Annotated in this window: 121 protein-coding genes and 2 tRNA genes (2 of these 123 cut by a window edge); 59 read left to right on the top strand and 64 right to left on the bottom strand. The window is 64.1% G+C overall.

What is annotated here, in order from left to right:
• From pal to ybgC, 6 genes are all read right to left on the bottom strand, one after another.
• Window positions 1–536 carry the 5' portion of a peptidoglycan-associated lipoprotein Pal gene (gene pal, locus ACLE20_RS08140; RefSeq protein WP_410939762.1) on the bottom strand. It extends 1 nt beyond the left edge of the window, so 536 of the gene's 537 nt are visible here — the first part of the coding sequence; its start codon is at window positions 534–536; the stop codon is cut by the window's left edge — 2 of its three bases fall inside, at window positions 1–2.
• A gap of 267 nt (window positions 537–803) precedes the next feature.
• Window positions 804–2,108, bottom strand: a complete 1,305-nt coding sequence (tolB, locus tag ACLE20_RS08145; RefSeq protein WP_410939763.1) for a Tol-Pal system beta propeller repeat protein TolB — start codon at window positions 2,106–2,108, stop codon at window positions 804–806.
• A 42-nt stretch (window positions 2,109–2,150) separates the two neighbouring features.
• Window positions 2,151–3,257, bottom strand: a complete 1,107-nt coding sequence (locus ACLE20_RS08150; protein ID WP_410939764.1) for a hypothetical protein — start codon at window positions 3,255–3,257, stop codon at window positions 2,151–2,153.
• Window positions 3,258–3,267: 10 nt separating this feature from the next.
• Window positions 3,268–3,723, bottom strand: a complete 456-nt coding sequence (tolR, locus tag ACLE20_RS08155) for a protein TolR (protein ID WP_410939765.1) — start codon at window positions 3,721–3,723, stop codon at window positions 3,268–3,270.
• Window positions 3,724–3,753: 30 nt separating this feature from the next.
• Window positions 3,754–4,473 carry a protein TolQ gene (gene tolQ / locus ACLE20_RS08160; protein ID WP_410939766.1) on the bottom strand — a complete coding sequence of 240 codons (720 nt, stop codon included), beginning with the start codon at window positions 4,471–4,473 and terminating at the stop codon, window positions 3,754–3,756.
• Between the two features lie 280 nt (window positions 4,474–4,753).
• On the bottom strand, window positions 4,754–5,218 hold the full coding sequence (gene ybgC, locus ACLE20_RS08165) for a tol-pal system-associated acyl-CoA thioesterase (protein WP_410939767.1): 465 nt from the start codon (window positions 5,216–5,218) through the stop codon (window positions 4,754–4,756).
• 125 nt (window positions 5,219–5,343) lie between these two features.
• Between ybgC and ACLE20_RS08170 the strand changes: the two genes are divergently transcribed.
• The 3 genes from ACLE20_RS08170 to ACLE20_RS08180 are packed head-to-tail and all read left to right on the top strand — an operon-like array spanning window position 5,344 to window position 8,314.
• Complete coding sequence (locus ACLE20_RS08170) at window positions 5,344–6,564, top strand: NAD-dependent epimerase/dehydratase family protein (protein WP_410939768.1); 1,221 nt, start codon at window positions 5,344–5,346, stop codon at window positions 6,562–6,564.
• A gap of 17 nt (window positions 6,565–6,581) precedes the next feature.
• Complete coding sequence (locus ACLE20_RS08175) at window positions 6,582–7,418, top strand: glycosyltransferase (RefSeq protein ID WP_410939769.1); 837 nt, start codon at window positions 6,582–6,584, stop codon at window positions 7,416–7,418.
• The gene (locus ACLE20_RS08180; protein ID WP_410939770.1) at window positions 7,418–8,314 is read left to right on the top strand and encodes an NAD-dependent epimerase/dehydratase family protein; all 897 of its coding nucleotides are present in this window, start codon (window positions 7,418–7,420) and stop codon (window positions 8,312–8,314) included. Before ACLE20_RS08175 ends, ACLE20_RS08180 begins: the two co-directional genes overlap by 1 nt.
• 9 nt (window positions 8,315–8,323) lie before the next feature.
• Here ACLE20_RS08180 and ACLE20_RS08185 read toward each other — a convergent pair whose 3' ends face one another.
• The 6 genes from ACLE20_RS08185 to ruvA all read right to left on the bottom strand — a co-directional run bounded on the left by ACLE20_RS08185 (window position 8,324) and on the right by ruvA (window position 12,123).
• A complete protein-coding gene (locus ACLE20_RS08185; RefSeq protein ID WP_410939771.1) occupies window positions 8,324–8,695 on the bottom strand; it encodes a hypothetical protein in 372 nt (123 codons plus the stop codon).
• A 1-nt stretch (window position 8,696) separates the two neighbouring features.
• A complete protein-coding gene (locus ACLE20_RS08190; protein WP_410939772.1) occupies window positions 8,697–8,915 on the bottom strand; it encodes a DUF2945 domain-containing protein in 219 nt (72 codons plus the stop codon).
• A 51-nt stretch (window positions 8,916–8,966) separates the two neighbouring features.
• On the bottom strand, window positions 8,967–9,476 hold the full coding sequence (locus ACLE20_RS08195; RefSeq protein WP_410939773.1) for an NUDIX hydrolase: 510 nt from the start codon (window positions 9,474–9,476) through the stop codon (window positions 8,967–8,969).
• Entirely contained in the window at window positions 9,476–10,354 is an 879-nt protein-coding gene (locus ACLE20_RS08200) for a metallophosphoesterase (RefSeq protein WP_410939774.1), read from the bottom strand. The genes ACLE20_RS08195 and ACLE20_RS08200 overlap by 1 nt, the downstream gene beginning before the upstream one ends.
• Entirely contained in the window at window positions 10,351–11,391 is a 1,041-nt protein-coding gene (ruvB, locus tag ACLE20_RS08205; RefSeq protein ID WP_410939775.1) for a Holliday junction branch migration DNA helicase RuvB, read from the bottom strand. Before ruvB ends, ACLE20_RS08200 begins: the two co-directional genes overlap by 4 nt.
• A 117-nt stretch (window positions 11,392–11,508) precedes the next feature.
• Window positions 11,509–12,123 carry a Holliday junction branch migration protein RuvA gene (gene ruvA, locus ACLE20_RS08210; protein ID WP_410939776.1) on the bottom strand — a complete coding sequence of 205 codons (615 nt, stop codon included), beginning with the start codon at window positions 12,121–12,123 and terminating at the stop codon, window positions 11,509–11,511.
• A 274-nt stretch (window positions 12,124–12,397) separates the two neighbouring features.
• Between ruvA and ACLE20_RS08215 the strand changes: the two genes are divergently transcribed.
• Window positions 12,398–12,826: a DUF488 family protein gene (locus ACLE20_RS08215; protein ID WP_410939777.1), complete on the top strand. Its 429-nt coding sequence runs from the start codon at window positions 12,398–12,400 to the stop codon at window positions 12,824–12,826.
• 401 nt (window positions 12,827–13,227) lie between these two features.
• Here the strand turns inward: ACLE20_RS08215 and ACLE20_RS08220 are convergent, their stop codons facing one another.
• Window positions 13,228–14,508, bottom strand: a complete 1,281-nt coding sequence (locus ACLE20_RS08220; protein WP_410939778.1) for a calcium-binding protein — start codon at window positions 14,506–14,508, stop codon at window positions 13,228–13,230.
• Between the two features lie 354 nt (window positions 14,509–14,862).
• Here ACLE20_RS08220 and ACLE20_RS08225 point away from each other — a divergent pair, with 354 nt between their 5' ends.
• Both ACLE20_RS08225 and ACLE20_RS08230 read left to right on the top strand, forming a co-directional pair.
• Window positions 14,863–15,546: a hypothetical protein gene (locus tag ACLE20_RS08225; RefSeq protein ID WP_410939779.1), complete on the top strand. Its 684-nt coding sequence runs from the start codon at window positions 14,863–14,865 to the stop codon at window positions 15,544–15,546.
• A 179-nt stretch (window positions 15,547–15,725) separates the two neighbouring features.
• Window positions 15,726–16,307 (top strand): GNAT family N-acetyltransferase, encoded by a 582-nt coding sequence (locus ACLE20_RS08230; RefSeq protein ID WP_410939780.1) that lies wholly within the window; start codon window positions 15,726–15,728, stop codon window positions 16,305–16,307.
• A gap of 78 nt (window positions 16,308–16,385) precedes the next feature.
• Here ACLE20_RS08230 and ACLE20_RS08235 read toward each other — a convergent pair whose 3' ends face one another.
• On the bottom strand, window positions 16,386–16,742 hold the full coding sequence (locus ACLE20_RS08235; protein ID WP_410939781.1) for an Imm8 family immunity protein: 357 nt from the start codon (window positions 16,740–16,742) through the stop codon (window positions 16,386–16,388).
• Window positions 16,743–16,879: 137 nt separating this feature from the next.
• On the opposite strand from ACLE20_RS08235, the gene ACLE20_RS08240 reads away from it, so the two are divergent.
• Window positions 16,880–17,290, top strand: a complete 411-nt coding sequence (locus tag ACLE20_RS08240) for a hypothetical protein (protein ID WP_410939782.1) — start codon at window positions 16,880–16,882, stop codon at window positions 17,288–17,290.
• Between the two features lie 243 nt (window positions 17,291–17,533).
• Here ACLE20_RS08240 and ACLE20_RS08245 read toward each other — a convergent pair.
• The 3 genes from ACLE20_RS08245 to ACLE20_RS08255 all read right to left on the bottom strand — a co-directional run bounded on the left by ACLE20_RS08245 (window position 17,534) and on the right by ACLE20_RS08255 (window position 19,867).
• Window positions 17,534–17,610, bottom strand: a tRNA-Met gene (locus ACLE20_RS08245).
• Window positions 17,611–17,762: 152 nt separating this feature from the next.
• Window positions 17,763–18,953: a tRNA 2-thiouridine(34) synthase MnmA gene (mnmA, locus tag ACLE20_RS08250; protein WP_410939783.1), complete on the bottom strand. Its 1,191-nt coding sequence runs from the start codon at window positions 18,951–18,953 to the stop codon at window positions 17,763–17,765.
• 155 nt (window positions 18,954–19,108) lie between these two features.
• The gene (locus tag ACLE20_RS08255) at window positions 19,109–19,867 is read right to left on the bottom strand and encodes a LuxR C-terminal-related transcriptional regulator (RefSeq protein WP_410939784.1); all 759 of its coding nucleotides are present in this window, start codon (window positions 19,865–19,867) and stop codon (window positions 19,109–19,111) included.
• A gap of 432 nt (window positions 19,868–20,299) precedes the next feature.
• On the opposite strand from ACLE20_RS08255, the gene ACLE20_RS08260 reads away from it, so the two are divergent.
• The gene (locus tag ACLE20_RS08260; protein WP_062474978.1) at window positions 20,300–20,575 is read left to right on the top strand and encodes a DUF1153 domain-containing protein; all 276 of its coding nucleotides are present in this window, start codon (window positions 20,300–20,302) and stop codon (window positions 20,573–20,575) included.
• Window positions 20,576–20,981: 406 nt separating this feature from the next.
• On the opposite strand, the gene ACLE20_RS08265 is transcribed toward ACLE20_RS08260, so the two are convergent.
• A complete protein-coding gene (locus ACLE20_RS08265; protein ID WP_410939785.1) occupies window positions 20,982–21,332 on the bottom strand; it encodes a flagellar export protein FliJ in 351 nt (116 codons plus the stop codon).
• 442 nt (window positions 21,333–21,774) lie between these two features.
• Here ACLE20_RS08265 and ctrA point away from each other — a divergent pair, with 442 nt between their 5' ends.
• Window positions 21,775–22,473 (top strand): response regulator transcription factor CtrA, encoded by a 699-nt coding sequence (gene ctrA / locus ACLE20_RS08270; RefSeq protein ID WP_323103718.1) that lies wholly within the window; start codon window positions 21,775–21,777, stop codon window positions 22,471–22,473.
• 168 nt (window positions 22,474–22,641) lie between these two features.
• Here the strand turns inward: ctrA and ACLE20_RS08275 are convergent, their stop codons facing one another.
• Entirely contained in the window at window positions 22,642–23,004 is a 363-nt protein-coding gene (locus ACLE20_RS08275) for a response regulator (RefSeq protein WP_410939786.1), read from the bottom strand.
• A gap of 118 nt (window positions 23,005–23,122) precedes the next feature.
• Entirely contained in the window at window positions 23,123–23,770 is a 648-nt protein-coding gene (gene chpT, locus ACLE20_RS08280) for a histidine phosphotransferase ChpT (RefSeq protein ID WP_410939903.1), read from the bottom strand.
• A 299-nt stretch (window positions 23,771–24,069) separates the two neighbouring features.
• Between chpT and ACLE20_RS08285 the strand changes: the two genes are divergently transcribed.
• Window positions 24,070–24,600 carry a DUF1134 domain-containing protein gene (locus ACLE20_RS08285; RefSeq protein WP_410939904.1) on the top strand — a complete coding sequence of 177 codons (531 nt, stop codon included), beginning with the start codon at window positions 24,070–24,072 and terminating at the stop codon, window positions 24,598–24,600.
• 131 nt (window positions 24,601–24,731) lie between these two features.
• A complete protein-coding gene (locus tag ACLE20_RS08290) occupies window positions 24,732–26,078 on the top strand; it encodes a hypothetical protein (protein ID WP_410939787.1) in 1,347 nt (448 codons plus the stop codon).
• Between the two features lie 38 nt (window positions 26,079–26,116).
• Here ACLE20_RS08290 and ACLE20_RS08295 read toward each other — a convergent pair whose 3' ends face one another.
• Window positions 26,117–26,950 (bottom strand): TrmH family RNA methyltransferase, encoded by an 834-nt coding sequence (locus ACLE20_RS08295; RefSeq protein ID WP_410939788.1) that lies wholly within the window; start codon window positions 26,948–26,950, stop codon window positions 26,117–26,119.
• Between the two features lie 7 nt (window positions 26,951–26,957).
• Window positions 26,958–27,344 carry a hypothetical protein gene (locus tag ACLE20_RS08300; RefSeq protein WP_410939789.1) on the bottom strand — a complete coding sequence of 129 codons (387 nt, stop codon included), beginning with the start codon at window positions 27,342–27,344 and terminating at the stop codon, window positions 26,958–26,960.
• A 27-nt stretch (window positions 27,345–27,371) separates the two neighbouring features.
• On the opposite strand from ACLE20_RS08300, the gene ACLE20_RS08305 reads away from it, so the two are divergent.
• The 3 genes from ACLE20_RS08305 to rpoH all read left to right on the top strand — a co-directional run bounded on the left by ACLE20_RS08305 (window position 27,372) and on the right by rpoH (window position 29,890).
• The gene (locus tag ACLE20_RS08305; protein ID WP_410939790.1) at window positions 27,372–28,394 is read left to right on the top strand and encodes an RluA family pseudouridine synthase; all 1,023 of its coding nucleotides are present in this window, start codon (window positions 27,372–27,374) and stop codon (window positions 28,392–28,394) included.
• 88 nt (window positions 28,395–28,482) lie between these two features.
• Window positions 28,483–28,740, top strand: coding sequence for a DUF2171 domain-containing protein (locus ACLE20_RS08310; RefSeq protein WP_410939791.1), 258 nt, complete (start codon window positions 28,483–28,485; stop codon window positions 28,738–28,740).
• A 244-nt stretch (window positions 28,741–28,984) separates the two neighbouring features.
• Window positions 28,985–29,890 carry an RNA polymerase sigma factor RpoH gene (gene rpoH, locus ACLE20_RS08315; protein ID WP_410939792.1) on the top strand — a complete coding sequence of 302 codons (906 nt, stop codon included), beginning with the start codon at window positions 28,985–28,987 and terminating at the stop codon, window positions 29,888–29,890.
• A 491-nt stretch (window positions 29,891–30,381) separates the two neighbouring features.
• On the opposite strand, the gene ACLE20_RS08320 is transcribed toward rpoH, so the two are convergent.
• From ACLE20_RS08320 to ACLE20_RS08330, 3 genes are all read right to left on the bottom strand, one after another.
• Window positions 30,382–30,726 carry a hypothetical protein gene (locus ACLE20_RS08320; RefSeq protein ID WP_410939793.1) on the bottom strand — a complete coding sequence of 115 codons (345 nt, stop codon included), beginning with the start codon at window positions 30,724–30,726 and terminating at the stop codon, window positions 30,382–30,384.
• 86 nt (window positions 30,727–30,812) lie between these two features.
• Window positions 30,813–30,995 carry a hypothetical protein gene (locus ACLE20_RS08325; protein ID WP_410939794.1) on the bottom strand — a complete coding sequence of 61 codons (183 nt, stop codon included), beginning with the start codon at window positions 30,993–30,995 and terminating at the stop codon, window positions 30,813–30,815.
• 209 nt (window positions 30,996–31,204) lie between these two features.
• Window positions 31,205–32,542 carry an MFS transporter gene (locus ACLE20_RS08330; RefSeq protein ID WP_410939795.1) on the bottom strand — a complete coding sequence of 446 codons (1,338 nt, stop codon included), beginning with the start codon at window positions 32,540–32,542 and terminating at the stop codon, window positions 31,205–31,207.
• A 410-nt stretch (window positions 32,543–32,952) separates the two neighbouring features.
• On the opposite strand from ACLE20_RS08330, the gene cyoA reads away from it, so the two are divergent.
• Genes cyoA through ACLE20_RS08355 form a run of 5 tightly spaced genes read left to right on the top strand, consistent with a single transcriptional unit; the run spans window position 32,953 to window position 38,095 of the window.
• On the top strand, window positions 32,953–34,233 hold the full coding sequence (cyoA, locus tag ACLE20_RS08335) for a ubiquinol oxidase subunit II (protein WP_410939796.1): 1,281 nt from the start codon (window positions 32,953–32,955) through the stop codon (window positions 34,231–34,233).
• A 52-nt stretch (window positions 34,234–34,285) separates the two neighbouring features.
• A complete protein-coding gene (gene cyoB / locus ACLE20_RS08340; RefSeq protein ID WP_410939797.1) occupies window positions 34,286–36,289 on the top strand; it encodes a cytochrome o ubiquinol oxidase subunit I in 2,004 nt (667 codons plus the stop codon).
• Between the two features lie 3 nt (window positions 36,290–36,292).
• On the top strand, window positions 36,293–36,928 hold the full coding sequence (gene cyoC / locus ACLE20_RS08345; protein WP_410939798.1) for a cytochrome o ubiquinol oxidase subunit III: 636 nt from the start codon (window positions 36,293–36,295) through the stop codon (window positions 36,926–36,928).
• The gene (gene cyoD / locus ACLE20_RS08350) at window positions 36,925–37,326 is read left to right on the top strand and encodes a cytochrome o ubiquinol oxidase subunit IV (protein ID WP_410939799.1); all 402 of its coding nucleotides are present in this window, start codon (window positions 36,925–36,927) and stop codon (window positions 37,324–37,326) included. The genes cyoC and cyoD overlap by 4 nt, the downstream gene beginning before the upstream one ends.
• Entirely contained in the window at window positions 37,316–38,095 is a 780-nt protein-coding gene (locus tag ACLE20_RS08355; protein WP_410939800.1) for an SURF1 family protein, read from the top strand. The genes cyoD and ACLE20_RS08355 overlap by 11 nt, the downstream gene beginning before the upstream one ends.
• A gap of 27 nt (window positions 38,096–38,122) precedes the next feature.
• Here the strand turns inward: ACLE20_RS08355 and ACLE20_RS08360 are convergent, their stop codons facing one another.
• The 3 genes from ACLE20_RS08360 to ACLE20_RS08370 all read right to left on the bottom strand — a co-directional run bounded on the left by ACLE20_RS08360 (window position 38,123) and on the right by ACLE20_RS08370 (window position 41,428).
• A complete protein-coding gene (locus ACLE20_RS08360) occupies window positions 38,123–39,139 on the bottom strand; it encodes an Ldh family oxidoreductase (RefSeq protein ID WP_410939801.1) in 1,017 nt (338 codons plus the stop codon).
• Window positions 39,140–39,290: 151 nt separating this feature from the next.
• Complete coding sequence (locus tag ACLE20_RS08365) at window positions 39,291–40,220, bottom strand: dihydrodipicolinate synthase family protein (protein WP_410939802.1); 930 nt, start codon at window positions 40,218–40,220, stop codon at window positions 39,291–39,293.
• A 272-nt stretch (window positions 40,221–40,492) separates the two neighbouring features.
• Window positions 40,493–41,428 carry an AraC family transcriptional regulator N-terminal domain-containing protein gene (locus ACLE20_RS08370; protein WP_410939803.1) on the bottom strand — a complete coding sequence of 312 codons (936 nt, stop codon included), beginning with the start codon at window positions 41,426–41,428 and terminating at the stop codon, window positions 40,493–40,495.
• 178 nt (window positions 41,429–41,606) lie between these two features.
• On the opposite strand from ACLE20_RS08370, the gene ACLE20_RS08375 reads away from it, so the two are divergent.
• Window positions 41,607–42,647: an NAD(P)-dependent alcohol dehydrogenase gene (locus tag ACLE20_RS08375; protein ID WP_410939804.1), complete on the top strand. Its 1,041-nt coding sequence runs from the start codon at window positions 41,607–41,609 to the stop codon at window positions 42,645–42,647.
• A gap of 49 nt (window positions 42,648–42,696) precedes the next feature.
• Here the strand turns inward: ACLE20_RS08375 and ACLE20_RS08380 are convergent, their stop codons facing one another.
• From ACLE20_RS08380 to ACLE20_RS08390, 3 genes are all read right to left on the bottom strand, one after another.
• Entirely contained in the window at window positions 42,697–43,809 is a 1,113-nt protein-coding gene (locus tag ACLE20_RS08380) for a methyl-accepting chemotaxis protein (protein WP_410939805.1), read from the bottom strand.
• Between the two features lie 101 nt (window positions 43,810–43,910).
• Window positions 43,911–44,375, bottom strand: coding sequence for an Lrp/AsnC ligand binding domain-containing protein (locus ACLE20_RS08385; protein ID WP_410939806.1), 465 nt, complete (start codon window positions 44,373–44,375; stop codon window positions 43,911–43,913).
• Between the two features lie 7 nt (window positions 44,376–44,382).
• On the bottom strand, window positions 44,383–45,546 hold the full coding sequence (locus ACLE20_RS08390) for a M20 aminoacylase family protein (RefSeq protein ID WP_410939807.1): 1,164 nt from the start codon (window positions 45,544–45,546) through the stop codon (window positions 44,383–44,385).
• A gap of 239 nt (window positions 45,547–45,785) precedes the next feature.
• Between ACLE20_RS08390 and ACLE20_RS08395 the strand changes: the two genes are divergently transcribed.
• From ACLE20_RS08395 to ACLE20_RS08405, 3 genes are all read left to right on the top strand, one after another.
• Window positions 45,786–46,886 (top strand): D-alanyl-D-alanine carboxypeptidase family protein, encoded by a 1,101-nt coding sequence (locus tag ACLE20_RS08395; protein ID WP_410939905.1) that lies wholly within the window; start codon window positions 45,786–45,788, stop codon window positions 46,884–46,886.
• 3 nt (window positions 46,887–46,889) lie between these two features.
• On the top strand, window positions 46,890–48,056 hold the full coding sequence (locus ACLE20_RS08400) for a CobW family GTP-binding protein (RefSeq protein WP_410939808.1): 1,167 nt from the start codon (window positions 46,890–46,892) through the stop codon (window positions 48,054–48,056).
• A gap of 80 nt (window positions 48,057–48,136) precedes the next feature.
• Entirely contained in the window at window positions 48,137–48,325 is a 189-nt protein-coding gene (locus tag ACLE20_RS08405; RefSeq protein WP_410939809.1) for a type II toxin-antitoxin system HicA family toxin, read from the top strand.
• A 34-nt stretch (window positions 48,326–48,359) separates the two neighbouring features.
• Here ACLE20_RS08405 and ACLE20_RS08410 read toward each other — a convergent pair whose 3' ends face one another.
• The 6 genes from ACLE20_RS08410 to ACLE20_RS08435 all read right to left on the bottom strand — a co-directional run bounded on the left by ACLE20_RS08410 (window position 48,360) and on the right by ACLE20_RS08435 (window position 52,958).
• Window positions 48,360–48,785, bottom strand: a complete 426-nt coding sequence (locus tag ACLE20_RS08410) for a hypothetical protein (RefSeq protein ID WP_410939810.1) — start codon at window positions 48,783–48,785, stop codon at window positions 48,360–48,362.
• Window positions 48,786–48,922: 137 nt separating this feature from the next.
• Window positions 48,923–49,183: a sulfurtransferase TusA family protein gene (locus ACLE20_RS08415; protein WP_410939811.1), complete on the bottom strand. Its 261-nt coding sequence runs from the start codon at window positions 49,181–49,183 to the stop codon at window positions 48,923–48,925.
• Window positions 49,184–49,191: 8 nt separating this feature from the next.
• Complete coding sequence (locus ACLE20_RS08420) at window positions 49,192–50,664, bottom strand: L,D-transpeptidase family protein (protein ID WP_410939812.1); 1,473 nt, start codon at window positions 50,662–50,664, stop codon at window positions 49,192–49,194.
• 178 nt (window positions 50,665–50,842) lie between these two features.
• Window positions 50,843–51,796: an acetyl-CoA carboxylase carboxyltransferase subunit alpha gene (locus ACLE20_RS08425; protein ID WP_410939813.1), complete on the bottom strand. Its 954-nt coding sequence runs from the start codon at window positions 51,794–51,796 to the stop codon at window positions 50,843–50,845.
• A gap of 65 nt (window positions 51,797–51,861) precedes the next feature.
• A complete protein-coding gene (xerD, locus tag ACLE20_RS08430) occupies window positions 51,862–52,815 on the bottom strand; it encodes a site-specific tyrosine recombinase XerD (RefSeq protein ID WP_410939814.1) in 954 nt (317 codons plus the stop codon).
• Window positions 52,812–52,958 carry a hypothetical protein gene (locus tag ACLE20_RS08435; protein WP_410939815.1) on the bottom strand — a complete coding sequence of 49 codons (147 nt, stop codon included), beginning with the start codon at window positions 52,956–52,958 and terminating at the stop codon, window positions 52,812–52,814. Before ACLE20_RS08435 ends, xerD begins: the two co-directional genes overlap by 4 nt.
• Window positions 52,959–53,111: 153 nt before the next feature.
• Here ACLE20_RS08435 and ACLE20_RS08440 point away from each other — a divergent pair, with 153 nt between their 5' ends.
• Window positions 53,112–53,690 (top strand): shikimate kinase, encoded by a 579-nt coding sequence (locus ACLE20_RS08440; RefSeq protein WP_410939816.1) that lies wholly within the window; start codon window positions 53,112–53,114, stop codon window positions 53,688–53,690.
• Window positions 53,691–53,692: 2 nt separating this feature from the next.
• Entirely contained in the window at window positions 53,693–54,820 is a 1,128-nt protein-coding gene (gene aroB, locus ACLE20_RS08445) for a 3-dehydroquinate synthase (protein WP_410939817.1), read from the top strand.
• A gap of 15 nt (window positions 54,821–54,835) precedes the next feature.
• On the opposite strand, the gene ACLE20_RS08450 is transcribed toward aroB, so the two are convergent.
• A complete protein-coding gene (locus ACLE20_RS08450; protein ID WP_410939818.1) occupies window positions 54,836–55,117 on the bottom strand; it encodes a BolA family protein in 282 nt (93 codons plus the stop codon).
• Window positions 55,118–55,246: 129 nt separating this feature from the next.
• On the opposite strand from ACLE20_RS08450, the gene ACLE20_RS08455 reads away from it, so the two are divergent.
• The 4 genes from ACLE20_RS08455 (at window position 55,247) to ACLE20_RS08470 (ending at window position 59,849) form a co-directional block, all read left to right on the top strand.
• Window positions 55,247–55,882 (top strand): J domain-containing protein, encoded by a 636-nt coding sequence (locus tag ACLE20_RS08455; protein ID WP_410939819.1) that lies wholly within the window; start codon window positions 55,247–55,249, stop codon window positions 55,880–55,882.
• A gap of 62 nt (window positions 55,883–55,944) precedes the next feature.
• The gene (cobS, locus tag ACLE20_RS08460; protein WP_410939820.1) at window positions 55,945–56,940 is read left to right on the top strand and encodes a cobaltochelatase subunit CobS; all 996 of its coding nucleotides are present in this window, start codon (window positions 55,945–55,947) and stop codon (window positions 56,938–56,940) included.
• Window positions 56,941–56,944: 4 nt separating this feature from the next.
• Window positions 56,945–58,846 carry a cobaltochelatase subunit CobT gene (gene cobT / locus ACLE20_RS08465; protein WP_410939821.1) on the top strand — a complete coding sequence of 634 codons (1,902 nt, stop codon included), beginning with the start codon at window positions 56,945–56,947 and terminating at the stop codon, window positions 58,844–58,846.
• 4 nt (window positions 58,847–58,850) lie between these two features.
• Complete coding sequence (locus ACLE20_RS08470; protein ID WP_410939822.1) at window positions 58,851–59,849, top strand: esterase-like activity of phytase family protein; 999 nt, start codon at window positions 58,851–58,853, stop codon at window positions 59,847–59,849.
• A gap of 59 nt (window positions 59,850–59,908) precedes the next feature.
• On the opposite strand, the gene ACLE20_RS08475 is transcribed toward ACLE20_RS08470, so the two are convergent.
• The 3 genes from ACLE20_RS08475 to rpmB all read right to left on the bottom strand — a co-directional run bounded on the left by ACLE20_RS08475 (window position 59,909) and on the right by rpmB (window position 61,504).
• Window positions 59,909–60,310, bottom strand: coding sequence for a DUF1236 domain-containing protein (locus ACLE20_RS08475; RefSeq protein ID WP_410939823.1), 402 nt, complete (start codon window positions 60,308–60,310; stop codon window positions 59,909–59,911).
• A 120-nt stretch (window positions 60,311–60,430) separates the two neighbouring features.
• On the bottom strand, window positions 60,431–61,075 hold the full coding sequence (locus ACLE20_RS08480) for a VUT family protein (RefSeq protein WP_410939824.1): 645 nt from the start codon (window positions 61,073–61,075) through the stop codon (window positions 60,431–60,433).
• Between the two features lie 129 nt (window positions 61,076–61,204).
• Window positions 61,205–61,504 carry a 50S ribosomal protein L28 gene (gene rpmB / locus ACLE20_RS08485; protein WP_410939825.1) on the bottom strand — a complete coding sequence of 100 codons (300 nt, stop codon included), beginning with the start codon at window positions 61,502–61,504 and terminating at the stop codon, window positions 61,205–61,207.
• Window positions 61,505–61,785: 281 nt separating this feature from the next.
• On the opposite strand from rpmB, the gene ACLE20_RS08490 reads away from it, so the two are divergent.
• Window positions 61,786–62,574 (top strand): DUF3108 domain-containing protein, encoded by a 789-nt coding sequence (locus ACLE20_RS08490; protein ID WP_410939826.1) that lies wholly within the window; start codon window positions 61,786–61,788, stop codon window positions 62,572–62,574.
• Window positions 62,575–62,579: 5 nt separating this feature from the next.
• A complete protein-coding gene (locus ACLE20_RS08495; RefSeq protein ID WP_410939827.1) occupies window positions 62,580–63,467 on the top strand; it encodes a DMT family transporter in 888 nt (295 codons plus the stop codon).
• A gap of 1 nt (window position 63,468) precedes the next feature.
• On the opposite strand, the gene ACLE20_RS08500 is transcribed toward ACLE20_RS08495, so the two are convergent.
• Window positions 63,469–63,885, bottom strand: coding sequence for a cupin domain-containing protein (locus ACLE20_RS08500; RefSeq protein ID WP_410939828.1), 417 nt, complete (start codon window positions 63,883–63,885; stop codon window positions 63,469–63,471).
• Entirely contained in the window at window positions 63,885–64,655 is a 771-nt protein-coding gene (gloB, locus tag ACLE20_RS08505) for a hydroxyacylglutathione hydrolase (RefSeq protein ID WP_410939829.1), read from the bottom strand. Before gloB ends, ACLE20_RS08500 begins: the two co-directional genes overlap by 1 nt.
• A gap of 146 nt (window positions 64,656–64,801) precedes the next feature.
• Here gloB and ACLE20_RS08510 point away from each other — a divergent pair, with 146 nt between their 5' ends.
• The 3 genes from ACLE20_RS08510 (at window position 64,802) to ACLE20_RS08520 (ending at window position 67,723) form a co-directional block, all read left to right on the top strand.
• Complete coding sequence (locus ACLE20_RS08510; RefSeq protein ID WP_410939906.1) at window positions 64,802–65,563, top strand: class I SAM-dependent methyltransferase; 762 nt, start codon at window positions 64,802–64,804, stop codon at window positions 65,561–65,563.
• 115 nt (window positions 65,564–65,678) lie between these two features.
• Entirely contained in the window at window positions 65,679–66,782 is a 1,104-nt protein-coding gene (gene hisC / locus ACLE20_RS08515; protein ID WP_410939830.1) for a histidinol-phosphate transaminase, read from the top strand.
• Between the two features lie 14 nt (window positions 66,783–66,796).
• Window positions 66,797–67,723, top strand: a complete 927-nt coding sequence (locus tag ACLE20_RS08520) for a prephenate/arogenate dehydrogenase family protein (protein WP_410939831.1) — start codon at window positions 66,797–66,799, stop codon at window positions 67,721–67,723.
• Between the two features lie 3 nt (window positions 67,724–67,726).
• On the opposite strand, the gene ACLE20_RS08525 is transcribed toward ACLE20_RS08520, so the two are convergent.
• Window positions 67,727–68,731, bottom strand: coding sequence for a DUF2125 domain-containing protein (locus ACLE20_RS08525; RefSeq protein ID WP_410939832.1), 1,005 nt, complete (start codon window positions 68,729–68,731; stop codon window positions 67,727–67,729).
• Window positions 68,732–69,094: 363 nt separating this feature from the next.
• Here ACLE20_RS08525 and ACLE20_RS08530 point away from each other — a divergent pair, with 363 nt between their 5' ends.
• Complete coding sequence (locus ACLE20_RS08530; protein WP_410939833.1) at window positions 69,095–69,676, top strand: gamma-glutamylcyclotransferase; 582 nt, start codon at window positions 69,095–69,097, stop codon at window positions 69,674–69,676.
• An 8-nt stretch (window positions 69,677–69,684) separates the two neighbouring features.
• On the opposite strand, the gene ACLE20_RS08535 is transcribed toward ACLE20_RS08530, so the two are convergent.
• From ACLE20_RS08535 to ftsE, 4 genes are all read right to left on the bottom strand, one after another.
• A complete protein-coding gene (locus ACLE20_RS08535) occupies window positions 69,685–70,467 on the bottom strand; it encodes a lysophospholipid acyltransferase family protein (RefSeq protein ID WP_410939834.1) in 783 nt (260 codons plus the stop codon).
• Window positions 70,468–70,543: 76 nt separating this feature from the next.
• Window positions 70,544–71,257 carry a YdcF family protein gene (locus tag ACLE20_RS08540; RefSeq protein WP_410939835.1) on the bottom strand — a complete coding sequence of 238 codons (714 nt, stop codon included), beginning with the start codon at window positions 71,255–71,257 and terminating at the stop codon, window positions 70,544–70,546.
• A 132-nt stretch (window positions 71,258–71,389) separates the two neighbouring features.
• Window positions 71,390–72,424: a cell division protein FtsX gene (locus ACLE20_RS08545; protein ID WP_410939836.1), complete on the bottom strand. Its 1,035-nt coding sequence runs from the start codon at window positions 72,422–72,424 to the stop codon at window positions 71,390–71,392.
• Window positions 72,417–73,076, bottom strand: coding sequence for a cell division ATP-binding protein FtsE (gene ftsE / locus ACLE20_RS08550; protein ID WP_410939907.1), 660 nt, complete (start codon window positions 73,074–73,076; stop codon window positions 72,417–72,419). Before ftsE ends, ACLE20_RS08545 begins: the two co-directional genes overlap by 8 nt.
• Before the next feature lie 172 nt (window positions 73,077–73,248).
• Here ftsE and ACLE20_RS08555 point away from each other — a divergent pair, with 172 nt between their 5' ends.
• From ACLE20_RS08555 to ACLE20_RS08570, 4 genes are all read left to right on the top strand, one after another.
• Complete coding sequence (locus tag ACLE20_RS08555) at window positions 73,249–73,701, top strand: GNAT family N-acetyltransferase (protein ID WP_410939837.1); 453 nt, start codon at window positions 73,249–73,251, stop codon at window positions 73,699–73,701.
• 90 nt (window positions 73,702–73,791) lie between these two features.
• Window positions 73,792–74,436, top strand: a complete 645-nt coding sequence (locus ACLE20_RS08560; protein ID WP_410939838.1) for a hypothetical protein — start codon at window positions 73,792–73,794, stop codon at window positions 74,434–74,436.
• A gap of 81 nt (window positions 74,437–74,517) precedes the next feature.
• Window positions 74,518–75,057 (top strand): hypoxanthine phosphoribosyltransferase, encoded by a 540-nt coding sequence (gene hpt / locus ACLE20_RS08565; protein ID WP_410939839.1) that lies wholly within the window; start codon window positions 74,518–74,520, stop codon window positions 75,055–75,057.
• A 224-nt stretch (window positions 75,058–75,281) separates the two neighbouring features.
• Entirely contained in the window at window positions 75,282–75,641 is a 360-nt protein-coding gene (locus ACLE20_RS08570) for a response regulator (protein ID WP_410939908.1), read from the top strand.
• Window positions 75,642–75,944: 303 nt separating this feature from the next.
• On the opposite strand, the gene ACLE20_RS08575 is transcribed toward ACLE20_RS08570, so the two are convergent.
• The 4 genes from ACLE20_RS08575 to argH form a co-directional block, all read right to left on the bottom strand.
• The gene (locus tag ACLE20_RS08575) at window positions 75,945–78,635 is read right to left on the bottom strand and encodes a TIGR02302 family protein (RefSeq protein WP_410939840.1); all 2,691 of its coding nucleotides are present in this window, start codon (window positions 78,633–78,635) and stop codon (window positions 75,945–75,947) included.
• Window positions 78,636–78,737: 102 nt separating this feature from the next.
• The gene (lysA, locus tag ACLE20_RS08580) at window positions 78,738–80,006 is read right to left on the bottom strand and encodes a diaminopimelate decarboxylase (protein ID WP_410939841.1); all 1,269 of its coding nucleotides are present in this window, start codon (window positions 80,004–80,006) and stop codon (window positions 78,738–78,740) included.
• 166 nt (window positions 80,007–80,172) lie between these two features.
• Window positions 80,173–80,379 (bottom strand): LPS translocon maturation chaperone LptM, encoded by a 207-nt coding sequence (gene lptM, locus ACLE20_RS08585; RefSeq protein ID WP_410939842.1) that lies wholly within the window; start codon window positions 80,377–80,379, stop codon window positions 80,173–80,175.
• A 77-nt stretch (window positions 80,380–80,456) separates the two neighbouring features.
• The gene (gene argH, locus ACLE20_RS08590) at window positions 80,457–81,860 is read right to left on the bottom strand and encodes an argininosuccinate lyase (RefSeq protein ID WP_410939843.1); all 1,404 of its coding nucleotides are present in this window, start codon (window positions 81,858–81,860) and stop codon (window positions 80,457–80,459) included.
• An 83-nt stretch (window positions 81,861–81,943) separates the two neighbouring features.
• On the opposite strand from argH, the gene tlpA reads away from it, so the two are divergent.
• On the top strand, window positions 81,944–82,621 hold the full coding sequence (tlpA, locus tag ACLE20_RS08595) for a thiol:disulfide interchange protein TlpA (RefSeq protein ID WP_410939844.1): 678 nt from the start codon (window positions 81,944–81,946) through the stop codon (window positions 82,619–82,621).
• A 121-nt stretch (window positions 82,622–82,742) separates the two neighbouring features.
• Here the strand turns inward: tlpA and ACLE20_RS08600 are convergent, their stop codons facing one another.
• The 5 genes from ACLE20_RS08600 to ACLE20_RS08620 form a co-directional block, all read right to left on the bottom strand.
• The gene (locus ACLE20_RS08600) at window positions 82,743–83,615 is read right to left on the bottom strand and encodes a 3-hydroxybutyryl-CoA dehydrogenase (RefSeq protein ID WP_410939845.1); all 873 of its coding nucleotides are present in this window, start codon (window positions 83,613–83,615) and stop codon (window positions 82,743–82,745) included.
• A gap of 149 nt (window positions 83,616–83,764) precedes the next feature.
• A complete protein-coding gene (locus tag ACLE20_RS08605; RefSeq protein WP_410939846.1) occupies window positions 83,765–83,995 on the bottom strand; it encodes a hypothetical protein in 231 nt (76 codons plus the stop codon).
• 97 nt (window positions 83,996–84,092) lie between these two features.
• On the bottom strand, window positions 84,093–84,275 hold the full coding sequence (locus ACLE20_RS08610; protein ID WP_410939847.1) for a hypothetical protein: 183 nt from the start codon (window positions 84,273–84,275) through the stop codon (window positions 84,093–84,095).
• A gap of 232 nt (window positions 84,276–84,507) precedes the next feature.
• Window positions 84,508–84,771 (bottom strand): hypothetical protein, encoded by a 264-nt coding sequence (locus tag ACLE20_RS08615; RefSeq protein ID WP_410939848.1) that lies wholly within the window; start codon window positions 84,769–84,771, stop codon window positions 84,508–84,510.
• Between the two features lie 87 nt (window positions 84,772–84,858).
• Window positions 84,859–84,943 (bottom strand) — tRNA-Leu (locus ACLE20_RS08620).
• Window positions 84,944–85,145: 202 nt separating this feature from the next.
• Between ACLE20_RS08620 and ACLE20_RS08625 the strand changes: the two genes are divergently transcribed.
• Together ACLE20_RS08625 and ACLE20_RS08630 are read left to right on the top strand one after the other, a co-directional pair.
• On the top strand, window positions 85,146–85,733 hold the full coding sequence (locus tag ACLE20_RS08625) for a YqaA family protein (RefSeq protein WP_410939849.1): 588 nt from the start codon (window positions 85,146–85,148) through the stop codon (window positions 85,731–85,733).
• Window positions 85,734–85,755: 22 nt separating this feature from the next.
• A complete protein-coding gene (locus ACLE20_RS08630) occupies window positions 85,756–86,286 on the top strand; it encodes a disulfide bond formation protein B (protein ID WP_410939850.1) in 531 nt (176 codons plus the stop codon).
• 55 nt (window positions 86,287–86,341) lie between these two features.
• Here the strand turns inward: ACLE20_RS08630 and ACLE20_RS08635 are convergent, their stop codons facing one another.
• Together ACLE20_RS08635 and ACLE20_RS08640 are read right to left on the bottom strand one after the other, a co-directional pair.
• A complete protein-coding gene (locus ACLE20_RS08635; RefSeq protein ID WP_410939851.1) occupies window positions 86,342–86,899 on the bottom strand; it encodes an HNH endonuclease in 558 nt (185 codons plus the stop codon).
• Window positions 86,900–86,993: 94 nt separating this feature from the next.
• Window positions 86,994–87,686, bottom strand: coding sequence for a DNA-3-methyladenine glycosylase family protein (locus tag ACLE20_RS08640; protein ID WP_410939852.1), 693 nt, complete (start codon window positions 87,684–87,686; stop codon window positions 86,994–86,996).
• Window positions 87,687–88,099: 413 nt separating this feature from the next.
• Here ACLE20_RS08640 and gluQRS point away from each other — a divergent pair, with 413 nt between their 5' ends.
• Window positions 88,100–88,987 carry a tRNA glutamyl-Q(34) synthetase GluQRS gene (gene gluQRS, locus ACLE20_RS08645; protein ID WP_410939853.1) on the top strand — a complete coding sequence of 296 codons (888 nt, stop codon included), beginning with the start codon at window positions 88,100–88,102 and terminating at the stop codon, window positions 88,985–88,987.
• Here gluQRS and ACLE20_RS08650 read toward each other — a convergent pair.
• Window positions 88,952–89,935, bottom strand: coding sequence for a YihY/virulence factor BrkB family protein (locus ACLE20_RS08650; RefSeq protein WP_410939854.1), 984 nt, complete (start codon window positions 89,933–89,935; stop codon window positions 88,952–88,954). The genes gluQRS and ACLE20_RS08650 overlap by 36 nt on opposite strands.
• Window positions 89,936–90,083: 148 nt before the next feature.
• Between ACLE20_RS08650 and ACLE20_RS08655 the strand changes: the two genes are divergently transcribed.
• From ACLE20_RS08655 to ACLE20_RS08690, 8 genes are all read left to right on the top strand, one after another.
• Entirely contained in the window at window positions 90,084–90,917 is an 834-nt protein-coding gene (locus tag ACLE20_RS08655; protein ID WP_410939855.1) for an SDR family oxidoreductase, read from the top strand.
• A 24-nt stretch (window positions 90,918–90,941) separates the two neighbouring features.
• Window positions 90,942–91,139: a twin transmembrane helix small protein gene (locus ACLE20_RS08660; protein ID WP_410939856.1), complete on the top strand. Its 198-nt coding sequence runs from the start codon at window positions 90,942–90,944 to the stop codon at window positions 91,137–91,139.
• A gap of 1 nt (window position 91,140) precedes the next feature.
• Window positions 91,141–91,719: a cob(I)yrinic acid a,c-diamide adenosyltransferase gene (locus ACLE20_RS08665; RefSeq protein ID WP_410939857.1), complete on the top strand. Its 579-nt coding sequence runs from the start codon at window positions 91,141–91,143 to the stop codon at window positions 91,717–91,719.
• A 44-nt stretch (window positions 91,720–91,763) separates the two neighbouring features.
• Entirely contained in the window at window positions 91,764–92,558 is a 795-nt protein-coding gene (locus tag ACLE20_RS08670; protein ID WP_410939858.1) for a rhomboid family intramembrane serine protease, read from the top strand.
• 256 nt (window positions 92,559–92,814) lie between these two features.
• Window positions 92,815–93,564: an electron transfer flavoprotein subunit beta/FixA family protein gene (locus tag ACLE20_RS08675; RefSeq protein ID WP_410939859.1), complete on the top strand. Its 750-nt coding sequence runs from the start codon at window positions 92,815–92,817 to the stop codon at window positions 93,562–93,564.
• 101 nt (window positions 93,565–93,665) lie between these two features.
• Window positions 93,666–94,595 carry an electron transfer flavoprotein subunit alpha/FixB family protein gene (locus ACLE20_RS08680; RefSeq protein ID WP_410939860.1) on the top strand — a complete coding sequence of 310 codons (930 nt, stop codon included), beginning with the start codon at window positions 93,666–93,668 and terminating at the stop codon, window positions 94,593–94,595.
• Between the two features lie 358 nt (window positions 94,596–94,953).
• Window positions 94,954–95,169, top strand: a complete 216-nt coding sequence (locus tag ACLE20_RS08685) for a hypothetical protein (RefSeq protein ID WP_410939861.1) — start codon at window positions 94,954–94,956, stop codon at window positions 95,167–95,169.
• 80 nt (window positions 95,170–95,249) lie between these two features.
• The gene (locus ACLE20_RS08690) at window positions 95,250–96,893 is read left to right on the top strand and encodes an AMP-binding protein (protein WP_410939862.1); all 1,644 of its coding nucleotides are present in this window, start codon (window positions 95,250–95,252) and stop codon (window positions 96,891–96,893) included.
• A 22-nt stretch (window positions 96,894–96,915) separates the two neighbouring features.
• Here the strand turns inward: ACLE20_RS08690 and ACLE20_RS08695 are convergent, their stop codons facing one another.
• The 3 genes from ACLE20_RS08695 to secA form a co-directional block, all read right to left on the bottom strand.
• The gene (locus ACLE20_RS08695; protein ID WP_410939909.1) at window positions 96,916–98,133 is read right to left on the bottom strand and encodes a GNAT family N-acetyltransferase; all 1,218 of its coding nucleotides are present in this window, start codon (window positions 98,131–98,133) and stop codon (window positions 96,916–96,918) included.
• 59 nt (window positions 98,134–98,192) lie between these two features.
• Entirely contained in the window at window positions 98,193–99,659 is a 1,467-nt protein-coding gene (locus tag ACLE20_RS08700) for a lipopolysaccharide biosynthesis protein (RefSeq protein WP_410939910.1), read from the bottom strand.
• A gap of 132 nt (window positions 99,660–99,791) precedes the next feature.
• The gene (gene secA / locus ACLE20_RS08705) at window positions 99,792–102,494 is read right to left on the bottom strand and encodes a preprotein translocase subunit SecA (protein ID WP_410939863.1); all 2,703 of its coding nucleotides are present in this window, start codon (window positions 102,492–102,494) and stop codon (window positions 99,792–99,794) included.
• A 272-nt stretch (window positions 102,495–102,766) separates the two neighbouring features.
• On the opposite strand from secA, the gene ACLE20_RS08710 reads away from it, so the two are divergent.
• From ACLE20_RS08710 to ACLE20_RS08735, 6 genes are all read left to right on the top strand, one after another.
• On the top strand, window positions 102,767–103,636 hold the full coding sequence (locus ACLE20_RS08710; protein WP_410939864.1) for a peptidylprolyl isomerase: 870 nt from the start codon (window positions 102,767–102,769) through the stop codon (window positions 103,634–103,636).
• A 110-nt stretch (window positions 103,637–103,746) separates the two neighbouring features.
• Window positions 103,747–104,988 (top strand): bifunctional glutamate N-acetyltransferase/amino-acid acetyltransferase ArgJ, encoded by a 1,242-nt coding sequence (argJ, locus tag ACLE20_RS08715; RefSeq protein ID WP_410939865.1) that lies wholly within the window; start codon window positions 103,747–103,749, stop codon window positions 104,986–104,988.
• Window positions 104,957–105,778, top strand: a complete 822-nt coding sequence (locus ACLE20_RS08720; RefSeq protein WP_410939866.1) for a GNAT family N-acetyltransferase — start codon at window positions 104,957–104,959, stop codon at window positions 105,776–105,778. The genes argJ and ACLE20_RS08720 overlap by 32 nt, the downstream gene beginning before the upstream one ends.
• A complete protein-coding gene (mutT, locus tag ACLE20_RS08725; RefSeq protein WP_410939867.1) occupies window positions 105,775–106,191 on the top strand; it encodes an 8-oxo-dGTP diphosphatase MutT in 417 nt (138 codons plus the stop codon). The genes ACLE20_RS08720 and mutT overlap by 4 nt, the downstream gene beginning before the upstream one ends.
• A 205-nt stretch (window positions 106,192–106,396) precedes the next feature.
• The gene (locus tag ACLE20_RS08730; RefSeq protein WP_410939868.1) at window positions 106,397–106,720 is read left to right on the top strand and encodes a hypothetical protein; all 324 of its coding nucleotides are present in this window, start codon (window positions 106,397–106,399) and stop codon (window positions 106,718–106,720) included.
• 53 nt (window positions 106,721–106,773) lie between these two features.
• Window positions 106,774–106,950, top strand: a complete 177-nt coding sequence (locus tag ACLE20_RS08735) for a Flp family type IVb pilin (RefSeq protein ID WP_410939869.1) — start codon at window positions 106,774–106,776, stop codon at window positions 106,948–106,950.
• 33 nt (window positions 106,951–106,983) lie between these two features.
• Here the strand turns inward: ACLE20_RS08735 and ACLE20_RS08740 are convergent, their stop codons facing one another.
• Window positions 106,984–107,868, bottom strand: a complete 885-nt coding sequence (locus ACLE20_RS08740) for a methyltransferase domain-containing protein (protein ID WP_410939870.1) — start codon at window positions 107,866–107,868, stop codon at window positions 106,984–106,986.
• A gap of 4 nt (window positions 107,869–107,872) precedes the next feature.
• On the opposite strand from ACLE20_RS08740, the gene ACLE20_RS08745 reads away from it, so the two are divergent.
• Both ACLE20_RS08745 and grxC read left to right on the top strand, forming a co-directional pair.
• A complete protein-coding gene (locus ACLE20_RS08745) occupies window positions 107,873–108,748 on the top strand; it encodes a ComF family protein (RefSeq protein WP_410939871.1) in 876 nt (291 codons plus the stop codon).
• Window positions 108,749–108,834: 86 nt separating this feature from the next.
• Window positions 108,835–108,962 carry the beginning of a glutaredoxin 3 gene (gene grxC, locus ACLE20_RS08750; RefSeq protein WP_410939872.1) on the top strand. Its footprint extends 130 nt past the window's final position, so only the first 128 of its 258 coding nucleotides appear in the window; it begins with the start codon at window positions 108,835–108,837; its stop codon lies off the right edge, out of view.

Raw genomic sequence — 108,962 nt, forward strand, 5'->3', positions numbered from 1 at the left:
TACATGTTGCCGCCGCCGAGAACGGTGACTGCGCGGCGGTTCTGCGACCAGCAGGAAATGTCGTCGCAGACGGCGACCGGCTTTTCCTTGCCGTAGGAGATGGTGCGCATGCGGCCGGCCGGAACGCCCTGGGAGGCCAGGAAGTCCTTGGTGGCAGCAGCGCGGCGGGCGCCGAGCGCAAGGTTGTATTCGCGCGTGCCGCGCTCGTCGGCATGGCCTTCGACGGTAATCTGGTAGTTCGGGTAGCGGGCCAGCCACTGGGCCTGGCGGCTCAGCGTCGCCTGGGCATCGGCGCGGATCGAGGACGAGTCGGTGTCGAAGAAGATCCGGTCGCCGACATTGACCGTGAAGTCCTGCTGCGAGCCCGGGGTCGCGGCGCCGCCGGCACCCAGGCCGAGGCCGGCCGCATCGTTCGGCATGCCGTTCTTCTTGTTGGCGCAGCCGGCAATGGCCAGCGTCAGGAACAGCGCAACCATGACCGGGTTGCGTGCGAGGGACTGCATGCGGCCAGCGGCCGGAACGTGAATGCGGCTCATGAGCCGGTCTCCTTGGATCGTCTTGTCACTTCAGGGTTGCCGGACTGTAACCGGGAACGGTTAATCCCTATGCACCAAGTGTGGTTAACAGAGTGTAATACGCCGCACAGATGTGGCGTGGTAATCAGTACTTTACGGCGAGAACGCGGCACGCCGCCTTATTCGCCGCCGCAATCGCCAGACTTCGCCAGGGGCGCTTGGATGCTGGGCGGCAGTCAGTGGGTCGAGAACGACAAAGGGAGGCCGTCTCCGGCCTCCCTTGCCACACTATTCCAGGAGCGGCGACCAGGCCGGGTCGGAGGCGAAGCCCTGGGTGGGCACGCGCTGCTCGTTATAGCCGGTCAGGTCGATCGAATAGAGCTGCGGCCCGCCGGCGCCGGCGTCCTGGCGGAAGAACATCAGCACACGGCCGTTCGGCGCCCAGGTCGGGCCTTCATTGTGGAAGCCCGAGGTCAGGATGCGTTCGCCCGAACCGTCCGGCTTCATCACGCCGATCGAGAACTTGCCGCCCGACTGCTTGGTGAAGGCGATCAGATCGCCGCGCGGCGACCAGACCGGCGTCGAGTAGGAGCCATCGCCAAAGGAGATTCGGTTCTGGCCCGAGCCGTCCGCGCCCATGACATAGAGCTGCTGCTTGCCGCCGCGGTCGCTTTCGAACACAATTCGTGCGCCATCCGGCGAATAGGACGGCGAGGTGTCGATCGCCGAGGTCGAGGTCAGGCGCGTCGTGGTGCGCGAGCGAAGGTCCATCGTGTAGATGTTGGCATTGCCTTCCTGCTGCAGGCTCATGATGACCCGCTGCCCGTCCGGCGAGAAGCGCGGCGCGAAGGTCATGCCGGGGAAATTGCCGACCACCTCGCGTTGCCCGGTCTCGAGCTGCAGCAAATAGACGCGCGGCTGCTGGCCTTCGAAGGACATGTAGGTGATTTCCTGGCGGCTCGGCGAGAAGCGCGGCGTCAGCACGATGTCGTTCGAATTGGTCAGCGCCCGGGCGTTCGCCCCGTCCTGGTCCATGATGGCCAGCTGCCGCTTGCGGGCAGTCTTGGGGCCGCTTTCGGCGACATAGACGACGCGCGTATCGAAATAGCCTTCCTCGCCGGTGATCTCCTTATAGATCGCATCGGCGATGATATGGGCAACCCGCCGCCAGTTTTCAGGCTGGGTGAAGAATTGCTGGCCGGTCATCTGGTTCTGGGCGGTCGCGTCCCACAGGCGGAACTCGGCCTTCAGCCGGCCATCGCCTTCCTGCGTCACGCGTCCGGTCACGAGCGCCTGGACGTTCAAGACCCGCCAGTCCTCGAACCGCGGTGCGGCATCGGGATTGGTGATCTTCTCGATGAAGGCCGTACGGTCGACCGGGGCAAAGAGACCGGAGCGCTTCAGGTCGGCGGCCACCACGTCGGAGATCTTGCGGCCAAGCTCGCCCTGCAGGAAGTCGGTGACGGCGATGGGCAGTGGCTCGACATTGCCGCGGGTGATGTTGAGTTCCACGCGCGCCTGCGCCGGGGAAGCAGCGATCGCCGCCATTCCGGCAAGCGCCGCGGACATCCTGAAAAAGGTGCGTCTATGCATCAGTCTCTAGCCTTTCAGCCATGCTCTTCATGGGGACCGCGATCACATCGCGAATTCTGTCGGATCGAAGTGGAGGACGATCTCCTGCCACGACTCGTATTTTTCCGGCGGCAGGGTGAAGGGAGCGGACTTGCGCACGGCGCGGACGGCGCTGCCCGCCATCACCCGCTGCGCGCTGGCCGACCCGCCGGTCACCTCGACTGCGGGCTGCCCGACGATCTGGCCCGACGGGTCGAGATTGAAGGTGACGGTGATGATCATTCCTTCCAGCCCCGCCGTGCCCGGCACGATGGACCAGTTCTTCTCGACGATGCCTCTCAGTGCGTCGTTCTCGCTCTGGGACAGCGTGTTGCCCGTCGTCGTCTTCTTGCCGCCCAAAGCTGCCGGCTGCTGCGACCGCTTCGCGCCGCCGCCGGAAGACTCCTGCTTGTTGAGGAGGGCGGCGACCTCGTCGGCGTTGAAGTCGCTCTCCTTGGCGGACGTCGTCTTCTTCTGCGGCTTCGGCGCGGCGTCCGCCTTGCGGTCGGGCGTCTTGGCGGTCTGGGCCTCAGCCGTCTGCTCGACCTTGGGCCTGGCGACCGGCGCAGGCACCTTTTCAGGCAGGGCGGCCGCGTCCGGGCTCTCGGTCGGTGTCGGTTCGGCGGGCGTGGGCTCCGGCGTCGGTTCGGCCTTGGCTTCCGGTACCGGCTTCGGATCGGGTTTCGGCTCCGGCTTCACCTCTTCCTTCGGCGCGGGCAGGGCGGCCACCTCGGTCGCGGGCTCGGCCGGCGGCTTCTCGGTCGGCTTCACCTCTTCCTTCACCGGCTCGGGGGAAATCTCGGCGGCATCGGTCTTCGGGGGCGCGGCGGAGGTCTGGTTCTCGACCGGCTTGACGGAGGGCTTCGGCGGCGACTTCAGGTCGATCTCGTTGTCGCCGGCATTCTCTGCCAACGGCTGCGTCTGCGGCTTCTCGGACGGTTTCGGCGCCGCCTTTTCTGCCATCGCGGCCTTTTCGTCGCCCTGCTGGACCTGCGTCACCTCGCTGATGATCTCGACAGGCACCGCCTCGACCGGTGAGACCTCGAGCGGCGCCGGACTGCCGAGCGAGACCAGTGCCCAGGTGAGCACGGCCCCATGAAGCACGGCGGATGTGGCAATGCTGCCCTTCATCGAAAGAGGCTCACTTGTCCGTTTCTTGCAGCGTGACGAGGCCGAGATTCTTGAAACCGGCGGACGAAATGCGCGCCATGACCTTCATGACCGTGCCGTAATCGGCATTGGTGTCGCCGCGCACATAGATGCGTTCTTCATAGCCGGTCTTGGCGATCGCCTCGAGCTTGGGCACCACTTCGTCGATGCCGATTGGGGTTTCCTGCAGGAAGATCTCTCCGGCCGGATTGACCGAGACGGTGATCGGCTGCGTATCGGAATTGAGCGCCTTGGCCTGGGTTTCCGGCAGGTCGATCGGCACGCCGACCGTCATCATTGGCGCTGCGACCATGAAGATGATCAGGAGCACGAGCATGACGTCGACGAAAGGCGTGACGTTGATTTCGCTCATCACAGCCTTGCCGCCGCGGCTGCGTCGTCCGCGTCGCCCACCCGATCCCTTTGATCCGCCTACTGCCATGCCCATCGGGTCTCTCCCTTATCGCCCGCGCGCCGCTTACTGTGCAGCCTGGCGCGGCTGCAGCTTTTCGTCGATCTGGCGCGAGAGAATCGCGGAGAACTCGTCTGCGAAGCCTTCCATGCGCGCATTGATCTTGCCGGCATCGGCGGTGAACTTGTTGTAGGCGATAACGGCGGGAATGGCGGCCAGCAGGCCGATGGCCGTTGCCAGCAGCGCTTCGGCAATACCAGGCGCGACGACGGCGAGGTTGGTCGACTTCGAGCCGGCGATCGCCTGGAACGAGGTCATGATGCCGACGACCGTGCCGAACAGGCCGACGAAGGGGCCGGCCGAGCCGATGGTGGCGAGCGAGCCGAGCCTGGATTCCAGCGCCTCGGATTCACGCGCCAGCGTCACGTCCATGGCGCGGTCGATGCGCATCTGCAGGCCGATCGGCGAGCGGGCGCCCCGTTCGAAGCTTTTCTTCCATTCGCGCATGGCGGCAACGAAGATCGCGCCCATGCCGCTGGTCTGCCGGTCGGAAAGGGTGCGGTAGAGTTCTTCCAGCGACTGGCCGGACCAGAAGACCTGTTCGAAACTGTCGAGCTGGCGGCGGATGCGGGCATAGCGGATGGTCTTGTCGACCACGATCGCCCAGGTCCAGACGGAAGCCGCGAGCAGGCCGAGCATGACCAGCTTGACGACGAAGCCGGCCTCCATGAAAAGCGACCACAACGTCACGTCGGTCGTTGCCGCGGCCAATCCAACCTGTTCCATCGTCTCAAATTCCCCGAAATCGCGAGCCCTGGCCCGAGCCGGTGCGTGCCCAGAGCCAAGTCGCTCAACCACTCATGTCGCAAAATCGCCCCGGCCGCCCGCCGCTGGTCGCGAAGGCGCGACACAAGCTTGAAACAGCCTTCTATAGGGGCAATCTTGGTCAAAGGATGACGTGCGACGCGGAAAATCTCTGCTCGACATCGAAATCCTGAGACCGGCAGTAAGACATCATTATGGTTAAGGGAGTGTTACTTCGAGGGCCGATCTATGGGCTCGCGGATCAGTCGGCCGTGTCAGCCGGCGGCGCCTCTGCGAGGAACTGCCGTGCAAGACCATCCGGCAGGCGCCGCGGGCGGCCATTCGCATTGATGACGGCGATGATGACCTTTGCCTCGATCAACAGCCGCGTGCCGCAGTGGATGGTCTGGCTGAGCACCATCTTGGCCCCACCGGCTTTCTGCGTCGTCGTGTCGATCGACAGGATGTCATCCATCCGGGCCGGCTGGCGAAAGTCGATCTCCATGCGGTGGACGACGAAGACCAGCCCCTCGGCGTCGGCGTGGCGGAGCGCGCTCTGCTCGACGCCCAGGCAGCGCAGATAGTCGGTCCGCCCGCGCTCCAGGAAGTGCAGATAGCGCGCGTGATAGACGAGGCCCGAGAAATCCGTGTCCTCATAATAGACGCGCTGCTCCAGCCTGTGGCCGGCGCCGATCAGGCGTCCCGCAAGGGCAGGGGCCTCGTTCATCCACAGATCTCCCTCATTTCGTCGAAGTGCTGCATGGCGCAAACTGCCTGTCGCCGCAAGCATTGAACAATTGTCACATTTTCTATCTACAGCCAGTAGGCTGGAAAAATCATTCGGAGGTCGCCATGAAGATTGCCGTAATGGGTGGGGACGGTTTCATCGGCTGGCCGACAGCCCTGCATCTCTCCGACGCCGGCCACGAGATCCATATCCTCGACAATCTGTCCCGCCGGTGGATCGACACCGAGCTTGGCGTCCAGTCGCTGACCCCGATGGATTCGATCCAGGAGCGCACGCGCATCTGGCACCAGGAAACCGGGCGGCGCATTCATTTCCATCTCATCGATCTCGCCCGCGACTATGAGCTCTTGAAGAACTGGCTCGCCGAGCATCGCCCGGAGGCCGTCATCCATTTCGCCGAGCAGCGCGCCGCGCCCTATTCGATGAAGAGCGACCGCCACAAGAACTACACGGTCAACAACAATGTTTCGGCCACCCATAATCTGCTGAATGCCATGGTGGAGCTCGGCCTCGACGCCCATCTCGTCCACCTCGGCACCATGGGCGTCTATGGCTATTCGACCGTTGGTGCGGCGATCCCCGAGGGCTATCTGCCGGTCGGCATCGAGACGCAGAGCGGCGAGACCGTGAGCCAGGAGATCCTCTATCCCTCCAATCCCGGCTCGATCTACCATATGACCAAGTGCCTGGATCAGCTGCTCTTCCAGTTCTATGCCAAGAACGACGGCCTGCGCATCACCGACCTGCATCAGGGCATCGTCTGGGGTACCCATACCGAGCAGACGCGGCGCCACGAGCAGCTCGTCAACCGGTTCGACTATGACGGCGATTACGGCACGGTGCTCAACCGCTTCCTGATCCAGGCGGCGATCGGCTATCCCTTGACCGTGCATGGCACCGGTGGCCAGACCCGCGCCTTTATCCATATCCAGGATTCGGTGCGCTGCATCGAGCTTGCGCTCAACAATCCGCCGAAGCGCGGCGCGCGGGTCGAGATCTTCAACCAGATGACCGAGACCCACCGGGTGCGCGACCTCGCCGAAATGATCGCCGGCCTGACCGGGTCGCGCATCGCCTGGCTGCCGAACCCGCGCAAGGAAGCGGCGGAAAACGAGCTGGTGGTCAAGAACGAGAAGTTCCTGGAGCTCGGCCTGGCGCCGACCCGTCTCAAGGACGGCTTGCTGGCCGAGATCGTCGATGTCGCCAAGCGCTATGCCTATCGCGTCGATCGCAGCCGTGTGCCGGCGGTTTCTGCCTGGACCAGGGATCTCGCCGCCAAGGTCGATCATGATCCCGAAGGCCGTCGCCTGAAGTCGGTCTCCTGAGCCGCTCAGTGGGAGAGGTGTCGGAAGCAGACGGACAGGGACGCCGCGCCTTCGTGACGCTGGTGACCAATGCGGATTATGCGATGGGTGCCACCGCGCTCGTCCATTCGATCGAGCGGAGCGGGACGACGGCCGAGATCGTCATCCTTCATACGGGCGGTGTCGCAGGCGAGAGCCTGGCACCTTTGGCGGCCCGCGGCTGCCGGCTCATCCCGGTTCAGCATCTGCCGCTGTCGGAGGGCTTCAACAGCCGCCACTCCCGAGGCGCAATCCATGCCGGCCAGCCGTTCACAAAGGGCCGAAAGCCGCTTTTCCACACGCCGCTCGACAATTTCTGCAAGCTGAGACTGTGGGAACTGACCGAGTATGAGCGTTGCCTGTTCATCGATGCCGATGCGCTGGTGCTCAAGACCATCGATCGCCTGTTCGACTACCCGGAATTCTCTGCCGCGCCGAATGTCTATGAAGGGCTCGTCGATTTCCAGCGGCTGAACTCCGGCGTCTTCGTGGCGCGGCCAAGCCACGCCACCTTTGCCGCCATGCTGGAGCGGCTGGATCAGGCGAATGTCACCTGGCCGCGCACCGACCAGAGCTTTCTCCAGGCCTTCTTTCCGGATTGGCACGGCCTGCCGGTCTATATGAACATGCTGCAATATGTCTGGTTTGCCCTGCCGGATCTCTGGCACTGGCCGTCGATCGGCGTGCTGCATTTCCAATATGAAAAACCTTGGGAGCGGGATCATCCCAAGGTCGAACAGCTGCAGCCGCTGATCGACCTCTGGCATGCCTTCTACCAGAACCGCGACATTCCGGACATTGCCAGCCTGCCGGGTCCTCAAGAGCCACGTCGCTGATGCGCGTGCTGGTCTCGGGCGCAACGGGTTTCGTCGGCCGCTTCATCGTCGAGCATCTGACTGCCGCCGGCGAAACGGTGATCGCCGGATGCCGTCGCGCCCCCGACACCGGGTTCTTCTCCCGTCCGATCGAAAGCCGTTTTCTTGCTCTCGATCCAGCGCTCGATCAATCCTCTGCGTTTGACGGGATCGATGTCTTCGTTCATGCGGCCTTCCAGCATGTGCCGGGGCGCTACCGTGGCGGGGAAGGGGATGATCCCGAAGGGTTCCGACTGGCAAATAGCGCAGGGTCGATCCGCCTGTTCGAGGCGGCACGGGCAGCCGGCGTTTCGCGCTGCCTGTTTCTCTCGAGCCGCGCTGTCTACGGCCGCCAACCGCCCGGCATCTCGATGACGGAGGAGACGCCGGTCGATCCGGTCAGCCTGTATGGTCTCGTGAAGCTGGAGGCCGAGCGGGCGCTGGCGGGGCTCGATCGCGACGGATTCGCCACAGCCAGCCTGCGCGCGACCGGCGTTTATGGCGAAGGTGCGCCCGGCAAAGGCAATAAATGGACGCCGCTGCTCGATGAATATCTCCGTCGAAAGCCGGTCGCCGACCGCGTCGGCACCGAGGTGCATGGCGACGACTTGGCGGCGGCGGTGCTCTGCCTGATCCGGTCGCCGGCGGACATGATGCGCGGCGTGTTCAACGTCTCGGATATTCTTACGGGGTATCGGGATGTCCTGGCCATCGCCGCGCAGACGCTTGGCAGCCAGCACCCGCTGCCGGAGGCCGCGGATGGATCGGACTTCAATGCCATGGACACAGAGCGCCTGCGCGCGCTTGGCTGGCAGCCCGGCGGTCGAGCGAAGCTTGAAGAGACGGTGCGGCGGATGGCCGCCGCCCATCGGGTCTGAGCGATCGGCTTAGTGCGTCGTCTTCTTCTTGGACGATGCCTTGGACTTTGTGCCGGTTTCGGAATCGCCGAGCTTGGCTTTTTCCTTCTCGACCCACGCCTTGCCGGCGTCGCCGCCCCAGAGAAGCCAAGCGACATAGCCGGCCGAGGGGTTTTCGTCGTCGCCGAAGTTCTTGGCGCGCTTGTCGACATTGTGGCGTGCGAAATAGCTCACCATGCGCTTGACGACATCGTCCGAGAGGTGAGACCGGTTCTTCAGATCACGGGCGCGCGACACGCCGATCTGCGTGCCGCCGCGGCCGAACTTCTCACGCAGCTGCAAGCCTTTTTCCGCAGCCTTGGCGACGGCTGCCGGGGGGATATGCTCGGATCCGGCGCTCATCTCAGGCGTGCTCCAGTTCCGAGTGGCTCTTGAGAACCTTGTCGCCATCTTCTTGCTGGATCAGATAGGCGGGCTCGTCCTTGGAGGCCTTGCGCTTGATCTTCGAGCCCTTGATGGTGCGCTCGACGTCCTCGGTGAAGCTCTCCTCCACCTTGCCCGTTGCGGTGCTGCTGCCCCATTTCCACGACACCGTGGAGCCTTTGCGATATTTCGTCATCATCTTCTCCTTCTTCACTGCCAGCAAAATGCGGCAGCCGTGCAAGGAGTTCCCTCACTTGGCGTCGAGATTCCCGTCATGCCAGATGATGTGGCGCGGCACTTGCGGCAGCGTTTCGATCGTCTCGGCGATGAAATAGGGCGGAATATCGAGGGCGCGCAGCGCCGCCGTCGTCGCCTCCACCCATTTGAACTCGAGCTCGGCCTTGCCGTCGCGGTTGGTATGGACGATGGCGGAGGGGTGGAAGGGGAAGGAGAGCGGCACGGTCATCTGATAATAGAAGCCGATCTCGTGATAGTCGCGTCCCTCGTAGCGGAAGAAATTCTCGACCGTCCAGAGCAGCCGGTCGACGGTGACATCGAGGCCCAGCTCCTCGCGCATCTCGCGCTTCAGCGTCTGTTCGGATGTTTCGCCGATCTCGGCGCGCCCGCCGGGGAAGGTCCAGAACAGCTCATGGGTCGCGCGGTGGACGAGCACATGCCCATCCCGAAAGCCAAGGCCGGCGATGCGGAAATTGAAGCGCCGTTCGCCGGAATCGAGCCGCACCATCCTGCGCTTCACCATCAGCCGAGCTCCACGACAGTCAATTCCGGCGGTGAGCCGAGCCGGAAGGGCAGGATCGAGGTGCCAAGCCCGCCCGAGACCACGAGATGCCGCCCCCCTTCGACGATATGCCCATAGGCATAGCGATTGCCGAAACGGGAGGGGACGACCGGCGCATAGCCGAAGAGGCGGATCTGGCCGCCATGGGTATGGCCGGAGAGCGTGATGGCGACGCGGGCGGGCACCTGCGGGAAGATATCCGGCTCATGGGCCATCAGGATCACCGGCGCCGCGTCCGTGATCCTCGCCAGCGTGCCCGGCAGATCGTCCAGGCCCTCGCGCGGGCCCCATTGGTCGGCGAGGCCGGCAAGCCAGAAGGGCTGCCCGTCCTTTTCGAGCCGAATGGTCTGGTTGTCATAGACCGGCACGCCGATCGCGGCGAGTGCACGATGGGAGAGCGTCGGCCCGTTCTCGAGCGCAAGCGGGCCGGGATCATCGAACCAGTCGTGATTGCCCATGATCGCATGCACGCCGAGCGGTGCGGACAGCGTCGAAAGGGCGGCGCCCCAGGCTTCCGCGGCAACGGCGCCGAAGGAGAGGCTCATATTGGAGATGAAATCACCGAGCAGCAGGATCAAGTCGCCCTGAAGCGCATTGGCATGCTGACAGATCGCCGCGATCCGCGCCGCCGGCATATAGGGCTCGCAGGCGTGAATATCGGCGAGCAGCACCAGGCGCAGCTTCAGCCCCTCCGGCCAGCCGGTCGGGCGAAGGCTGTAGCGCGCGATGCGCGGGGTGGCGCGGGCTTCGATGCCTGCGCCATAGGCGCCGGTGGCGATCCCGGCGACGATGAGTCCGCCGGCGCTCTTCAGAAGGCCGCGGCGGGTGAAGAGCCTCATTCGTCCTCCTGGAACAGGCGGAACTGGCTGGCCTCCAGATCCTTGGGGATGGCAAGGCCCAGATGTTTCCAGGCATTGGCCGTCAAGACCCGGCCGCGCGGCGTGCGCTGGATGAAGCCTTGCTGGATCATATAGGGCTCGATGATATCCTCGATCGCATCGCGTGGCTCGGAAAGCCCGGCGGCAATGGTTTCGATCCCGACCGGCCCGCCACCGAAATTGAGCGCGATCATCGTCAGGTAGCGCTTGTCCAGCTGGTCGAGGCCCATATTGTCGACGAGCAGCCGGGTCAGTGCCTGATCGGCGATCTCGCGCGTCACCTGTTCGGCCCGGGCGACTTCGGCAAAATCGCGGACGCGGCGCAGGAGCCGCCCGGCAATGCGCGGCGTGCCACGCGAGCGGCGGGCGATCTCGCGCGCACCCTCATTGCTCATCGCCAGGCCCATCAGCCGCGCGCCGCGGCGCACGATCGATTCGAGTTCCTCCACCGTGTAGAAGCTCAAGCGCACGGGAATGCCGAAGCGGTCGCGCAGCGGCGTCGTCAGCAGGCCGAGCCGTGTCGTGGCGGCCACCAGCGTGAACTTGGCGAGATCGATCTTCACCGAGCGCGCGGCCGGTCCCTCGCCGATGATCAGGTCGAGCTGGTAATCCTCCATGGCCGGATAGAGGATTTCCTCGACCGCCGGGTTCAGCCGGTGGATCTCGTCGATGAACAGCACGTCGCGCTCTTCGAGATTGGTGAGCAAGGCGGCGAGATCGCCGGCCTTGGCGATGACCGGGCCGGAGGTGGAGCGGAAATTGACGCCGAGTTCCTTGGCCATGATCTGCGCCAGCGTCGTCTTGCCGAGGCCGGGTGGGCCGACGAAGAGCACATGATCCAGCGCCTCGCCGCGCATCTTCGCCGCTTCGATGAAGATCTTCAGATTGGCGCGGGCTTCCGCCTGGCCGGTAAATTCGTCGAGCGATTGCGGCCGGAGCGCGGCATCGACATCCTCGCCGCGCTTGTCGGCGGAAACGAGGCGGGGGGGCTCGGTCATTTCACTCTTTCCAATGCGGGATCTTGATCAGGTGGCAAGGCAAACCTGCCCGGGGGCTGCCGACGCAATGCGCCGATCGATGGGGCGGAACTTAAAAGGAATCGTAGTCCGGAGCAATCAGCGGGACAGTTCCTTCAAGCCGAGGCGGATCAGGGTCGCGCTGCTGGCGCCTTCGCCGCCCGTCTTCATCGCCACGGCAACGGCATTGGCCGCCTGATCGCGCGAATAGCCGAGATTGGTCAGCGCCGAGACCGCATCCGCTACCGGGGCGGGCGCGACGCCTTCGCCGAGCTCCTGCTTCAGCCCGATCGCCGGACCCGCCTCGCCGGCAAAGGCCGGCGCCTTGTTCTTAAGCTCCGTCAGGATCCGGATTGCGACCTTGGGCCCGACGCCCGGCGCGCGCGACACGGCGGTCTTGTCCTGCAACGCAATCGCATTGGCAAGTTCGCCAGGCGTGAGCACGGAAAGCACGGCGAGCGCCACCTTGGATCCCACGCCCTGCACGCTCTGCAGAAGCCGGAACCACTCGCGCTCCAGCGCACTCATGAAGCCGAAGAGCCGCAGCTGATCCTCGCGCACATAGGTCTCGATCTGCAGCACCGCCGCCTCGCCGACGGAGAGTTTCGCCAGCGTGCGCGACGAGCAGTAGGCGACATAGCCGACCCCATGCACATCCACCACCACATGATCCTCGCCGATCTCATCGACCGTGCCCTTGAGCTTGCCGATCATGCCCCGCTCCCCTGAAACCACCACGACCAAGCGCCGCTGGTTCTTCGCTAAGCGACTCGCGGGGAAAGCGCTACTGGAGGGGGCGGGTGGGAGGCGAAGCTCTGCAGCCTGGTCTCGTCCTGATCCAAGCGGATTTCGTGCTTGCCGTCCCCAGATCGCCTCCCGCAGACGCAGCTTTGTCCGTTAGCAGGCAGGCCTGACCAATTCAGTCTCAGGTGGTAAATGCACCGTCGCGGAAGAATTGATCCTTAACCCCTGGCGCTGAGTCATCTGGGTGGTCAACGATGGGCTGGCCGACCGCGAGTTCTCAGGTGACTGGAAACGAGAAACTCAGTGGGCAATCCTCAAGCCAATCGGGCGGGTCACATCACCTGCCGTCGAGGCCGGCCTACGGGCGATCCGAAGCCTGGTCGGGAGGCGGCCCGAGCTGGCGACGTTTCGAAGGATTTTCGGCGACCATATTGCGACACCCGCTGCTCAAAAGGCTGTGCAAAGTGTTGCAGCGATCGCGAGCAAGGAGATGACCTGCTTGATGTGTTACGAGCGAGATCGGAGCGTCTGTCATCGAAGGATTGTTGCGACTCTACTGCAGGCTTATGATTTTACTTCTTTCGATTTATTCGTTGATAAGATGGATCGTTATGAGCGGCACCCGGAGAAGCTCCCAAGTCACAATTCTGGTGAAAGCGCTTCCCCGGCCTAGTACGGGACATTCCGAGACCGTGTGCTGCGCAGGGATCACTTCCGATGGAAGATGGCAACGGCTCTATTTAATCCGCTATCGCCATGGCGGGGAGACCTTCAAGCGTTGAAACATCGTCTCTTTTCACTATTTTGGCCAACGCGCAGGATAAGCGGCAAGAAAGCTGCAAGGTGCTGCAGGGAACGTTAAGAAATCTCGGATCGTGCCCTATCAATCAGCGACGCGCTCTGGCTTTTTGCGTTTCAGCATCTAGCGGCCGGCTCGACCGATTTTTGGATTTGCCGACATAGGCACCTAAGAAAGGCAGTTCTGCGCCATCGTCAGCAACATTTACACGGCATGACGGGCCCCCGCGTGCAATCGCGAGAGCCTTGTGTGTGAGGGGACGCGTCGAGGCGAACTCAGAGCATGAAGTAGCTATCGGTCAGCACTGCGTCACCCTTAAGCTGTATGGAGAAATCGGCAGTGCCGTTGCCGTCCACGTCGCCGTAGATGAACGTATCCCCGCCAGTCTTCTCATAGCGCAGTTCCCCCGCCCTATTGGTGAACGCGGCATCGGCGATGAATGTAAAAGCCTGGTCGCCCGCGACCGCGGTATCCGCGTCCATGCCGGACAGGTTGATCTTGTCACCGGCTATGCCGGAGAAGTCGAAGATCGTGTCGCGGCCGGCCGATTCGACGGTCGATTCCCAGACGAAGGAGTAGAGGAAAGTATCGGCACCGTCGCCGCCATAAAGGCTGTCGGCACCTGCGCCGCCGATAAGGAGATCGTTGCCGCCAGCGGCATCGATCAGATCGTTGCCGAGAGAACCGGAGAAGCCGTTGCCGCTGTTGTCGCCATAAAGCTTGTCCGAAAAGGCCGAGCCGGTCAGGCTTTCGATTGACAGATATGTATCGCCCTTAGCGTCGCCGGTGTTGATCGACGGCTTGGCAAGGCTCGCCGTCACGCCCTTCTTAGCATCCTCGTAAGAGGCGAAGTCCGAGCCGTCGCCACCCCGGAACGCGTCAGCACCGGCGCCGCCGATCAGGAGGTCGTTTCCGGCACCGGCATCGAGCAGGTCGTCGCCAGCACCGCCGGTCAGCACGTTGTCGCCGCTATTGCCGTAAAGTTTGTCGGCAAACTTGCTTCCAGTCAGGTTCTCGATCGAGGAGAAGGTGTCGCCCTTCGCTTCGCCTGTGTTCAGAGTTGCCTTCGCGAGATTGGCGGTGACACCCGCCGTAGCGAAGGAGTAGAGGGCCGTATCGGACCCCGCGCCGCCCATGAGCTTGTCAGCGCCAATGCCGCCCGCCAGCATGTCGTTGCCGGCATTACCCTTTAGCGTATCGTTGCCGGCGCGACCTAGAAGGACGTCGGCGAACTGAGTGCCGTTGACGGTGTCATTACCTGCAAGCACCAGCGATAGGAACAGCGAATCTTTGCCGGCGAGGACCGCGTCACCGAGGTCAGATGCGACGATCTTCGCGCCAGTGACCGTAAGAACGGCAGAGCCCTGTTCGAGCACCTTGATACCGGTGACGGTTCCCGCAGTGATGTCGGTGATCTTGCCCGCCTTAGTGACCACCTTCAGGCCGCTACCAGTGAACTGGGCGTAATTGCGTGCGTCGTCCATAAGCTGGATTTTCGTCGCCGAACTGGTCGGCTTGGCATAGTCCAGCAGATCGTCGACGTTTGTCAAAGGCATGTCGACGCCGCTCCTGACGCCTCTATAAGTAAACTGTGCCATATAAAACCCTTTTTTGAACAGAAAGACGTAAAATATCTATATGTTAACCTGATCTTAACGCATTGTAGAGCCGGGTTGACGAATTTCAACGAGATTGGTTAAGGGGAGCGAACATAAAGCAAGGTTCGTCCCGATTGGCGACGTTTGGCGAGTCACGCGCACGGCAATCGCGCTCGGCGACTCGGACCTAGTGTGGTTTCAGCTGGACTGATCTCACCATGAAAGCTTAGGTGGCCGAGGTTGAGAGGTGTTGTGGGGTAAGGCAGTCGACACCTTCTGACGATAGTCACTGTTCTCCGGACGCTGGATCACATGAAAAAGCTCGCCTTAATTATAGGCCTCTCGGTTTCGCTTCTTGTCGCCACCGCGCAACTATGTGTGGCGATTGATATTGGCGACGGGAGGTTCATGAGCAAAACGAACGGCAAGGAGGAACTGTTCACCGACATGCCCGAGAAGCTTGTCATATCATATGCTAGCAGACGGGCGGATGGCGGCGTCGACTTAGAGACAGCCGACCTCACATTCGCACTGGTTAAGACGATGTCTGTTCTTATAGGAGGGACACTGGAATCTGCAGACAAAGTCTCCGGGCAATTCATCCAAGTCATGACCGACGACCGCCCGTTCGTTGACGACATGTTTAATGGTAGCCGCGTGACAGGCTTAAACGACCCACTCGCGCTTCGCTCGCTGGAGCAGGCTTATTCAAAGGGCAGCAGTTGCGTGAGCACTGCCATCTATTCGACGGCGGGGATATTTCAGCGGGCTGTCATGATTGCGAAGAGGGGTGCTCCGTCGGACGAATTGTTCGGATGTGCTCTGGAATTGTCCGCCCACGTCTATGGGGTCACCACTTACTCAAGCTACATGAAGATGACGGCTGATCAGAGGCTTCGATACGTTGCCGCGATGCTCACCGCTAAAAGGAACTGTCTACGAGAGGCCAACCCTGCCGCGCAATGCGGCTACAACAAGATCGAAAGCATGAAGTAGGGGTATTTGTTGAACCCGGTTATGCTGTTGTCCTGCTTGAGATTAGCACCAGAGCCTAACCACCCCATGATCACGTGATGGGGTGCAGAGCCCGTGTGCGTCTCGCACCACGTGTCCATCAACAAAGTACAGTCCAACTGGTACGTTCCTGTCAGAATGACTGACGCTGAGGATTTATCGTGGTTTCTGTGGGCTTCCGAACCGCCTCTGCGACCGACTATCTGTCGATCGCCAACCTTCACGTCCGCATAAGTAGTGAGGCTTATGCAAGCACTCTCCCTTCAGACTACCTTGCCGAAGTTATGCCGAGAGAGAAGATCGAGCTGTGGGAGCGACGCCTTGCTCCTCCCGTGCGCTCCGAGGAACTTTCGATCACCTTAGCAGAGGTGCATACCGATTTAATAGGCTTCGCATGCTTCGTTTTTAGCGAGGAGACGCATTTTGGCAGCTACTTACACAACCTGTATGTCGATCCAGCCTTTCAGGGAAACAGGCTCGGCCCAAGGCTCCTCATCGAAAGCATCGATCGGTTTCCATCAGAACGTAGAGAAACGCCAGTTCATCTCCTCACCATGCGTGAGAACTATCAAGCACGCAGATTTTACGAGCGACTCGGTGGCGCGTTGATAGAGGAGAAACAGAGTGTCATGAGCCGCTATCCGGAAATCATTTTCGTTCGCTACCAATGGCCATCTGCGCTAGTGATGGCTTCAAACGCATTGGCTCTATCTGGCTATTCGCATAGAGCGAGTGGTCGCTGATTGTCCGCTTCCGGCAACAAACTGACACTGCCACCTGTCATCGATCTGTTGGGGTGGTTGAACCAACCCAACAGATGATCAGTCATATTCCCACTTAAAACGCTTGCGCAGAGCTGAAAGACACTCCTCCCAAGTGTCTCGTTCGCATGACTTCACAGTCCGTACCAAGGCAGCTCTGACGGCTGGAGCATCGTATTCCTGAACCAGTAAGAACCGTGCGCTAGGATCGTTTCGAGGTCGGTCAGCAGGCGTGCAGACAAGCACGCTAAAGTGCTCCGTCCAATCTCGGTCGACCTCGCCTATATCCAGGAGCAGCCAAAACTTTCGATCCGGTTGCACGCCAGCGGTAATGACCACGTCGTGGGGACTATTGGAGTCCTCAAGATCCATGAGAAAATCTGCATCATACGCTGCTTTAACGGCAAGCTCTTTCATATCCGATCCTACCTATGCCCCGTCCGCCCTAGCATCATCTGACGGGGTATCCGCCTATCGTTGAGCCCGCTTCAAGCGGGCTCAACCGCTCTTTGACAATAGTGCAAACGAGCTCCAGCTTCTCACAAGGACGGTCGATGTCACAAACTCCCGCTTGGAAAATAATCCTCTTTGCCATTCTTTGCGGCCCCATGTTCGGCGCGATCGGCGCGATGGCGCACGGGCTGCTTGTGGGGGCGATGAACTGGTCACCGTTCGATTTCATCGTCCCTGCCTATCCGGTTGGCCTCATACCAGCAGCCATCGGTGCCTCTGCCTTTGTCTGGATCAGTCGCAAAACTGGCAATTCAGGGTGGCTTCTGGCTGTGGTATGCGGCGCTGTTGTCACGATGCTGTTCTTTTCCCCGCTCTTTTTTTGGCGCACTGCCTCCTTGCCCGTCGGCCTCGTTCAAAGAACGGTGAGCATGTTCCTTACAGTTGGAATCTTCGCACCCCTCGCAACGTGGTTCACGGCCCGGCAGTTGTTCGGCTGGGTCGGCAGGCGCTAAAGTCTATCGCTCGGACGCCTTTTGACAGTCATGTTGGAAAAATGAAAATTCCGGATCGCCGTGTCAACATTCCGGAAAGTCGCGTCCGGCTACACAGACCGTTTGCAAAAACTGTTTACTGCAAAAACCGGTGTCAAATTCGCAAAAAGTCGCGTCCGGCTACAGCAGTGCTAAAAGTCCGCTTGTTTGCGTCCAGCAAAACCCTCAGAACAGAGCCCAACAAGCCGTAGAGATAAGAAAAATTGGTAGCGGGAGAGGGACTTGAACCCCCGACACGCGGATTATGATTCCGCTGCTCTAACCACCTGAGCTACCCCGCCGCCGGATGCGACCCTTGGGCGGGTCGCGGTCGGTGGGCGGCTTATAAGGTTTGGCTCCCCGAAGTGTCAAGCGAGGCTTGGGGAAAAATTCGGGTGGTGCGGGAGGGCCGCGACGAGGCTTAGCCGCGGTGCCGGGAGATGCGGGAGCGGCCTCAGGCAGCCGGCTGCAGCAGGTCGCGGAGTGCGGCTTCGGCGGCCGGTTCACGTTCGGAGCGCAGGATGAAGCCGCCGCCATAGACGCGGGCATCCTCGCCGGGGCCCGAATAGAGCGCGCAGGCCTGGCCGGGTGCGATTCCGGCTTCGCCCTGCATCAGCTCGACGCTGACCGCGCCGTTCTCGACACGCAGGATCGCCGGCGCCGGGCTGCGGGTGGAGCGCACCTTGGCGAAACAGGCGAAGCCTCCCGCCGGCAGGTTTTCGAGCGGTACGTCGCCCAGCCAGTTGACGTCGCGCAGATGGATGCGCCGCGTTTCCAGCGCTTCCTTCGGGCCAACGATGACGCGGCGGCTGCGGGCGTCGAGATGCACGACATAGAGCGGCTCGCCGGTCGCGATCCCGATGCCCCGGCGCTGACCGATCGTATAGTGGAGAATGCCTTCATGCTGGCCGAGCAGGCGCCCATCCAGATGGACGATATCGCCGGCGAGTGCCGCATTCGGCTTCAGCTTGGCGACGATGTCGCTGTATTTGCCCTGCGGCACGAAGCAGATGTCCTGGCTGTCGGCCTTCTTGGCGACGACGAGGCCCATCTCCTCGGCCAGCGCCCGCGTCTCCGCCTTGGTCAGATGGCCCAGCGGAAAGCGCAGATAGTCGATCTGCTCCTGCGTGGTGGCGAAGAGGAAGTAGCTCTGGTCGCGATCGGCATCGGCGGGGCGAAAGAGCGCGCGGCGCTGCGGCCGGCCGGGCAGCGGTGCCGGGCGCGAGCGGATATAGTGGCCGGTCGCGAGCGCATCGGCCCCGAGTTCGCGCGCGGTCGCCAGCAGATCGGCAAACTTGACCGTCTGGTTGCAGGCCACGCAGGGGATCGGCGTTTCGCCGGCCACATAGCTTTCGGCAAAGGGGTTGATCACCGTTTCGCGAAAGCGCTGTTCGTAGTCGAGTACGTAGTGGGGGATGCCCAGCACTTCGCAGACCCGGCGGGCATCGTCGATATCCTGGCCCGCGCAGCAGGAGCCGGCCCGGTGCACGGCGGCGCCGTGATCATAGAGCTGAAGCGTGATACCGAAGACATCATAGCCCTCGCGCTTCAGGATGCCCGCGACCACGGAACTGTCGACGCCGCCGGACATGGCAACGACAACGCGTGTATCTTCCGGCTTGCGGTCGAAATCGAGGCTATTCACGGGCGCGTCCGATTGTTTTGCGGCGGCGGGCGGGAATGCCGGGCGGCCGTCAGGTCTCGGGCCACAGTATAGGAGCTCCCGCCGGCCGCGACAAGGTTTGCCGCCTCGTGGATGGACGGCGTGGTTCCGTTCGCTTTGGGACTCTGCGCAGAATGTCAGATGATCTTCAGCCGCATGGCTCGGGCAATCGCCTGCATGCGATTGACGGCATCGAGCTTGCGGGCTGCCGATTTGAAGTAGCTGCTGACGGTATAGGCGGAGATGTCGAGGATGATGGCGATCTCGTCGCTGCTCTTGCCGGCCGCCGCCCAGCGCAGGCATTCAACCTCACGGGCGGAGAGCTTCTCGCGCACCGGGTTTGTGCTTTCCATCGTGCTTTCCAGCCGCTCGAACAGGCTGAGCAGAAGATAATAGAGGCCTGCCGCTTCGAGCTGGCCCGGCGCCGCGCGCGTTCCCGTCAGCGTCACCATGAAGGGTTCGCCATAGGTGGTGTGGAACAGGGCTGCGAAAGTGCCGCTGGGCGGGCGGGGACTGTCGGGCTCGCCGAGGGTCAGGCAATCGGCCGGCTCGAAGGCTTGCCCCTCCCGCCCGAGCAGGCTCTGCGTGTTTTGGAACAGCGGCAATTTCGTGCGCCGAACTGAACTTACCAGCCGGCTGACGGGAAAGAGGTCCGCGGCATCGTAACGCTGCACCAGCTCGGCTGGCCAGCTGCTCAGCACCAGCCGCTCGGCAAAGGACTGCCGGTCGCCGCCGGGTAGACGGGCAATCATGAAATGGGCGAAATCGAAGCTCGCCGCGCAGCGGCGCATCAGCCGCAGCACCTCATATTCGGTCTGTGCGCTGCCGCTGTCCAGGCTGGAGAGCAGCGCCGCATAATCGCCGCCGCCGCTCGACAGGATCGTCGTGTCTGACATCTGTTTTTCTTCGCCGGCTTCCGGCGACCCTTTCCGAGGAGCGCACGCAACGACAGATCGCCCCAACGGCTCTGGCGCGCCTGTCCGTTTATCGGTCGGCAGCGGCGAAGCACGAAAGGGAGAGCGTCAGATACAGCAACCCAGGGCATCGATCATGATGCCGATTGTCTTGATGGTGGTGGCTATACGTCGCTTGCATTACGAAATGAAGGTCGTTTCTCGCATGGCACCCATGTGCGTAACAGAGGAGTAACCAAACCAGGGATCGACCACTGCACCGGAACGGTCGTCCCGATGAGAATCCGAGCGTTGATCGTCGCGCGATGACGCATTCTCGCAAAGTGGGAAAAATTGCGGCGAACGGTTTAGTCAATTCTTAAAGCTGGCGGACTAACGTGCCTGATGTGGTCTTGAGTATGTGTAGAGAGTCCAATGACCGAAATGGTACGACCCCGCGTGAAATATGTCATCGGCCCGGATGGCAGTCCTTTGACGATTGCCGACTTACCGCCGGCAAACACGCGGCGCTGGGTAATTCGACGCAAGGCTGAGGTGGTTGCCGCGGTGCGCGGCGGCCTCCTGAGCCTCGAGGAAGCGTGCGAGCGCTATACGTTGACGGTCGAGGAATTCCTGTCCTGGCAGGCTTCGATCAATGATCATGGCCTGGCTGGGCTGCGCACGACGCGCATCCAGCAATATCGTCACTAGTGGAATGAATTCGACATTCGATACCCACCTGCAGCGATCTCGAGGATCGAATGTCAAAATCGCAAATTCCACTAGAAACATATCCTTATCTAGTGGTCTGAATGATTTCGACATTTGCTCTCGAGGTTTCAGCAGGCGGTAGAAAATGTCGAAATCAGACCACTAGGACGAGGCTTTGCTTCTTGAAAAGGGTGGTTACGGAGCGGCGCTCCGTAGCCACCCTTTTTCGTGTTCGGCCGACTTTTGGCACCGACGGGGAACGAAGAGGGTGAGAGCCAGCCGTGCGGCATGGTGCATCACGCCAAATAGGCCGGCGGGACAGGATCCCACCGGCTTGGCCGATCAAGTCACGGTCCGGCGGCCGCCTCGAGACTGGCGGTCCGGATCTGCAGCGATGAGCGCGCTCTCAGGCGCGGATCCGCACCGTTCCGTCGCGCTCTTCCAGCGCGGCCGCCTTGGCGAACTCCGCCTGAACCTCTTCCAGCGCCAGTTCCGCGGCATCCTGCTGAACCTTCAATTCCCGGATCGAGACCTGGAGATTGTCGGCCCGCTGGCGGGCGGCCTTGGCGAAGGTCGGATAGGCGAAATGTGCGGGATCGGTGATCCCGGATTTCTTTTCCTCAAACGCGATCTGCTGTTCCAGATCCTTCGTCATCCGCTCGAATTCTGCCATCATCATCTGAAGTTGTTTCAGCTGACGCTGCTTGTCCTTCACCTGAAATTCTTTCAGGCGGACAAGGCTCTCACGTGATTTCATACGCAATACTCCCGCAGTGCGAGACCCGGATTTCGATGCTCAACCCTGCCGTGGGCACCTGCCCGCGGCATCTTCAAAAAATCACCCGCGGCATTAACAAAAGCCTACCGCCGGTAACCTTTCGTTTACGGGCATAGTTAATCCTAGTGGCAGTGGTTTAAGGCCCGGTAAATGACGGCGGCGAAATTTCGACAAGCAGTCAATTGGCGAGTCCATTGAATCGGATAGGCTGATCTCCTCACGCGGAGGGTTAAGATTTTGCCTAGGTATTAACCAATGAAAACAAGGGGCTGCGAAAAAAATTTAACGAGGCCTTGGTCCCTTGTCAGAAGGAATCAGAATTTGTTAACCATTTGGTGGCAACCTCAAATCAGGCAACGACTGGATCCGTGTCGCGTCTGGAGGATTGCACCTTTCGGCGGCGGAAAAGGGGACATCACACATGCGGGTTCTTCTCATCGAGGATGATAGCGCTACGGCGCAGAGCATCGAACTGATGCTCAAATCCGAGAGCTTCAATGTTTATACCACCGACCTCGGGGAAGAGGGGGTGGATCTCGGAAAGCTCTACGATTACGACATCATCCTCCTCGACCTCAACCTGCCGGATATGTCCGGTTATGAGGTGCTGCGCACGCTGCGCTTGTCGAAGGTCAAGACGCCGATCCTCATTCTCTCCGGCATGGCCGGTATCGAGGACAAGGTTCGGGGCCTCGGTTTCGGCGCCGACGACTACATGACCAAGCCGTTCCACAAGGACGAGCTCGTCGCCCGCATTCACGCCATTGTCCGCCGTTCCAAGGGCCATGCCCAGTCGGTCATCGCCACGGGCGAACTGATCGTCAATCTGGACGCCAAGACGGTCGAAGTCGGCGGGCAGCGGGTGCACCTGACCGGTAAGGAGTACCAGATGCTGGAGCTCCTCTCGCTGCGCAAGGGCACGACGCTGACCAAGGAAATGTTCCTCAACCATCTCTATGGCGGGATGGACGAGCCGGAACTGAAGATCATCGACGTCTTCATCTGCAAGCTGCGCAAGAAGCTCGCCAATGCTGCCGGCGGCGCCAATTACATCGAGACCGTCTGGGGCCGCGGCTATGTGCTGCGCGAGCCGGATGGCGATCTCGCCGAAAGCGCCTGAGCCTTCACTCCCCCGACCCGCGCCGGCGCGACCGCCCGCACCGGCACACCGCTGACCCGCCTTCGTGGCGGGTTTTTGGCGTTTGATGGTCAGGTGCAGATCCGGCGACGAAAAAAGCCGCGTCGGGAACGCGGCTTCGGCCAAGCGAAAATTTTCGAGGGGAGGGGATCAGGCGGCGGCAGCGTAGGCGCCGAACACACTGGTCAGGATCTTGCGGTCGAAGGGCTTGAGCAGGAAGTCATCCGCGCCGGCCCGCTTGCCGGCCATCATCTTCTTCAGGTCGGCTTCCACGACACAGTAGTAGATGCGCACGGACTTGCCGTTCGGCAGCAGGCGGATATTGGCGATCAGATCCAGCGCGCCGTCCAGGCTTGCATCGACGATGAGGATATTCGGCAGCTCCTCGCGCGAGCGGGCAAAGGCCTCCAGGCCATTGGCCGCCTCGGCAACGACGAAGCCCATTCCGGTCAAAATGCGCTTCCCGACCTTGCGGACAACGTCCGAGTCATCGGCGATCATCAAGCGCTGCATCTTCGGCTCCTTCTTCCCTGGCTTCCCTGGACCGGGCTTCCACATGCCCGACATCCAGAATTAGCCGATTTTGGCAAAGAAACAGTTACCGAAGAAACAGCGATAGCTTTTGTCAGGTTCAGACGGAAATCGTCTTGGCCGTGAAGACAATCGCCTCGCCGGTCGATGTGACGTCGACCGCCATCTGCGCCTCGTCCGCGAGCAGCACGGTGTAATAGGGCTGGATCGTATGGGCGTCGATCGCTTCCTCCACCGTGCCGGAGAGGAGTTCCACCAGCTTCGGCGGCACGCGCATCATCTTGCCCTTGGCCGTCAGCGTGAAATGCGCGTCGCCATCCGGCTGCTCAAGCTTCACATCGATCGAGCCGCCGCGCGGAATGGCGCCGTAGGCGATCAGGAACAGGTTGAGCAGGAGCTTCACGCGGTTCTTGGCGATGATCGCCCGCGGGCCTTCCCAGGAGACTGTCGTCTTCTTCTCGACCTCGGCGAAATCGCGCGCTGCCTTCTCGGCCTCGCCGGTATCGATCGAGGCGCCGACCGAGCCGGAGGCGCCGAAGGCCAGCCGGGCAAATTTCAGCCGCACCGAAGCGTTGAGTGCCGAGGTGCGGATCAGATCCATCGCATCAGCATCCGCGCCGCCCTCGTCGAGAAGCTCGAGGCCATTATTGATCGCACCGACGGGGGAGATGATGTCGTGGCAGACCCGGCTGCACAGCAGCGCCGCGAGATCGGGACCTGTCAGCGTCAGATTCGGATTCTTGTCCATCATGTCTCCTCCGGGGTCGTCGTGATCGCCGTGTCAGCCGGGTTTCCGGAATGTGGCTGGCTTCTATACGACGAAGATTGCGCCGATGTGGTGCGCGGTTGCGATCATAAAGACACCATATTTGGTAAACCGATTGTTAAGATGATCGGTTCACTGTATCGCCTGCCGGGCTTTCGTGAGTGGTAAGGGAGCATTGTCTCCCGGCCGCCCGCCGGCTTTCCTGTGAGGAGGACCACGCGATGCTCCCGAAACTCGTGCTTCAACGCCTGCGCCGCGTCCATGCCTTCGTAGCGCTGGCCATGCTTCTTTCCTTTGCCGGTGGCGCGCAGGCGCAGCAGGCCGGTGATGGCGGCTATTCGATGCAGGAGATCGTCGATGCCGGCCACGGCTTCTTCGGCTCGACCTCCGGTGGCCTGGCGAAGGTGGTTGAGCGTGCCTTTCAAAGCTATGGCCTGCCGAACGGCTATATCCTCGGCCAGGAGGGCTCCGGCGCTTTCGTGGCCGGCCTGACCTATGGCGAGGGCAGCCTGAACACCAAGAATGCCGGCCAGCACAACGTCTATTGGCAGGGCCCCTCGCTTGGCATCGATGCCGGTGGGCAGGGCAGCCGCATCATGATGCTCGTCTATAACCTGCCGAGCGTGCCGAGCCTCTTTAAACGCTTCGGTGGCGTCTCCGGCTCGGCCTATGTTGTGGCGGGCGTCGGCATGACGGTGCTGACGGACGAGCATATCGTGCTCGTGCCGATCCGCACCGGCGTCGGCGCACGTCTCGGCGTCAATGTCGGCTATCTCAAGCTGACGCAGCAGCCGACTTGGAACCCCTTCTGACCGACAACCCTTGCGATGAGCCGGCTCAACGGCCGTCGCAAAAGGTCCGCGGCTTGCCAAGCCCGACGCAGTCGCGAATAATGCGGCCCTCTGTTCCTCGTGGCCCGCTGCCGGGTTGAAGTGAATTTCGCGTGATCGAATATGCTCTGCTCTTCGCCCTCGGCTTTCTGGCGGCTGTCCTCCTTGGCATGCTGCTGGCGCCGATCGTGCAGCGGCGCATCGTGCGCTTTGCCGAGGATCGGCTGAAGGCCACCATGCCGCTCTCCCCGCAGGAGGTCCGCGCCCAGAAGGATGCGGCGCGGGCAGTCTACGCAGCAGAAAATGCCAAGATCGCCCAGGCTCTCAACCGCGAACGCAGCCGCACCACCGCCATCATGCTGGCGCGGGAAGAGGCGGTCCAGGCCTCCCGGACGCTCGATCGCGAGAATAAGGCGCTGAAAGCCCATATCGAGGCGCTGGACCAGGATGCGGTGACGCTGCGCGGCACGATCCGCGAGCGGGATCAGCATGTCGAACGGCTGAAGGCTGCGCTGTCGAAGGTCGAGGAAGACTACGCCGCCAAGTCCGAGCAGGCCGGGCTCCTCTCGGCCGAGATCGATGCCGTCTCCGCGGAGCTTGCGGGCCTGCGGGCCGAGACCCTGCAGCGGGATACCGATCTCGATGTGCTGCGCGATCAGGTGCTGCGTCTCAAGGAAGAGCGCCGCTCGCTGCGCGAGGATGCTCGCCAGGACAGCGCCCGCGCTGCCGCGGCCGAACTGAAGCTCAGCGAGCTCGAGGCGCGCAATGCCCTTCTTGACACGCAGATCGGCCGCATCAGCGCCGCTCTGGCCGACAAGGATGCCTTGATCGAGCGTCGCGGCGCCGAAATCGAGCGGCTCCTGGGCCGCGCCCGCGAGACTGCATCGGAACTGCGCGACATGACGCGCCTGTTGCGCGAGGCCGGGATCACCGTGCCGGAACGCGCGCCGCCGCCGGATAGGGCGCCTGCCACCTCGCAGATGCCGCTGTCCGAGCCCGCCATGTCCCCCGCGCCGCCTTTACCGGTTGAGGCCGCGACCGGCGATTCCGTGCCGTCGCTGCCGGACGATCGCGTGGTCGAACTGCCGCAGGGGGCGAGCCTGACGCCGCCGCCGGTCGATGGCACCGCCGATCCGCTCGCTGCCTTCGGCACCATCGAGCCCTTCATCGTGGTCGAGGACACGCCGGAAGCGCCTGTCCTCTCAGAGGAGGGATTGCGCGACCGGGCAGCCCGCTTCGTCGAGCGGCTGATGGCAGCGGGTCCGGAGGAGGACGATGCGCTGCGACTGGAACTGGCCGAGATCGGCGCCGGGATGACGGCTCTGACGGCGTTGCGCGAGGGCAATTCCTCTCCGATCCCCGAATTGCTCGACCGGCTTGATGGCGAACGTCCGGATCAACTGCCGACGCTTGCTGCCCGCAGCCGGGCGCTGATCGCTGCTGCCGAGGAGCGCGCTTGAAAGGCCTCATGGCCTCATGAGGCAAGATTCCGCCTCGATCAGATCCGAGCGTTGAGAGTCGCGGCGCGGTAGAGGGCGATGCCGGTGGCGGTGGCGACGTTCAGGCTGTCGAGCCCGGGCTTCTGCCTGATCCGCGCGGTGCGGATGCGGGCAAGAATCGAGGGCGGAAGACCGTCCCCCTCTGCACCCACGAGAAGCGCCGTGCGCGGCGCCGGCGGAAGAGCGTCGAGATCCGTCTCGCCGCGCGGCGAAAGCCCCCAAAGCGCAAAACCCGCCGCATCGAGATCCGAAATCATCGCATCGGCCGATCCGCCGCGTGCATAGGGCACCGAGAGAACGGCGCCGACCGAGACGCGCAGCGCCTTGCGGTAGAGCGGGTCGCAACAGGTCTCGTCGAGCAGCACGGCATCGACGCCGAAGGCGGCCGCATTGCGGAAGATCGCGCCGACATTGTCGTGATTGGAGAGGCCGGAGGCCGCGAGCACCAGCGCCTGGTCTGGCAGGCGGGCGAGAAGGTCGCCGAGAGAGGGCGGTGGCACACGGCGGCCGAGCGCCATGACGCCGCGATGCATGTCGAAGCCGGCGATCGCGTTGAAGACCGATTTCTCGGCGACATAGACCGGGACATGCGACGGAAAGCCCATAAGATCATCCGCCAGTCCGGCAAGCCTATTCTCCAGGATCAGCAGCGAGAGAGCCTCGAAACGGCCGCTGCGATCGGCTGCGGCCAGCATCCGCAGGACCACCGTGCCCTCGGCAATGAAAAGCCCTTCACGACCGACGAGATCGCGCTCGCGGATCGAGACGAAACCAGCGATGCGAGGATCCTCGGCATCAGCGATCCGGATCGGCGCGGGGCGCTCAGGGGGCATGGTGGGCTCAGTCGACCGCGATGTCGGCGACGATTCGGCCAGCGGCGATATCGAAGACGAAGGCCTTGCGAGAACCGCCCGGCAGCGTGCCGAAGAACAGAACCTGCCCACCCGAGAGCGACGTGGAGGAGACGGTGAAGCCCTCCGGCAGGTCGATCGCGGCAGTCAGCGGCGCATCGGCCGGCACCGGCAGGGCGCTTGCCCCCTGCTGCGCTGCGGCGGCCTTTGGATCGGGCCGGGTGACCTTGTAGACAATCGCGCCGAGCACGGCCATAAGCATGACCACCATCACCCCGGCGGAGACCAGTTGCAGGCGGATCATCTTGCGCCGCACGGATTCCATCACCGGATCGAGCGGCTTTTCGTCCTGTTCGTCTGGTTCGGGAAGTGACATGTCCAGCCTTTGCCTATGGATCAAGCGATGAGCGACCCCTTTAAACAAGCCGTGGCCGATAGGAAAGAGCTGAAGGCCGGGCCTGATGCCGCGGGGCGGCTGGATGCCTATCTGGCCGAAGCCCTCGCCGGCGCCTTTTCGCGCAGCCGCATCAAGGCTCTGATCGAGGGCGGCGAAGTCGCCGTCAATGACGGCGTGGTGACGGAGCCGAAGCGGAAGGTCCAGCCGGGCGATCGCATCGTCATCGGCCTGCCCGAGCCGGAAGACCCGGAGCCCAAGGGTGAGGACATCCCGCTCGATGTGCTCTATGAGGACAACGACGTTATCGTACTCGTCAAGCCGCCGGGCATCGTCGTGCATCCCGGTGCCGGAAATTGGACCGGTACGTTGGTCAACGCCCTTATCCATCATTGCGGCAGCAGCCTGTCTGGCATTGGCGGGGTGCGGCGACCGGGCATCGTCCATCGGCTCGACAAGGATACGAGCGGGGTCATGGTCGTGGCCAAGAACGACCAGGCTCACCGACATCTTTCCGATCAGTTCGCCGATCACGGCCGCACCGGCCCGCTGGAGCGGGCCTATGCCGCGATCGTCTGGGGTCGGCCGCGCGGGCTGAAAGGTACGATCGACGCGCCGCTCGGCCGGGCCGCCGACCGCACCCGCCGTGCCGTCAAGCGCGAGGATGCCGAGGATGCGCGCGAAGCGATCACCCATTACGAGGTCGTGGCGCGCTATCATGAAAAGCCGGACGCAACCGCGCTCGCCGCCATGGTCGAGTGCCGCCTGGAAACCGGACGCACTCACCAGATCCGGGTCCATATGGCGCATATCGGACATCCGCTGATCGGCGACGCCGATTACGGTGCCGCGTTCCGCACCAAGTCGAATCTTCTGCCCGAAGCCGCCAAGGCGGTGGTCGATCGTTTCCCGCGCCAGGCGCTGCATGCCTTCATGCTCGCCTTCGAGCATCCCTCGACCGGGGAGACAATGCGGTTTACCTCCGATCTACCGGAGGACATGCAGGACCTCGCCGCCGCGCTCCAGGCCTGATCGGATCGCCCTTGAGCGTCAGAGGGTATGCATCTTTTTGCCGGCCTCGGCGTTGAAGGGCAATCAGGACATCAGAAGGAGCAGTCCCATGATCGATGCAAGCCAGATTCGCGAACATGCTGAAGTCATCAGCGCCGACGGAATCCATGTCGGGACCGTTGACCGCGTCGAAGGCGACCGGATCAAGCTGACCAAGCGCGAGAACCCGGCCGGGCACCAGGACCACCATCACTTCATCGCCCTCGACCTCGTCGAAAGCATCGACGACAACCGGGTGCGCCTGAGCGCCAAGGGCGCAGATGCCTTCGCCTCCGAGGAAGAAGGCGACCGGTCGTCGATCCACTAATCTCGCGGCGGCTCGGCGGCCGTGAAAGGCAGCCGAGCCACGCCCGTGCCCCTTGATCTTTCGAAATCGGGCACGATGTAAGGCGAAACATTGCAGCCAGCGCCTGTCGCTCCGGCCCGCCTTGACCGGTGGCCGGCGTCTTGAATCATGCTTTCGTCATTCTTATCTCTACACTCGGTGGGGTTCCTAAGGGACCCACGAGGCCGGCCCGCTGCGTGGGGCCGGAATGCGAAAGGGGTGCGACATGGCCCGTAACAATCTTCCGATCCTGGCCGCCGGCGAAGGCGGCCTCAACCGGTATCTCGACGAGATCCGGAAATTCCCCATGCTTGAGCCGCAGCAGGAATACATGCTCGCCAAGCGCTATCAGGAACATGACGACCGCAAGGCCGCCCACGAGCTCGTGACCAGCCATCTGCGCCTCGTGGCGAAGATCGCGATGGGCTATCGCGGCTACGGCCTGCCGATCGGGGAAGTCGTCTCCGAAGGCAATGTCGGCCTGATGCAGGCGGTGAAGAAATTTGACCCCGAGCGCGGCTTCCGTCTGGCGACCTATGCCATGTGGTGGATCAAGGCCTCGATCCAGGAATATATCCTGCGCTCCTGGTCGCTGGTGAAAATGGGGACGACCGCCAACCAGAAGCGGCTGTTCTTCAACCTGCGCCGGCTGAAGGGCAAGATCCAGGCGCTGGACGACGGCGACCTCAAGCCCGACCAGGTCAAGCAGATCGCTACGACGCTGAACGTCTCGGAGGAGGAGGTCATCTCGATGAACCAGCGCCTCTCGGGCGATGCCTCGCTGAACGCGCCGATCAAGGCGAGCGAAGGCGAGTCCGGTCAGTGGCAGGATTGGCTGGTCGATGATCACGAGAGTCAGGAAGATATTCTGATCGAGCAGGACGAACTGGAAAATCGTCGTGGCCTGCTTTCGTCTGCGATGGGCGTCCTGAACGACCGCGAACGGCGGATCTTCGAAGCCCGGCGCCTGCGCGAGGACCCGATCACGCTCGAGGAACTGTCCTCGGAGTTCGAGATCAGCCGCGAGCGCGTTCGCCAGATCGAGGTGCGCGCTTTCGAGAAGGTCCAGGATGCAGTCCAGAAAGCGGCGCTCGATCGTGCGAAGTCGCTTCGCGTCGTCGAAGACGCTTGATTCTCAGCTTTTAGTTGCAGAAAACAGACCCGGCGGAAACGCCGGGTTTTTTCGTTGACGCGTGTATTGGGACAGTTCCCCAGCAATCCGTGCCAAAATGCCGCAGTGATTGCCGATATGTTAAGCAAAATTTACAAAGTCGAGGCAGTCTCACGGCTAAGTTATGAACAGATTATGACTTCGGCTTGCGCGGTCCGGTCGACTGTGAAACAATCAACCTATTCGCGAGTTGGCTCCGAGCAGGGCAGCAAGCGGGAAGGAGCTGCGGGATGCACGGTTTATCGTCGAAGCGCAATCTTCTGACACATCTGACCGGTCTTCGCCTGTCGAAACAGCAAGCGGAGACCAGGGAGGGCGGCCCGAGCCTGCGACTTGTCGCCCTGGTCGCTTGTTTTGCGGTCTCTATCCTGATGTGGTGTGGGATCTACTTCCTGATCACCGCGGTCATCTGACGGGATCCTCTTCGCTCATTCCAGGCGACGACCGATCCTTTACGCGTTGAGGGCAAGGCTGCGGAGTTCTGTGTCCAGCAGCTCGGCAATCATCGCAGGATCGCTGAGCGATATCGTCTTCGATGGATAACGGTTCTTCGGAGGGGCGTCAGAAAACTGGTTACCCCCATCGATTACGTCATAATGCTCGTCTGTAAGACGCTCGAGAGCAGGTGGTGAGGCTGGCTGGTAGAAGATGCGGCATCGCTGGGCGAAGTCCTGATCAACCTCGCCATCCAGAGCCAGCAGGACCTCAGTTCCGTCGGGGTCGCGGAAGTGCAGAATGGTGCTGGTCGATCCTGCGCGTGTCTCGATCTCGCGGTCGGCATAGCAAAACTCGGTCATTCGACCTCCGGACGCCGGATCGACGAGTCCGGAACAGCGCCTGTCAGAGGCACTTTAGCAAAACCACTTATGACCGCCATCCGACCTCAACCGGCGAAGCGATCGCTCTGGAAGCTTTCCGGAGAGCCAATGCCGGCGCGGTTCGTCTTTTCGAGCGTGACGGAGCTCATGACGACCGGATCGCCCTTCGGCACTGTGACGACGGCGGCGCCGATGAAGAGGGCAAGGGCAGCGCCATAGAGCGCGGCGAAGCGGAGTGTTCTGGTCATGGTCGGTGTCCTCTAAGGGGTGACGTCCTCGGTACGAGAGCGTCATTTTCCGCAAGAACGAGCGATTGCCTCCATGGTTCCGTCGCGTCGCACCGTCGTCTGCTTTCCATCGATCATCTCATCGTGACCGGACAGTGCCGCATGAAAAAGCCGCCGGTGCGGGGCGGCGCCGGCGGCTCAGTTTGGTCGGGCTGCGGAGTCGGCGGGGACTATTCGCGGCCGAGCAGATGCTTGTTCAGCGTCAGCGCCGCAATCGTGCAGATCGCGCCGGAGAGCAGGTAGTAGCCCATGAAGGGCAGGCCATAGGCGCTGGAGAGTCCGAGCGCCACAAGCGGCGCAAAACCGGCGCCGATGAACCAGGCAAGGTCCGAGGTCAGCGCTGCGCCCGAATAGCGATAGCCGAGGCCGAAGCGTGAAGAGACGGAGCCGGCTGCCTGGCCGAAGGACAGGCCCAGTATGCCGAAGCCGATGATGACGAAGGCATCGATGCCGGCCTGGCCGGACCCCATCAGGATCGGCCCGATGAAGCTGAAGATGGCGATGATGACGGCGGCGACGCCGAGCTGGCTGCGCCGGCCGATGCGATCGGCGAGCAGGCCCGAGGCGATGATCGACAGGATGCCGACGATGGCGCCGACGATCTGGACCAGCATGAAGCTGCCGATCGACTGGTCCCCGAACAGCTTGGTCCAGCTGAGCGGGAAGATCGTCACGACATGGAACATGGCGAAGCTCGCCAGCGGCGCAAAGGCACCGATGACGATGTCGCGCCCATGGACCTGGACGAGCTTGGACACCGGGATGGCTTCGAGCTCATGCTGCTCGAGCAGCGTGCCGAATTCCGAGGTCATCACCAGGCGCAGGCGGGCAAACAGCGCCACGACGTTGATGGCGAAGGCAACGAAGAAGGGATAGCGCCAGCCCCAGCTCAGGAAATCCGCGCTGGAAAGATTGGCGACGAAGAAGCCGAACAGGGCGCTGGCGAGCGCGAAGCCGATCGGCGCGCCGAGCTGCGGGATCATCGCGTACCACCCGCGGTGGCGGGCAGGGGCGTTCAGCGCGAGGAGCGAAGCCAGACCGTCCCAAGCGCCGCCCAGCGCAAAGCCCTGGCCGAGCCGGAACAGCGCCAGGAGATAGATCGACCAGACGCCGATCTGGTTATAGCCGGGCAGGAAGCTGATCGAGGCGGTGGAGCCGCCGAGCAGGAACAGCGCGATGGTGAGCTTGGTGCCGCGGCCATGCTTGCGGTCGATCGCCATGAAGACGAGCGAGCCGATCGGCCGGGCAATGAAGGCGAGCGAGAAGACGGCGAAGGAATAGAGCGTACCCGTCAACGGATCGGGCGCGAAGGGGAAGAAGAGCTGCGGGAAGACCAGCACCGAGGCGAGGCCATAGACGAAGAAGTCGAAGAATTCCGACATGCGCCCGATGACGACGCCGATTGCGATGCTGCCCGGCGAAACCGGCGCGTCGCCATGGATTTGCCGCGCATCCTGCTCCATGGATGTAGAGGATGGGCTGTTGACCGCCATGTTTGCACTGCTCATCAGATCGTCTCCCTTCCCGCCCAGGCGCAGCCCGGTTCATGAGGCGCGCCTTCAATTCCTCCTGAACGATGTTGATCAAAGCGTCGGGCTTATCAAGTCCCAACTCTGGTATTTTCTCGGTCGGGGCTGCGGTTTGGTGCGGAAGTGACCGGCGATGCGCGGGCCAAGGGATTTGTGCACGATCTCTGTAAGACGGACTCGACTTTCACTCATCCGCGCATACCTAGCCTTCGTACAGCGCATAGCTCGTGAGACCGGACGGCGTTGTTTTCCTTGTACGCCACCGATATGCACCGAACGGCAACTTCCCCGGCCGAAGGCGGTTTGCTGCGGTGCGACCAAACACCTCATTTAGCTTCGCGACGGGCAGGACTAGCTGCAGGAAGAACGAAAACGAAAGACACCGGACCATGGCGATCTCCTTCAAACATGCATGTCGGTTGCTGGCCTTGCCGCTCCTCGGGCTTCTGTCGGGCTGCAACATGGTCGTTATGTCCCCCTCCGGCGATATCGCGACCCAGCAGCGGGATCTGATCCTCGTCTCGACCTTTTTGATGCTGCTGATCATCATTCCGGTGATCGCGCTCACCCTCTATTTCGCCTTCCACTATCGCCGCTCCAACACGGCGGCCGTCTATGATCCCGAATGGCATCATTCGACCCGGCTTGAAGTCGTCATCTGGTCCGCACCGCTCGCCATCATCATCGCGCTCGGCGCCGTCACCTGGATCTCGACCCACAAGCTCGACCCCTATCGCCCGCTCGACCGGATCGATGCCGAGCGGCCGGTTCCGGCCGATGTGCAGCCGCTGACGGTGGAAGTCGTGGCGCTCGACTGGAAATGGCTGTTCTTCTATCCGGACCTTGGCATCGCCACTGTCAATGAGCTCGCCGCTCCGGTGGATACGCCGATCAATTTCAAGATCACGGCCTCCTCGGTCATGAACTCCTTCTACATCCCGGCGCTCGCCGGCCAGATCTACGCCATGCCCGGCATGCAGACGCGGCTGCATGCCGTCATCAATGCCCCCGGCGAGTTTGACGGCTTCTCGGCCAACTACAGCGGCGACGGCTTCTCGCATATGCGCTTCAAGTTCCACGGGCTGGATCGCGGCGGCTTCGATGCCTGGGTGGCCCGGGTCAAGCAGCAGGGCACAGCGCTCAACCGCGATGCCTATCTGAAGCTTGAAAAGCCAAGCGAGCGCGAGCCGGTGCGCTATTATGCCTCGATCCAGAACGACCTCTTCGATCGTATCGTCAATCTATGCGTGATCGATGGTAAGATGTGCATGAAGGATATGATGCATGTCGACATGATGGGCGGCGGTGGCGAGGAGAGCGCGGCCAACCGTGCCAAGCTCGAATATGACAACCGCCATGCCGACACCGGCGACGGCACCAACGCTGCGACCTTCCCGGCCAGCGAGAATCCGGCCCGTAGCGAAAGCAAGCCGGAAGGCACGGGCAACAATGACAGCGCCGGCGAGAACGGCGCGCAGCCGGCCCCGGCCGAAGGCGGCCAGCCGATGCAGCATGACATGAATTCCATGCCCGGCGGCGCGACGGGCGGTCATGAAGGACACAGCATGCCTTCGACCGAGCCGCAGGCACCGCAGGGCGAACAGCAGCAGCAGCCGGACGGCGACAACAACAGCGTTGCGCCCGACCAGCTCAACAACAGCCAGAACTAAGCCGCCAGGCGCCTGATGACGGCGTCGCGGAACTGAAGGAACAGGGTTCACCATGTTTTCCAACCAGGACATATCGGCACTGATCTTCGGGCGGCTGACGCTCGATGCCTTTCCGCTTCACGAGCCCATTCTCGTTGCGACCTTTGCCGCCGTGGCTCTCGGCGGGATCGTCGTCGTCGGCGCTCTCACCTATTTCCGCCTCTGGGGACTGCTGTGGCGGGACTGGCTGACGAGCGTCGATCACAAGAAAATCGGCATCATGTATGTGATCCTGGCGCTGATCATGTTGCTGCGCGGCTTTGCCGACGCGCTGATGATGCGCACGCAGCAGGCCATCGCCTTCAATGGCAGCGAGGGCTTCCTGCCACCGCACCATTACGACCAGGTCTTCACCGCCCATGGCGTGATCATGATCTTCTTCATGGCCATGCCCTTTGTGACGGGTCTCATGAACTTCGTCGTGCCGCTGCAGATCGGCGCCCGCGACGTGTCGTTCCCGTTCCTGAACAATTTCTCCTTCTGGATGACGGCGGCCGGCGCGGCGATCATCATGATCTCGCTCTTCGTCGGCGAATTCGCCCGCACAGGCTGGCTCGCCTATCCGCCGCTTTCGGGCGCGGATTACAGTCCCGGCGTTGGTGTCGACTATTATATCTGGGGCCTGCAGGTGGCGGGTGTCGGCACGACCTTGTCGGGCATCAACCTGATCGCGACCATCATCAAGATGCGCGCGCCGGGCATGACCATGATGAAGATGCCGATCTTCACCTGGACGTCGCTCTGCACCAACATCCTGATCGTCGCCTCCTTCCCGATCCTCACCGCAACGCTGGCACTGCTCTCGCTCGACCGGTATGTCGGCACGCACTTCTTCACCAATGACCTTGGTGGCAATCCGATGATGTATGTGAACCTCATCTGGATCTGGGGCCATCCGGAGGTCTACATCCTCATCCTGCCGGCCTTCGGCATCTTCTCGGAGATCGTGGCGACCTTCTGCGGCAAGCGCCTCTTCGGCTATGCCTCGATGGTCTATGCGACCGTGGTCATCACCATCCTCTCCTATATCGTCTGGCTGCACCACTTCTTCACCATGGGCTCGGGCGCCAGCGTCAACGCCTTCTTCGGCATCACGACGATGATCATCTCGATCCCGACGGGCGCGAAGATCTTCAACTGGCTGTTTACGATGTATCGGGGCCGCATCCGCTTCGAAGTTCCGATGCTCTGGACCATCGGTTTCATGGTCACCTTCGTCATCGGCGGCATGACCGGCGTGCTGCTTGCCGTGCCGCCGGCAGACTTCGTGCTGCACAACTCGCTGTTCCTCATCGCCCACTTCCACAATGTCATCATCGGCGGTGTGGTGTTCGGGCTGCTGGCCGGCGTCAACTACTGGTATCCAAAGGCCTTCGGCTACAAGCTCGATCCCTTCTGGGGCAAGATGAGCTTCTGGTTCTGGCTGACCGGCTTCTACTTCGCCTTCATGCCGCTCTATGTGCTCGGCCTGATGGGCGTCACGCGCCGCCTCAGCCAGTTCGAAGATCCTTCGCTGCAGATCTGGTTCATCATCGCGGCCTTCGGCGCCGTCCTGATCGCCCTCGGCATCGCCTCCTTCATCATCCAGCTCGTCGTCTCCTTCCTGAAGCGGGAAGAGCTGCGGGATGTGACGGGCGATCCCTGGAACGGCCGGACGCTCGAATGGTCGACCGCCTCGCCGCCGCCGGATTACAACTTCGCCTTCACGCCGGTGATCTACGACCATGACAGCTGGTACGACATGAAGGGCCGCGGCTATTCGCGTCCGGTCGATGGCTTCCGTCCGATTCACATGCCGAAGAACACCGGCACCGGCATCATCCTCGCCGGCATCAGCGTGGCGCTCGCCTTCGCGATCATCTGGTACATCTGGTGGCTCGCCGCGGTCTCCTTCGTCGCCATGATCGCGGTGTCGATCGGGCATACCTTCAACTACAAGCGCGACTATTACATTCCTGCAGAGGAAGTGGTCGCGACCGAAGGCGAGCGGACCAGCCAGCTCGCAAGGCAGGGCTGACCCATGAGCGCACCGACCCACACTGCCACGCAGGGCACCGCGACAGACAAGCCGGTCTTCTATCTCTCGGAAGACCACCATCCGGAAAACAGCACGGGCCTCGGCTTCTGGCTGTATCTAATGAGCGACTGCCTGATCTTCGCCGTGCTCTTCGCCACCTATGCCGTGCTCGGCCGCAACTATGCGGCCGGCCCATCGCCGGCCGATCTCTTCGATCTGCCGCTGGTGGCGCTCAACACCTCCATGCTGCTGCTCTCGTCGATCACATACGGCTTTGCGATGCTGCAGATGGAGCGCAATGCCAAGGCGGAGACCCTGTTCTGGCTGGGGATCACAGGCCTGTTCGGCCTCGCCTTCCTCGGCTTGGAAATCTACGAATTCATCCACCTGATCCATGAGGGCGCCGGCCCGCAGCGTTCGGCCTTCCTTTCGGCCTTTTTCACGCTCGTCGGTACGCACGGCCTGCACGTCACCTTCGGCGTGATCTGGCTGGTGACGCTGATGGTGCAGGTGTCGCTCTATGGCCTCAACGTCGAGAACCGCCGTCGCCTGATGTGCCTCTCCATGTTCTGGCACTTCCTCGACGTCATCTGGATCGGCGTCTTCTCCATCGTCTATCTCAACGGAGTCCTCGGATGACGACGCACGCTCCCGCCACGGAAGACGCTCACCAGGCCCATCATGGTCACAGCCACGGCCACGAGGCCGGGCATGGCTCCTTCAAGAGCTACATGACCGGCTTCGTACTCTCGGTCATCCTGACGGCCATCCCCTTCTGGCTGGTCATGGCCGACGTGTTCGAGAACAAGGCGGTGACCGCCGCGCTGGTCATGGTGCTCGCCGTGATCCAGATCGTCGTGCACATGGTCTACTTCCTGCACATGAACTCCAAGTCGGAGGGCGGCTGGACGATGATGGCGCTGATCTTCACGCTGGTGATCATCGCCATTGCCCTCTCCGGCTCGCTCTGGGTCATGCACCACCTCAACACCAACATGATGCCCATGTCGCCGGACATGATGCGCAATGTCCCCTGACACCGATCGGCAGCCGCCTGCGGCTGCCGGCCAGCCGCAGGACGAGGAAGGTCGCTCCAAGCGCTCCCTCGCCCTCCTCGGCTTCGTCTCCCTGTTCCTGACGATCGTCCTTCTTGGCCTCGGTACCTGGCAGGTCCAGCGGCTTGGCTGGAAGCTCGATCTCATCGCTCGGGTCGATGCGCGTGTCGCCGCTGCCCCCGTTTCGCCGCCTAACCGCGACGGATGGGGCGCTATCACGGCGGATGCCGACGAATATCGGCATGTCACCGTTTCCGGCATATTTCAGCACGAGAAGGAAGCTCTGGTTCAAGCCTCGACCGAGCGAGGTCCTGGCTTCTGGGTCATCACGCCTCTCATCCAGGTGGACGGCACCAGGATCCTCGTCAATCGCGGCTTCGTGCCGCCTGATCGGCGGGCGGTCGAGAGCCGTACTGAGGGAAATGGGGCTGGGATCCAAACGGTGACCGGCCTGCTAAGGCTCACCGAGCCCGGCGGTGGCTTCCTGCGCAGCAATGTGCCGGCGGAGGATCGCTGGTATTCGCGCGATGTCGCGGCCATCGCTGCGTCGCGCGGCTTGCGCGATGTGGCGCCCTATTTCATCGATGCCGATGCCACGCCCAATGCTGGCGGCTATCCGATCGGCGGCTTGACCCGCGTCGTCTTCCCCAACAATCATCTGGTCTATGCGATCACCTGGTTCTCGCTCGCCGCCATGCTGGCAGCGGCCACCGTCATCATCGGCCGGCGCGAGTGGCGCCGGGCTGTCTGATCGCACTTTGTCGGGAGCTGACGTCGCTCAAACGAGGAGCGCCTTCAGGTCGTCGTAGAGCGCCTTCGGAATCTCGATCTCACCGCTTGCCTCGGTCCGCTGCCGCGCCTGGTAGCGGCGCTGCGAGGGCAGGCGGGCGCCCTGGCCGAGGATCGCGTCAAACAAGGCTTCCGCTCGGTCGATGTTCTCGGCCGCTGCCGCCCCGAGGAAAGAGGCGGGGTTGAGCGCGATCAAAAGTTCGCCATGGCAGGGCGCGGCGCCGACTCCGGCGTCGAAGGCCATGGATTCGGCACTCGTCATGTCGCCGATGAGCGGTCCCGCCAGGAGCTCGACCATCGCCGACAGGGCCGAGCCCTTGTGGCCGCCGAAGGTCAGCATGGCGCCGGCCAGCGCCGCGGCGGGATCGGTCGTCGGCTGCCCCTCGGCATCGATCGCCCAGCCTTCGGGAATCGGCTTGCCGGCCCGGCGGTGCAGTTCGATCTCGCCGCGGGCCGATGCGCTGGTCGCAAAGTCGAAGACGAAGGGGAATGGGCCCGGTCGCGGCCAGGCAAAGGCGATTGGATTGGTGCCGAACACGCCCTTGGTGCCACCGGCCGGCGCGACCCAGGCATGGCTCGGCGTCAGGGCCAGCGCGGCCAGACCCTCAGCCGCGATCAGCTCGACCTCCGGCCAAAGGGCGGAGAAGTGGAAGCAGCGATTGATCGCCAGCGCGGCGACGCCCTGGCTGCGCGCCTTTTCGACGAGCAGCGGCAGTCCCTGCCGGAAGGCGAGCGGCGAGTAGCCATAATGCGCGTCGACGGTGACGATCGAAGGCGCCGTGTCCTTGACCTCCGGCACGGCCTGCGGATCGACCTTCCCTTCCCTCACCGTGCGGACGCAGCCGAGCACGCGGTAGAGCCCGTGGGAATGGCATTCGTCCCGCTGGCCGGCCATCACCGTCTCCGTCAGCGCCTGCGCATGCGCCTCGCTCAAGCCGGCGCGGCGGAAGGCGTCGAGTGCCAGGGCACTGGCATCGGCAAGGGAAAGGCGAAGGGTCTCGGTCATGATCTGCTCCGGCATGGGCGTGGCGCCCGGTCTGGCGATCCAACGAGAACGGCCCCGAACGGGGCCGCTTCGGCAGGACGCGATGGTCTGTGCTAGCCCGAGAGCGCCGCAGCCTCAAGCGGGCCGCAGCGCTTCAAGGGTGGGTTGTTGATCAAGCCGCCTTGGCAAGACCCACATCCGGCAGGCGCGGCCGGTTGGCGAGTGCGGTCGCCATGATCTCTTCGACCTCCTTGCGCTCATGCGGCAGGAGCGCCAGACGCGGCGGGCGCGTCAGCGCCGAACCACGGCCGACGATCTCCTCGCAGAGTTTGATGCACTGGACGAGATCCGGGCGGGCGTCGAGATGGAGAAGCGGCATGAACCAGTCGTAGAGCGCGATCGCCTCCGCATAGCGCCCGGCCTTGGCGAGGCGGAACAGCGTCTCGCCTTCCTGCGGGAAGGCGTTGGACATGCCGGAGATCCAGCCGGCAGCCCCCAGCATCACGCTTTCGACCACCACATCGTCGAGACCCGCGAACAGCACGAAGCGATCGCCGACCATGTTCTTGACGTCGGTGAAGCGCCGGGTGTCGCCGGAGGAATCCTTGAAGCAGACGATGGTCTCGCAGTCGGCAAGCGATCCCAGGATCGAGGGCGTCACGTCGTTCTTGTAGATCGGCGGATTGTTGTAGACCATGACCGGCAGGTCGGTGGCCTTCGAGACGCCGCGGAAATGCTCGGCCGTCTCATGGGGCTTGGAGGAATAGACCAGCGCCGGCATGACCATGACACCATCGAGCCCGATCCGCGCCGCATCGCGGGCAACGGCCGAGGCATGTTCGGTCGTGAATTCGGCAACGCCGCAGATGACAGGAACGCGGCCCTTGGCGGCATCCTTCGCCACCTCCATGACCGCCACCTTCTCCTCGCGCGACAACGAGGTGTTCTCGCCGACCGTGCCGCAGACGATCAGGCCCGAGACGCCGTCCCGCACCAGATTGTCGATCACCTTATGCGTGGCCGGCAGATCCAGCGAAAGATCCGGCTTGAACTGGGTGGTTACAGCCGGGAACACGCCCGACCAGCTGATCTTCGGCGCCATGGCGCTCTCCTTGCATCATCATCTTCGACACTCGTCCTATAAAATGTATAAAATATACAGTCAAGAGATCGCGAGCGCTTTGCCATATGTTTGTGTGAGAGGGCTGTAGATTGCCAGGCAGGGGACGAGGCACCTGTCATGAACCGGTGGATACCACATACCTACGTCGACACCGCGCCGTGGCAGGCGGAGAATGATGTGGTGACCGTCGAGATGTTGACGGTCAGGTCATGGTCGACCGCACTCTCCGACACCAAGCGGCCACGTCGTGCTTAGCTCTCGCTCAACAGCTCGTCCTCGCCGCGCAGCCGCTCCGTGAAGGCGCGGCGGACGCGGCCAACGTCGCGCACAGGCGGTGCGCCGAACTGGCGGGCATATTCGCGGGAGAATTGCGACGGGCTTTCATAGCCCACCTGCCGTCCTGCCGTGCCGGCATCCAGCATCTGCTCCACCATCAGCCGACGCGCCTCCTGCAGGCGCAGCTGCTTCTGATACTGCATGGGGCTCATGGCGGTGATCGCCTTGAAGTGATGATGGAGCGAAGAGACGCTCATGCTCACCCGCCGGGCCAGGTCCTCGATGCGCAGCGGCAGGTGATAATGCTCCTTCAGCCAGGCACAGGCGCGGCTGATCTGATGCGATTGGCTCTCAACCGTCGCCATCTGCCAGAGCCGGGCGGCGTGCGGTCCGGCCAAAAGACGAAAAATCAGTTCCTGTTCGATGAGCGGCAGCAGGACGGGGATTTCGCCGGGCCGCTCGATCAGGCGCAGCAGGCGCAGCGCTGCCTCTTCCAGTTCCTCCGTCAGCTGCGCCACACTCATGCCGCGCGTCGATGCCGCAGGCGGCTCAGCGCCTGCGCCGAGACGCTGGAGCACGCTCGGGATCCTCGCCGGGTCGATCTCGAAGACAAGGCCGAGATAGGGCTTGTCCGGCGACGCCGTCATGATCTGCGAGGAAACCGGCAGGTCGAAGGAGGTAAGCAAATAATCCTGCCCGCCATAAAGATAGGCATCGCCGCCGAGCATGACCCGCTTGGCGCCTTGGGCGATCAGCGCGAAGCTCGGCCGGAACTGTCCGCAGGCCGGGGCACCGGTGCCGGAATAACGATGCAAGGTCAGGCCGGGAACAGGGGTTGGATGATCACCATCGCTGCTGGCGTGACGAGCGATGAGATCGATAATGGTCTGTCGTTGAACGGTTTCGATCACGGCTAAATCTGTGGGTGTTGAAATGCAACCGGAGCTCTCTGGAAGGGCAGCCGAGCAGTGAGACAGTACTCGCCTTTTGCAGGATTGTGCAAGAAGTTTGCAGGAAAGGAGGATGCGTCGGCGGGGCCTTGCGCGCATGATGCCATCGTAACTCCGCCATTATGAAAGGATGCACCGCATGGCTCTCGCACGAGGATATGCTGCCACCGACGCGTCGAAACCGCTCCAGCCCTTCACCTTCGAACGGCGGGCACCCAATGACGACGACATCGTCATCGACATCAAATATTCGGGCATCTGCCACTCCGACATCCACCAGGTTCGCAATGAATGGGGCAATGCCATCTACCCCATGGTGCCGGGCCATGAGATCGTCGGGATCGTGTCGGCCGTCGGCGCCGGCGTCACGAAGTTCAAGGTGGGCGACAAGGCCGGCATTGGCTGCTTCGTCGATTCTTGCACCGCCTGCGCCAGCCGCGATCTCGATCGCGAGCAATATATGCCGGGTCTGGTACCGACCTATAACGGCTATGAGGCCGACGGCAAGACACCGACCTATGGCGGCTATTCGAACACGATTACCGTCAAGGAGGACTACGCGCTCTCCATTCCGGACAATCTCGATTTCGCCGCCACAGCGCCGCTGCTCTGCGCCGGCATCACGCTCTACTCGCCGCTGAAGCACTGGCAGGCCGGCCCGGGCAAGAAGGTGGCCGTCGTCGGCATGGGTGGTCTCGGCCATATGGGCGTCAAGCTCGGTGCAGCACTCGGTGCCGAAATCACCGTGCTCAGCCAGTCCTTGTCGAAGAAGGAGGATGGCCTGAAGCTCGGTGCGACGCATTACTATGCGACCAAGGACCCCGAGACCTTCAAGACGCTGGCCGGCAGCTTCGACCTGATCCTCTGCACGGTGTCCGCCGAAATCGACTGGAATGCCTATCTGTCGCTGCTCAAGGTCGACGGGGCGATGGTCCTGCTCGGGATCCCGGAAAACCCGGTCCCCGTCCATGCCTTCGGTCTCGTCGGCGGCCGGCGCAGCCTGGCCGGCTCGATGATCGGCTCGATCAAGGAGACCCAGGAGATGCTCGACTTCTGCGGTGAGCACAACATCGTCTCGGACATCGAGATGATCAGCATCGATCAGGTCAACGAGGCCTATGAACGCGTGTTGAAGAGCGATGTGCGCTACCGCTTCGTGATCGACGCGGCGACGATCTGATCGGCCTGCCGGCGCGGCTTCGCTGCCGCGCCGGCTCGCCTTCGAAAGGTCAGAGCGACAGCCGACGCTTGATCTCCTCGTCTTTCTCCGGCCGCTGGATCACCACACCGCTCCAGCCGAGACCGCTGTAATCCTCGTATCCCAGGGTTTCCGCGAAGGCGACGAGGGTGCCGTCCTTCGTATAATAGCTGCCACGCGCCATCTTCTGCGGCGGCGTCAGCGCGAAATGGGTGTAGACGAGATTGGGACGGGAGGCGGCAATCACCATGCCCTGGCCGTCGAGCAGCAGCACCGTCGTGCGCTCCTCATCCGCCTCGGGAATATTGGCTTCCTTGCGCACGATGGACTGTCCCTGGTTGGCCCAGTCGAAATAGACGCCGAGCGCTCCCAGCAGGTCGCCATTCGTCTTACCGCCGCTCCGCACGCCGGTTGCGTAGACCAGCGTGTCGCTGTTGCCGTGCAGCGGGCTCGGCTTGACGACATCGACGATATAGTCGTCGCCGGACTTGGTGCCCATCGCCGCCGTCACCCAGGGCTCGTTCGACAGGTCACGGCCGAGAATGCCCTTGCGGAAACGCGGATTGGCGGAAGCGATCGCACGTCCCGAGCCGTCGACCATGACGAGGTCGAGATAGACGGTGTAGAAGCGGTTGATGACACCGAGACGCTCGGCTGCGAAGGCTCGGCGGCCGGCCTCCGGCTGCTCCAGGGCCTCCCAGAGCGCCGTATCGGTCGCCCACCAGCGAACATCGGCGGTGCGTTCGAACAGGTTGCGGACGATGAGCTGGACGAGCGTCTGGGCGAGATCGACGAGCCGGATGCCTTCCATTTGCAGCACGAGCTCTTCCGCCATTTCGCGCCCCAGAAGAATGCGCTCCAGCACGTCCTTCTGGAACGTCGCGGCCACGCTGGCGGAAACGCCGGCCAGACGCTGGACTTCTTGCGCCACCACGGCAAAGCCGCGGCCGATCTCGCCCGCGCGTGCCGCCTCGATGCTGGCATTGATGCCGAGAAGCCGGATCTGGCGGACGATCTCCTCGTTCTCCCGGCCGAACTTGTCGAGATCGCTGCCGATCCGCTCGGTGAGTGCGCGCATCGCCCGCGGCGTCGCCCGTCGATCCTGCGATCCCGACTTTTGTTTCTGTTCGGCTTCCTGCGCCACGATCAAGCTCCTTGGCCAGCTCACTGCCAATATGGTCAAGGAAACTCTAAAACAGTAAATCTTGCTTAAAGCTTATCGCATCGCAAAAATAAAGATCATGCTCATAGAAGAGGCAGCGGACCGTCGTTCTTGATCTCCTCCATCACCGCATAGGTGCGTGTCTCCTTCACGCCCTGCAGCGTCCACAGGAACTGGCCGAGAAAATTGCGATAGGCGCTCATGTCCTCGAAGCGGGTCTTGACGAGATAGTCGAACCCGCCGGCTACCATGTGGCACTCGATCACCGACGGCGCCTTACGAATCGCTTCCGCAAACGTGTCGAAAACCTCCGGCGTCGTCTTGTCGAGCATGACCTCGATGAACACCAGCAGGCCGAAGCCCAGGCGCTGGGGGTCGAGCCGCGCGCCGAAGCCCGAGACATAGCCATCCTTCAGCAGGCGGCGCATCCGCTCGCTGGTGGCGGTGGGCGAGAGGCCCACGCGCTCGGAGAGCTCGAGATTGGTGATGCGCCCGTCGCCCTGGAGGATCGAGAGGATCTTCCGGTCGATCTTGTCGATGCCGCTCATCTGTCTCTCAGGCGGCCAGACGCGTTTCGGCGAGCTTCACCCAATAAGAGATGCCGTGCGGGATCGCCTCGTCGTTGAAGTCGTAGCCGGGATTGTGAAGGCCCGCCGTCTCGCCATTGCCGATGAAGACGAAAGCGCCGGGGCGGGCGAGCAGCATGTAGGAGAAATCCTCCCCGCCCATCATCGGGTCGAGAGTGCTGGACACCTGCGCCGGACCGGCAACGGCCGCCGCCGCCTCGACCGCGTGGTCCGTCTCGCGCGGATGATTGACGGTCACCGGATAGTTGCGGCTGTAGCGCACGTCGATCGTCGCGCCGAAGGCGCTTGCCAGGCCCGCGCAGATCTCCCGGATCCGGCGCTCGGCGAGATCCCTGGTCTCCGGCATCAGCGTGCGCACCGTCCCGGCAAGCTTTGCCTGTTCGGGAATGATGTTGTGGGCAAAGCCGGCATTGAACTTGGTGACGGAAACGACGACCGAGGCGAGCGGGTCGACCGAGCGGGAGGCGATTGTCTGAAGCGCGGTGACGAGCTGCGCGCCGAGCACGATCGGATCGACCGTGCGATGCGGCTGGGCGGCGTGGCCGCCGCGGCCGTCGATGGTGATGGCGAACTCATCGGTCGAGGCCATGACCGGGCCCGGGCGCGTGCCGAAATGGCCGAGCGGCATCCCAGGCATATTGTGCATGCCGTAGACCTCCGCGATGCCGAAGCGCTCCATCATCCCATCCTTCACCATGGCATCCCCGCCAGCACCGCCTTCTTCGGCCGGCTGGAAGATCACGGCGACCGAGCCCTTGAAGTTGCGGGTCTCGGCAAGGTATTTCGCGGCGCCGAGCAGCATGGCGGTGTGGCCGTCATGGCCGCAGGCATGCATCTTGCCGGGGATGGTCGAGGCCCAGGGCTTGCCGGTCGTCTCGGTCATCGGCAGGGCATCCATATCGGCGCGCAGGCCGATCGCCGGTCCGTCGCCGAGCCGTCCACGGATCACGCCGACCACGCCGGTGCGGCCGATCCCGGTCACCACCTCATCGACGCCGAAGGTCGTCAGCTTCTCGGCCACGAAACCCGCCGTTTCCTCGACGGCATAGAGCAGGCCAGGGCGTGCATGGATATGCCGACGCCATTCGGTCACCTCGTCCTGAAGTTCGGCGGCTCGGTTCAAGATGGGCATGGGGCGATCGTCCTGTCGGTGGGCGCGCGGCGGAAGACGCGCAAATGGCTTTGCCTTCACTGCGCCATATAGGTTAAATACCGGCATCCTGCGAGGCAATGCCAGAAATGGTTCGCGCATCGCCGCCGGCACCGTGGCCGGGGCTGACGCTTCGGCGGAGGGCGGGCCGCCCGCGATGGCGATCGCCGCCCTGCGTCGAAGCTGCTGAAATCTGAGGACTGATCGTGCATCTATTTGGAATGAAGACCGGTGGTCGGGGCGTTCTCTTGGCGCTGCTGACCGCCTTGTCAGCCGCCTCCGCCGTCTCGCCCGCCGGCGCCAATCCGCGCCTCGTGGTGGATGTCTCCTCGCTGAAGGTCTATGAGCAGCAGGACATCTTCCAGCGCTGGTATCCGGCCTCCCTCACCAAGCTGATGACGGCCTACACCACCTTCCGCGCCATCAAGCAAGGGCGGCTGACACTCGAGTCGCCTGTCGTGATGACGAAGAATGCGGCCGCCGAGCCGCCGAGCAAGATGTTCTTCAAGCCCGGCTCGCAGATGACGCTCGACAGCGCCTTGAAGATGATGCTGATCAAGTCGGCCAACGACATCGCGGTTGCGATTGGCGAGGCGGTCGCCGGCTCCGAGCCCGCCTTCGTCGCGCAGATGAATGCCGAGGCCGCCCGGATCGGCATGGCGAATTCGCATTTCGTCAATCCGAACGGCCTGCCCGCGCCGGGGCAATATACGACGGCACGCGATCTCGCCGTGCTCGCCATCACCATCAAGCGCGAATTCCCGCAATATGCGCCCTATTTTGCCTATGAAGGTTTCACCACCGGCAAGAAGAGCTATCCGAACTACAATATGCTGATCGGCCGCTTCGACGGCGCCGATGGCATGAAGACCGGCTTCATCTGCGCCTCCGGCTTCAATCAGGTCTCGTCCGCCACCCGCAATGGCCGCAGCGTCGTCTCCGTCGTTCTCGGCGCCGACAGTCTGGGCGCGCGTGCCGATGAATCCGCCCGGCTGATGCAGATGGCGTTGACCGACAACGGTGCCGGCAAGCCCAGCCTCGGGCAGATCGCGCCCTATGGCGACACCCGCGATGTCACCGCCGATATCTCCAAGCAAATCTGCTCGGCCTCGGCAGCCAAGGTGCGCAGCGAGGGCCGCGACGAGGCGGGTCGTCAAAAGCTGCTCTCGCCGTTCATCCATGAGATCAACCGCCCGCTGCAGCTCGTCCAGGCCGGGCTGATCCCGGGCTCGGTGCCGGCTGCCGTCGAAAGCGGCGCGGCGTCGGATGGGCAAGGCGACCTTGCCAATGTGCCGATCCCGCAGCCCAAGCCCGCCTACTGACCCATGCCGCTCGTCGCTTTCGATCCCGTTCCGGTCTCCATCCTCACCGGCTTTCTCGGCGCCGGCAAGACGACGCTGCTCAACCGGCTGCTGAAGGATCCTTCGCTCTCCGATACGGCTGTCATCATCAACGAGTTCGGCGATGTCTCGCTCGATCACCTGCTGGTCGAAGCCTCCGGCGATGGGGTGATCGAGCTCTCCGATGGCTGCCTGTGCTGCACGGTGCGCGGGGAACTGGTGGATACGCTGGCCGATCTGATGGACCGCATGCAGACCGGGCGCATCCGCCCCTTGAAGCGGGTGGTGATCGAAACCACCGGCCTTGCCGATCCGGCGCCGGTCATGCAGTCGGTCATGGGCAATCCGATCATCGCCCAGAGCTACCGGCTGGATGGCGTGGTGACGGTGGTCGATGCGGTCAATGGTCTGTCGACGCTCGATCATCACGAAGAAGCGGTCAAGCAGGTGGCGGTGGCCGACCGGCTGGTCGTCAGCAAGGCGACCCTCGCTGATCCTCAGGCGCTTGCTTCGCTCCGCGCACAGCTCACGGCGCTCAACCCCCGGGCCCCACAGATCGATGGCGACCTGGACGAGGCGAGCGGGCCCGCCCTGTTCGAATGCGGCCTCTATGATGCCTCGACCAAGATCGCCGATGTCGGCCGTTGGCTGCAGGACGAGGCGGCGCAGGCACACGGCCACCACGATCATGATCATCATCATGTCCACGACGAACATTGTGGCCATGATCACCATGCCGGCGACCATCATCACCACCATGACGTCAATCGCCATGGCGCCGATATCCGCTCCTTCAGCATCGTCCACGACCGGCCGATCTCGGCCATGGCGCTCGACATGTTCGTCGATCTCTTGCGCTCGGCCCATGGCGAAAAGCTTCTGCGCATGAAGGCGATCGTCTGCACCGCCGAACGGCCGGAGCGACCCTTGGTCCTGCACGGCGTTCAACAGATCTTCCACCCGCCCCAGCGCCTCGCTGCCTGGCCGGACCCGGCAGACCGCCGCACCCGCATGGTGCTGATCACCGAGGGGCTGGAGGAGAGCTTCGTGCGCGACCTCTTCGACGCCTTCACCGGCACCCCCTCGATCGACCGTCCCGACCGCACGGCGCTGGAAGATAACCCGCTCGCAGTGCCGGGATTGAGGATCTAAGCGTGCCCTTGAAGGAAAACGCTTTGACTTGAGTCAACACTTGTGTTGACTTCAACAGAAGTGTTGAGTGCGCTACAGTCATGAACGCGAACGAGCTCAAGAGGTGGCTGGCGAAACAGGGCTGTCGTTTCGAGACGCATCGAGGCGGCAGTGGTCACCTGACCGTCTATCTTGGCGAGAAGAAATCGCAGCTGCCGATGCACGGCGCGTCCAAGGAACTGGGTCCAAAGCTGGTCGCAAAGATCAAAAAGGATCTGGGCCTCAAGTGAGAGGGCGATCCCTATGGCTTGGTACAGACTGGCTCTAGAGCAAGACGGCGATCTCTGGCTGGTGACATCCAACGATTTTCCGGAGCTGACGAGTTTCGGGCAGACGCAGGAAGAGGCATGCCTGAATGGCCGAGATGCCATAGAGGAGGCGATCGCGGCGAGAATGGCCGATGGGGAAGACGTTCCGCGTCCTCTCAACGATGAGGAAGGCGGCAGCCACCTGATCGAGCTTCCGATGATGGTCCACCTCAAGGCTGCCATTTACATGAATATGAGAAGCAGAGGCTGGACGCGGGCTGATCTTCAACGTGCGCTGGGCTGGCCCCATCGCGAGCAGATCGATCGCCTCTTCCGCTTGGACCATCAGACGCGGCTGGACTCGCTGCAGGATGCGTTCAAGGCTCTCGGCGTTCCCCTGAAGATCGACATTCCGATGCAAGGTCCAAAGGCCGCCTGACATTCACAAACCGCAGGGCGCTCATCTTCGTTCCTGCGGCCCGCTGCATCTCACTGCACGATTAATCTTTTCCACCATTAAGCTTAGAAGGCTGCACCGTATCAGTACGGCTTCTCATTGCCGTCCGCTGTCGCCAGACGTCATGGGTTTTGCTGTTCGCCGCCACGACGCCCCTTGCAGATCACAAAGCGGTGCCCGTCGGGAAGGGTGGTCTGGCTTTCCAGCTTGTGGCCCTCCTGCCGGCAGAAATGCGGGATGTCGAGGGTGGCCAGCGGGTCGGTGGTGAGGATGCTCAGGCGGGCGCCGGCGGGCAGGCGAGCCAGGCGCTTGCGGGTGCGCATGACAGGGAGCGGGCATTTCAGCCCCTTGAGGTCATAGACCGCAGCCGCCTCGTCGGTCATGCGACCCGTTACCAGAGTTTCCAGAACGGCTTCTTGCCCTCGGCCGGCTGCTGCTCGGCAACAGCCTGATCGGCGGAGGGCTGGACGGGAGAGGACGCCTGCGCCGTTACGGGCGAGGTCTGCGTCTCAGTCGGCAGCGGTTTCTTGTGGGCGATCGCCTTCGCGGCCGGCGCATCCACCTTCACCTGGTGTGTCTCGACTGTGACCGGCAGCGGTGCGGCCGGCCCTGTCGCCTGCGGTGCGGCCTCGATGGTCGCTGTCGTCAGTGGCTGCTTCTTCTTGAAAAGGCTGGCGAAGAAGCCGTTGCCGGCATTGTCGGCGGCCGGCGCTTCGGCCTGCAGAACGGGACGGGGCAGGGGGTTCTGCTGCGGCACGGGGACGTTCTTGCCGCCGCGGGTGGTCTTCTCGAGTGCCGCCGTCTGGATCTCGATCGCCTGGCGGGCCTCTTCGAGTTCGGCGCGGCGTGCTTCCTGCTTTTCGAGGTCGGCCACCTTCATCAGCTTGCCGGCATCGAGCGAGGTCCCGGTCGGGGCATAGGCGAGTTCGCGTCCGGCACGGCTCTTGGCCACGACCGCCTTGCGCTCGGCCTCTGTCGGCTCGTACCAGACCAGCCCGTCCAGCTTCTTCAGCGCCCTGGCATAGTCCTCGTCATATTTCTTGTTGTAGCTCGCCAGCGCCATTTCCATCGCCGGCGGCGTGCTCATGGCCGGGCACTGGCCGGCGGGGTTCGGCCTGCCGTCGATCTGCTTGTTGAAGACATATTTCTTCTCGCAGACGGCGAATTCCGGCGGCCGCTTGGTGATCTCGAACTGGTCGTAGCCTTCCTTCAGGTTCTTCCAGAACTCGAAGTTCGGGCTGTTGCGGTGGCGCGCCATGTTCTCGGCCGTCATGCGGAAAGGCAGCGCCTGCAGCTGGATGGTCTTCTGCCCGCCCTTGAAGGCGTCGCGCGCCAGAGCGAAGATCTCCTGCATCTGCTCGTCCGTCATCGAGTAGCAGCCGGAGGAGGAGCAGGCGCCGTGGATCATCAGATTGGTGCCGAAGCGGCCATTGGCGCGGTCGAACTGGTTGGGGAAGCCGGTGTTGATGGCGAGATAATAGGACGAGTTCGGGTTCATCTGCCCGGGCGCCAGCGGGTAGTAGCCTTCCGGCGCCTGCCGGTCGCCTTCCTTCACCTTCGGGCCGAGCTTGCCGGACCAGGCGCAGATCTTGTATTCGCGCAGCTTCTCGAAGCGATTGGCCGAATTGGCCTTCCAGACCTCCAGCGCCCCTTCCTCCTTGAAGATGCGCAGCATGATCGGCGAGGTCTTCGCCATGTTCATCGCCTGCATCTTCTGAACGATCTTGCCGGAGAGTTCGTAATTGACCTTGCTGGTCACCGTCTTGAGATTGACGTCGACGCTGTCGACCAGGGTGTCGCTGGCGGTGCAGCCGCTGATCAGCGCGGCGGCTGCGACGGTGGCGGCAAGATATGTCAGGCGCATCGGCATCAGCCCATCAAATGAAGATCGGACGCGGTTCTCCCGTAACGGGGATTGCCGAGAGAATCAATAAGCTGCGAGTGTTTAGGAGTCCCTAACCATGACGAGCGTCTCTCCCCGCCCGTGCCAGAAGGCCTGCGGAATGCGGCAGGGGTTGGGCGAATAGGGGGCAGATGGGCGATTAGAGCGAGCGGCCGATCGCCAGATATTTCTCGCGCCGGCTGTTGCGCAGCTCGGGCCCCTTGAGGCCGGAGAGATCCTTGAGCGCGTCGGCGATCACCGTGCCGGTGCGCTCGATCACGGCTGCCGGATCGCGATGCGCGCCACCAACCGGCTCCTCGATGATGCCATCGACAATGCCGAAGCCTTTCAGATCTTCCGCCGTGATCTTCATGGTGGTGGCCGCTTCCTTGGCCCGGGTGGAGTCGCGCCAGAGGATCGATGCCGCACCTTCCGGCGAGATCACGGAATAGATCGCATGTTCCAGCATATAGACGCGGTTGCCGGTCGCGATCGCGATCGCCCCGCCCGAACCGCCTTCGCCGAGCACGACGGACACGATCGGCACCTTGACGTTCAGGCACATCTCGGTCGAGCGGGCGATGGCTTCCGCCTGACCGCGTTCCTCGGCGCCCACGCCCGGATAGGCGCCGGCCGTATCGATCAGCGTGATCAGCGGCAGGCCGAAGCGATCGGCCATTTCCATGACGCGGATCGCCTTGCGATAACCTTCCGGCCGGGCGCTGCCAAAATTGTGCTTGATGCGCGACTTCGTGTCGTTGCCCTTCTCCTGGCCGATCACGGCGACAGGCATGCCACGGAACCGGGCGAGCCCTGCCTGGATGGCGGCGTCCTCAGCAAACTTGCGGTCGCCGGCAAGTGGCGTGAACTCGGTAAACAGGCCCTCGGCATAGTCCTGGAAATGCGGACGCTGCGGGTGACGGGCGACCTGCGTCTTCTGCCACGGGGTCAGCTTGCCATAGATCTCGACCATGGCCTCGCGGGCGCGAGCCTCCAGGCGCTCGATCTCCTCGCTCGTATCGATGCTCTCATCCTCGGAGGCGATCTTCTTGAGCTCGTGGATCTTGCCCTCGAGATCCGAGATCGGCTTTTCGAAATCGAGATAATGGTGCATCGGGTCGCTTCCGTTCGGTGGGCCGCACGGCCTGCGGGCGCATTGGCCCTTGAAGGTCAGGCGGTCTAATCCCGTTTTTTGGTCTGCTTGGCAAGAGGGTGGTGCGTTTGCACCAGTTGGTGCAGCCGCTCCTCCAGCACATGCGTGTAGATTTGCGTCGTCGAAATGTCCGAATGGCCGAGCAGTTCCTGCACCGCGCGAAGATCGGCGCCATTGGCCAGCAGATGGCTGGCGAAAGCATGGCGGAGCACATGCGGCGAAATGACGGCGGCCCGGATTCCCGCCCGTCCCGCCAGCGCCTTCAGCTCGCGGGCGAAGACCTGGCGCGGCAGATGGCCGGCCTCGGAGGCGGCCGGAAACAGAAATCGGCTCTCCTTGCCAGCCGGCTGGGCTGCCTGGAATGCGGCAAAGCGCTCGCCGTAAAGTTCAAGCGCGGCGATGGCGGCGCGCGAGAGCGGCACCATCCGCTCCTTGTTGCCCTTGCCGCGGATCATCAGCATCCGGCCGTTGCGGGCCAGAACCGAGGCCGGCAGCGTCACGAGTTCGCTCACCCGCATGCCGGTGGCATAGAGCAGCTCGATCAGCACATGCAGCCGCAGGGGTTCGATCCGGTCCGGCTCTGCGCGCGCCTCGGCCTCGGCCCGGGCGAGCAACCGGGTCACGTCATCGAGGCTCATCGTTTTCGGCAGTGGCCGGCCCTTCTTCGGCGCGTCGAGAATACCGGTCGGGTCGTCGGCACGCAGTCCCTCGGCATAGAGAAACTTGTAAAACTGCCGAAGCGCGGAAAGCCGACGGGCCTGGGAGGTCGGCTTGAACCCATCGGCCGACAGCGCGGCAAGATAGGCGCGCAGATCCTCCGGCGCGGCGGCATCCGGCGAGACCCCGCGGGCCTTCAGGAAGGCATGCGCATCGGAGAGATCGCGGTGATAGGCGGCAAGCGTATTGGTGGCAGCTCCCCGCTCAGCGCTCATCATCTCCAGGAAAGCTTCGAGATGGGCGGCGGAGAGATCGAGCGTCACGGCCGGTTCATCCGCTCGGCCGGGATCCGCACCGTCTCGTCCCGTTCGGTGGGAATCACGAGGGTCGCAAGCGCCAGCATCGTGCCGTACACGATCCCCGCAAGCACGAGGCAGATGAACAGGAATCGGACGAGGGTCGGCATGAAGCGCTCCGAGACACGGGCTTCCATATGGCCGCAGGCGGTCCGGAGTGCAAGCGTTGGCTTGCGACCAAGCTCTTCAGACTGGCAGCGCGACTTGACGCTTCATGCGTGATTGACGATAGGAAGGAGAAATAGGGGACGAAAAAGACAGCCATGAGCGAGGTGGTCGAGCCTGTGTCGGACGCGCTGGTGCAGCAGGTGAAAGCCGTGCTCGGATCGCGCAACCTCGTCTTCGTCGGGCTGATGGGGGCCGGCAAGTCGGCGATCGGCCGGCTGACGGCCCAGACGCTCGGCATCCCCTTCGTCGATTCCGACCACGAGATCGAGCGCGTCTCGCGCATGAGCATCGCCGAACTCTTCGCCGATTACGGCGAGCCCGAATTCCGGGCGCTGGAAACCCGAGTCATCAAGCGGCTGCTTACATCGGGAACCCGCGTCGTCTCGACCGGTGGCGGTGCCTATATCAATGAGGCGACGCGACGGCAGATCCGCAAGAACGGGCTGTCGGTCTGGCTCAATGCTGATCTCGACGTGCTTTGGGAGCGCGTCAACAAGCGGGACACCCGTCCGCTTTTGAAGACGGAGGATCCCAAGGGCACCTTGGCGCGGCTCATGGAGGCGCGCTATCCGATCTATGCCGAGGCCGACATCACCGTGCTGTCGCGAGACGTGAAGAAAGAGCGGATGGTGGAAGAGGTGCTTGAGTCCATCGCCGCGTTGAGCAGGACATGAGCATGCCTTTCACGCCTTCCCCCGCCCGCACGATCCGGGTCGATCTCGGCGACCGCGCCTATGATATCCTGATCGGCCCTGGCCTGATTGCATCTGCCGCGCGCGAAATCGCCGGCCGGCTCAAGGGCCGCCGTATGGCGGTGGTCACGGACGAGCATGTGGCGCCGCTCTATCTCGAAGCGTTCATGGCGGGTCTTGGCGAGGCTGGCATCGAGGCGGTATCGACCATTCTTCCGGCTGGCGAAAAGACCAAAAGTTTCGACCATCTGATCCCGGTCTGCGAGGCGATCATCCGCGCCCGGATCGAGCGCAATGACGCGGTGATCGCGCTTGGCGGCGGGGTGATCGGCGATCTCACCGGTTTTGCCGCCGGGATAGTACGCCGCGGCTCGCGATTCATCCAGGTGCCGACCTCGCTGCTGGCCCAGGTCGACAGCTCTGTCGGCGGCAAGACCGGCATCAATTCGCCGCAGGGCAAGAACCTGATCGGGGTGTTCCACCAGCCGGATCTGGTGCTGGCCGATACCGATGTGCTCGACACGCTCTCGCCGCGCGAGTTCCGGGCCGGTTATGCGGAGGTCGCGAAATACGGCTTGATCGACCGGCCCGATTTCTTCGCCTGGCTGGAGCAAAACTGGCAGGCGGTCTTTGCCGGCGGCGAGGCGCGGATCGAAGCGATTGCGGTCAGCTGCCAGGCCAAGGCCGATGTGGTCGCGGCCGACGAGCGGGAAAATGGCCGCCGCGCGCTGCTGAACCTTGGCCACACCTTCGGCCATGCGCTGGAGGCGGCGACGCAGTACGACGGCGCACGTCTTGTCCATGGCGAGGGCGTCGCGATCGGCATGGTGCTGGCGCATCAGTTCTCGGCGCGAATGAATCTCGCAAGCCCGGATGTCGCAGCCCGTGTGGAAGCGCATCTGCGCACCGTCGGCCTGCCGACCGGTCTCCAGGATATTCCAGGCGAACTGCCGCCGGCCGAGGTCCTGATGGACGCGATCGCGCAGGACAAGAAGGTGAAGGGCGGCAAGCTGACATTCATCCTGACGCGCGGCCTTGGGCAATCCTTCGTCGCCGATGACGTGCCGACCTCTGCCGTGCTCGGCTTCCTTCAAGACAAGCTCGCAGCCTGAGCGCTTCTGCCTGGGCTACCAGCGGGTGGCTTCGCCCGGTGCGGAGGCCTCGATGGCCAAGGCATGCAGTCCGGCTTCGAGTTCGGCCTTCAGAACGTCGTTGACGGCGCGGTGGCGGGCAAGGCGGGGGAGGCCGGAAAAAGCCGGCGATACGATGCGCACCCGCATATGGGTCTCGCCCGTTCCGGTCACATCCGGTTGATGGCCGGCATGGCTGGCACTCTCGTCGATCACCGTCAGGCGCTCGGGGGAGAAAGCCTCGCTCAGCCTTGCTTCGATACGCTCTCTGATCGACATCTTTCGGCCTGCTTCTTCTGGCTTGAGGGCAGACCGCCGGATGGTCGGCCGCCTTGGCGTCATCGGCTCCTCAAAGCCACCAACATTCCGGTTTGTCAATTCTTGTTGTGGCTGTCGCCACGCCCCATAATGTGCCTCATGAAGCTCGATTCAAAATATTTCGACACGATCCGGACCAAGCGCCGCACGAGCGCGAAGCCAGAACGGATCTCGCCCATGTGCCAGTGGGATGGATGCGAGGAAAACGGTGTTCATCGCGCGCCGGTCGGCCGCAATGCGGAAAATGAGTACTTCATGTTCTGCTTCGAGCACGTGAAGGAATATAACAAGGGCTATAACTACTTCTCCGGTCTCTCCGACAACGAAATCGCCCGCTATCAGAAGGAAGCCCTGACCGGTCATCGGCCGACCTGGACGATCGGCGTCAACAAGAGCGCCAAGAACGGCCCGGCGCAGTCGCAGATGCGCTCCGGAACGGCCGGTGCCCAGGCCCGGATGCGCGATCCGTTCGGCTTCGTGAGCGAAGCGCGGGCCCGCGCGCCGCGCCAGGAACCGCGCCAGCGAAAGCTGAAGACGCTCGAGGCCAAGGCCTTCGAAACGCTCGGTCTTCACGCCGAGGCCACGCAGGCGGACATCAAGGCCGCCTACAAGGATCTGGTCAAGAAGCACCACCCGGATGCCAATGGCGGCGACAGGGGATCGGAAGACCGTTTTCGCGCCGTGATCCAGGCGTACCAATTGTTAAAGCAGGCTGGCTTCTGCTAGGAAGACACGATCCCGTTGCAATGCACACTGCGACCGCCCGCGTCGCGGTCCCCGGAGACATGATGAGCAAGGTAGACCTCGATATTTCCAATCTTCCCGATACGACCGTCTCTGTCCGTGAGGTCTTCGGCATTGATACGGACCTGAGGGTCCCTGCCTACTCCAAGGGTGATGCCTATGTTCCGGATGCCGATCCGGATTATCTGTTCGACCGCGAAACGACGCTCGCCATCCTGGCCGGCTTTGCCCATAACCGCCGCGTGATGGTCTCCGGCTATCACGGCACCGGTAAGTCCACCCATATCGAACAGGTTGCCTCAAGGCTGAACTGGCCCTGCGTGCGCATCAACCTCGACAGCCATGTCAGCCGTATCGATCTCGTCGGCAAGGATGCGATCGTCGTCAAGGACGGGCTGCAGGTGACCGAGTTCAAGGACGGCATCCTGCCCTGGGCCTATCAGCACAATGTCGCGCTCGTCTTCGACGAATATGATGCCGGCCGCCCGGATGTCATGTTCGTCATTCAGCGCGTGCTGGAATCCTCGGGTCGCCTGACACTGCTCGACCAGAGCCGCGTCATCCGGCCGCACCCCGCTTTCCGCCTGTTCGCCACCGCCAATACGGTCGGCCTCGGCGATACGACGGGCCTCTATCACGGCACGCAGCAGATCAACCAAGCGCAGATGGACCGCTGGTCGATCGTCACCACGCTCAATTATCTGCCGCATGACAATGAGGTCGATATCGTGGCTTCCAAGGTGAAGGGCTTCACCGAGAAGCGCGGCCGCGACACCGTGTCGAAGATGGTGCGCGTCGCCGATCTTACCCGGGCCGCCTTCATCAATGGTGACCTCTCCACCGTCATGAGCCCGCGGACCGTCATCACCTGGGCCGAGAACGCACATATTTTCGGCGATATCGCCTTTGCCTTCCGCGTCACCTTCCTTAACAAGTGCGACGAGCTGGAGCGGGCACTGGTGGCCGAACACTACCAGCGCGCCTTCGGCGTCGAGCTGAAGGAGAGCGCCGCCAACATCGTTCTCGACGCGACGGCCTGAGCGCATGGCAGGGCGGGGCGACAATTCAAGGCCGAGACCCGGCGGAGCGGTGGATGTGGAACCCTTCCGCCGCGCGCTGACCGGCTGCATCCGCTCGATCGCCGGCGACCCGGAGGTGGAGGTCACCTTCGCCAATGAGCGGCCGGGCCTGACCGGCGAGCGCATGCGCCTGCCGGAAATTTCCAAGCGCCCGACGCGGCAGGAGCTGTCGGTCACCCGCGGCATCGGCGATTCCATGGCGCTGCGCAAGGCCTGCCACGATGCCCGCGTGCATGCCACCATGTCGCCGCAGGGCACCGACGCGAAGGTGATCTTCGACGCGGTGGAGCAAGCCCGCGTCGAATCGATCGGCGCCCTGCGCATGGACGGCGTCGGCGACAACATCGCCTCGATGCTCGAGGAGAAATATGCGAAGGCCAATTTCGGCGCGATCGACCGCCAGGCTGATGCCCCGATCGAGGAAGCGGTCGCGCTGATCGTGCGCGAACGGTTGACCGGTCGCACACCGCCCGCCTCGGCCGGCAAGGTGCTCGATCTCTGGCGCGATTTCATCGAGGAAAAGGCCGGACGCGACATGGAAGGGCTCTCGGCCGCGGTCAACGACCAGCAGGCCTTCGCCCGCGTCGTGCGCAACATGCTCGCCTCCATGGACGTGGCCGAGCGCTATGGCGACGACGAGGCCGAGCCCGACGATCAGGAAAGCCAGACCGACGAGGACCAGCCGCGCAGCCAGGAGCAGGACGAAAGCAGCTCGGAAGAGGATGCCGGCTCGGACGCAGCACCGTCGGAGGAGAATGAATCTGCCGAAGAGCAGATGGACGAAGGCGAAATGGACGGCGCCGAGATCTCCGACGAGGAGATGTCGGACGAGGGCGAGGACGACAGCGAGACGCCCGGCGAGGTCAAACGCCCGGCCCATCCCTTCGACGATTTCAACGAGAAGGTCGACTACGCCACCTTCACCACCGAATTCGACGAGACGATCGCCTCCGAAGAGCTGTGCGATGAAGCCGAGCTCGATCGCTTGCGGGCATTTCTCGACAAGCAGCTTGCCCATCTTCAAGGGGCAGTCGGGCGGCTGGCCAACCGGCTGCAGCGTCGCTTGATGGCACAGCAGAACCGCTCCTGGGAGTTCGATCTCGAAGAGGGCTATCTCGACCCCGCGCGCCTGCCGCGGCTGATCGTCGACCCGATGCAGCCGCTCTCCTTCAAGCGCGAGCGCGACACGAATTTCCGCGATACGGTGGTGACGCTGCTGATCGACAATTCCGGCTCCATGCGCGGCCGGCCGATCACGGTGGCAGCCACCTGCGCCGATATCCTCGCCCGCACGCTGGAGCGCTGCGGCGTCAAGGTCGAGATCCTGGGCTTCACCACCAAGGCCTGGAAGGGCGGCCAGAGCCGCGAACGCTGGCTGGCCACCGGCAAGCCGCAGCTTCCCGGCCGTCTCAACGATCTGCGCCACATCATCTACAAGTCAGCGGACGCGCCTTGGCGCCGCGCCCGGCGCAATCTTGGCTTGATGATGCGCGAAGGCCTGCTCAAGGAGAACATCGACGGCGAGGCGCTGATCTGGGCGCATAACCGACTTCTCGCCCGCTCTGAACAGCGGCGGATTCTGATGATGATCTCCGATGGCGCGCCGGTCGATGATTCGACGCTTTCGGTGAACCCGGGCAACTATCTGGAGCGGCACCTGCGCGCCGTCATCGAGCAGATCGAGACCCGCTCGCCGGTCGAGCTGCTCGCCATCGGCATCGGCCATGACGTGACCCGCTATTACCGCCGGGCCGTCACCATCGTTGATGCCGACGAACTGGCCGGGGCGATGACCGAGCAGCTGGCCTCGCTCTTCGATGACGAGAGCAAGCGCCGCACGTTCCGCAGCGCTCGACGCGCCGGCTGATCGGGTGATCAGACCGCGCCTTGGGCCCCTGCTGGCCGTGTTGCTGACCTTTCTCTCCGCCGGGCACTCCGTCGGAGAAGAAGCGGCGACGATCCGCAGCAAGCCGATCACCAATTTCAAGCTCGGCTCGGGTGAGACCGTCTTCGGCAAGGCCGAGTTCCTTGGCGGGATCGACATGTCGTCGAGCAACCCGCTCTTCGGCGCCTTCTCCTCGATCCGGTTTCGACCGGACGGCAGCCACTTCCTCGGCGTTCTCGACACCGGCCACTGGATCGAAGGGCGGGTGACGCGGGACGATGCTGGCAAACTGTCCGGCGTCGCAGACGTGCGCATCACTTCCATGCGTGATTCGTCCGGTCGCACGGAGGATGTGAAGTACCGGATGGACTCCGAGGGGCTGGCGTTGCGCGACGGACAGGCGCTGGTCAGCTTCGAGCGGTTCGCAAGGGTCGATGTCTATCCGGACCCGGGCTTTGCCACGGCGAGGCCGTTGCGCAGCCTGCCGATCCTGATTGCGCCCGGCCGCCTGCGCAGCAATCGTGGACTGGAGACCGTGGCCGTTTCCCCTGAAAGCAGTCCGCTGAAGGGCGCGCCGGTCATCGTGGCAGAGCTTTCCTTCGATCAGCAGGACCATTTACTCGCCGCCATTCTCGAAGGGCCGCGCCGGGGTCCCTTTTCGGTCGTGCAGCATGATCCCTTCGCCGTCACGGACGGCGCCTTCCTGCCGAACGGAGACCTGCTTCTGCTCGAGCGTCGCTTTTCGTTTGCTGCGGGTCTCGGCATGCAGGTTCGGCGAATCGACGGCGACAGCATCAAGCCCGGCGCGGTCGTCGATGGGGAGATCATTCTCTCCGCCGATCTCGGCTACCAGATCGATAATATGGAAGGGCTGGATGTCGTGATGCAGCCGAATGAGGACACCCGGCTCGTCATCGTCTCCGACGACAACCACTCGATCCTCCAGCGCAACCTGATGCTCGAATTTCGTCTCCTGCCGCAATGAACAAAGCCCCCTCGCCGGGTTGGCGAAGGGGCTCTGCGTCAAGCCAAAGCTCTGTGGTGTTAGTCAAGAACGCGAACGACGGTGTAGTTCTGCGGGTTGACGATGACCCGGCGCTCGTTGACGACGGCATAGGCATAGGTCGGATCGTCCGGGATCTGCTGCAGGACGACGGTCTGCGGCAGCGGCTTGCCGACCACGACTTCCTGTTCGACGACAACCGGCTCTGCAGGCATGGGGGCCTGCTGGACATAGGTGACGACGCGCTCCGGCGGCGGATCGATCGCCGTGCCGGCAACGGCGCCGACGGCACCCCCGACAACGGCACCGACGGGGCCGCCAACGATGGCGCCGGTGACGGCGCCGCCGGCGGTGCCGGTCACGGTGCCGTTCTGGGCATGGGCTGCGCCGGTGATGCCGAGCGACAGCAGGGCAGCAGAGGCGAGAATGATCTTGCGGGTCATGATACGGGTCCTTTCAATGTCTTGCGAGCATGAGAATGGACCGGAGCGGGATTTGGTTCCGGCGAGGGGCCGCCGGAACATGGCATTGCGCTTGCGAGACGGTGGACGACGCGCGGAATTTCAGCCCTGCGCGCTGGCCTTCACGCCCGGCATCGGCTTGATAACGGCCATCAGCGCGCCATAGGGAAGCAGCATGACGAGCCCGACCAGGATCTTGACGCTGAGGTCGCCCAGCGCCCAGGAAATCCAGCGCGGCGCCTCGCCGGAGAGAAGCCCGAGGATTGGCGCGCTTTCCAGCGCGAAGGGATCGTTCGGCCCGAAGAGAACGAAGACCGGGGCGAAGGCGACCGAGAAGAAGATCAGCGTATCGAGCGCCGAGCCGATCAGCGATCCGACCAGCGGCGCGCGCCACCAGCCCTGGGTGCGCAGCCGATTGAAGACGGTGATGTCGAGCAACTGGCCGAGCAGGAAGGCGGTGCCGGAGGCGATCGCCAGCCGCGGCGTGGCGAGCAGCACCGACAGCACCACCGCGACCGCAAAGCCGCAAATGACGACGCGGCGCGCGATTCGCGGGCCGAACTGCCGGTTGGTGAGGTCGGTGACGAGAAAGGCGATCGGGTAGCTGAACGCGCCCCAGGTCAGGAGATCGCCGAGCTGCAGCGGGCCGATGGCGCCGGGCAGGGGATATTGGACGAGAATGTTCGAGGCGACGACCACGAGGGTCATCAAGACGACATAGAGCGCGAAGGTGCGATGCTTCAGCATTTTTTTATCCTGGGTGATGCCACCAGCTTGAGGGATGAAGCCGCAGGGGATTATCTCCCTCGCGGCGGCGGGTTCATACAAAAAGGCCCGCCAGAGGCGGGCCGCAGTCGAAGATCGCGAGACCTTGGATCAGGCAGCGACAGCCGTTTCGGCAGACTTCTTGACGATCTGGCGGCGCAGCAGGCGGGCGCGCATGGACAGTTCGTTCTCGTTGGCCTTCAGCAGGAAGGCATCGAGGCCGCCGCGGTGCTCGACCGAGCGCAGCGCAGACGCCGAAACGCGCAGACGGAAGCGCTGGCCGAGAGCATCCGAGATCAGCGTGACGCTGCAGAGGTTCGGCAGGAAGCGACGCTTGGTCTTGTTGTTGGCATGGCTCACATTGTTGCCCGACTGGACGCCCTTGCCGGTCAGTTCGCAAACACGGGACATGGTATCACCTATCGTTATACTCGCCAGCGTTCAATGCGGTTGCGGGCCACAAGCCCATGCACCATTCCCACCGGCCATGATTGGAAAGTTGCGGTTCTATAGTCAGACGGGCGCGCCGCGTCAAGCCGCGGCACGCATTTTCCGGTCCTCGCGCGCCAGGATGCCGGGGAAAAGCCATGGCGCCGCGACCGGGAGGATCGGTTGCAGAGGGCGTAGAAATGCCTCAATACATGCCTATCTCCCATTGCTCATCATCCCTTCGTGACGGAAAGGTCTCGCGCATGGCGTGGCGTGTCGGTTCTGCCGCTCTTCTGGCCCTGTCTCTCTCGCTGTCGACGCCGGTGGCTTCCAGGGCCGCCCAGACCGAGCATCAGACGGACTATACCATCTCTCTCGCCGGCCTGCCGATCGCGCGGGCCTCCTTCCACACCGTCTTCACTGACGATCGCTACAGCATTTCCGGCAAGCTCAATTCGGCCGGTCTTGCCGATATCCTCTCCTCGACCTCCGGCCAGACCTCGGTCTCGGGCACGATCGAGCGGGACAAGCTGTCCGCCACGGACTATTCGGTGCGCTACAAGAGCGGCAAGAAATCCCGCGCGATCGATGTGTCATTCGTGAACGGCAACGTGACCTCCGCCACGCTGCGCCCGCAGCGGCGCACGCCGAAGAACTGGATCCCGGTCACCGAGGCGGACATGCGCAATGTCGTCGATCCGCTTTCCGGCCTGATCTTCCCTGCCGATGCCAAGGTCTGCCCGAAGACGCTGCCGGTCTTTGACGGCGAATCGCGGATGGACTTCAAGCTTTCGGCCAAAGGCAGCAAGCCGTTCAAGACCGATGGCTTTTCCGGCGACGTGATCGTGTGCGGCGTCAAATTCGTGCCGCGCTCCGGCTATAAGAAGGGCCGCTCCGACGTCGAATATCTGAAGCGGCTCGAAGACATGGAGATCTGGTTTGCCAAGGCGGAGGCCGGGAATGTATATGCTCCGGTCTATGTCCGCGTTCCCACGAAATATGGTCCCGTGACCGTCTGGGCCACGCGCTTCAAGGGTGACGAACGGAGCTAGAAAAGATGACAGTCCGGGCCACGCTGATCGGCTTTACCGCGATCCTCATGTGGGCCCTGCTGGCGCTCTTCACCGCCGCTTCCGGCAGTATGCCGCCCTTCCAGCTCTCGGCCCTCTGCTTCGCGATCGGCAGCCTGCCCGGCCTCGTCGTGCTCCTGCTGCGGCCGGAGCGCCTGGCACTCTTGCGCCAGCCGGCCAAGGTCTGGATCGTCGGCATTGCCGGCCTGTTCGGCTATCACTTTCTCTACTTCACCGCCTTGCGCAACGCCCCGGCCGTGGAAGCCGGGCTGATCGCCTATCTCTGGCCGCTCTTGATCGTCGTCGGTTCGGCGTTGCTGCCGGGCGAGCGGCTTGCCTGGCATCATGTGGTCGGTGCGCTGGCCGGTCTCGCCGGCACGGTGCTGATCGTGGCGCGCAAGGGCGTCGAGTTCGACAGCGCCTATGCGCTCGGCTATGGGGCGGCGCTCGCCTGCGCCTTCACCTGGTCCGGCTATTCACTGATCACCCGCCGATTCGAGGCGGTCTCGACCGATGTCGTCACCGGCTTCTGCCTCGCCACCTCGCTTCTCTCGCTGCTCTGCCATCTCGCGCTGGAGCAGACCGTCTGGCCGACAGGTGCCGGTGAATGGCTGGCTGTGTTCGGCCTTGGTCTCCTGCCGGTCGGCGCCGCCTTCTATGCCTGGGACTATGGCGTCAAGAACGGCAATATCCAGCTGCTGGGCGTCGCCAGCTACTCGGCGCCGGTGCTTTCCACGCTCATGCTCGTGCTCTTCGGCTTCGCCGAGCCATCGCTTGCCATTGGGCTTGCCTGTCTGCTCGTGACCGGCGGTGCAGTCCTCGCCTCCAAGGACATCATCCTGAAGCGGTCGCCGCGCGCAGAGCCGGCCGAGTAGCTCAAGGCTCCCAGCCGGGCGGGGCCATCTCGAAAGCTGAGAAGTCGAAACCCGGCGCCACCGTGCAGCCGACAAGCGTGAAGGCGCCGCGGCTTTCGGCCGATTGCCAGACATCGGCGGGGACGATCGCCTGCGGCCGCTGGCCCGCGAGGATGTCCGGCCCCAGTTCCGTCTCTTCCACGGATCCGCCTTCGGCCGCCATCCGCAGCGTCAGCGGATCGCCGGCATAATAATGCCAGACCTCCGCCGCATCGCGCACGCGGTGCCAGTGCGAGCGTTCTCCCGCTCGCAGGAGATAATAGATCGCGGTGGAGTGGCCGCGTTCCCCGCCTGCAGAATCCCGAAAGGTCTGGCGATAGCAGCCGCCTTCCGGATGCGGTTCCAGGCCGAGAGCGGCGATGATCGCGTCGGCCGTCATCAGAAATTGTCCTTGCGGCTGCGGATCTCGGCGAAGACCTCGGCATCGCTGGCGGCCTCCATCCCGAGCCCGGCACGGATTTTCTCGTCTTGGACGCGCAGGAACGGGTTGGTCCGCTTTTCCAGCCCAATCGTGGTGGGCGCTGTGTATTCGCCGCGGTCGCGCACCTCCTCGATCTGACGGATGCGCGCCTGCAGCTCAGCATTGGCCGGATCGATCGTTACCGCGAAGCGGGCATTGGAGAGCGTGTACTCATGGCCGAAATAGACCAGCGTCTCGTCCGGCAAGGCCATGAGCTTCGACAGCGAGGTCCACATGTCGACCGGCGTCCCCTCGAACAGCCGACCGCAGCCGAGCGCGAACAGCGTATCGCCGGAAAAGAGCAGATGATCTTCCGGCAGGTGATAGTTGATATGCCCGGCCGTATGGCCCGGCGTGCCGATCACATGCACCGGGCGGCCGGCGAAGGTGAAGTCGCCGCCGTCCCCGATGGTGAGGTCGATGCCGGGAATGCGTGCCGCCTCCTGGGCCGGGCCGATGATCTGCGCATCGAACCGCGCTTTCAGCGGCAGGTTGGCGTCCACATGGTCGGTGTGGTGATGGGTGGTGAAGATGTGGGTCAGCGTCCAGCCGCGGCGCTCCAGCGCGGCGAGGATCGGCGCCTCCTCCGGCGCATCGATCGAGGCGGTCGCCCCGCTCAGCGCATCGTGGATGAGCACGCCGAAATTGTCGGAGCGGCAGGGAAAGAGCTCGATGGTGAAGGCGGGCATGAAAGGGTTCCTGGAGATCAACGCGCGAACTTGACGAAAACTCTTCGGGAAGTCCAGAAGACCTCCCGGGCCCGTAACGTCGCGGGCCTTCAATTTGTGCCGCAGCCGGTTTGCTTTCCGCAGATGGCGCATTACCCTCAGTGACCATGCACGCTGACATCGTCGATCTTCGCCAGTTTTATCACTCCCTGCTCGGGCGCAGCGCCGAGCAGGCGATCACCATGGCGATCGCCGCCATCTGGGCCCGCCTGCCGGAGGAGCGGTTGGTCGGGCTCGGCTATGCCGTGCCCTATCTGGAGCGCTTCAAGGCCGATACGGAGCGCACCTTCGCCTTCATGCCGGCCGGGCAGGGGGCGGTGAACTGGCCGGTCGCCGAACTCTCAGCCACCGCGCTGATCTTCGACGAGGAACTGCCGCTGCCGGATTCCTCGATCGATCGGGTGCTGATGGTCCACTCGCTGGAATTTGCCGAGAACCCGCGCGAGACCATGAAGGAGCTCTGGCGGGTTCTGGCGCCGGGCGGCCGTCTGGTCATCGTCGTTCCAAACCGCCAGGGCGTCTGGGCGCGCATGGAGCATACGCCCTTCGGCACCGGCCGGCCCTATTCGCGCGGCCAGTTGACGGCGCTGCTGCGGGAAACGAACTTCACGCCCGGCGCCTCGGCCGAGGCGCTGTTCTTCCCGCCGTCGAGCAGCAAGACGGTGCTCAAGATCGGTCGCGGCCTCGAACGAATCGGCCGGTCGCTCTGGCCGCTCTTCTCCGGCGTCATCGTGGTGGAGGCGCAGAAGCGGCTCTATCAGGGCCTGCCGGTCGCAGCGCGTGCCTCGCGCCGTGTCTTCGTGCCGGTCCTGGCGCCGCAGGGCGTGCCGAGCATCCGAGACGGCGCCGGCGCGCCGCACCGCCGCTAGAGTGCCGAGGGAAGGCTCGACAAGCGGGCGGGCGGGCATTAATGGCTCTGCCATTGCATCGCCCGATGGACACACCCCTTCCCGCAGCACATCCCTTCCCGCAGAAAGCACGACCATGAGCTCCGCGTCCGCCCTCCCGACCCCGCGCCCCGGCATCCTCGACATCGCGGCCTATGTGCCGGGCAAGGAAACCGCGCCGGGCGTGGAGAAGGTCTACAAGCTTTCCTCGAACGAAACGCCGCTCGGCGCCAGCCCCAAGGCGCTCGCCGCCTTCCAGGCCGCGGCCGCCAGCCTGGAGCGCTATCCGGATGGGCAGGCGCATGAATTGAGGGCGGCGATCGGCGAGGTCTACGGCCTTAACCCGGGCAATATCCTGTGCGGCAATGGCTCGGACGAGCTTCTGGGCCTTCTCGCCCATGTCTATCTCGGCCCAGGCGACGAGGCGATCATCACCGAACACGGCTTCCTGGTCTACAAGATCCAGATCATGGCGGCAGGCGCCACCCCGGTGACGGTGAAAGAGGTCGACTGCCGCGTGGATGTCGACGCCATCCTCGCCGCAGTGACCGAGAAGACCCGGATGGTCTTTCTTGCCAATCCCGCCAATCCGACCGGCACCTTCGTGCCCGTCTCCGACGTGCGCCGCCTGCATGCCGGCTTGCCGAAGAACGTCGCTCTCGTTCTCGACGCGGCCTATGCCGAATATGTCCGCCGCAATGACTACGAGGCGGGCATCGAGCTCGTCTCCTCGAACGACAATGTGGTGATGACGCGGACCTTCTCCAAAATCTACGGCCTCGCCGCCCTGCGCATCGGCTGGCTCTACGGGCCGCTCGCCATCGTTGACGCACTCAACCGGGTGCGCGGACCCTTCAACCTCAACGGGCCGGCGATCGCTGCCGGGGCGGCTGCGGTGCGTGACCGGGCGTTCACGGCCGAGGCGGTGGACTTCAACCAGCGCTGGCTCGACCAGCTGACCGAGGCGCTGACGGCGCTCGGCCTCCGGGTCACGCCCTCTGTTGCCAATTTCGTCCTCATCCACTTCCCCGAGGTCGAGGGCAAGCGGGCGGCGGAGGCGGATGAGTTCCTCACCCGCCGCGGCTTCATCCTTCGGGCCGTGCGGGGCTATGGCTTCCCGAACGCGCTGCGCCTCTCGATTGGCACGCCGGACGCCAATGACGGCGTCATCGCCGCACTGACCGAATTCATGCGGGCATAAGGGCAAGCGGCATCATGACTCCTCTCTTCGACCGGGTGGCCCTGATCGGCATCGGGCTCATCGGCTCCTCCATCGCCCGCGAGATCCGCGACAAGCGGCTCGCTGCCCACGTGACCGTATCATCCCGCAGTTCTGAGACCCTTGCACGCGCCGAGGAACTGGGACTGGGCGACAGCTACACAAGCTCCTCGGCCGAGGCTGTGGCCGGCGCCGATCTCGTCATCGTTTCTGTGCCGGTCGGTGCCTCCGCCGCCGTGGCCGAGGCGATCGCTCCGGCGCTGAAGCCTGGCGCCATCGTCACCGATGTCGGCTCGACCAAGGGTTCCGTCATCGCGCAGATGGCGCCGCATCTGCCGGACAGCGTGCATTTCATCCCCGGCCACCCGATCGCCGGCACGGAATATTCCGGACCCGATGCCGGTTTCATCGGCCTGTTCAAGGGCCGCTGGTGCATCCTTACCCCGCTACCGGGCACGGATCAGGCAGCCAAGGTAAAGCTTCGGCAGTTCTGGGAAGCGCTTGGCTCCGATGTCGAAGAGATGGATCCTGACCATCATGACAAGGTGCTCGCGATCGTCTCGCACCTGCCGCACATCATCGCCTATAACATCGTCGGCACCGCCGACGATCTGGAAACGGTGACGGAATCCGAAGTCATCAAATATTCGGCTTCCGGTTTCCGCGATTTCACCCGGCTCGCCGCCTCCGATCCCACCATGTGGCGCGACGTCTGCCTGCACAACAAGGATGCGATCCTGGAAATGCTGGCGCGGTTCTCGGAAGATCTTGCTTATCTGCAGCGGGCGATCCGCTGGGGCGATGGCGAGAAGCTCTTCGACCTCTTCACCCGCACCCGCGCCATCCGCCGCTCGATCATCCAGGCCGGGCAGGATACCGATCAGGTCGATTTCGGCCGGCATGCGCTGGACGGGAAGAGCTGACGGTCAAAGCGCCGGCAGCACGCCGATCGGAATGAAGGCGAGGAACGCGGTGCCGTCGCGCACATTGAGCGTGACGCTCGCATCCTTGGCGCCGGCCGAGAGCGCGCTCAGCATATTGGCCGTGTTGTCGATCGTGTCGCGATCGTCGGGAAAGGCGGAGACCAGCGTGCGCCGCCAGCCCTCGACGTCGCGCATGGTCAGCTTGAAGGCGCCGGAGATCAGGCCCTCGTCGCTGACGGTGAAGGGGCCGGAGGCGGTGGTGAGAAGACCATTGCCGAAATCGAGCGTGAGATTGCGGACTTCGCCGCTTGCCCCGCGCAGGGCCGCGGCGCGCAGGCCGCCGAGACGCAGCAGTTCGGCGCGGTCCTTCACCGTCAGGTCCACCGTGCTGTCGAGCGGTGGCAACAGGCTCTGCGCGTCGGCGGGTCTAAGGTCGAAGCGGGTCAGCGTCGCGGCTGCGTCGAGATCCGGACCGTTGCGGCGCAGATGCAGCTCCCCATGCGCCGCGGCAAAGGCCAGCCGCTCGCCGATGGACCCAAGAACGAGCGTGCCGGACGTGTCATCCGTGCTGATCGAGGAGCGGTTGAGGCCGGAGAAGCCGGCGTCGATGCTCGCCTGAAGCCGCGTCCAGGCCGCAGACAGGCCGAAATCCGGGGAGACGCGCATCTCGGCAGGACCGTCGAGCTCGATGACGGCACGGCCGGGCCAATAGACCTGCGCGGCCGATCGCAGAGCGCCGAACGAGGCGGAGGCCGCATTGCCGCGATCGTCGAGCCTGAGCGAATCACAGAACAGGCCGATGCGGAAGGGAAAGCCACGCACGGCCATGTCGTCGCATTCCAGCGTCCGGGCTGCATTGCTGCGTCCGGCGAGAAAGGCCGTCAGCCGCGTCTCGATCTGGTAGGCGGCGAGAAACCAGACGCCCGTATAGACCGCGAGGAAGATCGCGATGCCGATCGCCAGTCGCCGGATCTTGACGCGGGCGACGGTGGGCGTGGCTGACGGCATCTTCAATCGACCTTCGGGTTGCGCCGGCGGGCGGCGAAGAGAAAAACAGGGCGGGGTTCCTATCGTGCGGAAGCGGACCGCCCGTGGAACGGGATGGACAGATGGTGCCGGTCTCCCCCGATCGCGATATGGAAAGCAGGCCAGGCGAAGACCGACCATTTAGGCCAAGCCGGCTGCTGCGTCCAATACTTGCGTGGCGAGATCTCTCTGGAAAGCGGGACCGACGGCGTTTCAGTTCACACGAAGCGGCGGAGGCGCAGGGTCTGCGTCCGCCATGCGTCTTGTCTTCAACAGCGCGTGAGCAGGTGATTTTGCCGTTCATCTCCTGTAGCCATAAAGGATCAAGGCGGAGAACGGACGCAAGTGACGGACGAAGAAACGGCTGAACAAGAGGGCGGCAATCTCTGGGTGTTCGGCTATGGATCGCTGATGTGGAATCCGGGTTTCGCTCATCGCTCCGTCCAGGCCGCCACCACCTTCGGCTATCGCCGGGCGCTGTGCGTCCGCTCCTATGTCCACCGTGGCACGGAGGAGCGTCCGGGTCTGGTGCTGGGGCTCGATCGCGGCGGCTCCTGCCGGGGCATGGCCTTCGAGGTCGAGGCGGCCGACAGGGCCGCCGTTGTCGCCTATCTCCGCGAGCGCGAACTCGTCACCCATGTCTACAAGGAGCGGCTGCTGCCGGTGATGCTGGCCGATGGCCGGCGCGTCCCGGCACTCGGCTATGTGATCGACCGGGCGCATGTGCAGTATGCCGGGGCGCTGAAGGCCGAGGAGGCCGCGCTGATCGTGGCGGATGCGCGCGGGCGCTCCGGAGAGAATGTCGACTATGTCCAGAACACGCTCGAGCATCTGCGCGCCATGAACATTCGCGATCACTGGCTGGAAGAGGTCGGGCGTCGGGTCGAAACGCTGCTTGCCCACCGCAGATCGGCGGCAGTCGTCTAAGCCTCGGATCAGGCCGCCACGGCCCTGAGCTTGTCGGCCGCCGTCGGCGGGACCGGCAGGTGCGGATTGGCCTGCAGCGTTTCGATCAGCAGCGCATCGCTTGCCGTCTCGGTCGTCTCGATCAGCGTCTTGAGGAACAGGTCGGTATCGAGCCCCGCGGCGATCGGCGGCAGGATTCGTACCTTGAAGTGGCCGGGATAGCGCCGCAGCGAGCGGCGCGGCCAGAACAGGCCGGGATGCATGACGACGGGCACCACCGGCACCTGCAGATCGCGATAGAGACGGGCGATCCCATATTTGTAATCCGGCGGCGCGCCCGGCGGCTTGCGGGTGCCTTCGGGATAGATGATCAGCTGGCGGCCGGTCGCCATTTCCTGCTTGGTCCGCTCGAGCACGGCCGCCATCGCGCGGCCCCTTGCCGAGCGGTCGACCGGCACCATGCGCTGCTTGGCGACATACCAGCCGAACAGCGGAATGCGCGTCAGCTCCTTTTTCAGGATGAAGAACGGGTCCGAAAGCCAGGGTAGCAGCGCATAGACGTCCCAGAAGGACTGGTGCTTGGGCGAGAGAATGTAGACGCCGTCCGCCGGCAGATTTTCGAGCCCCTCGATCTCGAAGGTCGTGCCAACCAGCACGCGCATCAGCCAATGATTGGTCTTCGCCCAGGTCTTGGGAACGACCCAGGCGGTCTTGCGCGGCATCAGGAAATAGATCGGCGTCAGCACGATCATCTGGAGGATCAGATTGACGTAGAATGCCACGTTGAAAAGGGCCGATCGCAAGGGGATCATGGATGCGGTTCCGAGAAGAGACTGACAGGCTGCCTACACGATCCGGCGGGCGGCGGAAACCCTCGTCGCGCGCCGATCAATCCTTGGCCGGCGGGCCATCGACGGTGCGTAGCCCGGTGGCGCTGTGGGCGCCCAGAGCATCGCGCACAGTGGCCACGCTGAACTTGGCGAATTCGAGCAGGATCGATTTGAGCACCATCGGATTGCTCAGCCAGTTGGTGCTCTTCAAGTCCGAATTGACCACCGGATAGGCGACGAAGGTGATGCCGGGATTGGCGCGGCGGAGTTCCAGCAGGCTGCGCGGCATGTGGTAGTTGTTGGTGACGACCAGAATGGTGCGATAGCCATTGTTGCGGATCCAGCCAGCCGTCTCGTTGGCATTGCCGATCGTGTCGATCGCATCGCGGCCGAGGTCGACGCAGCAGCGGAAGAGATCGACCGGGCTCTGCGTGTTGCGGCGGATCTGGCTGCTCGTCGTGCTCGGATGCACGCCGGAAATCAGCAACCGACCGCCGGCGCCGGATTTCAGGAGATCCACCGCTTGGTCGATGCGCTGGAAGCCGCCGGTCAGCACCACGATCGCATCCGCCTTTGGATCGGCAGGCGGCTGCAGCGAGGCGACCTGATCGGCGAAATAGAGAAAGCTTATCAGCCCGAGCCCGGCGAGAAAGAGCAGAAGGTAGAAGACCGCGCGCACCAGGCGGCGAACGCGGCCGACATGGCGGCGCGCCATCGGCCGGCGCAGGCCGTCCCCCTCCACGTCGTTCCGGTCGGTCGTGTTGTCCACCATCAGCACTTGTCCCGGGCCTGCCGTGGCCGGGCCCATCCAGGCCGCATTGTCGATCTTCGGCCGAGCCGCCTTGCGGGCCGCCTGGAAGAGGCAGGCCATTGCGGCGGAAAAGGGTTCACGAACGACCTCATATCAGGAATTCTGCGAAATGTCCGCCCGGGCCGGATCCGAACGGAGGAGGTCGATTTCATAGATCGTGCGCATGACGGTGAAACGCGCGGTCAGCGTCGTGAGAAGGGCGATGACGATCATGATGAAGGCGATGCCGACATAGCCGAGCGCGCCGATGGTGAAGGTGCCGAAGAGGGCGGTCGCCTGGTCACTTTCCGGCGTCGCCAGCGAGCGCGACTGCCACCAGCCGGCTGCGGCAAAGCAGAGCGCGGCCAGCAGCCCACCGGCGCCGGCGCCCTTCAGGCTGATGCGCAGGAAGTGTTTCTGGAACTCGTTCGCCACGAAGCCTGCTTCCGCCCCGACGAAATGTAGCACCTCGACGATATGGCGGTTGCCGGAGAGCGTGCCGCGCGTGGCGAAGACGACGGTCAGCACCATGGCCGAGAAGACGAGGATCAGCACGCCGGTGCCGATCAGCGAGGTGGTGCGGGCCATGGCCACCAGCCGGTCCACCCAGGTGCGGTGGTCGTCCAGCGAGGCCTGCGGAATTTTCTCCGTCAGCGCGCGGCGAAGTGCGGCGAAATCGGGGGGGTTGGTTTCGTCGATCGTGATGACGACCAGGCGCGGCACCGGCAGCTCGTCGAGGTCCAGCCCCTCTCCGAGCCAGGGCTCGAGCAGGCGGGCAGTGGCTGCGCGGTCGACGATCGCGCCATCCACCGTGCCGTCAAAGGTGAGCGCCAGGCTGCGCGCCTCCGCCAGCGCCTTCTCGATGTCGAGCCCTTCATCCGGCCGGATCTGGATCGTCACCTCGCGGGAGATCTCGCTCTGCCAGCTCTGGGCCGTCGCGCGCACCATCGACACCGCGCCGAGTGTCAGACAGGCGAGGAAGGACATGATGGCGATGACCAGCATCAGCGCCTGGCCGGAGACATTGACCGGCGGAACGATTGGCCCGGTCGGGCGAACGCGCAGCGGCGGGCGTCGCGCCTCGCCGGCGGCGGGCGCCTTGGCTTGCGGACGGGGGGACCGGCGGAGGGTAGGGCGGGCATCAGTCATAGATATCGAGCCGCCCCTCGGTCAGGATCATGCGGCGCGCTTCCACCTGGTCCATCAGAGAGAGATCATGGGTGGCGATGACGACGGCGGTGCCGAGCCGGTTCAGTTCCATGAACAGCGTCAAAAGCCGCCGTGCCATCGGCGGATCGACATTGCCGGTCGGCTCGTCGGCGAGCAGGATCTCCGGCCGGTCGATCAGAGCCCGGGCAATGGCGGCGCGCTGCTTTTCGCCGCCCGAAAGCACCGGAGGCAGGACATTGATGCGTTCGCCGAGACCCACCCAGCCAAGCAGTTCCAGCACGTCGGCGCGATAGGAGGCTTCCTCCTTGCCCCGGACCCGCAGCGGCAGCGCGACATTCTCATAGGTCGTCAGATGGTCGAGGAGACGGAAATCCTGGAAGACGATACCGACCCGCCGGCGCAGCATGGGCAGCTCGTCACGCGGGATCGAGGTGATGTTGCGGTCGAACATGCGGATCAGGCCGCGCGTCGGCTTCAAGGACAGAAACAGGAGGCGCAGCAGCGTCGTCTTGCCGGCGCCGGAAGGGCCGGTCAGGAACTGGAAGGAGCGGCGCGGAATGTCGAAGGTCAGATCGCGGAGGATTTCCGGCCCCATGCCATAGCGCAATCCGACATTTTCAAAATGGATCAAAGGCCTGCCCGCCTCCAGACGCGTGAAAGCGGCCGGCCGGCCGCGCGTCCCCAACATGGTTAAACACCGGTTAATTTTCCATGAAAAAGCGCCGCTTTAAGGGCCGGCCTGCGCGCGCAGGGCCCTGCGACCCCTTGCATGTGAGGCGAAGCATACGCGAAAAGGAGCGATCATGGCCGAATCACCTACCATTTTCACCGTGCCGCTGTTCTCCGACCTCTGCAATCTCGGCTTCCGGCTGCGTCGCCAGGTTTTCATCGCCGAACAGGGCGTGCCGCCGGAGGAGGAGTTCGATGCGCTCGATCTCACCGCCCATCATCTCGTCGCGGTGCTCGACGGGTCGGTCTGCGGCGTGCTGCGCGTGCTTGCGGGCGAGGATCCCGTACGCATTGGCCGGGTGGCGGTCGCCCGCGAAGCGCGCGGCCGCGGTGTCGGCGCCGCCCTGATCCGCCGGGTGCTCACCGAGTTCGAAGCGGTGGCGGACGGACGTTTCACGCTCTCGGCCCAGGCGGATAAGCTCGGCTTCTATGAAAGCTTCGGCTTCCGCGCCTCGGGTGAGCCCTATCTCGACTGTGGCATCCCGCATCAGACCATGCAGCGGAACCCGGCAGCGCCGACAGGCTAGGCGCTCGTTAGTGAATCATTAACCCTGTCGAGCCTAGGCTCCGCGCTCTGTCTTGCGTTTCACCACCGATGATCCGTCAGGAGCCAGGGCTTGAACGCATCCCCCTATCGCAACATCCACCCGAGCGCGGCCGATCTTCTGCCGCCGGAGGCCAAGCGCCATGTCCGCCCGCCGCTTCGCCCCATCACGCGTCGGCCGGAGGTGGTCGATGCCGTCTTCGAAACCATCGGCAGCGCGGCGCGGTCCAACGCGTCGGCGTCGCATGCGCGATCTGCCCAAGGCCGATCCTCCTCGCGCACCGCCAATGCGCCGATGCCGGCGGCTCTTTCCGTCATGGAGCGCATGCTGGGCCGGCTTTCGCTTGGCGCCTTCGCGGCGCTGACCGGGGTGCTCTGCCTGCTGGCCTTTCTCATCGGCAGCCAGGTTTCGGCCGGGCCAGCCGCGGCCATGCGGGTCGAGGCGGTCGAAACCCGGCTGACGGATGTCAACGGCATGCGGGTCGTCTCCGTCTATGGTGCGGTGGTCAACGGCTCGGGCGAAACCCGCAGCGTGCCGGCGATCGAGGTGGATCTCACCGGGCCCGCCGGCCTGGTGCGGGTCGATGGGCAGCTCGCCGGGATCGGGCCGCTGGCGCCGGGCGAGAGCCGGCGCTTCACCGCACGGCTGCCGCATGCCGGCGGCTCTCTGCCGCGGGTCGAGGTTTCCTTGGCGCCCGTGGGTGCACCTGCGCGCTGACTGTGCTAACGGCAGTGCTCGCCGCAGCGCCTATCGCAAGAAGGGCGCAGACGCAGCCCCTTTGCCGGAGAAGTCATCGCCATGCCCGTCGTCCGTGGAAAAACCATCGAACCGCTGTTCACCGCCGAAACCATTGCCGCGCGGAACCGAGACATGGCCGAGTCGATCGCCCGCGGCAGCCACGACGATCTGCTCGTCATCTCGATTCTCAAAGGCTCCTTCATCTTCGCCGCCGACCTGATCCGCGCCATGCACGACGCCGGCCTCGCGCCGGAGGTCGAGTTCATCACCTTGTCGAGCTATGGAACGGGCACCGTGTCGCGCGGCGTCAAGATCATCAAGGATATCGACAGCAACGTCGCCGGCCGCGATGTTCTGCTCATCGACGATATCCTGGAATCCGGCCGCACGCTCCGCTTTGCCCGCGACCTCATGCTCGAACGCGGCGCAAAATCCGTCTCGATCGCCGTGCTGCTCGACAAGAAGGTCAAGCGCGAGGTCGATTTCGAAGCCGACCACGTCGGCTTCGAATGCCCCGACCATTTCGTCGTCGGCTACGGCATGGATGTGGCCTATGCGTTTCGGGAGTTGCCGTTTGTGGGGGTGGTTGTGGGGGAGTAGCCGTCAATGATTAGTGATCAGTGATCAGTGAGCAGTGAGAAGTGAGAAGGAATTGGGAACGTCGTGTTGACGCCGCGCGTGTTGACGACAATGCTGCTCACTGCTCACTGCTCACTGCTCACTGCTCACTGCTCACTGCTCACTGCCTTTACCTTTTCCCAACGAAACTCTGATGATGTCCGCCCCAACCGGCTGCGTCGCGGCGTGAGGGCAAGGAGGCCATGATGGCGAGAATTCTGGTGACCGAGGACGAGGAGTCGCTGCGTCGATTCGTGGCGCGCGCGCTGCAGATGGATGGGCACGAGGTGGCGCAGGCCGCCGATGGCGCCGATGGTCTTGCCCAGCTCCAGGATGGCCCCTTCGACCTGTTGCTCTCCGACATCCGCATGCCGGTCATGGACGGTATCGCCCTTGCGCACCAGGCGGCGGACGCCTTTCCCGCCCTGAAGATCCTGCTGATGACCGGCTATGCCGAACAGCGCGAACGCGCCGACGATCTCGCCGGCAAGATCATCGACGTCGTCTCCAAACCCTTCAGCCTCCCGGATATCCGCCGCGCGGTCGCGATGGCGCTGGCGGCGTAAGGGGGGAGGGCAAACTCCACTTGCCCAAGCCTCTCATCGCGCGGAGGCAAAGACCCCTTCGGCCTGCCGGCCATCTCCCCCACAAGGGAGGAGAGATCGTGGGGCGCCCGCTCGGACACGATAAGCCAACGCTCGGAATTCTTCTTGTCGAGGAATGGCGCGGGGTCAGCCGGGATCTTCCTTCACCTCAAAGCAGCAAGACGCTTGATTGCTGGGCGATCGCGCGCCTCCTTGTCCCTCCCCGCTTGTTGGGGAGATGGCCGGCAGGCCAAAGGGGGTCTTGCCGCGGCGCCGCGCAGGGCGTTACGGCATGTCTAGCAGGCGTTCCAGATATTGGCGTTCGAGCTCGGGGGAGCTGTTGGTGCCGAGGCGGCGGCGGATTTCTTCGAGAATCTGGCGGGCGCGCTGGGTGTCGATCTCGTCGGGCACCTTCACCTGATCGCCGAAGTCCGGACCGACATTCTGCTGGCGCCGGCCGAGCGGGTCGCGGCCGTTCTGGCCATATTGCGGCACGCCCTGGCCCGGCCCCTGGCCTTGTCCCTGACCCTGGCCCATCTGGTTCATCATCTCCTGGGCGCCGTCACGCAAGGCTTGCAGCGCGCGGCCCTGGCTGCCGACGGCCTGGTCGCCCTGGCCCTGGCCGAGCTGGCCGGTGGCGCCGCGCATCTCCTTGCCCGCTTCGCCAAAACCCTTGCCGGGCTTGACGCCCATGCCCTCGAGACCCTTCTGCAGCTCGCTCAGCTGGTTTTCGAGCTGCTTCTGGCGGTTCTGAAGGTCCTTGAGCGCTTGGCGCAGTTGCTCCTCGGTCATCTGCTGCATGGGATCATTGGCATCGGCCTGGTCCTGCGGCTGGCCCTGGCCGGGCTCTTGCGGCATGGGCTGGTCGAAGAGCGGATCATTGCCCTGGGGATCGCCGCGCTGCATGCGGTCGCGCAGCGCCTGGTCGGTGCGGAAGGTTTCCTCCATCAGCTTCTGCTGCTGCTGCATCAGTTCGCCCAGCTTGTCCATCTGCTGGCGCATGGCGCTGTTGTCCTGGCCGTTCTGCATCTGCGGCTGGCGGCCGGCCTGAAGGTTGTTCATCATGCGCTGCATTTCCGACAGCATCTGCCGCGCCTGATCCTTCGAGCCGGACTTCGCCAGATTCTCGATCTGGTCCATCATCTTCTGCAGGTCGCGGCTGGTCAGCATGTTGTCGGGCGACTGGCGCTGCGCCATCTGCGGGTTCTTCATCGCCTGCTCGGCAAGCGCCTGCATGAATTCCTGCATGGCGTCCCGCAGCTCCTTCATGAGCTTGGAGATTTCCTCGTCGGACGCATTGCGCTCCAGCGCGTCGGACAGGTTCTGCTGCGCGTCGCGCAGACGCTTCTCGGCCAGCGACAGATTGCCGTCCTCGATTCCGAGCGCGATCTCCCAGAGATAGTCGGCCGTGCCGCGCAGCATGTCGTCGTCGCGGGCGGCCTCCATTCGGCCCTTGGCGGATTGCAGCAGCAGGTAATGGGTGAGGTTCGGGATGTTTTCTTCCGGCCGGAGCGTGATCGCCTCGTTGAGCTCGATGGCGCGCGGAAGCCGGTTGGCGTCGAGCGCCAGCACTTGGCGCTCCTCGGCCACTGCACCAGCCAGCGGCTCGAAGAAGCGGCGGGCGGGCAGGATTATCTCCTGCGGCTGGCTGCGGCCCTCCTGGCCGGCGGCATCGCGGGCAATGAGGGTGATCCGCACGCGCTTGCCGGCGAGCGGGTGTTCAGAAAGGTTGCGGCTGGCCAGCGCCTTGGCCTCCTTGGCATTGCGGCGCGGCAGGTCGAGCCGGTAGTCAGGCGCAGGATAGAGCGGCCGCGCATCGGCCGCCGGCGCATCGACCGGCACGATTTCGGCGAATGCCTCGACCAGGCCGTAATCATCCTTGGCGATGAAGGGAATTTCCAGCGCCGCATTCACCGTGGCGCGCGGTCCGCCGTCAAAGGCGATTTCCGGTACGGCGTCGGGAATGACGGCGAAATGCCAGCGCTCGGCACCAACCGCCAGCGTGCCATCACGGGTGATCTTGGTCAGATGCGTCGCCGCCTGAGCGGCCGGCATGCCGACGCTCGCAACGTGCGGCGCGGCAGATGCGGCCTCAGGGCCTGCTGCCGGCGTGGTGCCAGGCTTGGCGCCGTCCTTCGGCGCCTCGACGGGGATCTCCTGGGCCGCCGCCTCGCCGTCTGCCTGGTAGGTCACCGCGGTCGGTGCGCCGCCGCCGGTGATCCGCACGGTGAGTTCGCTGAACTGCGGGATGCGCAGACCGTCGGCCGCAGCTTGTGGGCCCGCGCTGTCGGCCCGGGCGGTGAGGAAGATCGGTGCGCGACCGGTATAGCCGGGCGGGGTTACCCAGGCATCGATCCGCACTTCCGGCCCCGTCGGAGCGGCCGCAACCGGCAGATGGACCGCATCGGCCAGCAGACCGGCGCGGTTGGAGTAGGAATAGGCAAAGGCGATCGCCACCAGCAGAACGGGGGCGGCCCGCAGGCCGAGCCGGTCGAAGCGGGCAATATCGGGCTGCGGCAGGCCGGTGCGCAGATTGCCGATCATCCGCGCCATGCGAGCCTGATGTTCCGCCCAGAGTGCGGCGCCGAAGGCACCCTCGGTCGCCGGCCGGTCCTCCTGCACGCCGATCGCCTGATGCGGCAATGCATTGCGCGCTTCCAGCATCCGGTCCGCTTCGTCGTGATCGGGCAGGCGCAGGCGGAAGAGGGGAACGAGCGAGGCGAGGAAGAGCAGCGCGAAGAGAGCCAGAAGCCCGGCATGAGCCGCCCAGGGAAGGATGCGGAACAGGCCGAACCAGGCGGTCGAGAGGAAGAGTAGCACAACGGAAACCGGCACGAGGAGCCGGGGGGCCATCCGCTCGGCGATGAGTACAAGGCGCGCCCCGGCGCGCTTGACTGCCAAGCGGCGAAGCAGCGTCTCGCTCATCGCGCGTGCCGAGCGATGAGCGCTCGTTGATGCCTCCCGCCGATCCGTCATCCATCATCCCTTCACTGGCTTGAGCGTGAGCGAAGGATACCACCCTTTGTGGCGAAGACGAGGGCGAGAACGCAAACGTGATTGCCGGGCGATGCGTTCGGCTCAGCTCAACCAGTCGGGCAGGGAGTCGAGGCCGATCAGGTCCTCGATCGTCTTTCGCGGCCGGATCACATGGAAACGATCGCCCTTGACGAGCACTTCCGGTACCAGCAGGCGCGAATTGTAGGTTCCGGCCTGGACCGCCCCATAGGCGCCGGCTGTGCTGATCGAAAAGAGATCGCCCGGCTTCGGCATGGCCATCTCGCGATCGAGCGCCAGATAATCGCCCGTCTCGCAGACCGGGCCGACGATATCGGCGGTGATTCGCGGGGCATTGGCCGCCTGGATCCGCACCGGGCGGATCTCGTGATAGGCGTCGTAGAGGGTCGGGCGAATGAGGTCGTTCATCGCCGCATCGACGATGACAAAGGTCTTCGAGCCGCCATCCTTGACATAGATGACCTCGGTGACGAGCACGCCGGCATTGCCGACGATCAGCCGCCCGGGCTCCATGACGATCCTGCAGTTGAGCCCGCTCAGCTGGCTCTTGACGATCGCGGCGTAAGCATCGGGCAGCGGCGGCGGCTGGTTGTCGTCCTTGTAGGGCACGCCGAGACCGCCGCCGACATCGACATGCTCGATCTCGTGGCCATCGGCGCGCAGCGTCTCCACCAAGGTCTTGAGCAGGCGGAAGGCATCGTCGAAGGGCTGCAGGTCTGTGATCTGGCTGCCAATATGCATGTCGATCCCGGTTACATGGATGCCGGGCAGGGTGGCGGCATGGGCATAGACCGCGCGGGCGCGTTCATAGGCGATGCCGAACTTGTTTTCCTTCTTGCCGGTCGAAATCTTGGCATGGGTCCGGGCGTCGACATCGGGGTTGATGCGGAAGGAAACGGGCGCGCGAGTGTCGAGCCTGACGGCGCGGGCGTTCAGCACCTCCAGTTCCGGTTCGGATTCGACGTTGAAGCAGTAGATGCCGGCTTCGAGCGCCAGGTCCATCTCGCCTGCCGTCTTGCCGACGCCGGAGAACATGATGCTCTTGGCCGGGATGCCAGCGGCGAGCGCGCGGGTCAGCTCCCCGCCGGACACCACGTCGATCCCAGCGCCGAGCCGGCCGAGCGTCTTCAAGACGGCCTGGTTGGAATTGGCCTTCATCGCATAGCAGACCAGCGAATCGACATCGGCGAAGGCGCTGGCGAAGACCTTGTAGTGCCGCTCGAGCGTGGCCGTCGAATAGCAGTAGAAGGGTGTACCGACCGCGCGGGCAATGTCGAGAAGCGAGACATTTTCGGCATGCAGAACGCCATCACGGTAATCGAAGTGGTTCACGGCTGCTTGAGCTCCTAAGGCCGATCCGGGCCGGGCCTTCCTGCCTCGACCGCCGGATCCGCATGATGGTCTTGATCGATGACTTCGCCTGCTGAAGCGGTTTCGGGATCAGGCCGAACGTCCGCGGCGTGATCGAACCGCGCGCCGCTCCCGGTGTCGCGGGGCGCTAGAGAAGCGGGTCGAGGGCGAAGCGGCGCTCTGGCACCGTCTTGCTGGCGTCGTTGCCCTTCTGGTTCACAGCGGCGGCCGGCGTGCTCGGCGGATCGAGATCGCCCTTGCGGCCGCAGCCGGACAGCGCGAGCGAAAAGGTGGCGGCGAGAAGCGCCGTTGCGCCGAGAAGGGGAAGCCGGGGGCGCTGGGGCCGGGAGGGCATGGGGATCGTCCTTGAACGAGCGGTCGGAATGGCCGCCGGACTGGTCGGCGGCACGGGATGCGAAGGCTTATACTGGATCAGTTGCGCGCGCGCCACCAGGCGATCTGCCGGCGAACCTCGGAGGGGGCGGTGCCGCCATAGGAGGTGCGGCTGGCGACCGAGGCCTCGACGCTCAACACGTCGAAGATGCCGGCGGTGATGCCGGGATGGAGCGTCTGCAGCTCTTCGAGCGAGAGGCTGGCAAGGTCGCAGCCCTTGGCCTCCGCCATGGCGACGGCCCGGCCGGTGACGTGATGGGCATCGCGGAAGGGCAGGCCCGCTTCCCGCACCAGCCAGTCGGCGAGGTCGGTCGCGGTCGAATAGCCGGAGCCGGCAGCGGCCTTCATGCGCTCCACCGAGACGGACAGGTCGCGCACCATGCCGGTCATGGCAGCGAGTGCCAGTTCCAGGCTCTCGGCCGCGTCGAAGACCTGTTCCTTGTCTTCCTGCATGTCCTTGGAATAGGCGAGCGGCAGACCCTTCATGACCGTAAGCAGCGCGATCAGCGAGCCATTGATCCGGCCGGTCTTGGCGCGCACCAGCTCGGCCGCATCCGGGTTCTTCTTCTGCGGCATGATGGAAGAGCCGGTGGAAAAGGCATCGGAGAGCCGCACGAAGCCGAATTGCGGCGTCGACCAGATGACGATTTCCTCGGCCAGCCGCGAGAGATGCACAGCGGTGATCGACGCGATCGACAGGAATTCCAGCGCGAAGTCGCGATCAGACACGGTGTCGATCGAATTGCGGGTCGGCTCGCGAAAGCCCAGCGCCTTGGCTGTCATGTGGCGGTCGATCGAAAAACCGGTGCCGGCGAGTGCCGCGGCGCCGATCGGGCTTTCGTCCAGATGCTCCATGGCATGGCGCACCCGCTGCCGGTCCCGGCCGAACATTTCCACATAGGCCATGCAATGATGGCCGAACGTCACGGGCTGCGCGGTCTGCAGATGGGTGAAGCCCGGCATTACCGTTTCCGCATGCTCTTCCGCCCGGTCGAGGAAAGCGGCAATCAGGCCGGTCAGCGCCGTCTCGGTGCGCTGCAGCTCTTCCTTCACCCAGAGGCGGAAGTCGAGCGCCACCTGGTCGTTGCGCGAGCGCGCAGTGTGCAGCCGGCCGGCAGCCGGGCCGATCAGGGCCGCGAGCCGCGACTCCACGTTCATATGAATATCTTCGAGGCGGCGGGAGAACTCGAAGCGGCCGGCCTCGATCTCATCGCGGATGGTCGTCAGCCCCTCGACGATCGCTTGCCTGTCCGCCTGCGAGATGATGCCCTTCTCGGCGAGCATGGTGGCGTGCGCGATTGAGCCGCGGATGTCCTGGGCGTAGAGCTTCTTGTCGAAGTCGATCGAGGCGTTTATTTCCTCCATCACCGCGGCGGGACCGGATGCGAAGCGGCCGCCCCACATCGCGTTCGAAGTCTTCGTCTCGGATGACTGCTCCGCCATTTCTCTTGCCCGCCTTGAAATTGCCCGGCTGGGGACGGACCCCTGACGGGAGGATCACATGGACCCGACATGATGGACCCGACATGACAGAAAAGACTTCGCGCCGTTCCACCGTCGGATTGCTCTCGGTCGCCGCCCTTTTGGGCGTGCTCGCCGGAGCGGCTGGGGTATACGTGATGGAAAGCCGGTCTGGCAATGGCGCCGCCTCGCAAACGGCGGGGGCCGGTCAGTGCCAGGCGGCGAAGGACCGGCTCGCGAGCTTGACGCCGCTGATGAAGGGCCAGGTCGCGGCCATGACTCCGGTCGATCCTCCACGCCGGCTCGATCAGCTGACCTTTAAGGATGGAAGCGGCGCCGAGCGGCGGCTGGCGGATTTCGCGGGCCGCAGCGTGCTTTTGAACCTCTGGGCCAGCTGGTGCGTGCCCTGCCGCGAGGAGATGCCGGCGCTGGACGCGCTCGAGAAGGCGGAGGGCAATGCGAAGTTCGAGGTCGTGGCGGTCAACATCGACACCGGCAGCGACGAGAAGCCGCGCGCCTTCTTGGCCGAGACGGGGGTCGCGGCGCTGAAGCCCTATCGCGATGCCTCCATGGGTGTCTTCAATGCGCTGAAGCGTGAAGGCCTCGCATTCGGACTGCCTGTCACCCTGCTCCTTGACGATCAAGGCTGCCTGCTTTCGGCCATGAACGGGCCGGCCAACTGGAACAGCGCCGAAGGACGAGCACTCGTCGCCGCTGCGCGTGATGGCGGGGTAAAACCCTGATCGCGCTGCGCCGCGGAGGCTCGTTCTTAAGCCAAGCGTCAGAAAGCGGACGGTGCTTGCTCCCCTTCCTCAAGCGCCCATTGGCCTCCATCGGCCAAGTTGGGCTTGAGGAGGGCGATCGTCAGCGTGTCGGCACCGGCGTTTCGCCGCGATAATCGTAGAAGCCGCGGCCGGATTTGCGGCCGAGCCACCCGGCTTCGACATATTTGACCAGCAGCGGGCAGGGTCGGTACTTGGAATCGGCCAGCCCGTCATGCAGAACCTGCATGATCGAAAGACAGGTATCGAGCCCGATGAAATCGGCCAGCTGCAGCGGCCCCATCGGGTGGTTGGCGCCGAGCTTCATCGCCGTGTCGATGGCATCGACGCTGCCGACGCCTTCATAGAGCGTGTAGATCGCCTCGTTGATCATCGGCAGCAGGATGCGGTTGACGATGAAGGCCGGGAAGTCCTCGGCAACGGTGATCGTCTTGTCGAGCGTCGAAACGAAAGCCTTGGCCGTGGAGAAGGTCTCCTCCTCCGTCGCGATCCCCCGCACCAACTCGACGAGCTTCATGACCGGAACCGGGTTCATGAAGTGGATGCCCATGAAGCGCTCCGGCCGGTCGGTGGCGGAGGCGAGGCGGGTGATGGAGAGCGAGGAGGTGTTGGTGGCGAGAATGGTCTCGGGTTTCAGCACCGGGCAGATCTGGCCATAGATGCGGCGCTTGACCGTCTCGTCCTCGGTCGCCGCCTCGATCACCAGGTCGGCGGGCGACAGGTCGTTGAGATCGACGGACCCCTTGATCAGCGCCAGGGCCTTCTTCCGGTCCTCGTCCGTCAGCTTCCCCGATGCCACCTGGCGCGCCATGTTGCCGTTGATGGTGGCGAGCCCGGTCTCGATCCGCTCCGGCGACACGTCATAGACATGCACCTTGTATCCGGCCATGGCGGAAACCTGTGCAATGCCGCAGCCCATCTGTCCGGCGCCGACAATTCCGACATTCTTGATCATCAGACGGTCTTTTCCTCGTCGCAGTCGCTTGGAAGCGGGGCCGGAAGCCCCGGCTGGGAAAGTGATAGAGGGTCGAGGAGGGTTTTTCCAGTCTCTTCGCACGAGCGAAGCCACGAAGTTGCCACAATCCGTGAAGGGTCACCGGTTGGTCAGTCCTCGGCGCTGAGCTCGAGGAATTCCGGCTTCTTGATCTGCTTCACTTCCACCTCGTAGCTGCCCATCGGCATGCCGTCGATCACGACATCCTCTACCGTGATGGTCATGATGCTGAACTCGCCGGTTTCGAGGTGGACGCCTGCCACATGTTCCGCGAGGCGATTGGCGCTTTCCTCGACCTCGCTGGGCACGAGGCGGTGAAGGGTGAAATGAGGCTGAGACATGGACGACTCCGGTGCGCAGCAGGCGCGCTGGAAGCGGCGGCCCTGCTGACGAAGAGTGTGCTGGATTAGCGGCGCGCGCACAAGCGGCAGATGGCCCTTAGACGAGCGGGTTGCGACGGCTCTGTTCGCCGCGATTGAGCACGTCGGCAATGTCCTGCGCGTCTTCCCGGTCGAGGCCCACTAGATCACGCCCGTCGGAGGCGGCGGGAAGCCCGGTCTGATCATCGATAACAGCGAAGCGCTCGCCATCCTGGCGCCGCACGGCGTAGCGGTTTTCCATGCGCCGGTCCTCAAAGCCAGAGAGGCCATCCACCCTCACATGCACCCAGCGGCCTTCGATCGGAGGCGGAGGAGTAAGCCAAGACAGACAGCGCCAGAACGAAAACATCCCATCCTCATCAGACCATCGGTCCCATCAAAACTCCGGCACCTCCCGGTCATGATGAACCAAAATCTAAGCGAGGTCACGCCCGACGGGTGGGAAACCGCCGGGTCGTTTGCATTCCCGACGATTAGTCGCGGTTGGCGGTCACCGGCGGTGGCACATGGCCGCGATGGTGGGTCGGATTGGTGTCCGGCTCGCCTTCCACCAGCGGCTCGTCGGTGCCGCTTGCGGGCCCGAGCGGCAGGGGCGGCCTGGTAGGCTGCGACGACGTCGTTTCCGGCGCATCGGCAGGCTGCGGCTGACGCTCCATATCGAGCGCCGACGGCTCCGTCTGGTTGTCGCTGCCAAAACCGGCGTTCCGGGCAAGATCGGCATTGCTGGCATCCGTCATGGGGTGCTCCTCTCTGTTCAAGGGCAAAACCCACGCGGGGCCGACTGGTTCCAGGAGGGCGGATCTGATCGGTGGTGTCGGACGATCTGGTGCCCCATGCCGGGGTCGAACCAGCACTCCTTTCGGAACTCGATTTTGAGTCGAGCGCGTCTACCAATTCCGCCAATGGGGCACGGAGGTAGCGGGAGAGATGTATACGAAGGGTCGAAAGCCGGTCAACGGCATTTTGGCAACCGAAGCGGACAAAAGCCATGTCTGCATGGCTTCCATGCAAGGCCGGTGATTTACACGCGCCGCCGCCCGGCCTAGAAAACGGCGTGGCCGGTTCCGGTCGGTGTCCTCCTGCCCCTCCTGAGCAAGACAAGGTTTCCTGTATGCTGCGTCGCCTGTACGACTGGACCATGTCGCTTGCCGCCCGCAAATCCGCGGAAGTCTGGCTCGCGATCATCGCTTTCGTTGAAAGCTCCATCTTCCTCGTTCCGGCCGACGTGCTGTTTCTGCCGATGGCGCTGGCCAGGCCCCAGAAAGCCTGGCGCTATGCCCTGATCGCCACCGTTGCCTCCGTGCTCGGCGGCATCGCCGGCTGGTATCTCGGCCACTATGCCTATGAGGCGCTCGCCAAGCCGATCCTCGCCTTCTATGGCAAGCTGGAGGCCTTCGAGCAGCTGAAGAATTCGGTCGGTTACGAGACCCTGGTTCTGCTGCTGGTCACCTCGGGCCTTGCTCACCTGCCGCCGATCAAGGTGGTCACCATCCTCTCCGGCGCCGCCAATATCAATCTCGGCGTCTTCATCGTCTCGGCGATCATCGCGCGCGGGGCACGGTTCTATCTTATCGCCTGGCTGCTGAGGCGCTATGGTGAGGGCATCCGCCATTTCATCGAGAAGCGTCTCGGTCTTCTGGCGGGCATCGTGGCGGCTGTGCTGATCGTGATCTTCGTCGGCTACCGCCTGTTCATCTGACAGGACCTCGCAGGCCGATATCATGACCATTCCCTCCTCCACTGCCGGCCTTGCCGCCCGCCGTTCGCCGGCTCTGGCCTTTGCCGCGCTCGTCACCCTTGGCATGGCTGTCACCGTCGGCACCGCGCTCGGCTTCGAGCATCTCGGCGGCTATATTCCCTGCGCGCTCTGCCTCATGCAGCGCGAACCCTATTACTTCGGCATCCCGGTCGGGCTGCTGGCCATGCTCAGCGCCGCCTTCGGCCTGCCGCGCTGGCTGACGCAGCTTCTGCTTATCGTGATCGTGGTGATGATGCTGGTCGGCGCCGGCATCGGCGTCTATCACGCCGGCGCGGAATGGGGTTTCTGGGAAGGGCCATCCAGCTGCTCGACCACGGCCCAGGGCATCTCGTCCAATGTGGGCGATCTGCTCGGCGATCTCGACAGCAAGCACGGCCCCTCCTGCACCACCGCCGCGCTGCGGGTGCTCGGCCTCTCCTTTGCCGGATGGAACGTTCTGGCGAGCTTGGCGCTCGCCGGTGTCGCGGCCCTGGGCGTGGCCAAGGCGCGCTAAGCGCCGTCCCGCCCACGGGCTCGATGGGCAGGCGTCCTGCGGCTGAGATCAGCCGTCAGGGCTGAAGTTCGACATCCCAGTAGAGATAGTCCATCCAGCTTTCATGCAGAAAATTGGGCGGGAAGAGCCGGCCATTGTTGTGCAGGTCCTGCACGGTCGGGTGATAGGGCTTCTGATGCGGAAACATGCCAGCCTGGCGCGGCATCTTTCCGCCCTTGCGCAGATTGCAGGGCGAACAGGCTGCCACGACATTTTCCCAGGTCGTCTGCCCGCCGCAGCAGCGCGGGATCACATGGTCGAAGGTCAGGTCGTCGGGCGAGCCGCAATACTGGCATTCGAACCGGTCGCGCAGGAAGACGTTGAAGCGCGTGAAGGCCGGGTGGCGCGAGGGCTGAACATAGCTTTTCAGACAAACGACGCTCGGGAGCTTCATGGAGAAGCTGGGCGAAGAAACCTGGTGCTCGTACTCGGCGAGGATGACGACACGATCAAGAAAAACCGCCTTGATCGCGTCCTGCCAGGACCAGAGCGACAAGGGGTAATAACTCAGCGGCCGGTAATCAGCGTTCAGCACGAGCGCCGGGAGGGCCTGAGGAGAGACTGCAATCGTCAAGTACGTGGACTCCTGATCGATTCGGCATCTGCCCTTCTATATTAGGCGTGTTACGTCAAGATTGTGAAGCCGAAACCCGAAGGGCACAAAAGATTCATTGCATTGGGTTTTTTGCCTGAGCCTCGGCCGTGGAAACCCCAGGCGCCGGGGCACCGCGGCGGCCCATGGCGGTCGCATAATAAGCCCAGAAAAGCCGCGCCGCGACACTTCGCCACGGCGCCCATTTCGTCGCAATGAGGCTCAGGGCAGCGGCTGATGGTCGCTCGCCCAAGCCGAGGCCATGCGCGACCGCCGCTTGCAGCGCGACATCGCCGCTTGGGAAAATATCGGGATGGCCGGCGCAGAACAGGAGGTAGACCTCCGCCGTCCAGGGCCCGATGCCGGGAAGGGTGCAGAGGTTTCTCATTGCCGCTTGCGCTTCGTCTGTGCACAGCGATACGAGATCGATCCGCTCTTCAAGTACGGCCTCTGCCGCATGGCGAAGCGTCAGGATCTTGGCGCGCGACAGGCCATCCGCCCGAAAGTCCTCGTCGCTGGAGAGGGCAACCGCCTCGGGACCCACCGCACCCATTCGCGCTTCCATCCTCGACCAGATGGCCGCGGCGCTCGCTTTCGAGATCATCTGCGAGACGATGATGAAGGCCAGCCCCGCATAGCCCGGCGCGGTGCGCCGCAACGGTATCTCGCCGGCTTGGGCGATCACCGGTGCAAGGCGCGGATCGTCACGCAGCAGAGCCTCGAGCCCCAAAGCGATATCCGCATGGGTTTCGATCAACGCTGCCGTCATGGGCCCTGCACGGTGTCGTGCGCATATGCGCTATGCTTGAAATGCATGATGTCTCGGCCGACTGTGGAGGAGTGGCAGCCGGGGCGCAAACCCCGGCTACCTTTCGCTATAGCAAGAAGTGGACCCGCACGGTGATCTGCCAGCGCGTGCGGGTCTTTCTTATCTCAAGCGTGATGCTCAGGGGACAGAAACCCATCCCATCACTCCTCATCGATGGCATGGCCTTGTTCCCAGGTCTGGAAGGCGCATCGACCCCGAGGCCCCGGCTGGCGCGGAACATCTGCTTTTGCCATCCATGGCTGATCATAGCGCGATCAACGGGGAATTTTAAGAAGACCTAATTTAATGGTTGTCGGCTTTGAGGTGAGCATCACCCTCTTTTGGCCCTCGTCGCCCTGTGCGAAACATGGCCTATGCCGGATGCCCCCTCCCGCCCCGTCTTTCGCTTCGCGCCAAGCCCCAACGGGCCGCTTCATCTCGGCCATGCCCTGTCGGCGCTGATCAATGAGAGCCGCGCAGCCGAGATTGGCGGAAGGTTGTTGCTGCGGATCGAGGATATCGACCCGGCGCGGTGCCGGCCGGAATTCGAGACGGCGCTCAAGGCGGATCTCGACTGGCTGGGCTTTGCCTATGAGCGGCCCGTGCGCCGCCAGTCCGAGCATCTGGACGCCTATGATCGGGCTTTCAGCACGCTGCAATCGGCCGGACTCGTCTATCCCGCCTTTCTGTCGCGCGGCGAGATCAAGGCTCGGGTCGCGCAAGTCGAGAGTGCCGGCGCCAGCTGGCCGCGCGATCCGGATGGCGCGCCGCTCTACCCGGGACCGGAACGGGACTGGAATTCTGCGCAAAGAGCGGCCGCGCTTGCGACTGGCCGCCAGCATGCCTGGCGGCTCGATATGGCGAAGGCGGTGACTGCGGTCGGCATCGCACTCGCCTGGAGCGAAAGCGGGGAGGGGCCGGGCGGGCAGACCGGCGAGATCGTCGCTGCGCCCGAGGCCTGGGGCGATGTCATCCTCTCGCGGCCGGACGCACCGTCGAGCTATCATCTGTCGGTGGTGGTGGATGATGCGCTACAGGGCGTCTCCCATGTGGTCCGCGGGCGCGATCTCTTTCACGCGACATCCGTCCACCGCCTGCTGCAGGTGCTGCTCGGCCTGCCGGTTCCGCTCTATCATCATCATCGTCTGCTGCTCGACGCCCACGGCCGCAAGCTTTCCAAGAGCCAGGGAGACACTGGCCTGACGGCGTGGCGGCTTTCCGGCCGTTCAGCGGCCGAGCTTCGCCGCTTCCTTCTCGGCTAGTTCGGCATCCTGCGCCTTGGCGACCGCCACTTCGGCCACCTCGTCCGCCGCCTTCTCTTCGGCCGGTGCGGGCGGCGTTGCGCGCGTCCCGCGGAAATGGCTGATCACCATCCGCTTGACCTTGTATTTCATGATCGCCGCATTGATCTCCGCCCCGATGATGAAGATCGCGCCGGCCATGTAGAGGAAGACCAGCACGATCATGATCGAGGCGAGGCCGGCATAGGTCGAGACGTAATTGGCGAAGGTCGAGAGATAGGAGGCGAAGGCATAGGCGCCGATCGACCAGGCGATCAGCGTCACCACCACGCCCGGCAGCACGTCCATGATCTTGCGCCGGCCATCGGGCAGATAGAGATGTGAGATGATGAGGCCCGCGGTCAGCACGACCAGGGCCAGCGCCGCGCTCCAATTGTCGACGACAGCCAGCAATTCGTCGAGCCAGGGCAGCCATCGGTCGGCATAGCGGAGCGCCAGCGGCACCACGACCAGCAGGATGCTGACGGAAGCGAGCACGATCGTGCCCGCCAGCACGAAGCCGAGGCTCGCCAGCCGCGTCATGTACCAGGCCCGGCTTTCGGCGACGCGATAGGCGCGATTGAGCGAGACGCGCAGCGCCTCCACCCCATTCGAGGCGAAATAGGCGGCCGCGAGCACCGAAAGGGTCAGAAGGCCGCCGCGCGGGATGGTCAGCACCTGCACGATCTCGTCGGCCAGCGGCCGGGCGATCGATGGCGGCCAGGTGTCGAAGATCAGGTGCACCGCCGTTTCGGCGAACTGGTCGGCGCCAAGGAAGCTGCCGAGCGCCGTGCCGAAGATCAGGAAGGGGAAGACGGCGAGCAGCGAGGAGAGCGCCACATGGCTCGCCATCGCCCAGCCGTCATCGTCGCTGAAGTGCCAGATCGCATCGAAGACCACCTTCCAGGCCACGCTCAGATAGGACGGCATCCGGTTTCCTCGGTCGACGATGATCAATGGTATCGAGAAGCTTCAAGGACGGCTTACGGACAGACCGCAATGGCAGATTGTCACATTCCCTCGAATATGGGAAAGCTCGCCTTCTTTTCCACTCCCGCAAGTCAGCAGCGAGCCGCGCATGGCAGACCGCCCCTCGATCATCGTCACCGGCTGCTCCTCGGGCATCGGCGCCTATTCGGCGCGGGCGCTCAAGCGGGATGGCTGGCGGGTCTTCGCCACCGTGCGCCGCGAGGAAGACCGGGCCTCTCTGGAAGCCGATGGCATCGAAACCTTCCTCATGGATTACACGCAGGCCGAGTCGATCGAGCGGCTGGTGGCCGAAGTGCTAGCGCGCACCGGCGGTCAGCTCGATGCGCTGTTCAACAACGGTGCCTATGGCCAGGCCGGGGCGGTCGAGGACCTGCCGGTGGAGGCGCTGCGGCTGCAGCTCGAGACCAATGTCATCGGCTGGCACGATCTCACCCGCCGGGTGGTTCCCGTGATGCGCGCCCAGCGCCATGGGCGGATCGTCCAGTGCTCCTCGATCCTCGGCATCGTGCCCTATCGTTGGCGCGGTGCCTATAATGCCTCGAAATTCGCGCTCGAAGGGCTGACGCTGACCTTGCGCATGGAGCTTGCCGGCACCGGCATCGGCGTCAGCCTGATCGAACCCGGGCCAATCGCCTCGCGCTTCACCGCCAATGCTCTGGCCTCGGTCGAGCGACATATCGATGTTGAGAACTCCGTCCACCGCGAGGAATATGCCCGGCAGCTGCGACGCCTGCGCGGCGAGAGCGGGCCGGCCCGCGGCAAGCTGGGTCCGGAGGCCGTCTATGCGGCGCTCAAACAGGCGCTGACGGCAAAATCGCCGAAACCGCATTATATCGTGACCCAACCGGCCAAGCAGGGCGTACTTCTCAAGAAGCTCCTGCCGGCAGCCCTCTTCTACCGCATCATCGGCCGGCTCGGCTGACCTCGATCAAATCGGACATCGCCAATGAATTCCTTTCTCACCGGCCTGACCCTTCTCGTCATGGGCCTCGTCGTGATCGTTCTGATCCGCGGGCTCTTCCATATGGCGAAGGGCGGCAGCGGCAACACGTCGAACAAGCTGATGCAGGCGCGCGTGCTGCTGCAGGCGATTGCCATCGCGCTCATTATGCTGACACTATGGATCACTGGCGGAGGCCGCTGAGATGGTGCGCCTGAACCGGATCTACACCCGCACCGGCGACGACGGCACCACGGGCCTGACGTCCGGCCCGCGCCGGCTGAAGAACGACCTGCGCGTCGAAAGCTACGGCACGGTGGACGAGACCAATTCGGCGATCGGCACGGCGCGGCTCTCGACGGCGGCCGATCCCATCCTCGATGGCATGCTGATGCGGATCCAGAACGATCTCTTCGATCTCGGTGCTGATCTCTCGACGCCGGATACGGGCGAGACGCTTGCCTTCCCGCCGCTGCGCATCGTTCCGGCCCAGGTGCTGCGGCTCGAGGCCGAGATCGACCAGCTGAACGGCGAACTCGATCCGCTGCGCTCCTTCGTGCTGCCGGGCGGCAGCCCCGCCGCTGCCCATCTCCATCTGGCGCGCACCATCGCACGGCGGGCGGAGCGGCTGATGGTAGCGCTGGCGCATACAGAGGGCGAGCATGTCGGCACGCCGGCACTCGAATATGTCAACCGCCTGTCGGACTTTCTCTTCGTGGCGGCCCGCTTCGCCAATGACCGGGGTCGGGCGGACATCCTCTGGGTGCCGGGCCAGAACCGCTAGGCGAGGGCGGTCGCCCGGATCATGCCTGTGCAAGGGAGATGCGAGTGTTCATTCCGCTGCATGATGCGAACACGCTGAAGCACATCCGTCTGCAATATGTGACGATCGCGATCATCCTCGTGAACATCACCGTCTTCGTCCTGACCGGGCCGCCCGTCGTGAGCGAGATGCAGGCGAATATGGATCTGCTCCGCTTCGGCTATGTGCCGGCGCTCATCTTCGGCGACGCGACGCTCGCGCCGGACCTGGCCGTCATTCCGGAGCCGGCCACCTTTCTCACCTATGCCTTCCTGCATGGCGACATCTGGCATGTCGGCACGAATATGCTGTTCCTCTGGGTCTTCGGCGACAATGTCGAAGATGCGCTGGGCCATGTCCGCTTCCTCCTGTTCTACCTGCTGTCGGCCGCCGCGGGTGCGCTCTTCCATGGTCTGCTCAACCCGGAGTCCCAGGCGCCGCTGATCGGCGCTTCGGGTGCGGTCTCCGGTGTCGTCGCGGCCTATCTGGTGCTGCATCCGCGGGTCCGCGTCTGGGTGCTGGTGTTTTTCCGCATCCCGCTGCCGCTGCCGGCCTTCGTGCCCCTGCTGTTCTGGATCGGCCAGCAATTCTATATGTTGGTCGTCGATCCGACGGCCGATGTCTCCTGGGGCGCCCATGTTGGCGGCATCGTCACCGGCCTTGGCCTGGTCTTCCTGCTTCGCCGCCGCGAGGTCCCACTGCTCGACCGCCGCCTGGTCACGCCGCTGTCCGTGATCGATACCGGCCGCCCCGCACCGGGTCCTTGGGGGCCTCGCGCGCTCTCCAGCCGGTCCTTTTCTAGCAAGGACGACCGAAGTTAAGCGCACGGTCGCCTTGCAAGGCGCTATCCCGCCATGCGGGAGTTTCGCGACGCTGCGACAGAGCGCCTCGCCAGGCGCACTTGATCGTCCTTCGAATGACGTGTACGTCAACGTCAGTCGGCATCGTACGGACCGGGGAGGGTCGGTCGCGGCGATTGAATTTGGAGCGAAAACGCGTATCCATGTCGCCAACCGACAATCGGCCCTGCCGGTGATGGAGCATGGTCTCCGGACTGATTGAGAGGAACGCTATCCCATGAAAATTCTCGTGACCGTCAAGAGGGTCGTCGATTACAACGTCAAGATCCGCGTGAAGCCGGATGGCACGGGCGTTGAGCTTGCCAATGTCAAAATGTCGATGAACCCCTTCGACGAGATCTCGGTCGAGGAGGCGCTTCGTCTGAAGGAAGCGGGCAAGGCCGAGGAGGTCGTCGTCGTCTCGATCGGCCCGGCCAAGGCGGAGGAAACGTTGCGCACCGCGCTTGCGATGGGCGCCGACCGGGCGATCCTGGTCGAGACCGACGAGGCGGTCGAGCCGCTCGCCGTCGCCAAGATCGTCAAGGGCGTTGCGGAGGTCGAGAAGCCGGGCCTGATCATCGTCGGCAAGCAGGCGATTGACGACGACAGCAACCAGACCGGCCAGATGCTGGCAGCCCTGCTTGGCTGGAGCCAGGGCACCTTTGCCTCCAAGGTCGAGCTCGGCGCCGACAAGGCCACCGTCACGCGCGAGGTCGATGGCGGTCTGCAGACGATCGAAATCAGCCTGCCGGCCGTCGTCACCACTGACCTGCGACTGAACGAGCCGCGCTATGCCTCGTTGCCCAACATCATGAAGGCCAAGAAGAAGCCGCTCGACAAGAAGAGCCCGGCCGATTTCGGCGTCGACACCAGCCCGCGACTGAAGGTCTTGAAGACCGAAGAGCCAGCCGGCCGCCAGGCAGGCGTCAAGGTCAAGTCCGTGGCCGAACTGGTCGAGAAGCTGAAGACCGAAGCCGGCGTGCTTTGAGGCAGGGTTATCCTTCGCCCAAGCCGCGCATTCGAAACAGACGTTAAGACAGGCGACCCGGCGGGCCGATGGCCCCAGGCGCCAAGATGAGGAAATCGATCATGGCCATTCTCGTTCTGGCTGACCACGATGCCAGCACCGTTTCCGACCAGACCGCTCGCGCAATCACCGCTGCCGGCGCGATCGGCGGCGAGATCCATCTGCTTCTGGCCGGGACCGGTCTCGACGCCGCCGCCGCCCATGGCGCGACGCTCGCCGGCGTGTCCAAGGTGCTGACGGCGGAAGGCGAAGCCCTTGGCCATGGTCTCGCCGAGCCGCTCGCCGATCTCATCCTGTCGCTCGCCGGCTCCTATGACGTCATCCTGGCGCCGGCCACCTCGCTCGGCAAGAATGTGCTGCCGCGCGTGGCTGCCTTGCTCGACGTCGCACAGATCTCCGAAATCGTCGAGGTCGTCTCCGCCGATACGTTCAAGCGGCCGATCTATGCCGGCAATGCCATCCAGACCGTGCAGTCGAGCGATGCCAAGAAGGTGATCACCGTTCGCACCGCCGGCTTCGCACCGGCCGCGGATGGTGGCCAGGCGGCAGTCGAAGCGGTTTCCGTGCCTGCCGGTGCGTCGCTGTCGAGCCACGTTTCGGATGCGCTTTCCTCCTCCGACCGACCGGAACTGACCTCGGCCAAGATCATCGTTTCCGGCGGCCGTGCGCTCGGCTCGTCGGAGAAGTTCCAGGAGGTCATCCTGCCGCTCGCCGACAAGCTCGGCGCTGCCGTCGGCGCTTCCCGCGCGGCGGTCGATGCGGGCTATGCGCCGAACGACTGGCAGGTGGGCCAGACCGGCAAGGTGGTCGCCCCGCAGCTCTATATTGCCTGCGGCATTTCCGGCGCGATCCAGCACCTGGCCGGCATGAAGGACTCCAAGGTGATCGTTGCCATTAACAAGGACGAGGAAGCACCAATCTTCCAGGTGGCGGATTACGGCCTGGTCGGTGACATCTTCGAGATCCTGCCGGAGCTCGAAAAGGCGCTCTAACCGCTCTCGGTCCACGAATTTTCACACGGCGCGTCGGCAACGGCGCGCCGTTTGGCGTTGGCGATCAGGCAGGAAAGCTGGGGGGGGGCGTGGGCGCCGAGGAGGCCGTGTCCAGGCTGCATGAGCCAAGGGGGGTGCGCGGACGCAAGACTTACCGCGCGTAAGTGGATCATGCCGAAGAAGTCTAAAGGTCGGGTAAACGCAAGAGCCAACAGACAGCCGATCGGGCAGAGGCGTACCGAAATCATGCAAGACGAAGGCAAATGTTAAGGCCGAAAGGAGACACGGCGCTGCGCTATGGAACAGCGCGGCGCCGTTCCTGCTTTCCCTGCCATCACATCGTGCAGAAAGGTCGTCCATGTCGCGCTTAGAACCCTTCAGCCCGCCCCAGTCCGAGGTCGAGATCGTCGAGGCGGCTGTTCTCTCCCTCTGCGCCGAGCGCAGCATCACGCTTCGCAGCCAGGCTGGTCTCGGCATCGCCGGCGCCGCCATCGACCTCTTCTGGGCCGGGTACCGAACCCAGGAGGCGCTGCGCGCGGCGTTGTCGACCGGTGGGGAGTTGAGCCCGGCCTGATCCGCCGTGGCAGTGCGAAAAATTTGATCTTGCCGGGGACGGAGTGTTAGCTGCTGCAGCATGAAGTTCGCGGATCACCGATGCTGCCTGACCGACCCACTTATGACGCGCTGATCCGGGACTTTCGCTGGGAGATCCCGGCCCGCTTCAACATCGGCACGGCCGTCAGCGATGTCTGGGCGGCCCGCGAACCGGATCGGATCTGCCTTCAGCATTTCGATCCGCAGGGCGCGCACCGCAGTTTGACATTCGGCGCTTTCGCCCGGTCATCGTCGCGCTTTGCGGCCGGTCTCGCCGCCCTCGGCATCCAGCCTGGAGATCGGGTCGCCATTCTCCTGCCGCAGGGGTTCGAAGCGGCCATCGCCCATGCGGGCATTTATAAGCGCGGGGCGATCGCGGTCCCGCTGGCGCTGCTCTTCGGCGTCGAGGCGCTGGAGTTTCGCCTGCGCGATGCCGGCGTGGCGGCGATTATCACCAACGGCTTCGGCTATCAGAGGATCGCCGCCCTGCGGGCGAGCCTGCCGAAGCTGCGCCACGTCATTTTGGCGGGCGCTACGGGAGAGAACACCGAAGCCTTCGAGGCGCTGGCGGAAGGCGCAAGGGAGGGGTTTCGCGCCGCCGATACCGGCCCGGACGATCCGGCGCTGATGATCTACACCTCCGGCACCACCGGCCCCCCGAAGGGCGCGTTGCACGGGCACCGCGTGTTGCTCGGTCACCTGCCGGGGTTCCAGTTCCACCATGGCGGCTTCCCGCAGCCGGGCGACCGGATGTGGACGCCGGCCGACTGGGCCTGGGCAGGTGGGCTCCTCAATGCGCTGTTGCCGTCGCTCACTTTCGGCGTCCCGGTCGTGTCCTCGCCTGCGCAGAAATTCGATCCCGACATGGCGTTCCGCATCATCGAGACCATGCAGGTGCGCAATGCCTTCATTCCACCGACGGCGCTGCGGCTGATGGCGGCGGTGGAGGATCCGAAATCCCGCTATGCCTTCGATCTGCGCAGCGTCGGCGCGGCCGGTGAAGCCCTGGGGCGCGAGACCTATGAGCAGGCCAGTGCCGCGCTCGGCGTGCCGGTCAACGAGTTCTACGGCCAGACGGAGTGCAACATCGTGCTCTCCTCGGGCTCAGCCTGGGGCGTGCTGAAGCCGGGCTCGATGGGCAAGGCCGCGCCCGGCCATCAGGTGGCGATCATCGATCACGACGGGCGGCCGCTGGGACCTGGAGAGCCCGGCCAGGTGGCCGTCCGCCGCCCGGATCCGGTGATGTTCCTCGGCTATTGGAAGCAGGAGGCGGCCACGGCCGCCAAGTTCATCGGCGAGTGGATGACGACCGGCGACCAGGGCGTGATGGATGAGGAAGGCTATGTAACCTTTTTCGGCCGCGACGACGATGTGATCACCTCATCCGGCTATCGCATCGGCCCGAGCGAGGTAGAGGATTGCCTGGTCGGCCATGAATCGGTCGCCATGGCCGCCGTGGTCGGCAAGCCCGACAGGCTGCGCACCGAAATCGTCAAGGCCTATGTCGTTCTCGTGGACGGCGTCGTGCCCGACGAGGCGCTGAAGCAAGAGCTCGCCGCCCATGTGAAGGCACGGCTCTCCATGCATGAATATCCGCGCGAGATCGCCTTCGTGGACAGTCTGCCGCTTACCACCTCGGGCAAGATCATCCGTCGATTGCTGCGCGATGAGGCGCGCGCGGAAGCCCTGGGCGAGGCACGGTGAGCGTCGCCCCGGTGCAGGGCCGCTATCGCAGCCCGCGCGGAGCGAAGGAGCGGATCTTGTCGCGCAGCATCTTCGCCATGGCGCGGGTGTTGCGGTAGAGGTGCAGCTGCGCGGCGGCCTGGCGCATGTCGCGGTCGCGATTGGCCTGCAGGCCGATCACCAGCGTGCCCATCTTCTCCCGCTCCGTCCAGAAGCGGCTCATCACCGGATGGTCGTCCTGCGTGCAGGAATCGGTGCGCATAATATTGGTGTCGTCGAGATGCCATTCGGTCAGCTCGGCCATCAGCAGCTTGCCGGGCGAAAAGCGGGCATAGGTCTCGTCATAGGTCGTTTTCCAGGTATAGGCCTCTCCGCCCATCAGGAACACGATCATCGACGCGATGGCCACTCCATCAAGGTCGATGGTGTGGATACGCACGCCATCGGCATCGGCGAGATTGGTGATCGCCTCGCGGGCGAAGGCGGCCCGGAAGCGGTCCATGACCAAAGCGGTCCGCTGCTTGCCCTTCCAGCCGAGCGCCTCGAGTGTCAGGAACTCCTCCATGCGCAGCCGGATCTCGTCCGGGCTGCGGGCGACGCCGTAGCGCAGATCGCCATAGGCGGAGAGCCCCTTCCACTGCCGGCGCAGTTCACGCCGATGTCCGGCGCTGATCGCACCGCGCAGATAGCCATCGCCATCGAGATGGCTGTCGAGCATCGGCCGGCGATAGGTGTCCGTCACGGTGATGGGGAGATTGCGGCTGATGGCAACCGCGCGGGCAAGCTGCGCGAAGCTGCCGTTCAGCCGAAGATCGGGAAGAACGAGCACGCCTGGCAGGCCCGTATCCGTCTGGCCGAGCCCGTCGAAAAGATTGTCGAGCGTCTCGGCCGCGTCTTCCGCATCCAGCAGCGGCGTGCCGAGCGGCCCGAAGGGGTTGGACCAGACGCGCAGGATCGATGCGCCGATCGAAAAACCCGGCCGCTCGATCGAGAAGGGCATCAAGAGCCGGATGCGGCTGCGGCTCGGCGTGCGGTCGCGCACCAGCGCCAGGCGCACGACGCGATCCTCGAGCCGCGGCATGGCAGGCGCCAGGAAGCGGCCGGAGAAGAAGACATTCGGTTCCAACACGCGGTTGGAAAGGAAATCGAGTTCCTGCTGCAGATCATAGCCGGCCTGGGCCGGATAGAGGCAGAGCTCGCGACCCGAACGGCCGACGGGGATGATCGCTTCGGCATCGCGATGTTCGGCAAAGCGCGGCATGCGCGGCAGCGGCGAGGGGCGGACATTGCTGTCGGTCGGGTAATGGGGGGTGCCAGATCTCATGGCGCGGACTCCGCGGTGGGTCTGTGGTCGCCGCCTGCCAGCTGCGACCGGCGCGGCAAGGCGCCGGGCGCGATGAAGCGGGGCTTGGCAAAGGCGTGCAGCACGATGCCGAAGGTGCGCCGTACGGCGACGTGGAGGAGAAGGGCTTCGGCGACCATGGCGCCAGCCGTTGCAGCAGCAGCGCCGGCCAGGCCGAAGAGCGGGATGAGCAGGGCATTCAGAAGAAGATTGGCGGCAAGCGCCCCGGCATAAAGCTTGACGCAGAGCGATTGCTGCCCGGCCATGGTGAGAAACGCCTCGCCGGGCCCGACAAAGGCCTTGGCGAGGATGCCGGCCAGCAGGATCGCCATCAGCGGATAGCCCTCCGTAAAGGTCGGGCCGAACAGCGACAACAGCAGCTTGCCCGCCAGGAGCACGCTGCCGCCGACCATGAGCGACGGCCAGAAGGACCAGCGTGCGCTTTCGACGGCGATCGTGGCGAGCTCAGTCCGGTCGGCGCTGGCCATGGCGGCGGAGAAGCGCGGGCCGGCCGCCGCCTTGACCGAGAAGAGCACGAAATGCACGAGCGCCATCGTCTTGGCGGCCGCGAAATAGATCGCCACCTTGTCGGGCTCGAGATAAAGGCCGACGACGACCACGTCCGAATTGGTGAGCAGGAAGCCGAAACCTTCGATGAGGAAGATCGGCAGGGCGACGCGGATCCAGCTTCTGAACTCGATACGGCGCGGCCCGGCCTGATAGCGGCGGCCCAGCCGGCGGGTAAGGATCAGGAACTGGCCGACGCTGGTGCAATAGGTTGCAAGGATGCAGGCTGCCATCGCCGTTTCGGCGGTGGGCGCGAAGCCGAGCGCAACCGCGCCGACCATGGCGCCGAGGATCAGCAGCGGCCGGATGATATAGGTGGGGCTCAGCGCCGAGACCGCCCAGCTGTGCGCGCGCGACGTCCCATCCATGACATCGCCGAGCGCGATCATCGGCAGGCAGATGATGCCGAGGAAGAGGGGCACCAGATAGTAGCCCTCGATGAAACCGCCGAAGAACCAGAGGCCGAGTAGGCCGAGGCCGGCGAGCGTGCTCGCCGAGATGAGCGCGAAGACCCGCACGGTCAGGGTCAGCCCGCGGATTTCGGCCAGGGCATCGCGGGCATGATACTGCGGCAGGAAGCGGATGACGGCGGTGTGGAAGCCGAGGCAGGAGAGGTTGCCGAACAGCACCGCCAGGACCCAGACGAAGACATAGATCCCATATTCGAAACCGCCCATCAGCCGCGCGAGGATGATCTGCGAGACGAAGGCGATGGCGGCGTTGATGATGCGGATGGCGAAGGCGACCAGCGCCATGCGCTGGGCAAGATATTTCGGATCGGCGCTGACGAGCAGCGGCTCCAGCCGGCTTAAGTGCGGCAGGACCCGGTTTCTCAAACCCGGCGGCAGGGCTCGCCCCGCCGTCTGACACGCTGCAATGAACACAGACTTCGACCCGCTCTGGACGCACAACCAGAAGACAAGCGGTAGCAGGGCGGAGTTAAGAATTCGTTCGGGATTGGGCGGCGCAGGCAGGCTGCGGGCGGAGCTTCGCTCCGCCCGATCTCGCGATCAGACCTCGGTCGTCTCGAAGGCGCCGTGGCAATGCTTGTACTTCTTGCCGGAGCCGCAGGGGCAGAGCTCGTTGCGCGAGACATGGCCCCAGGTCGCGGGATTGGCCGGGTCGCGGCGCGGCGTCGAGCCGTCGTCGAAATCGTCCTCGCCGGTCGTCGCGTCGAGGTGATGGCCGACCATTGCCGGCGGCACCGGCTCCGGGGCCTGGGCGGCTTCGCGCACCAGCTCCACCCGCATCAGCTGCGACGTCACGGCCTGGCGCAGATTGCCGAGCAGCGCCTGGAAGAGCTCGAAGGCCTCGCCCTTGTATTCCTGCAGCGGGTCGCGCTGGGCATAGCCGCGGAAGTGGATGACCGAGCGCAGATGGTCGAGGTTGACGATATGCTCGCGCCACAGGTGGTCGAGCGTCTGCAGTACGACCGAGCGCTCGACATAGCGCATGATCTCCGGGCCGAAGCGCTCGGCGCGATCGGCCGCCGCCTGGTCGGCGGCTTCGGTGATGCGCGTGCGAATGTCGTTCTCGTCGATGCCTTCCTCAGCCGCCCAGGCGGCGATCGGCAGGTCGAGGTTCAGCTGCTCGCGGACGTCGGTGGTCAGCCCCTCGACATCCCACTGCTCGGCATAGGCCTTTTCGGGAATCCGGCGCGCCACGATGTCCTCGATCACCTCATGGCGCATGTCGGCCACGGTTTCCGAGACATCGACGGCATCCATCATCTCGATGCGCTGCTCGAAGATCACCTTGCGCTGGTCGTTGAGCACGTCGTCATATTTCAGAAGGTTCTTGCGCGTGTCGAAGTTGCGGGCTTCGACCTTCTTCTGCGCGCGCTCGAGCGCCTTGTTGATCCAGGGATGGACGATCGCTTCGCCTTCCTTCAGACCCAGCTTCTGCAGCATCGAATCCATGCGGTCCGATCCGAAGATGCGCATCAGGTCGTCCTGCAGCGACAGGTAGAACTTGGAGCGGCCCGGGTCGCCCTGACGGCCGGAGCGGCCGCGCAGCTGGTTGTCGATGCGCCGGCTCTCATGCCGCTCGGTGGCGAGGACATACAGGCCGCCGGCAGCGAGCGCCTGCTCCTTCAGCGCGGCGATCTCTGCACGGATGGCCGCTTCGCGCGCCTCGCGTTCCGGGCCCGGTTCCAATTCGGCGAGCTCAGCCTCAAGCCGCATGTCCACATTGCCGCCGAGCTGAATGTCGGTGCCGCGGCCGGCCATGTTGGTGGCGATCGTCACGGCGCCGGGAACGCCGGCCTGCGAGACGATATAGGCCTCCTGCTCATGGTAGCGGGCGTTCAACACCTGGAAGTCGGTGAAGCCTTCGCGCTTCAAAAGCGCGGCCAGCATTTCCGACTTCTCGATCGAGGTCGTGCCGACAAGGACCGGCTGGTTGCGGTCGCGCGCCTGGCGGATCTCCTCGACGATCGCCTTGAACTTCTCCTCGACGGTCCGGTAGACCTCGTCATGGTCGTCGATACGGCGGATCGGCAGGTTGGTCGGCACTTCGACGACCTCGAGGCCGTAGATGTTGCCGAACTCTTCCGCTTCCGTCGAGGCCGTGCCGGTCATGCCGCCGAGCTTTTCGTACATGCGGAAATAGTTCTGGAAGGTGATCGAGGCGAGCGTCTGGTTCTCAGGCTGGATCGTTACCTTTTCCTTGGCTTCCAGCGCCTGGTGCTGGCCTTCCGAGTAACGGCGGCCGGGCATCATGCGGCCGGTGAACTCGTCGATGATGACGATCTCGTCGTTGCGGACGATGTAATCCTTGTCGCGCTGGAAGAGCTTATGGGCTTTCAGCGCATTGTTCACATGGTGGACGATCGCGACGTTCTCGACGTCATAAAGAGACTCGCCCTTGAGCAGGCCGGCATCGCGCAGCAGGTTCTCGAGCTTCTCGGTGCCGACTTCGGAGAAGTTGGCCGAGCGCTGCTTCTCGTCGATCTCGTAATCTTCCGCATCCAGGCGCGGAATGAAGGTATCAATGGTCTGATAGAGTTCGGAACGGTCGTCGAGCGGGCCGGAGATGATCAACGGCGTGCGCGCCTCGTCGACGAGGATCGAGTCCACCTCATCGACGATCGCAAAGAAATGGCCGCGCTGGACCATCTGACCGCGCTCATACTTCATGTTGTCGCGCAGATAGTCGAAGCCGAGCTCGTTGTTGGTGGCATAGGTGATGTCGCAGGCATAGGCCTGGCGGCGCTCGTCGTCGCTCAGACCATGGACGATCACGCCGGTCGTCATGCCAAGGAAGGAATAGATGCGGTCCATCGTCGCGGAGTCGCGCCGCGCCAGATAGTCGTTGACGGTGACGACATGCACGCCCTTGCCGGCCAGCGCATTCAGATAGACGGGCAGGGTGGCGACCAGCGTCTTGCCTTCGCCGGTCTTCATTTCCGCGATGGCGCGCTCGTGGAGGATCATGCCGCCGATCAGCTGGACGTCGAAAGGCCGCAGGCCGAGCGTCCGGCGGGCCGCCTCGCGCACCACGGCGAAGGCCGGCACCAGCAGGTCGTCGAGCGTCTTGCCCGCCGCCAGCTCCGCGCGGAACTCCACCGTCTTATGGGCCAGCGCCTCGTCGCTGAGAGCGGCGATTTCCGGCTCCAGGGCGCCGATGGCCTGGACTCTGGTCTTATACCCTTTGACGCGGCGATCGTTGGAGGAGCCGAAAAGCTTGCGGGCGAAACCGCCGAGACTGACCATCTGCATGGTCCTTTCATCTGTGCCGTCGACGTTTCGCGCGCGTTCCGTCAATCCCGCCACATGCGCTAAAACGCCCTGATCTTGTTCTGGACGCGAGGTTGCGTGACAGATAAGAGGGGGGTCGATTGATGTCAACGGGAGTTCCGGCCCGACAAGACCCTGAAAAGCCGGCCGCTCAAGGCTAAAGAACGGCCACAATCTGGTGGTTTCGAAGCGGCGGCCCGGCCCGCAACGGGTGGCACGGAAACTCGATCTCGAAAGGTTTTAGAGGAATGTTGAAGAACAGACTGCTCGCAGCCGTCGCGCTGACCGCAGTGATGGCGCTCGCCGGCCCCGTCCTGGCGCAGGATGCCGCCGATCCGGTCGTCGCCAAGGTGGGCGATGCAGAGATCCTCAAGTCCGAACTGGACCTGGCCATCGGCTCGCTCGACCCGCAGCTGGCACAGCTGCCCGACGACCAGAAGCGCGCCGCCGCCCTGTCCGGCCTGGTCGACGTGAAGCTGCTCGCCAAGGATGCCGAGAAGGAAGGCCTCCAGAACGACGCCGACTTCAAGAAGCGCCTCGCCTATCTCAACGATCGCGAGCTGCACAACGCCTTCTTTAAGAAGCATGTCGTCGAGGCCGTGTCGGCCGACGAGGTGAAGTCGCGCTACGACAAGGAAGTCGCCGCGATCAAGCCGCAGGAAGAGGTGAAGGCCCGCCATATCCTCGTCAAGACCGAGGATGAAGCCAAGGCGATCATCAAGGAGCTCGATGGCGGCAAGGATTTCGCCACGCTCGCCAAGGAAAAGTCGACCGATCCGAACAAGGATGACGGCGGCGATCTCGGCTATTTCACCAAGGACCGCATGGTGCCGGAATTCTCAGAAGCAGCCTTCGCGCTCGAGAAGGGCAAGTACACGACGACGCCGGTCAAGTCGCAGTTCGGCTATCATGTCATCCTCCTCGAGGACAAGCGCCTGCAGCCGCCGCCGCCGCTCGACCAGGTCGAGCCGCAGGTCAAGCAGCTGGTGATGCGCGACAAGTATCTCGCCCTTCTTGCCTCCGCCAAGCAGGGGTCGTCGGTCGAAATCACCGATCCGGCACTGAAGAAGGCCTATGACGAGGCCAACAAGGCCGAGGCTGAAGGCGGCGCGAACTAAGCCTTCTCCTGTCACGATGCCGTGACACGGACCGGTCTAGAACATTGCTGATCCCGGGAGCCCGCTTCCGGGATTTTTCATCCCTTCCCGACATTTTCCGGATCTCGCTCATGTCCGACGCCGTTTCCCCGCTCGCCCCGAAGACCTTCGCCGAAATGCCGCCGCTGCGCGGCGTGCGCATGGCCACTGCGGAGGCCGGCATTAAATATCGGAACCGGACGGATGTGCTGATGATGGTGTTCGATGAGCCGGCGGCGGTCGCCGGTGTCTTCACCCGTTCGCTCTGCCCCTCGGCCCCTGTCGATTTCTGCCGAAAGAACCTGGCCGGCGGGGTGGCGCGGGCCGTCGTCGTCAATTCCGGCAATGCCAATGCCTTCACAGGCGTCAAGGGCCGCGCCGCGACGGAGCTGACGGCGGACAAGGCGGCCGAAGCGGTGGGCTGTGCCACCTCGGAGATCTTCCTCGCCTCCACCGGCGTCATCGGCGAACCGCTCGATGCCACCAAGTTTTCCGGCGTCCTCGGCGACATGACGACGCGGGCGACCGAGGATTTTTGGTTCGAGGCCGCCAAGGCCATCATGACCACCGACACCTATCCGAAGGTCGCAACCCGCAGTGCCGAGATCGGCGGCGTCCCGGTCACGATCAACGGCATCGCCAAGGGTGCGGGCATGATTGCCCCGGACATGGCGACCATGCTCTCCTTCGTCGTCACCGATGCCGACATCGCGCCGCAGGCACTGCAGGCGCTGCTTTCGGCCGGCGTCGGCCCCTCCTTCAATTCGATCACGGTCGACAGCGACACCTCGACCTCCGACACGCTGATGCTGTTCGCCACGGGTGCGGCGGCCGGCGATGGCCAGGCGCGCGTCACCGATGCAGGCGATCCGGCGCTTGTCGGCTTCAAGGCGGCGCTCGATGCGCTCCTCTTCGACCTTGCGCTGCAGGTGGTGCGGGACGGGGAGGGTGCGCGCAAGATGGTGGCCATCACCGTCGAGGGGGCGGAAAGCGATGCCGCGGCCAAGCGGATCGGCCTGTCGATCGCCAATTCGCCACTGGTCAAGACGGCGGTGGCCGGCGAGGATGCCAATTGGGGCCGGGTCGTCATGGCCGTCGGCAAGGCCGGCGAACGCGCCGATCGCGACCGGCTCGCCATCTGGTTCGGCGGCATCCGCGTCGCCGTCAATGGCGAGCGGGATCCGTCCTATTCGGAAGCCGCTGCCTCCGCGGTGATGAAGGAGGAAGACATCGCCATCAAGGTCGAGCTCGGCCTCGGGCCGGGGACGGCGACGGTCTACACCTGCGACCTGACCAAGGCCTATGTCGAGATCAACGGCGACTATCGGAGCTGACGGGGCGACGATGGCTGAGCAAAGTTCGCCGCCTCCACTGCCAGCGGTCCGGCGGCTCGAAGCCGTGGCATTCCGTGCCTGGCCCGCGGCCGAGAGCCAGTATGATGGCAGCTGGCTGATCCGGCTGACGCGGGGTCACACCTCCCGCCGGCTGAACTCGATCAATCCGCTCGACCCCTTCGACAGCGCCGACCTTGAAGGGCGTCTCGAGCGAGCAAGCCGACGCTTCAGAGAGACCGGCCTGCCGCCGACGCTGCGCCAGACGCCGCTGACACCGCCGCCGCTGATTGCTCATCTCGATTCGGGCGGCTGGTCGCGCTTCGCCGAGAGCATCGTCATGACCGTCGACATTCCGGCGCATGAAACGGGCGACACGGTGGAGCATCTGCCGCTGCGCGATCTTCAGCGCTTCGTCGAGGCGCGGCTGGCCGTCAGCGGAGAGCCGCAGAGCAGCGCGCCGGCCTTGCTGTCGATCCTTGAAGCGATCAAGGCGGAATGCGGCCTCTTTCTCTTCGAGGAGCGGGGCTTCGGGCCGACGGCTGTGGCCATGGCCGTTCACGACAATGATCTCCTCGGCATCAACCAGGTTGCGGTACACGGCGCCCGTCGCCGTGCGGGGATCGGGAGCGCCCTCCTGACCGCCTGCCTGCGATGGGGACGGCTGAAGGGCGCGCGCCAGGCCTGGCTCGCCGTCGAGGCAGCCAATGCGCCCGCCCGTGCCCTTTACGAAAGCCTCGGCTTCCGCGAAGTCTATCGTTATCTCTACCGCCAGCCCGAAGGCCGCCCATGACCCCGCCCCGTGACATCCGCATTCTCGTCGTGGCCGCCTGTGCGCTGATCGACAGCGATGGCCGGGTGCTGATTGCCCAACGACCGGAAGGCAAGCCGATGGCCGGGCTCTGGGAGTTTCCGGGCGGCAAGGTGGAGGCTGGCGAAACGCCGGAACAGACGCTGATCCGCGAATTGCACGAGGAGCTCGGCATCACGACCAAGGTCGATTGCCTGGCGCCGCTGACCTTTGCCAGCCATTCCTACGAGGCCTTTCACCTGTTGATGCCGCTCTATGTCTGCCGGCGCTATGAGGGGATTCCTGAGGGGCGCGAGGGCCAGGCGCTGAAATGGGTGCGCGCCACCAGCCTGCGCGACTATCCCATGCCGCCGGCCGACGAGCCGCTGATCCCCCATTTGATCGACCTGCTCTAGACGAGGTTTTGCCTCCCGTGCCGCCTCCGGTGGCAGGTCCGCAACAGCATTGATTTTCCACATACTGGCTGATGAATCCTTTCCAAGGGAGGCGCCCGTTAAGGGATCGTTTATCTCCCCGCGGCACAATGCTGTTCGATTGTGGCGCAACGGCGCAATGGCGTAGCAGGGGGCCGCCATTGCAGGCGCATGGTAAGAGGGTCTCATGGCAAACGACGATTTCTGGCGCACCGTTCAGGACAAGGACATCGACATGCCGCAGCGTCAGAGCACCGGCGTCCTGAACCTCGCGCTGCTCTTCGGCACGGCCGTCATCGCCCTGACCCTGATTCTCACGCCGATGCTGGCCCAGAAGTCGGACGGCCGAGTGCTGGCCAATGCGCCGATCGACTATGACACGATCCAGACCGGCTCCATTCCGGCGGCCCCTGGAGAGACCAAGCGCTACACGCTTCGTCGCAGCGTCCTGCAGGAGATGCCTGGCGCCGTCTGCGTGATCAATGGGGATGGCAGCAAGAGCGGCTGCTGAAGGCAGAATTGACGAAGCGGCGGCTGGCGCCGAGGAGCAAGGGGGCGAAGGGCATGAAGGCTTTGATGAACCGCCTCTTGAAGGCGCGCTCGGGCGCAACGGCGGTGGAATACGGCCTGATCGGCGGACTCCTCGCGGTCGTCATTATCGTCGCCTTCGGCAATTTCTCGACCGCGCTCACCAATATGTTCACCTACATCACCGATGTCATGGCGAACGCCTGGAAGTAGCCGTCGGGATTGGTCTTGACGTCAGCGGACGGCTCATCCTTCCGGCGGATCGTCGCGCACCTTCAGCGCGTCCGCGAGCCGCGCCTTGGCCGAGCCCGGCTTCAGCGGCTTTTGCTGGCTTTCATGCGGCGCCCAGCCGGAGACGAAGATCACCGTGAAGGTTGCGCGAATCCGCCCGTCGGCATCGGCGAAACGCTCGGCATAGAGTTCGGCAGCGCGCAGGAACACGCCGCGTGGCAGCGGCTTCCGGCTTCGGGCGGCGAGGGGGTTGGTCATGCCCATCGCCCGCAGATCCTTCATCAGCGAGAAGAGCGAGGCATAGCGCACAGTGTAGGTCTCGGAATCGGCGACCGGCAGGGCAAAACCCGCCCGTTGCAGGAGGCCGCCCATCTCCCGCACATCGGCGAAGGGCACCACGCGCGGACCGGCACCGCCCGTCACCTCGCTCTCCGCCTCGAGCAGCACCTCGCGAAGTTCCTGCAGCGTCCCTGCGCCGGGAATCGCGGCCAGAAACAGACCATCCGGCTTCAGCGCGCGCCGCACCTGGATGAAGACGCCCGGCGTGTCGTTGGTCAGGTGGAGGGACAGCGGCGAGACCACGAGATTGACCGAAGCCGGGTCGAGCGGCAGCCGTTCCAGCGGCGCGGCCAGCACCTCTTCGCCCGGTGCAGCGAAGGCCGGATCGATCTCAATGCGCCGCAGCGTGCCGACCTTGCCGGTCGCCTGCAGGGCGCGGGCGGTCGCGCCGGTATAGCCGTGCAGCTCCACCGCTTCGTCGAAGTGCCGCTCCACCAGCGCCAGCCGTTCGGCCAGATCCGTCGCCACGAGGTCGAGCAGGAAGGCCGCTTTTTCGTCGCCGGCGCGCAGGGCCCTCAGACGACGCGCTTCGACAAGCGCCTGATCAAAGACGATGTCCACGGGCATGCTCCTTCTTCTTGCGGGACCGCGTGACCTCCGCCTAGAGTGGCATGCCATCGCGCGCCATCTGGGACAAGTCAACGCCATGGATGTGGAGCAGGCAGAGCCTCCGGTCGAGAGTGAGGGCTGGTATCGTCGGATTGCCGACGGTGCCAAGCGCGGTGCATCGGCCTTCAGCGATCTGATCTTTCCGCCCGTCTGTCGCGGCTGCGGCCGCCTGACGGGACGGCATGCGGCGCTTTGCCCGGCCTGCTGGCGGAGCGTCCGCTTCATCGAGCGGCCCTTCTGCCCGGTGCTCGGGACCCCCTTCTCGCACAATCTCGGCGAAGCGCTGATCTCGGCGGAAGCGATCGCCCATCCGCCGCCCTTTGACCGGCTGCGCTCGGTGGCGCTCTACCAGGGCGTCGTGCGCGATCTCGTCCGTGGGCTCAAATACAAGGACCGCACCGATCTGGCACCGATGATGGCCGCCTGGATGGTGCGGGCAGGCGAGGGATATGTCGAGGCGGCCGATGCTATCCTGCCCGTGCCGCTGCATCCGCTGCGGCTCTGGCGGCGGCGCTTCAACCAGGCAGCCGAACTGTCCCGCGCGATCGGTCGCCAGACCGGCCGGCCGATGCTGCCCCTGGCGCTCGCCCGCACCCGCCGCACCCAGCCGCAAATCGGCCTCGGCGCCCAGCAGCGCGCCGACAATGTCCGTGGCGCCTTCACCGTGACCGAAACCGGCAAGGGAGATCTCTTCGGCCGGCGCGTGATCCTGGTCGACGATGTCTACACCACCGGTGCAACGGTGGCTGCCGTCGCGCGGGCGCTCAGGCGGGCGGGGGTCGTCGAGATCACGGTTTTGACCTTTGCAAGGGCGCTGCCGGATCCTATATGACACATGTTGTTCACGCGGATGCAGGATTGGTGAGGCCCTCTGCCTTGACCCTTCCTTCAAGCGACGCTTTCCCGTCAGGATCGGCCATGGCTTCCGTCACTATCTATACCCGTCAATTCTGCAGCTACTGTTCCGCCGCCAAGCGGCTCCTCGAGAAGAAGGGCATTGCCTATGAGGAGCATGATGCGACGAATGCGCCAGCCGTGCGCGAGGA

This window comes from Rhizobium sp. YIM 134829 (assembly GCF_046546455.1).

Coding starts and splice junctions, on each gene's coding strand:
- tolB (WP_410939763.1), bottom strand. CDS start 2,108: ATGCATAGACGCACCTTTTTCAGGATGTCCGCGGCGCTTGCCGGAATG.
- ACLE20_RS08150 (WP_410939764.1), bottom strand. CDS start 3,257: ATGAAGGGCAGCATTGCCACATCCGCCGTGCTTCATGGGGCCGTGCTC.
- tolR (WP_410939765.1), bottom strand. CDS start 3,723: ATGGGCATGGCAGTAGGCGGATCAAAGGGATCGGGTGGGCGACGCGGA.
- tolQ (WP_410939766.1), bottom strand. CDS start 4,473: ATGGAACAGGTTGGATTGGCCGCGGCAACGACCGACGTGACGTTGTGG.
- ybgC (WP_410939767.1), bottom strand. CDS start 5,218: ATGAACGAGGCCCCTGCCCTTGCGGGACGCCTGATCGGCGCCGGCCAC.
- ACLE20_RS08170 (WP_410939768.1), top strand. CDS start 5,344: ATGAAGATTGCCGTAATGGGTGGGGACGGTTTCATCGGCTGGCCGACA.
- ACLE20_RS08180 (WP_410939770.1), top strand. CDS start 7,418: ATGCGCGTGCTGGTCTCGGGCGCAACGGGTTTCGTCGGCCGCTTCATC.
- ACLE20_RS08185 (WP_410939771.1), bottom strand. CDS start 8,695: ATGAGCGCCGGATCCGAGCATATCCCCCCGGCAGCCGTCGCCAAGGCT.
- ACLE20_RS08190 (WP_410939772.1), bottom strand. CDS start 8,915: ATGATGACGAAATATCGCAAAGGCTCCACGGTGTCGTGGAAATGGGGC.
- ACLE20_RS08195 (WP_410939773.1), bottom strand. CDS start 9,476: ATGGTGAAGCGCAGGATGGTGCGGCTCGATTCCGGCGAACGGCGCTTC.
- ACLE20_RS08200 (WP_410939774.1), bottom strand. CDS start 10,354: ATGAGGCTCTTCACCCGCCGCGGCCTTCTGAAGAGCGCCGGCGGACTC.
- ruvB (WP_410939775.1), bottom strand. CDS start 11,391: ATGACCGAGCCCCCCCGCCTCGTTTCCGCCGACAAGCGCGGCGAGGAT.
- ruvA (WP_410939776.1), bottom strand. CDS start 12,123: ATGATCGGCAAGCTCAAGGGCACGGTCGATGAGATCGGCGAGGATCAT.
- ACLE20_RS08220 (WP_410939778.1), bottom strand. CDS start 14,508: ATGCCTTTGACAAACGTCGACGATCTGCTGGACTATGCCAAGCCGACC.
- ACLE20_RS08225 (WP_410939779.1), top strand. CDS start 14,863: ATGAAAAAGCTCGCCTTAATTATAGGCCTCTCGGTTTCGCTTCTTGTC.
- ACLE20_RS08235 (WP_410939781.1), bottom strand. CDS start 16,742: ATGAAAGAGCTTGCCGTTAAAGCAGCGTATGATGCAGATTTTCTCATG.
- ACLE20_RS08240 (WP_410939782.1), top strand. CDS start 16,880: ATGTCACAAACTCCCGCTTGGAAAATAATCCTCTTTGCCATTCTTTGC.
- ACLE20_RS08255 (WP_410939784.1), bottom strand. CDS start 19,867: ATGTCAGACACGACGATCCTGTCGAGCGGCGGCGGCGATTATGCGGCG.
- ACLE20_RS08260 (WP_062474978.1), top strand. CDS start 20,300: ATGACCGAAATGGTACGACCCCGCGTGAAATATGTCATCGGCCCGGAT.
- ACLE20_RS08265 (WP_410939785.1), bottom strand. CDS start 21,332: ATGAAATCACGTGAGAGCCTTGTCCGCCTGAAAGAATTTCAGGTGAAG.
- ctrA (WP_323103718.1), top strand. CDS start 21,775: ATGCGGGTTCTTCTCATCGAGGATGATAGCGCTACGGCGCAGAGCATC.
- ACLE20_RS08275 (WP_410939786.1), bottom strand. CDS start 23,004: ATGCAGCGCTTGATGATCGCCGATGACTCGGACGTTGTCCGCAAGGTC.
- chpT (WP_410939903.1), bottom strand. CDS start 23,770: ATGGACAAGAATCCGAATCTGACGCTGACAGGTCCCGATCTCGCGGCG.
- ACLE20_RS08285 (WP_410939904.1), top strand. CDS start 24,070: ATGCTTCTTTCCTTTGCCGGTGGCGCGCAGGCGCAGCAGGCCGGTGAT.
- ACLE20_RS08295 (WP_410939788.1), bottom strand. CDS start 26,950: ATGCCCCCTGAGCGCCCCGCGCCGATCCGGATCGCTGATGCCGAGGAT.
- ACLE20_RS08300 (WP_410939789.1), bottom strand. CDS start 27,344: ATGTCACTTCCCGAACCAGACGAACAGGACGAAAAGCCGCTCGATCCG.
- ACLE20_RS08305 (WP_410939790.1), top strand. CDS start 27,372: ATGAGCGACCCCTTTAAACAAGCCGTGGCCGATAGGAAAGAGCTGAAG.
- ACLE20_RS08310 (WP_410939791.1), top strand. CDS start 28,483: ATGATCGATGCAAGCCAGATTCGCGAACATGCTGAAGTCATCAGCGCC.
- rpoH (WP_410939792.1), top strand. CDS start 28,985: ATGGCCCGTAACAATCTTCCGATCCTGGCCGCCGGCGAAGGCGGCCTC.
- ACLE20_RS08320 (WP_410939793.1), bottom strand. CDS start 30,726: ATGACCGAGTTTTGCTATGCCGACCGCGAGATCGAGACACGCGCAGGA.
- ACLE20_RS08325 (WP_410939794.1), bottom strand. CDS start 30,995: ATGACCAGAACACTCCGCTTCGCCGCGCTCTATGGCGCTGCCCTTGCC.
- ACLE20_RS08330 (WP_410939795.1), bottom strand. CDS start 32,542: ATGAGCAGTGCAAACATGGCGGTCAACAGCCCATCCTCTACATCCATG.
- cyoA (WP_410939796.1), top strand. CDS start 32,953: ATGGCGATCTCCTTCAAACATGCATGTCGGTTGCTGGCCTTGCCGCTC.
- cyoB (WP_410939797.1), top strand. CDS start 34,286: ATGTTTTCCAACCAGGACATATCGGCACTGATCTTCGGGCGGCTGACG.
- cyoC (WP_410939798.1), top strand. CDS start 36,293: ATGAGCGCACCGACCCACACTGCCACGCAGGGCACCGCGACAGACAAG.
- cyoD (WP_410939799.1), top strand. CDS start 36,925: ATGACGACGCACGCTCCCGCCACGGAAGACGCTCACCAGGCCCATCAT.
- ACLE20_RS08355 (WP_410939800.1), top strand. CDS start 37,316: ATGTCCCCTGACACCGATCGGCAGCCGCCTGCGGCTGCCGGCCAGCCG.
- ACLE20_RS08360 (WP_410939801.1), bottom strand. CDS start 39,139: ATGACCGAGACCCTTCGCCTTTCCCTTGCCGATGCCAGTGCCCTGGCA.
- ACLE20_RS08365 (WP_410939802.1), bottom strand. CDS start 40,220: ATGGCGCCGAAGATCAGCTGGTCGGGCGTGTTCCCGGCTGTAACCACC.
- ACLE20_RS08375 (WP_410939804.1), top strand. CDS start 41,607: ATGGCTCTCGCACGAGGATATGCTGCCACCGACGCGTCGAAACCGCTC.
- ACLE20_RS08385 (WP_410939806.1), bottom strand. CDS start 44,375: ATGAGCGGCATCGACAAGATCGACCGGAAGATCCTCTCGATCCTCCAG.
- ACLE20_RS08390 (WP_410939807.1), bottom strand. CDS start 45,546: ATGCCCATCTTGAACCGAGCCGCCGAACTTCAGGACGAGGTGACCGAA.
- ACLE20_RS08395 (WP_410939905.1), top strand. CDS start 45,786: ATGAAGACCGGTGGTCGGGGCGTTCTCTTGGCGCTGCTGACCGCCTTG.
- ACLE20_RS08400 (WP_410939808.1), top strand. CDS start 46,890: ATGCCGCTCGTCGCTTTCGATCCCGTTCCGGTCTCCATCCTCACCGGC.
- ACLE20_RS08405 (WP_410939809.1), top strand. CDS start 48,137: ATGAACGCGAACGAGCTCAAGAGGTGGCTGGCGAAACAGGGCTGTCGT.
- ACLE20_RS08410 (WP_410939810.1), bottom strand. CDS start 48,785: ATGTCAGGCGGCCTTTGGACCTTGCATCGGAATGTCGATCTTCAGGGG.
- ACLE20_RS08415 (WP_410939811.1), bottom strand. CDS start 49,183: ATGACCGACGAGGCGGCTGCGGTCTATGACCTCAAGGGGCTGAAATGC.
- ACLE20_RS08420 (WP_410939812.1), bottom strand. CDS start 50,664: ATGCGCCTGACATATCTTGCCGCCACCGTCGCAGCCGCCGCGCTGATC.
- ACLE20_RS08425 (WP_410939813.1), bottom strand. CDS start 51,796: ATGCACCATTATCTCGATTTCGAAAAGCCGATCTCGGATCTCGAGGGC.
- ACLE20_RS08435 (WP_410939815.1), bottom strand. CDS start 52,958: ATGCCGACCCTCGTCCGATTCCTGTTCATCTGCCTCGTGCTTGCGGGG.
- ACLE20_RS08440 (WP_410939816.1), top strand. CDS start 53,112: ATGAGCGAGGTGGTCGAGCCTGTGTCGGACGCGCTGGTGCAGCAGGTG.
- aroB (WP_410939817.1), top strand. CDS start 53,693: ATGCCTTTCACGCCTTCCCCCGCCCGCACGATCCGGGTCGATCTCGGC.
- ACLE20_RS08450 (WP_410939818.1), bottom strand. CDS start 55,117: ATGTCGATCAGAGAGCGTATCGAAGCAAGGCTGAGCGAGGCTTTCTCC.
- ACLE20_RS08455 (WP_410939819.1), top strand. CDS start 55,247: ATGTGCCTCATGAAGCTCGATTCAAAATATTTCGACACGATCCGGACC.
- cobS (WP_410939820.1), top strand. CDS start 55,945: ATGAGCAAGGTAGACCTCGATATTTCCAATCTTCCCGATACGACCGTC.
- cobT (WP_410939821.1), top strand. CDS start 56,945: ATGGCAGGGCGGGGCGACAATTCAAGGCCGAGACCCGGCGGAGCGGTG.
- ACLE20_RS08475 (WP_410939823.1), bottom strand. CDS start 60,310: ATGACCCGCAAGATCATTCTCGCCTCTGCTGCCCTGCTGTCGCTCGGC.
- ACLE20_RS08480 (WP_410939824.1), bottom strand. CDS start 61,075: ATGCTGAAGCATCGCACCTTCGCGCTCTATGTCGTCTTGATGACCCTC.
- rpmB (WP_410939825.1), bottom strand. CDS start 61,504: ATGTCCCGTGTTTGCGAACTGACCGGCAAGGGCGTCCAGTCGGGCAAC.
- ACLE20_RS08490 (WP_410939826.1), top strand. CDS start 61,786: ATGGCGTGGCGTGTCGGTTCTGCCGCTCTTCTGGCCCTGTCTCTCTCG.
- ACLE20_RS08495 (WP_410939827.1), top strand. CDS start 62,580: ATGACAGTCCGGGCCACGCTGATCGGCTTTACCGCGATCCTCATGTGG.
- ACLE20_RS08500 (WP_410939828.1), bottom strand. CDS start 63,885: ATGACGGCCGACGCGATCATCGCCGCTCTCGGCCTGGAACCGCATCCG.
- gloB (WP_410939829.1), bottom strand. CDS start 64,655: ATGCCCGCCTTCACCATCGAGCTCTTTCCCTGCCGCTCCGACAATTTC.
- ACLE20_RS08510 (WP_410939906.1), top strand. CDS start 64,802: ATGCACGCTGACATCGTCGATCTTCGCCAGTTTTATCACTCCCTGCTC.
- hisC (WP_410939830.1), top strand. CDS start 65,679: ATGAGCTCCGCGTCCGCCCTCCCGACCCCGCGCCCCGGCATCCTCGAC.
- ACLE20_RS08520 (WP_410939831.1), top strand. CDS start 66,797: ATGACTCCTCTCTTCGACCGGGTGGCCCTGATCGGCATCGGGCTCATC.
- ACLE20_RS08525 (WP_410939832.1), bottom strand. CDS start 68,731: ATGCCGTCAGCCACGCCCACCGTCGCCCGCGTCAAGATCCGGCGACTG.
- ACLE20_RS08535 (WP_410939834.1), bottom strand. CDS start 70,467: ATGATCCCCTTGCGATCGGCCCTTTTCAACGTGGCATTCTACGTCAAT.
- ACLE20_RS08540 (WP_410939835.1), bottom strand. CDS start 71,257: ATGGTGGACAACACGACCGACCGGAACGACGTGGAGGGGGACGGCCTG.
- ACLE20_RS08545 (WP_410939836.1), bottom strand. CDS start 72,424: ATGACTGATGCCCGCCCTACCCTCCGCCGGTCCCCCCGTCCGCAAGCC.
- ACLE20_RS08555 (WP_410939837.1), top strand. CDS start 73,249: ATGGCCGAATCACCTACCATTTTCACCGTGCCGCTGTTCTCCGACCTC.
- hpt (WP_410939839.1), top strand. CDS start 74,518: ATGCCCGTCGTCCGTGGAAAAACCATCGAACCGCTGTTCACCGCCGAA.
- ACLE20_RS08570 (WP_410939908.1), top strand. CDS start 75,282: ATGGCGAGAATTCTGGTGACCGAGGACGAGGAGTCGCTGCGTCGATTC.
- ACLE20_RS08575 (WP_410939840.1), bottom strand. CDS start 78,635: ATGACGGATCGGCGGGAGGCATCAACGAGCGCTCATCGCTCGGCACGC.
- lptM (WP_410939842.1), bottom strand. CDS start 80,379: ATGCCCTCCCGGCCCCAGCGCCCCCGGCTTCCCCTTCTCGGCGCAACG.
- argH (WP_410939843.1), bottom strand. CDS start 81,860: ATGGCGGAGCAGTCATCCGAGACGAAGACTTCGAACGCGATGTGGGGC.
- tlpA (WP_410939844.1), top strand. CDS start 81,944: ATGACAGAAAAGACTTCGCGCCGTTCCACCGTCGGATTGCTCTCGGTC.
- ACLE20_RS08600 (WP_410939845.1), bottom strand. CDS start 83,615: ATGATCAAGAATGTCGGAATTGTCGGCGCCGGACAGATGGGCTGCGGC.
- ACLE20_RS08605 (WP_410939846.1), bottom strand. CDS start 83,995: ATGTCTCAGCCTCATTTCACCCTTCACCGCCTCGTGCCCAGCGAGGTC.
- ACLE20_RS08610 (WP_410939847.1), bottom strand. CDS start 84,275: ATGGAAAACCGCTACGCCGTGCGGCGCCAGGATGGCGAGCGCTTCGCT.
- ACLE20_RS08615 (WP_410939848.1), bottom strand. CDS start 84,771: ATGACGGATGCCAGCAATGCCGATCTTGCCCGGAACGCCGGTTTTGGC.
- ACLE20_RS08625 (WP_410939849.1), top strand. CDS start 85,146: ATGCTGCGTCGCCTGTACGACTGGACCATGTCGCTTGCCGCCCGCAAA.
- ACLE20_RS08630 (WP_410939850.1), top strand. CDS start 85,756: ATGACCATTCCCTCCTCCACTGCCGGCCTTGCCGCCCGCCGTTCGCCG.
- ACLE20_RS08640 (WP_410939852.1), bottom strand. CDS start 87,686: ATGACGGCAGCGTTGATCGAAACCCATGCGGATATCGCTTTGGGGCTC.
- gluQRS (WP_410939853.1), top strand. CDS start 88,100: ATGCCGGATGCCCCCTCCCGCCCCGTCTTTCGCTTCGCGCCAAGCCCC.
- ACLE20_RS08650 (WP_410939854.1), bottom strand. CDS start 89,935: ATGCCGTCCTATCTGAGCGTGGCCTGGAAGGTGGTCTTCGATGCGATC.
- ACLE20_RS08655 (WP_410939855.1), top strand. CDS start 90,084: ATGGCAGACCGCCCCTCGATCATCGTCACCGGCTGCTCCTCGGGCATC.
- ACLE20_RS08660 (WP_410939856.1), top strand. CDS start 90,942: ATGAATTCCTTTCTCACCGGCCTGACCCTTCTCGTCATGGGCCTCGTC.
- ACLE20_RS08665 (WP_410939857.1), top strand. CDS start 91,141: ATGGTGCGCCTGAACCGGATCTACACCCGCACCGGCGACGACGGCACC.
- ACLE20_RS08675 (WP_410939859.1), top strand. CDS start 92,815: ATGAAAATTCTCGTGACCGTCAAGAGGGTCGTCGATTACAACGTCAAG.
- ACLE20_RS08680 (WP_410939860.1), top strand. CDS start 93,666: ATGGCCATTCTCGTTCTGGCTGACCACGATGCCAGCACCGTTTCCGAC.
- ACLE20_RS08685 (WP_410939861.1), top strand. CDS start 94,954: ATGTCGCGCTTAGAACCCTTCAGCCCGCCCCAGTCCGAGGTCGAGATC.
- ACLE20_RS08690 (WP_410939862.1), top strand. CDS start 95,250: ATGCTGCCTGACCGACCCACTTATGACGCGCTGATCCGGGACTTTCGC.
- ACLE20_RS08695 (WP_410939909.1), bottom strand. CDS start 98,133: ATGCCGCGCTTTGCCGAACATCGCGATGCCGAAGCGATCATCCCCGTC.
- secA (WP_410939863.1), bottom strand. CDS start 102,494: ATGGTCAGTCTCGGCGGTTTCGCCCGCAAGCTTTTCGGCTCCTCCAAC.
- ACLE20_RS08710 (WP_410939864.1), top strand. CDS start 102,767: ATGTTGAAGAACAGACTGCTCGCAGCCGTCGCGCTGACCGCAGTGATG.
- argJ (WP_410939865.1), top strand. CDS start 103,747: ATGTCCGACGCCGTTTCCCCGCTCGCCCCGAAGACCTTCGCCGAAATG.
- ACLE20_RS08720 (WP_410939866.1), top strand. CDS start 104,957: ATGTCGAGATCAACGGCGACTATCGGAGCTGACGGGGCGACGATGGCT.
- mutT (WP_410939867.1), top strand. CDS start 105,775: ATGACCCCGCCCCGTGACATCCGCATTCTCGTCGTGGCCGCCTGTGCG.
- ACLE20_RS08730 (WP_410939868.1), top strand. CDS start 106,397: ATGGCAAACGACGATTTCTGGCGCACCGTTCAGGACAAGGACATCGAC.
- ACLE20_RS08735 (WP_410939869.1), top strand. CDS start 106,774: ATGAAGGCTTTGATGAACCGCCTCTTGAAGGCGCGCTCGGGCGCAACG.
- ACLE20_RS08745 (WP_410939871.1), top strand. CDS start 107,873: ATGCTCCTTCTTCTTGCGGGACCGCGTGACCTCCGCCTAGAGTGGCAT.